Consider the following 115,343-nt stretch of genomic DNA (forward strand, 5'->3'; position numbering starts at 1 on the left):
ATCTGCTCGGCGTCCGGAGTGAGCGTGACCGTCGACGCCTCCCAGGTCGACCAGGCGACCGCGGCGGGCTCGTGCACGGCCGGGTCAGGATCGAACAGGCGTCGATGGTACGCCTCGATCATCCTCGTGCGCTCCAGCACGGGGATCGGCGCGATGAACGCCTCCCAGAGGTCGGGGAACAACGCGGCCGCCCCGCCCTCGTAGAACCACTCCAGCTCTTCGCGGCGCAGGGTGAAGATACCGCGGAGCACGAGCTCGGAGACGGCATCCGGGTGCGCCTGCGCGTAGGCGAGCGCGAGCGCGCTGCCCCAGGAGCCGCCGAACACCTGCCAGGTGCGGATGCCGAGGTTCTTGCGCAGCAGCTCGATGTCGGCGATGAGGTGCGCGGTGGTGACGTGGCGCAGGTCGGCTCCCGGTTCCCCCGCATGCGGGGTGCTGCGTCCGCAGCCGCGCTGATCGAGTAGGACGATCCGGTAGACCTCGGGGTCGAAGAACCGTCGCTGCCAGGGCGACGTCCCGCTCCCGGGCCCGCCGTGGAGGAACACCACCGGCTTGCCCTCCGGGTTGCCGCTGACCTCCCAGTACATGCGGTGGCCGTCGCCCACGAGCAGCTCGCCCGTCTCATACGGCTCGATCGCCGGATACAGCGCATCCAGATTCATCGTCATCGATCCTCCAGATCAGACCTACGCGTTCAACGCTACTGGGGGCCGAGCTGATCCCCCGGCAGGGTGAAGGTCGCTGCGCACACGTCGAGGCCGTTCTTGTAGCCGTTCGCGAACCAGTACTGACGCTGGTCGCTCGTCCCGTGGGTGAAGCTCTCGGGGCTCACGAAACCGCCCGACTGCTGCTGGATGTGATCGTCGCCCACGGTGTAGGCGGCGTTGACGGCATCCTTCAGCTCCGCCTCGGTGGGAGCCTCCATGTAACGGACTCCGTTCTTGTCCTTCTGCCTCGTCATCTGCCCGATCCAGGCGCCGGCGTAGCAGTCGGCCTGCAGCTCCATGCGCACGCCGTTGCTCTCGGGACCCGTGCCGTTGTTGGGGTACTTGTCCATGTACCCCGTGATGTTCTGGATGTGATGGCCCCACTCGTGTCCGACGATGTACAGCTGGGCAAGGTTTCCGGCGGAAGCGCCGAACTGCTGCTGCATGAGCTGGAAGAACGTCGGATCGATGTAGACGGTCTGGTCCGGTGGGCAGTAGAAGGGCCCCGCCGCATTGGATGCCGTTCCGCACGCGGAGGACGTCGCCCCGTCGACGATGACGAGCTCCGGCGGCGTGTAGCCGTCAACCTGCTCGGACCAGTACTTGTTCAGGACGAGCTTCGCACTGGCGACGCGGCAGTCGACGTTCTCGTTCGCGTCCTGCCCGGTGTCGCAGTTCTCGATGAGCGTGCCCTCGCTCGACGACGTCCCCCCGCCGCCCGTGTCGCCACCGCCGAGGAAAGGGGTGAGATCGATGCCCAGCAGCGGTCCTGCGATGAGGGCGATGATGCCCAGAAGGCCCACTCCTCCAGCTCCGGCCACGACCGCACCGCGTCCGCGGCGTCGTACGTTGTTGTCGGAGACATCGGCATCCGGATTGAACGTCATGGATCGAGGGTACTCCCGGGCGGATGCCGTCATAGGCTCGACATATGACGACGACCATCACGATCACCGGTGCGGGCGGCCAGATCGGCTACGCCCTGCTGTTCCGCATCGCCGCAGGCGACCTGCTGGGGCCCGACGAGAAGGTCCGGCTGCGCCTCCTGGAGATCCCGCAGGGCCTGGGCGCCGCAGAGGGTGCGGCTCTGGAACTGCAGGACGGCGCGTTCGGGCTCCTCGAACACGTCGAGGTGACGGACGACCCCGCTGTCGGCTTCGACGGAAGCGACCTCGCGCTGCTGGTCGGCGCCCGCCCCCGAGGACCGGGGATGGAGCGCGGAGACCTGCTCGCGGCCAACGGCGGCATCTTCGGCCCGCAGGGGCGCGCGATCGCGGCGCACGCGGCATCCGGTGTGCGCGTCACGGTCGTCGGCAACCCGGCCAACACCAACGCCCTGATCGCTGCGGCATCCGCCGACGGCGTGCCGGCGGAGCGCTTCACGGCGCTGACCAGACTCGATGAGAACCGCGCCCGCGGGCAGCTCGCGGCCACCCTCGGCGTCCCGGTCGAGACCGTGCGCCGGGTGCCCATCTGGGGCAACCACTCGGCGACGCAGTTCCCCGACGTCTCGCACGCGACCGTCGCCGGGATGCCGGTCGGCGATGCTCTCGCCGCCATCGTGGGCGACGTGCCCGCGTGGCTCGACGAGACGTTCATCCCGCGCGTCGCTCAGCGCGGGGCCGAGATCATCACGGTCCGCGGATCGTCGTCGGTCGCCTCGGCAGCGAGCGCCACGATCGATCACGTGCGCGATTGGGTGCGGGGAACCGACGACTGGACCTCGGCGGGGGTGGTCTCCCACGGCGAGTACGGAGTGCCGGAGGGGCTGATCTCCTCGTTCCCCGTGCAGTCGGTGGACGGAGAGTGGCGCATCGTCGAGGGGCTCGAACTCGACACGCGGTCTCGGGCCCGGATCGACGCGTCCGTCGCCGAGCTCGTCGACGAGCGCGAGACCGTGCGGGCGCTCGGGCTGCTCTGACCCGCACTCCTCCTCCCCATCGCGCCTCTGATCGGGTTCGTCCACAGACCGCGGAACCGACGGATTCTCTGGCCTAAGGTCGATGGACGAGCCCCGGTCGCCGGAGCAGAATGGGAGGGTGTTCGTGTCGCCTGACGTGATCGGAATGGTCATCGCCCTCTTCGCCTTCGCCGTCGCCGTTCTCGGTGGCGTCGGCGGGATGATCGCGCACCAGTCGAGGGGACTCGGTGCGCGGTTCGATCAGGTCGGAGCGCGCTTCGATCAGGTCGGAGCGCGGTTCGATCAGGTCGACGCACGGATGGACAGACTCGACACGCGCATCGACCGTGTCGAGGGCAGGATGGACCGCGTCGAGTCCCAGCTCGACCACCTGGCGGGTGAGATCGTCGAGGTCAAGATCGCCGTGGCCCGCCTCGAAGGGCCGCAACGGCGGCTGCAGCGACTCTGAGGGCGTGCCTGCAGGTTGCAGACAGGCGTGCCGGGGGTGTGCGGACAGGGCAGAATGGACGCTGGAGGTGCGCGATGAGCGAGACGACAGAACCGACGAAGGCTGCGGCATCCGTGGATGACGCCTTGACGAGCCCGCTGCACCTGCCGCACGCGGCCGCAGAGTGCCCGAAGTGCTTCACCGAGCTGCAGCAGAACAGGGACTTCTGGTCGGCGCGACCGGACGGGTCACGACTGGTCGGTCTGGTCGTCGCACGCGATGGGATGCCGTCGGTGGTCGAGCAGCGCGACGACCTCACCCGGTTCGGGGTGCCGATCGAGGGTTTCCGGCACCCGGCGCCCGACATCCTGGAGAGCTGGAACGACCGCCTCGCGCGGCTGATCGCGACTCTGCACCCCGGTGACGTCCTGGTCGTCGCCAACATCAACGCTCTCGGCCGGAACGCCGATGAGGGCACCAGGACGGTGGCTGACCTGCGTCGCCGGGGCATCATGGTCAAGGTGCTCAGCCACAACGCGAGACACCTCGCCGACGCGGCTGCACGCTGAGACCGACCGCGACCCGTCGACCATCGGCGGGCGCGCGCGGTGATGGCTGCGCGGTCAGCCGCGCCCGATCAGCTCCGCGCGATCACTGCGCGCGGTCAGCTCCGCGCGGTCAGCTCCGCCCGGTCAGCTCCGCGCCGTCGACTCCGCCTGATCAATTGCGCGTGGTCAGCCGCGCGCGATCACTGCGCGCGGTCAGCTCCGCGCGGTCAGCTATGCGCGGTCGCACCCGCGCGCAGCTGATCGCGCAGGGACTCCGGCTTGTCCTCGCTGAAGTAGGCGACGGCGATGAACTCGTCGAACAGTGCGAGCATCACGTTCTCCAACTCGCCCAGCGGAGTCGAGAAGCGCACCATGAGCATCCGCTTCGTGTCTGGTACCGGGATCCAGTAGTCGGCGATCAACCGCAGGATCCCCTCCGAGTCGCCGCTCTCCTCGACCTGTTCGACGCGGTACGTGCGCAGAGCGGGAACGCCCGGGCCGCGCACCTCGTTCATCGAGGCGTACGCTCCGGGATCGAGCTGCTTCAGCCCCTCGGCCATGACCTTGAGCACCGACTGCGGCGCGGTGCCGACCGCGGGGCTCATCCGCAGGTCTGCGGGCTCGAAGACGAGGAGCGTCACCGGCAGCGGAGTGCCCCTGGCGATCTCGGTCGAGAACATGATGGCGCGGATGTCGCCATCCGCCCCCGCCGTGACCGCCTGCTGCAGTTGACGCCGCACCGTGGCACGCTCGGCCGCGCGATCATCGGCCGGTCCCACCGCATCCTTGGCGATGCGCGCGATGGATGACGTCGTGGCGTCTTCGCCGGACAGGTCCACCGAGAACCAGCGCCCGGGAAGGCGGAACCGCAGATCGCGACCGCTCACTCGGGTGCCGACCACTTCCCGTAACGAGCGCTCATGTCGGTCAGGCTCACTCCGCCCGTGCCCGCATTCGTGACGCCCATCGGATCGAGATCGGCCGCCGCCGTCCTGAGATCGACGATCTCGTGGCCCTCCGCCGTATCCGCACCGGCCGTGATCTTGATCGTGTTCGGCTCCCAGGGAAGCGCACCCCAGATCGCCTCGACCACGGCATCCAGCTCGTCAGCCGTGAGCGGCTCGGCGGTGTCGACCTCCAGTCCGAGGCTGAGTCGATGGCCCAGACCGTTGGCCGACTGCGCGAGGTCTCGCACTCCCACGACCCTCGGCACCGCCGCTGTCACGGCGTTCGCCACATCACCGTAGTCCACTGTCGACCCTTCCGTCTGTTCTGCCTGGCCCGTCTGCGGCATCAGCATCGTGCATCCCGCCAGCGCACCGCTCAGGAGCGACCCCGCCAGCATCACGGCGATGATCCGTCGCCGTCCGATGTGTCCTCGCCTCATGCTCATTCGCTCCAGTGGTAGTAGGACACGTCGACGTACCCATCCTCGTTGAAGAAGTTCGAGAGACCGGGATGATTCGCCTGCACTTCGGCCAGATGATCCTGGTAGGTCTGCGAGTACTTGTCGGCGTTGTGTGCGCCGGCATCCACGCCCAGCACCGGGGCGGGGTTCGGCGGATCCACGTGGATGGTCGTCCAGTTCGAGCCGTGCTCGGTGCCGAGGTCGCCGGCGACGATGTCGAGGTTCGGCACCGGGTCTCCGTTGTGCTGCACGGAGACCACGTCGACCGAATCGGGAATCGGCATGTGGTCGATGGGGGCCCCGGAGACGACGACGGCCTGCCAGTTGTAGTCGGAGTTGTACGCCGCGAGGTGTCCGGCCATGATCCCGCCCTGGCTGAATCCGACGAGCATGACGGGGTCGTTCTCACCGATGCCCGCCTGCTCCATCGCCTCGAGGACCGCCCGCTCGTACTGCGTCTGCAGAGCCGGCGTCAGCATCAGCGCGAGGTTGCTGTCGAGGTCGTTGACCGCTCCCTGGTCGCCGAAGCGGGACAGCCACTCCTGCGTGCTGGGAAGCGTGACGGTGTAGTACCAGCCGTCGGGCCCGAGTACCTTGGTGATCTTCACGACCGAGTCGGTCTCCCCGCCGAGGCCATCGACCTCTCCGGTGCCGTCGAGCACGGTCGCCAGACTCGGACCCTCGGGAACATCCTCCGCCGGCACGTTCGCGTAAGGATCCGTCTCACTCACCCCCGGCGTGCCCTTGAGCACGTCGGACAGGATGCTCGTGATGATGAAGGCGGCGAGCACCCCGGCGATCACGGCCCCGATGATGAGACCGATCGTCCCGAACAGCGCACCCACCGCGATGATGAGGAGCAGCACCACGAGAACGCCCAGGATCGCGATGAGCGTGTCAGCGATCTTCTTGAGCAGATCGACGACGTCTTGCAGGAAGTCGCCGATCCACTCGCCGATGCTCGCGAGGAAGTCGCCGATGTCGGAGAAGAAGTCGCCGACCTTGTCCCAGAACCCCTCGTTCGTGGAGTCGATGGCCGCGTCGATCTTGCGGATCGCGATCTCAGCGGCGTCGTTCATGGCCTCGCGCGCCGAGTCGATCCGCGAGCGCGCCGACCCGACTGCAGCCTGGGCGTCGTTCGCCGCACGCTGCGCACCGGGGACCTGAACGGCGAGGGAGGGATCGGTGGAGTCGCCTGCGGCATCCACGCGATCGTTGAGATCGTGGAGTGCGGAGTCGGCACGGCCCTGTGCGAGGAGCGCGTCGTCGAGATCGTCCTGCGCGCGTTCTGCGTCGGCGTGAGCATCCGTGAGCGCGACGGCGTACTCGGTGAGCGCGTCAGCGGTGCCCTTGTAGCGCGGATGGATGCGCTCGAGATCAGACGAGATCTGGTCGTTCTGCTCGTAGAGCGCCTGGACGGCTTTGCCCTCGTCGTCCTCGACGATGCCGCGCAGTTCGTGGATCACCGTGAGGATGACGCCAGCCGATGCGACGAGATCCGCGGCGCGCGCGGTCAGCTCATCCGGTCTTCCGGGAAGAACGGTCATGGTCTAGCCCTCCCCGTCCTGGGCCATCTTCTGATCGAGGTCACGGAACGTGTCGACGATGGCCTGCATGAAGTCGGCCTGCGAACGCAGGTTGTCGCGCAGCTTCTCGCGCGCGATGTCCCATTTGCCGCCGAAGTCGTCGACCTTGTCGCTGAGACCGCCGTGACCCGTGAGGCCTCCGAGGTCGTCCGCGAAGGACTCCGCCTCGTCGAACGTCGTCGCCAGCCCCCTGGCCTTCTGCGCGGTCGACTGCAACCGCGCGAGGTCCATCCTGACGTCGCTCATGCATCTCCCCCGTCATCGCTCTGATCCAGCCGCGCGAGGCGGTCCGCCGTCGTCTCCCGCAGCCAGGCTCCCAGCGCGGCATCGGCCGCCCTCACCTCGGCGCGCAGCTCGGCGGCGTCCGCGGCGGACGCGGGCACACGCACCCGCAGCGACTGCATCGCCGCTCTCAGCGTCTCCTCCGACATCCGTACGACCCCTCCGTCGCGTGTATGCACAGGGGTCGGCCTCTCGGCCGACCCCCGAAGATCCTGCAGCAGCGTGTCAGCCGCCAGCGAGCTGCGTGTCCAGATCCTGGATCGCACGCATCATGCCCAGCAGCGACTCCGACATGTCGTTGATGCCATCCACCGCGGTCTTCAGACCCGTGGTCAGCTCCCCGTAGCCCTCACCGAACTTGCCCGACGCATGCTGCGTCTTGAAGTCCTCACCCAGCAGGGTGTCCACCTGAGACTTCAGAGAATCCAGCTGCCCCTGAATGTCATCACGAGCCTGCGACAGCGACGACGCCACCTGCTCCATCTCCGCATAAGACGCACCGAAATCGGCCATCGTCCACACCTCCGGTAATCGAATTGGACCGGACCTCTCCGGCCCGACACCACCAACCTAACAACACCCGCACCACCGGTCGATGGGCACAACTCCCCATCCACAACGGGTCGCGGAGCGGCTCGGATCAGGTCGTGGCTGTGATGACGGCGGCGGCCACAAGGCCCAGAACGATGAACAGGACTCCGACGGCGAAGCCCCTCCCCGACCTGGGCGCCGCGAAGAGCGCCTCGCGCTCGGCGTCGCGGCTCCTCCATCCCGATGCCGTCTCCGCCGGGACCGGAGCGTCCGGCCGCGAGAGGAGGGAGGCGAGAGCGCCGATGTCGCCGACCCAGCGCCAGAACGCGGGTTCCGTTAAGGGGAGGGCCTTGCGGGCGATGACATGGATCCGGCCGCCGTCCACCTCGACGTCGCACCGACCCGCCACCTCGCGCAGAGCCTCACGCACCGGCGGAGTCAGCTGCCTCCGCACGGCGTCGTCGTCCTGCGGCTCGCAGTACACCCGCACGTGCGCGTCGAAGTCGGGATCGATGCTGACCGGATGCTGCGCCTTCTGACGGGTCGACTGCTGGCTCCACACGTCTCCGAGCTTCGTGGCGACGGTCATCGACGGCACCGCGGTCGGAAGGTCCAGCGCGACGTAGGTCGCGCTGTGCTCCACCATCGAACGCCCCATGCTCCGCTCGTAGTAGTACGTGCCCGCTTCGAGTCCTGACCGCTCAGGGGAGCGCAGCACGTCCCTGATCGCGAGCGGGCCGCCCACGCGGAAACGGGTGACGGGATGCTGCGCCGCCGGCTCGGCGGCGACGTGGCTCATTCGATTGTCCGCCGCGAACCGCGGGAGCCGGTACGCGATGTCGGCGATCTCCCGGCGGCGTGATCCGAACGCGACGATCTGCGAGATCGCGAACGGCGCGACCATGAACGCGGCGATGATCCAGGTGAGGACGTTCATCCCGTCCCCGCCGAAGATCATCTGGACGAACATGACCACGATCGCGGCCAGCGCGCCGAACCCGAGAACCTGGAAGACGACTCTGATGACGAGCCGTCGCACCGACAGCTCTTCCGCAGCGCTCCCGTGGATCGCGTCGTCCGCCGGAAGGGCGGGCGCCGACGGGCTGATCGGTGCGTGCAGGGCGGCGGTGTCGAACTTGAGGGAACTCACGCCTTCCACTCGTCTCCCGCCCGGACGACAGCGGCCAAGAGCTCCTCGACCCGGTCGTGGTTCGCGAGCGGGACGAAGCCCTCCACGCGCGCGGCGGAGAGGATGCTCTCGGCGATGGGCTCGGCGACGGCCAGCGAGTACGGCGCCACCGGACCCAGCAGAGCACCCGCCGTGAGCCCCTGCCCGAAGAAGAGCCAGCGACGGGTCCCGAAGTCCACACCGTCCTCGCGCTGCGCGAGGGTCGAGGAGAACCCGACGCCGAGATGCTCCGTCTCCACACGAAGCGACGCCGGAGGCAGGATCGCCGATGGCGCCCACAGGAAGTCGGCCTGCTCCTGCCGGGTGAGCTCGCGATCGACCACGAAGAACACCAGGGGAGCGAGCACGGCGGCATCCGTGCCGACCAGCAGGAACCGTCGTGCGTCGTCGGAGACCTCGGCGGCGACGCTCTCCAGCGCCCCCTGGAGGCGCGCACGAAGTGCGACCGGAACGTCGACGACCGCGGTGAATCGGGAGACGGCCTGAGCCGCCCATTCGGCGGCGCCCAGCTGCCGGACGTCGGCGGTCTCCACCGGGATGGCCTTGGCCAGCTCGAAGTCGAAGCCGATCTCCATCATGCCTCCCAGGTGAACGTGGCGACGTGGGCGTCGAAGAGCGCCACCCAGAGTTCAAGGACCGGGTCGTCCTCGGGCAGATCGGCCTCGTGCGCGACGGTGACCGTCCACTGCACGGCTTCGGTGAGCTTCGAGCCGGGGATCGGGATGAGGTAGTTGATCATGAACGACACGGCATCGACGTCATCCATGGAGACGGGGCGGCGCTCGGTCCAGCGGACGATGCGATGCCCTTCGCCGACGGCGACGCCGCCCTGGTTGGCGATCACGTTCTCGACGACGCGTCCGAGAGGAGCCTCGGGCGTCGCCGCTCTCTTGATGCCGATCAGGCTCGCGGAGCCGAGCGCCCAGGTGGGCGCGCTCTCCCCCGCGAAGGCGTACACGAAACCGTTCTGCGCGCGCACGGAGGCGAGCGCATCGCGGACCTGCCGCGAGAGGTTCAGGGTGAGGGCCTCGGTCGCCTGCGCAGCGCGCAGCCGGGTCGTCGCCCGCTTCACCAGCTCCTTCTCGGTCTGCTCGCTCAGGTCGTAGGCGTCCCACCCCGGAGGAAGGAGCATGCGATACGGAGGAATGGTGGCGCCGCGGCGCCCGAGCAGCTCAGATCGAAGATCGCTCATGGCACCATACTGTCATCCCTGCAGAAACGCGAACGGTCAGCTGAACGGATTCTGATCGGGATCGAAGGTCCCCGACCAGGCGCCGCCGAAGGAGTCCTTGATGCCGCCGGCGATCCCGAACTGCGCGGACCAGATCTTCCCGACCATCTCGAACGTCTCGAGGCCGGTGGCGGTGCCGTTCGTCAGCGTCCCGAACTCCGTGAGGGTGTGCCCGCCGAAGAGTCGTGCGCTGAAGTCGGGGAAGCTCCTCACCAGATCGGTCTGGCGGCTCCACGCGCTCCACCCTGCGGCGGGCGTCATCCGGGCCAGAATGCCCGTGCCTGCCGGGGCGCTGGCGAAGGTCCGGATGCCGCGGGCGGCGGGACCGATGAAGGGGATGACGCCGATCACGCCGAAGGCCACGTCGACCCAGCTGCCCTCCCCGCGTATCGCCCGTGTGAGCGCGACCGCGAGGGTGAGCACGGCGACGATGCCGGCGAGGACGGCGATGATCGGTCCGCCGACGATGATGGCGAGCACCGCGAGGATGATGCCGGCGACGGCCAGCACGTCGGACATGAACTGCAGGAAGCCGCCGAAGTCATCGCTCCAGGAGTCCTCGATCTTGCCCGCCATGTCGTCGCGGATGCCGTTGGCGGCGTTGGTGAACGCCGTGTGCCACGAGTCCCACTCGGTGTCGTAGTCCTTCGCACGAGCGTCCCAGGCGCCCTTCGCGTTGGTGGCGACGGTGTTCGCGGCTCCGGCCGCCTCGTCTCGCGCATCCTCGGCGTCCTTGCGGAGCTGCTCGTCGTCGGCGTCGTCGCCCGTCGGGTAGTCGGGGCGCTCGTTGCGCGCCGAGTCCGCGGCCTCGGCCTTGCGGTTGTACTCGTCCCAGAGGTCGCAGAGGTCCTCGATGATCGTGGTCATCGCCGTCTGGGACCCTTCGAGCTCCTGCCCGTAGGTCTTGATGTAGGGCGCGACCACGCTGTAGAGCTCGCCGCCCTTCTTGAGGTCCTCGTGGACCTCTTTCGACAGCTCCTTGAGCTTGTCGATCGCGTCGCCCCTCATGTCGGCGCCGTTGTCGACCAGACGCTGGAGGAGGGCGGAGGACTTCTGCATGTCCGTCGCGAGCTCGCTGATCTGCGTGCCGCGCTCCTTGATCGCGTCGGCATCACCCGTGACCACCTGGATGTAGTGTCCGGCGGGGGAGGTCTGAGGCATCATCCGGTACATCGTCAGTTGCCCCCGTTGTTCTCTGACTTCTTCGCGGCTTCGACGTCGAAGTCCTTGAAGCCCTTGATCACGCCTTCGAGATGTTCCGCGACCTTCTTGCAGTTGTCCATCAGCGTCTTGCGCTTGTCATCCCAGCGGCCTTCGAAGTCGTCGGCGGCATCCTGCAGAGCGTCTTCGCCGTAGGGCCGCCCGACGGCATGGGACAGATCCCTGCGCCGGCTCCCCGCCGCCTCGAACTCGCCGATGATGTTCTTGAGCTCGGTCTGCAGATCATCAAGATCGTCGTACTTGAGCTTGACCCCGTCGCCCACGCTGTTCTCCTCCGGTATGTGTCAGATAGCGGGGGTCGGCCTCTCGGCCGACCCCCGAAGATCCTGCAGCAGCGTGTCAGCCGCCGGCGAGCTGCGTGTCCAGGTCCTGGATCGCACGCATCATGCCCAGCAGCGACTCGGACATGTCGTTGATACCATCCACCGCGGTCTTCAGACCCGTGGTCAGCTCCCCGTAACCCTCACCGAACTTGCCCGACGCATGCTGCGTCTTGAAGTCCTCACCCAGCAGGGTGTCCACCTGAGACTTCAGAGAATCCAGCTGCCCCTGAATGTCATCACGAGCCTGCGACAGCGACGACGCCACCTGCTCCATCTCCGCATAAGACGCACCGAAATCGGCCATCGTCCACACCTCCGGTAATCGAATTGGACCGGACCTCTCCGGCCCGACACCACCAACTTTACGAAACAACACCCCCCACCGCGATGGGCACAACTCCCCATCCGCCGTCTCTCAGTGCGAGAACGCCGTGACGAGCGCCGCCGCCGCGAGTCCGACAACCAGCGGAAGGAGGCAGCCGAGCACGAACGGCCTGCTGCTCCTGCGCCCATCGAACAGCGCTTCGCGCCGCACGCGCCGCGCCGGATCGGCGGATGCGCCCACCCGCACGCCGCCGTCATCGACGGCATCCACCATCGCCACGAGGTCCTCGACCCACTCCCAGAACGCGACGTCGGCGAGTCGAAGCTGCCTCCGCGCGAGGAAGAAGACGCTCCCGCCGGCGATCTCGACATCGCCGTGGCGCACCAGCGCGATCAGCGCGGTCTGCACGGGCTCCGTGAGCACGGCGCGGACGCGATCAGCGTCCTCCACGGCGCAGAAGACACGGAACGTGGAACCGAACCCGCCTTCGAAGGGCAGCGGCGTCTGCTGCGGCTGCGGCGCCCACGCCCCCGCCTGATCGCTGGGGGATGCGGCCCTGATCGTCATCGCCGGAAGCGGGATCCCCGACTCGAGCACCGCGAACGTCGCGCTCCGCGGCATCCGTGTGCGGGCCGTCCACGTCTCGTAGGAGTAGTTGGCGACCTCGAACCTGCGCGGCGAGGCCGCGACCATCACGTCGCTCGCGACCCGTGCGCCGCCCACCTGGAACAGTGCGGCGGGGAGGTCGGGGTCGCTCTCGGCCAGCACGTGGGAGAGGCCGTTCGCGGCGGCGAACCTCGTCAGCCGGTACACGTCGGCCTCCACGGCATCCGGACCCGTCCGGTACGACCGCACCCGTGCGACGGCGAGCGGTGCGACCACGAGCGCCGCGATGATCACGGTCGCCGCGTTCAGCCCCTCCCCGCCGAAGGCGAGCTGCACCGCCACGACGGCCAGCGCCGCCAGGATGCCGCCACCGGCGACGAGGACGACGGTCTGGAAGACGGACCAGGCCATGCCGACCCTGGCACCGGTCCGGCGCCCCTCACGATCGATCCGCTCCTGGAACTCGCGGTGCGCGACGGCGGGGTCGACCGGCGCACTCAGCGCCGACATGTCGAAGCTCACGGGCATCGTTCCACCTTCCTGCGTCTCAGCGGCGGCGGCATCCGCGCCGCCGCGCGCTCACGCCGTCCGCTCGCCCTCGACGAGCGGCATCTGCACCGTGACCTGACGTCCGGCCTGCACGAAGATGCCGCGGCCGTCGGGGAAGTCCGTGCGCTTGACCTTCGGGAAGGGCACCTTGAAGACGGCGTCGCCGTCGAAGGCGTCGGGCTTGAGGATGATGCCCTTGCGTCCGGCCTTGAAGTCTCCGATGAAGCCGAATCCGCTGGTCACCTGCGTGACGTCGGCATCGCCGATCAGCAGGTGATCGCTGCGGTTGATCGCCTGGAACAGCGCCTTCATCTCGCGCTCGGCGGGTCCGTCGGCGAACTGCGGCACGTCCTCCACCACGATCAGCATCCGCACGGGGACCGTCTCGTCGACGGCGATCTCGGCGATCTCCTTCGCGAGCTCCTTCGCGTCCTCCGGCGTGACGGCGCTGCGCGTCCAGTCGGCGTACTCCTTGAGCTGCGCACGCCGACCGCCGAAGTGGAACAGCTTGATCTCGGGGTCGAAGCGGCGCATCGATCCGATGATCGCCTTGAGCGCGTTCGTCTTGCCCGACTGCGGCGGCCCCGCGACCACGAACGTGCCGACCGGGTCGAAGTCGCGTGCGGCCAGTGTGTCCTCAGCGATGCCGAGCACGGGGAACTCCCCGATGCGGTCCGGCAGCTCCCGCGGCGAGAGCCGCGTGGGCAGCGCGCCGATCTCGGCGACCTCGCGGGCTCCGGCGGCACGCAGCTCCGCGGCGAGCACGCCCTGCAGCTTCGTCTGCTCCGCCACGTTGGGGGTCCCGCCGAGGGTGGCGATCTGGGTCTCCAGCCCGTCGACGATCGCGCGCCCCGGCGCGGAGCGCTCGTCGAGCACGTCCTTGGGCGCGTTCAGCATCGCGTAGCCCGACTCGTCGGACAGACGCAGCACGACCCGGCGCGACACGTTCGCGCTCACGGCCGTCGGCACGGAGCCCGAGCGATCCGCGCTCGCGATCACGTGGACGCCGAGCGGCCGTCCCTCGCCGAGGATCCGCATGAACGTCTGGTAGAACGGCATCCTCGCGGTCGTCGACTCCCACTCGCTGCGGAACTGGGGGAAGCCGTCGATCAGCAGCAGGATGCGCGACTCGGCCGTGCCGGTGATCTCGCGGTACTCCGTCAGGCTCGACGCGTTCGCCGCGCTGAACCGCTTGCCGCGGTCATCGAGCACCCTCGACAGCGAGCGCAGGATGCGCTGCACGCGCTCGGCGTCGTCACCCGAGATGATCGAGCCGACGTGCGGGAGCTCTTCGAGGCTCTTGAGCGAGCCGGAGCCGAAGTCGAGCCCGAAGACCTCGACGTTCGACCGGGCGGGGTCGAACCCGGCAGCGATCGCCAGGGTGCGCAGCACGGTCGACTTGCCGGAGCCGCTGGTGCCGTAGACGAGCAGCGAGCCGTCCTTGTCGGGGTGGAAGTACGCCGGCTCCTGCAGCTGGCGCTCCGGCACGTCCATCTTGCCGAGCAGGATCTGCCCGTCGCCGAGCACGGGCAGATCGCGCATGTCGACGGCCCGCTCGAGGTCGTCCAGCCACGGGCGCCGAGGTGCGGGGATGCGGGCGGCGGTCGCCGCCTTCACGAGCGTCGCGACGATGCGCTTCTGGTCGTTCGGGCCGAGGTCCTCGTCGTGCGAGTCCGACTCGGGCGCCTGCTCGGCCTCCCAGGTCTGGATGGAGCCGAACCGCAGCTCCGCCACCTTGACCTCGGCGGCCTGCACCTCGTCGGTGCTCCAGCCACCCGCATAGGCGGACTGGAAGGGCACCAGACGCCCCGGTCCGGTCTTGGCGATGCCGCGGCCGGGGAGGGACGGAGGGAAGGATGCCGCCACCGGGTCGTCCACGACGTCCTTCGAGTCCGACTCGTCGGCCATGCGCAGCGCGACGCGCAGGTTGGTGTTGGCGCGGAGGTTGTCCTTGATGACGCCGGCCGGACGCTGGGTGGCCATGATGAGGTGGATGCCGAGGGACCGCCCGCGCTGGGCGATGTCGACGACGCCGTCGACGAACTCCGGGACCTCTCCGGCGAGCGCGGCGAACTCGTCGATCACGAGCACGAGCGCGGGCGGCGTCTCGGGGTCGCGGCGCTTCTCGAGTTCGAGGAGGTCCTTCGCCTTCTTGCGGTTGAACAGGTGCTCGCGGTGGTGCAGCTCGGCGCGCAGGCTGGTGAGCGCGCGCCGCACGAGGTGCGGGCTCAGGTCGGTCACGAGCCCCACGGTGTGCGGCAGATCGACGCAGTCCGCGAACGCGGAGCCGCCCTTGTAGTCGACGAAGAGGAAGGTGACGCGGTCGGGGCTGTGCGCGGCGGCCATGCCGAGCACCCATGCCTGCAGGAACTCGCTCTTTCCGGCTCCGGTGGTTCCGCCGACGAGGGCGTGCGGTCCCTGGGTGCGCAGGTCGAGCGTCATGGCGTCGGTCTGCGACTGACCGATGATGGCACGCAGGTTGCCCGCCTTCTTGAGGCGCGACTGCGGCGCCCCCGAGCGGTCGATGATCGTGTTGTTCTGCCGCCACCGGTCGATCACCGCGTTCGGGTCTGTCGCGAGGTCGGCGCCGATCAGCGACAGGAACATGACGGAGTTGGGGATGTCGGAGGAGTCCTCGATCACCGTGCTGGAGTCGACCACCGGCGCGAGCCGCTTGGCGAACATCGTCATGTACGAGTGCGAGACGCCCTCGACCTGCACATCGGGATACGCGACGCCGCTGCGCACGGTGCCGACGGCGGCGTGCTCGAGCCCGCGGCTCACGTCGACGAAGGTGCGGCAGGCGGCGGGCAGCGCCGCCACCACGGGGGCGACGAAGAGGCCGTAGACGCCGACGTCGGCGCCCCGCTCGAGGATCTGCGTGAGCCGAGCTCGGTCGACCGGCGCATCGTTGGTGACGATGACGAGGATCGCGGTCTGGCCGGGGAACGTCGCATCCTCCGCCGCCCGCTTGACGTCGGTGCCGAAGAGCATCGGATCCCAGTCGTCGCCGTAGGGCGGCCGCTGCGACTTCGCCTCCCTGGAGCGACGCATCACGATCTCCTCCAGACCCGACAGCAGGGCGGCGCCCGTGGAGGCCGAGTCGGCGAGGGAGACGTCCTTGAACGGGTTGCGCTCGCTGGACGTGTGCGGCAGCCACTTCAGCCAGTCGAGCTCGTTGGCCCAGCCGGGTTCGGTGAGGGCCACGGTGACCAGCTCGTTCGGCGAGTGCATGCCGAACAGCTGCACCGCGATGCCGCGGAGGGCGTCGCTCGCGAGCGACGTCGGGCCGGCGACGCCGATCGAGCCGACGCTCTGCAGCGATTCGAGGATCGGCACGTCGCTGATCATCCGGTAGCGCTCTTCGAGCCGGTCGACGCGCTCGACGTACTCGACCAGAGCCTCTGGCGTCTCGGTGCGCTTGATCGCGGTGCGCGACTCGTCTTCGCAGACGCCGAGTCGCACCGAGAGGAAGTTCCAGTGCTCAGGGCGACGGGTCCACAGGAGAGGGCCGAGCCGCATCGCCTCGTCGAAGACGACGGCGACGGCGGGCACCTCGTTCTGGCGTACCTCCCGCTCCTTGGGGTGGGAGTGGTAGAGCTTCTCCTCCAGACGCTCGAACTGCTCCTCGAAGGACTCCGCCTCCTTGCGCAGCCGCTGGCCGAGATTGGTCTTCTGCGAGATGAAGTTGCCGAACATCATGAGCGGCGACATGAAGATCACCAGCAGCGCGCGCGGATTGTCGAACATGAAGAACGTCACGGCGCCCAGCAGGACCGGCGCGACGAGCATCGGCCAGGGGAAGAGGCGCTGCACCTGGTCGCGGGGATAGCGGGGCTCGTCGAGGTCTTCTCCGGTGAAGCGCTCCTCGACGCGCGGGCTGCGGTTGAACAGCAGGGCGCCGCCGCGTTCGAGCACGGGGTCGCCGGACGCCGAGCCGTCGAAGTCGCCGACCAGGTGCACCACGAACTCGCAGTCGCCGAGCGTGAAGTGCTGGCCGGGGATGACGCGCAGGCGCTGCACGAGACCGCCGTCGACGAGGATGCCGTTCGCGGAGTTCAGGTCGACGAGCTCGACGAAGGTCGCGGCGACCTCGATGCGCGCGTGGCGCTTCGAGATCAGCGGATCGGCGATCGCGACGTCGTTCGCGTGATCGCGGCCGATCATGAAGTGACCGATCGGCAGCGGGAACTCCTGCCCGGCCGCGGGACCCGCCACCACGGTGAGCACGGCCGCGGGGCGCGCGCTCGCCGAGCCCGTCGAGGCGCGGTTCGCGCCCACGTTGACCACCTCGGCGAGGAATCCGGAGCCGATCGGGGCGTCCCCGACGAGGAGATCGGGGCTGAGCATGGTCAGCTGATCGCTGGTGGGCGGTGCGACCGACAGCGTGAGCACGTCGGAGGGGCCGGCGGGGATGCTGCGCAGCGGGTCGGTCGAGGCGATCTGCCTCGCGACATCGGCGACCGTCGCCGTCGAATCCGCCATCACGACGACATCCGTCAGCGGGGCCGAAGGGCGCCGCAACGTCAGCTTGACTCTCATCGTCCGTCCTCACCGCGCCGCAGGCGCGTTCTGCACTGTCGCGTCATACCCGTTCGACCTGGAGCGTGCGGTCGCCGAACCGCACCGTGTCGCCCGCCTTCAGCTCCACGGGGTGGCCGGGCGCCAACGCCGTCTCGGAGCCTCCCCGCACGATCGCGCTGCCGTTGGTCGACGCCCGATCGACGACGAAGAGACCGCGGCGGGCGGGCATCACGGCGATGTGGGTCTTCGACACCGAGCGGGTGTCGTCGAACACCGCGACGAGCTGGGTCTCGCCCTCTCCGGCGGCCGGGCTCGGCGAGCGACCGAACAGCGTGGTGCCGCGGACCTCGATGCGCTCTCCCGTGTCGAGCACGAGGACGGCGCGCACTCCGGCCGGGGTGGCAGGCGCGGGAGCGGGGGATGCCGGCGCGGAAGCCGGTGCTGAGGCGGGAGCCGGGGCTGCAGCGGAGGCCGGTGCCGAGGCGGGGGCGGGCGTCTGCGGGGGCGGGGTCGGGGCCAGCACGGCCGGAGCAGGCGCAGGGACCATGTCCGGGGTCGCCGGGGCCGCCGGGGCCGGAGCTGGCACCACCGGAGTCACCGGGGCCGGGACCGGAGCCGGAGCGGGAACCGCAGCCGGCGCGGGAACCGGAGCGGGCACGGCGCCCGTCGGCTGCGGGGCGATCACCGGAGGCACGAACGGCGCGGACTCCGCGGCGGGAGGCGCGAAGGAGGACGGAGCCGCAGGGGCCGGCGAGGGCGTGGCGGCCCCCGTCGCGAGGGACGGAGGCACCGCCGACACCATGGAACCGGAGATCGGCGGCTGCGGCGCATCGGGGGCTGCCGGAGCCGAGGTGCGGTGTGCGCCGATCACGCCGCCGGACAGACGGGCGCTCGGCACGTACTCCGCAGGGGCGTCGCGATCGACCGGCGTCGCGAGAGACGGCAGCGGCGCCTGCTCCTCGACCTCCGGGGTCTTGACCCGCTTGCGGGCGATGCGCATGCGCTTCTGGTCGTAGGGGTTGAGGCCGCCGCGCACGTCCACGAACCAGGTCGCGGCCGCCAGGTCGAGCCAGCCGCGTCCACGGCGCTCGGTGTCGAACAGCGGCGAGAGCGCGATCACGAGCAGCGGCCCGATGAGCGGCACCAGCAGCGACGCATACGCGACGAGGTAGCGCACCACGGCGCCGCGCCAGAATCCGGGCCGCTCCAGCGTGCGCACGTTCACCGAGCGGATGCCGCAGATCGCCTTGCCGAGCGTGACGCCCTTGCGTCCGTGCAGCACCAGCTGCACCACGACGTACGCGGTCATGAGTCCCTGTGACACGGCGACGGCCACGATCGCCCAGACCCCGTTGGCGCCGCCGAAGACGGATCCCAGGTCGAGGGTGCCCGCGAGAGCCTGCGTGAGCGGAGGTGTGAGGACGATGATCGCCGGCAGGGCGATGAGCACGGCGACGAGCCATTCGATCAGCGCCGCGAGCACGCGGGCTCCTCGTCCTGCCGCACGGAGTCCGAGCGAGGCGGCATAGGCGGGATCAGGGCGTCCGTGCGCGTCGAGGCCCTCGATCACCGGGGCGTGATCGTCGATCTCCCAGATCACTCGGACTCCCCCTCTGCCTCGTCGGCGTGCGCCGTGTCGAGCAGCGGCAGGTCGTCCTTCGTCACCAGACGCGAGGCGATCACGTGCTCGACGAGACGCGCTCGGCGGTTGGTCGCGAGCAGGCGCTGTCCTCCGCGCATGCCGGGGACGCCGACGCGGTCGAACTTGTCGCACACGTTGTCGAGCTTGCGGTTGAAGCGGGTGACCGTCCATCCCAGGCGCTCTGCGGCCTTCGCGGATGTCGGGATGTCGCTCATCCCGGTGCCGTCTCTGCGCAGCTGCGGCTCCGCGAGTGCGAGGATCAGCAGCTTCTGGCTGAGGGTGAGCGGCACGTCGCCGATGGTCGAGGCGCCGCCGTCGTCGTGCTCACGGCGCGTGGCGCGGAAGGTCGGCTCGGCGGCGTGCACCGTCAGCTCGTAGGTCGTGGGGCCCGCGCTGAACACGATCGTCGTCATCTCGAACACGAGCGGCAGCCGGGCGCCCGGCGCGAGCCAGGCCTGCACCCCGCCGGCCGAGTCCGTCACCGTCGCCGTGAGGCGCGTGCCGACGTTCGACAGCCACCACAGGCCGTCGGCATCCGTGATCTCCAGGAAGTGGCGGTGCAGGAAGAGGTTGTCGTCCAGCTCCAGGTCGCCCTCTCGACCGACCACGAACCGACCGCCGCGCTCCAGCGGGAAGAACTCCCCGGCGAACTCGACGGTCACGCCGCTCGTCCCGCTCACTCGACGCACCCCCGCACCGGCTCCGACGCGCGGCCGTCGTCACGGCGCAGCATCACGTCGACGCAGACCTTCCCCGCGCCCGCCGTGAACTGCGCGGTCGGCTCGGTCGTCTGCTGCGGGTCGATCTCGCCGGACACCTCGACGACGTTCCAGATGAACGAGTCGCCCTCCTGCGGGTCCTTGTTGGTCCAGGTGAACGCGATCTGCTCGCCCGTCCTGGTGCCGCTGAGGTCGCCCACCTTCGGCACGACGTCGGAGACGACGTCCTGCGGGTCGGGGGCCTCCGACGTCGCCTGCGGAGTCGGTTCGATACCGGAGACCAGGATGTTGAGCATCACGATCGCGCCGACGACGACGGCGACTCCTGCGACCGAGAGCAGGATCCAGAGCCCCTTGCGTCCTCGAGGCGCCGTCGACGTCGTCTGCGCCGGGGCGTCGACGACGGGAGCGGCGGGCGGTGCGGCGGATGCCGCGGCATCCGGGGCGAGCACTCGAGGCGCGCGCAGCAGCGTGCGCTCGTCGGCATCCGCTCCGAGCACCGGAGCGGGCACCCGGATCTGGGTCTCCTCGATCGACGGCGCCTGCGCGGCGGGGGGCGAGTCGAAGCGCGGGACCTCGGGGAACACGACGGCCGGCGCCTTGCGCTCCGTCGTCGCCGACGGACGCGTGAAGGCGGCGACCTCGGGGTCGATGCTGACGATCTCCCTGACACGGGTCAGCCCGTCTCCGTCGTCTTCCTGCTCCTCGGCCGGAGCGTGGTCGTCGACGATGTCGATCGGGGTGACCGAGTGCGACAGCTCGATCTGCACCTTCTGCAGGGCGCGGGCGAAGGCCACGGCGCTCGGGTAGCGGTCATCGGGGTTCTTCGCCATCGAGCGCTCGAGCAGGCGCTGCAGGCTCTCCGGGGAGTCGGGGCGCGCGAGGGGCGGCAGGGCGGCGCGCTCGATGCGCTCGATGAGGTCGGCGCTCGAGTTGCGCTCCCCGACGCGTTCGAACGGCGAACGACCGGCCAGCAGCGTGTACAGCGTCGCGCCCAGTGCCCACACGTCCGTGCGCGGCCCGCTCTGCGGCGGCTCGGCGAACGACTCCGGCGGAGACCACGGGATGGACATGCCGGATGCTTCGCCCGTCGCGCCCGTCGTCGAGGCGATGCCGAAGTCGGTGAGAGCCGGACGGTTGTACTCGGTGACGAGGATGTTCGCCGGCTTGATGTCGCGGTGCAGGACCCCTGCCCGGTGAGCGGTCTCGACCGCACCGGCGACCTGCACGCCGACGCGCAGCGCCTCGGCGACCGAGAACGGCTCCTTGCGCGCACGCAGCTGCAGGTTCGGCCGGGGGCAGTACTCCATGACCAGATACGGGCGCCCATCGCCCGCGACGCCGGCCTGGTAGATCGTGACGATCGCCGGATGCGTCGAGAGCATCGCCATGACGTTCGCCTCGTCGGCGAACTCCTGCGCGGCGCCACTGGAGATCCGGTCGGCGAGCAGCACCTTGACCGCGACCCGGCGGCGCGGCATCTGCTGCTCGTACAGGAAGACGTCGGCGAACCCTCCGGTGCCGAGCGGCTCCACGTAGGTGAAGCCCGGCAGCTGCGGGGGCGGTGAGGGGCGACGGGTCACGGCAGGTCCTCGAAGGCGACGGTCACTCCGTCTCCCAGGTCGACGACGTCTCCGGACAGGACGAGCGTCTGCTCACCGGGATGCAGTCGAACGGGGTCGGCGCCTGGACGCAGCAGCGTCGAGCCGTTGGTCGTGTGCAGGTCGATGACGACGACGGTGTCGGCGTCGGGGCGCACCTCGAGGTGGCTGCGCGAGATGTCCTGCTGAGGGCTCTCCACCGCGACCAGATGCGGCAGGTTCTCGCCGCTGGCGCGGGTGGATCGCGGACGCCGGCCGATGATCACGGTGCGGTCGAGTTCGACCACCTGGCCCGTGGAGACGCGGATGCGGCCGAATCCGGCGGAGGCGACGGGGATCACCTGGGTGGGGGCGTCGTCGGCCACCGGAGGCTGCTGGCGAAGCGCCCGCAGCTCGGCGGCCGAGATGGTCGCTCCGTCGTGGTCGCCCTCGGCCACGATCGGGAAGGGCGGAGGCGGCGGAGCGTCGACGAAGCTCGGCGCGGTGTGCACGGTCTCGCCGAAGAGCTGATCGAACTCGTCGATGTCGCTCAGGGGGGACAGCGTCTCGGTGGGGATCAACGTGACCCCCTCGACCTCGTCCTCGGCCGACGGGTCCTCGTCGGATGCCGCGGCGGGCGCCTCGTCCTCGTCGGACGGCACCGCGGCGGGCTCGGACGGCGCCTCGACCGGCTCCTCGACCGACTCCGGGAGAACCGGGACCTCGTCGACCACCGGCTCCGCGGCCGCCGGCTCGGAGACCTCGGGCGCCGGATCGATCGGAGCCTCGACGGCTCCGTCCCCGGCAGAAGACTCGTCCGCCGCAGCGGATGCGGGAGCACCGACCGGGGCGGCTCCGGCGACCGGCGGCACGGGCGCGACGTCGACGATCGGCGGCACGGGAGTGACGAGAGGCGGGACCGGTGCGACGACCGGAGCGACAGCCGCACCGAACAGCGCGAGAGCCGGAGCGGGTACGCCTCCCAGGACCGCGGCGGACACGCCGCTCTCCTCGGACTCGATCACCGGGGCCGGGCCCAGCACCGCGACGATCCGCTCGGCGTCGCTCGCCTCGAGCTCAGCGCTCACGGCCGCGGCCCGCACGACCCCGCTCTGCACCGGGAGCGCGGAGACGGCATCCGACTCCTCCACCGTGATCTCGATGCGGGTGGCGCCGCCGACGAAGCGCTCGCTCCAGGTGGTCACCTCCGCGCCGGTGAACTCCTGCGCGGACTCCGTGCCGCTGCTGATCCTGGCCACGACGCCTCCGCGCAGCGCGATGCGGACGTCGGTGCCCTCCGCGACAGCGGCCGCGAACGGCGGCAGCGCGGTGAACGATCCCCCGACGCTCGTCGTGAGCACGTCGACCACGCTGGCGAGGGTCTTCTCGGCGGGGAGCCTGTCCCACAGCCGCGCCACGAGCTCGGCGGGCGCGTCCGGTGGAAGTGCGACGAGAGCCCCCGGAATCACGATCAGGTGCCACTGTCCCGGTCGATAGATCGTCTGCATCAGCGAACCCCTCCTGCTGCCTCGCGCGGACGCGTGTCCATGTCGATGTCGGTGTCGTCGGTCTCCAGCAGCGTGCCGGGGCGCGAGGCCACCGACACGGCGTCCGCGATCACGACCGTGATGTTATCGCGTCCTCCGGCCTGCAGGGCCTCGGCGACGAGAACGTCTGCGGCCTCCTGCGGGTCCGTCGTCAGCGTGAGCACTTCGCGGATCCGCCCGTCGGAGAGCTCGGAGGTGAGGCCGTCGGAACACACCATGATCCGGTCGCCGAGCTCGGCGGGGAAGAGCCAGTAGTCGGCATCCCCCGTGCTGCTCGCTCCGATCGCCCTGGTGATGATGTTGCGTCGCCGATCGGTGGCCGCGTCCTCGGGGGTGAGCTGCCCCGCCTCGATGAGCTCCTGGACGACCGAGTGGTCGACCGTGATCTGCTCGAGCTCTCCGTCGGCGAGACGATACGTGCGGGAGTCTCCGATGTTCAGCGCGAGCCAGTAGCCCATGCCGTCGACCGAGGCGATCACGACGCCGCTGAGCGTGGTGCCGGCGCGCCCGTTGCCCGAGGTCGACAGATGCTCGACGCCCTCCCGCGCCCGCTCCAGGGCGAAGCGGACGTCGTCGAGTGCGAGGGATGCTCGGCCTATGAACAGCGCGAACTCCTCGATCACGGTGGCGCTCGCGCGCTCCCCCGCCTCGTGGCCGCCCATGCCGTCTGCGACGACGAACACGGGCGAGCTCGCCAGGTACGCGTCCTCGTTCAGGGCGCGTCGCAGCCCCGGGTGCGTCGCTGACCCGGTGGTGACGACGAGTCCGGGCCTCACGCGTAGCCGCCGACCGTGACGATGCGATCGCCGATCTCGATGGCGTCGCCGAGACGCACGGGCACGCGCTGGCCGGCGGGGCAGGCGATGCGCTGGCCGTCGCGCACGATGGTCATGCCGTTCGTGGAGTGGCGGTCGAGGACCCAGCCGCCGGAGATCTCGGATGCCGCCTCGAAGTGCGTCTTCGACAGCGACAGCGTCTCATCGCGCACGGGCACCAGCACGGCGCCGTCTTCGGGGGCGGGGTTGCGGCCGAAGATCGTGCGGCGCGACACCGGGACCCTGGTGCCGTCGTCCCACGTGAAGATCAGGCGGTGGCCGGGGATGCTGATGCGGGTCTGCTCGAGCTCCGCCTCGTCCTCCGCGCCGTCGACGGGGAAGGCATCCTGGGCGGGCGGCACTGCGGGAGCGGGCGGCACGGCGGGAGCGGGCGGCACGGCGGGAGCGGGCGGAGCGGCGGGAGCAGGCGGAGCGGCGAGGGTCGGCTCGGCGGCGATCGGCGCTGCGGGCACCGGGCGCTGCACCACCGTCTCGTCGAGCGACGGGTCGAGGTCGGACGCCGCCGGAGCGGCGGCAGGCTCGGGTGCAGCCGCGGCCGGCGGCCGGGGCTGGGTGACGCCGGGCACGAAGGCGATCAGCGACCCCGCGTCGGCCTGCTCGACCGGCTCCGGGTGGACGGTCGCGGGCTGAGCAGCCGGCGCCGGCTGAGCCGCGGGCACGGCCGGAGCCGGAGGAACGGCGGGTGCGGCGGGGACGATCGGCGCAGCGGGTGCCGCGGGCGCTGCGGGTGCCGCGAACGCCCCGGGGTGCTGCGGCGCGGCCGGAGCGGGGATGCCGGGAACCGGCGGCGCAGCGGGGATGCCGGGGAGCCCCTGGCCCGGAGCCACCACGGGGAACGCCGTCGTCGCCGGAGCGGCGGGCTGCGCCGGGACCGCCGTCGACGGTCGCCGCGCGTCGAGCACACGAGCATCCGCGACCCGGTCGTGCCAGCCCTGGAACCGGCCGGAGCCGTCGAACAGCGGGGAGAAGTATCCGACCACGACGCTCGCGGTGAGCCAGAAGACGATGTTGCGCAGCAGAGCGCGTCCGAAGCGGATCGGGGAGCCGTCGGTCGCCGAGGCGAGCCGCACGCCCTGCGCGCGCATGCCGAACGAGCCCTTGCCGGTCTGCATCACGGTGTAGACGACAGCCCAGCCCATCATGACCAGCAGGAGCAGCCCGTAGCCGATCGGCATCACGATCATGAGGTTCTCGATGGGCCTGGTGCTGAAGGCGATCACGGCGACGACGATGAAGCCGACGATCGCGATCGCCCCGGCGATCAGGGCGTCGATCAGGTAGGCGATCGCGCGCCGCGGGATCGGCGCGCTGCTCTCGATCGCGGGCTGGCTCATGGGGTCTCGCTCTCGGGTGCGGGGGGCGTCTTCGCAGCGGTGCTGCTCTTGATCGTGCCAGGTTCACGGCGGACGCGCGCGGCGGCGGCATCCTTCAGGTTCTGCATCCCGGTCGCCACGGCGGTACCGCCCATCAGCGAGCGCAGGCTCAGGCGCGCCTTCATCCTCTTGAAGAAGCCCGCCTCCTTGCCGAGGCCGCCGACGAGACCGTCGACCTCCGCCCAGAACGCGTCCACGTCTTCCGGGGTCGGATCGGCGGGTCCGAAGACCTCGGCGTCGGCGCGCTCGGCGAGCGTCGTGACCTGCGGGAGGGTGAGGGCGGTGGCCACGGTCGCGGCCTCCTCGACCCTGGTGCCGCCGGGCGCGACCCTGGCTCCGTAGTCGACGGCGCGATCGGTCAGCTCGTCCCACCCGCCGCTGATGCGGTCGGATGCCCTGGCCGCGTTGCGCCGTGAGCGGCGTTTGGCCGCCTTCCACGCGCCGATCACGATGAACGGCGACGCGAGCAGCGCGAGGATGCCGAGCGTGATGCCGCCGACCGCGAGGATGATGCCGATCAGCCCCGCGAGGTTGAACGTCTCGTCCTCGCCCTTGCGGTCGTCTGGCAGCGTCGGCGGGAGGTCGACCGGCTCCTGCGGCGGGGGCGGCGGCTGCAGCACCTGCGGCTTGGGGTCGACCTTCGGCTTGGTGTTCTGGTCGTTCGGGACCTTGTCCTCGGGCGGGGTCGGGTTGAAGGTGAGCCACCCCACCCCCTCGAAGTTGACCTCGACCCACGCGTGCACGTCGTCGCCCGTGGCCGCGAACTCGGGGTCTCCCTCGCGCTCCTCGTCGGGGTAGTACCCCATCACCACGCGAGCCGGGATGCCGACCTCGCGCGCGAGCAGCGCCATCGCGACCGCGTACTGCTCGTCGTCGCCGATCATCTGATCGCCGCCGATGAGCGTCGAGATGCGCTCGGCCGTGTGGCCGGCGCGCGAGAGGACCTCGCCCTCCAGACCGTGGCTGAAGAAGCCGCCCTCGGCGAGGAACGTCTCCAGCGCGCGGACGCGCTCGATGGGCGACTCTGCGCCGGCGACGGTCTCGGACGCGAGGGAGGTGAGCTCCTCCGGAACGTTGCTCTGCTTCGGGAGGGGCACCTTGCCGAAGTCGACGTCGGCCAGCTGGGTGTCGTCGAGCGGCGCGGGCATGACCGTGTCGATCGTGTAGCTGTCGCCCTTCTTGAGCTTCGACGTGACGACCGCCGTGCCGGTCTCGGTGTTGTAGTAGCCCGTGCGGCGCAGCTCCTCTGCACGACCGCCCGTGAAGTCGATCGCGGAGACGGCGCCCGCGTCGGGCACCCACACGCCGTTGTAGCGGTCGATGTCGACCTTCAGCGTGACGGGGACGCCCTCGGCCTCCGGTGACATGTTCGACCGGAGCGGCGCGAACGCGCTCGAGGAGTCGGGTCCGCCGTCGGTGACGTTGTAGACCATGCCGTCGTACTGATCCATGACGGCGATCCGGATGCGCGCCCCCTTGGGCAGCCCCTTCACGGTGAACAGAGTCTCGTCTGCTTCGTCGCGCACGTTCTTGCGGAAGGACTGCAGTGGACTCGGATAGTCGCGGATGTTGAACGGCGGGATGATGACGTCGCGGAAGACGTGCCGGGGCTGCGCCGGCGCGGCGACCGCGCTCGTGGCGATGCCCGCACCGCCCGCGACGACGAGCACCGCCGCGCCCGCGATGAGGCGTCGCATGCGCATCTGGGTGGCGCGAGAGGAGTCGACCTCGCTCACCGACACGGCGTCGTTCTGCGGTGCCCACAGCTGGCGGAGCGCGAGCCACGCGATGGCCATGACGGCGAACACCAGACCCTGGGCGAGCGGGAACGCCGGCTCGGGCGTGCCCAGCACGATGACGAGCATGAGCAGTGCACCGGCGGGGATCAGCGCCCAGGCGACCCGAGAGAGCCGGAGGGCGAGGGATGCCGTCAGCACCGTGCCGACGAGCGCGAGCAGGAACGGCACGATGAGGTGCCCGTCCGCCGCCGCCACGGGGGCGACGGTGGTGAGCATCTGCTTCCACGAGGTGACCGTGCCGAGCGCGAGGCGCTGGAGGGTGTCGAGCGTCGGCACGACACCGAGGAGCGTCGTGTGCGGCAGGGCGAGGGCGCCGCCGAAGACGAAGTACGCCGCGACGGTCAGTCCGGCGATGATCAGGATGCCCCAGCGTCGCCAGGCGGCGACCGCGGAGATCGCGAGACCCAGGAGGATGCCGCCGATCGCGGCCGGGAGGTACGAGCCGCCGGCGAACGTCGGCCAGAAGCCGACCATGGAGACGCCCACGAGCAGCGCGGACGCTCCGAGGTCGAGGATCCAGCGGCGCAGCGGCAGCGCCGTGGCCGTGGTCGCTGGTGCGGTCATGCGAGAACCTTCTGGAGCGCGAGGGGGATCTGCTCGAGCGAGCCGACGGTGACGACGTCGGCGTCGCCGATGCGGCGGAGCGCGGGAGAGGATGCGGAGCGGTCGGCGACGATGGCGAGAACGCGCGCGCCGAAGGGCAGGCGGGAGCATGCCAGACGGAGGTCGTCCGAGCGCACCTTGGACCCGCAGATCAGCACGACGACGCTGGCGAGGGGCATGGTCCTGGCCACGACGCCGGCGAGGTCCTCGATGCCGCCGCGGCGGGGCTTGGAGTGGGTCACGGCCGACAGCGAGTCGAGCAGCTGCTTGCCGGTGCCCGCGGGGAGCTCGCGCCCCTGCACACGGACGTCGACGCGCTGCGAGTCGCGGATGGCCCGCAGCCCGATGGAACCGGCGACCGAGATCGCGAGCTCGAAGTCGTCTCCGGTGGCGTACTCCGCCGCCGCGCGGGAGAGCCCGATCACGAAGTGCGAGCGCCGGGTCTCCTCGTACTGCCGCACCATCATTGTCCCGGTGCGCGCGGTGGACTTCCAGTGCACGTGACGCAGGTCGTCGCCGGGCTGGTACTCGAGCAGGGCGTGGAAGGAGACGTCGTCGCGCGAGAGGTCGGCGGCGGGAAGACCCTCGAGGTCGCGCAGATACCCGAGCGACTGGCCGTCGAAGAGGATCGTCTTCGGATGCACGAAGAGGTCGACGGGGTCGTCGCGGCGGTGGGCGCGCTCGAACAGGCCGAGCGGGTCTCCGCGCACGACGCTGACGGGGCCGACCTTCACGACGCCGCGCTTCTGCGTGGGGATGGCGAAGAGCTCCTCCGCCTCCTCACCGGGCGCGAGCCGCTGGATGCCGAACTCGCCGCGGCCCGATCCGACGGGCAGCACCACACGGGAGGGCAGGATCGCCCTCGTGCCGTGGTTCGCGAGCTTCAGGCCGCCGACCGCGCGCTCCCCCACGACGACGCGCGTGCGCGCGAGGTCGAGGGACACGTCGTAGGCGGTGCGCCCGATCAGGAACAACGCGCACAGGACGACGGTGATCGCGATGACGACGGCGGCGACGGTGAACTCCGCCCATCCGGCCACCTGACCGAGGATCCAGAAGCCGATGGCGAGCGCCATCAGCACCCACGCCAGCGGCCGGATCGCCGCGGTGACCTTGCGGAGGCGCGCGAGGCCGCGCGCACCGATGACCGCCGCGACGTCGCGCCAGCCGGCGTCGCGGGCGATCGGCGCAGCCTCGAGTGCCTCCGTCGTCATCACGCGGCCGATCGCGCCTGCGGCGCCGCGATGTTCTCGAGCACGCGGGCGATCACGATGTCGCTCGTGGTGCCGGCGAACTCCGCCTCGGCATCCAGCAGCAGACGGTGCTGCCAGACCGGACGCGCGAGGGTCTTGATGTCATCCGGCAGCACGAAGTGACGGCCGTGGGCCGCCGCCCACACCTTCGCCATGCGCACCATCGCGATCGCGCCGCGGACCGAGACGCCGAGGCGGATGGCGGGGTCCTTGCGGGTGGCCTCGGAGAGCTCGGCGACGTACCGCAGCACGGCGGGCTCGACGTGCACGGATGCACCGAGGTCGGCCATGTCGGCGACGGCGCTCGTCGTGATCACGGCGGACAGCGCGGCCGACGGGTTGCGGTCGGATGCTCCGGCCAGGATGCTCTCGGTGATGGCGAGATCGGGGTAGCCGATCGACGTCTTGATGAGGAAGCGGTCGAGCTGCGCCTCGGGCAGCTTGTAGGTGCCCGCCTGCTCGATCGGGTTCTGCGTGGCGATCACGAGGAACGGCCGGCCGGTCTCATGGGTCACGCCGTCGACGGTGACGCGCGACTCCTCCATGACCTCCAGCAGCGCCGACTGCGTCTTCGGCGACGCGCGGTTGATCTCGTCGGCGAGCACGATCGAGGCGAAGATCGGTCCCTTGTGGAACTCGAAGCGGTGCGACTGCTGGTCGTAGATCGTGACGCCGGTGACGTCGGACGGCAGCAGGTCGGGGGTGAACTGGATGCGGGCGCTGGTGCCCTGCACGGTCGCGGCGAGCGCCTTCGCGAGGCTCGTCTTGCCGGTGCCGGGGGCGTCCTCGAGCAGCACGTGGCCCTCGGCGAGCATGGAGGCGAGCACGAGCGAGACGATCTCGCGCTTGCCCTGCACGGCCTTGTCGACGTTGTCGACGAGGCGGGTGAAGGTGCCCTGGAACCAGGCGGCCTGTTCGGGGGTCATTGTCATGAGCGTGGTGCTTCCTGTTCTGTCCGTGTCGTGTCGTGTCGTGTCTGCGCGGAGGGGACTAGTCCCACCTGATCCCATCGGTGACGCCCCACCCGACGATCTCCATCTGGAGGAGGTACCTGCTGTTGTAACCGCCGTGGTAGCAACCGCCTCCACCGCTCTTCTTGTAGGCGGCCCCGTTCGCGGGGATCACCCACGTGGCACCGCCGGCGAACCGCTGACCGTCTTCGAGGCACCACACGGTGTACTCGCCCGCGGGGAAGTTCGAGACGGAGAAACCGAGGTAGTAGCACACATCGGGGTTGCACTCCCCCGAGTTCGCACCCTGGGTGGTCCAGCCCTTCGGTTGAGGCCTGGGCCCCGAGGTGGCGCTCGCGGTCGAGCTCTCGATCACCTGACCCGCAGCATCCGTGACGCGGATGCGGATCGTGTGCTGCTCGCTGTATCCGTTTCCGACGGCCTGGGATCCCGTGTTCGACGCCGACCTGTAGCCTCCGCCGTCGATGCTCGTCTCGACCTTGGTGATGTTCCGGCCGTTCTCGGAGACGTTGCCGTTCCAGGAGACGGTGACGCTGGTCGCATTCGAGCTGGCGCTCACCGAGGGCGCCTTCAGCGGGCCGTAGGGGTTGCCGCGTGCAGAGTTCGACACGGCGCCGCCGTACTGGACGCCGTCGACGGTGGCCAGAGCTCGCAGCGTGACGTCGTAGTTCTGGCCGTTCGTGAGGCCGGTGATCACGTTGTTCCCGGGGAGGTTGGCCCAGGTGCCGCCGCCGAGACGATACTGGTACACGATCTCGTTGGTCCGTGCGCCGTTGCGCGATCCGGGGGTGTAGGCGATCTCGAGGGCGCGATCCATCTCCTTCTTGATCGAGACGCCGGTGGGCGCGCCCGGGGCGACGACACCGCGACGCGGAGCCGACATCGGACTCCACTCGCCCCAGCCCGCCTTGTTCTGCGCCCGGATGCGATAGGTATATGCGCTCTCCGACGTCGGCACGGTCACGGCCTGCGATCGCGCCGATGCTCCAGGGGTCATCGTCCGCACCAGGGTGGAACCCTCGTACACCTCGAGCGTGTAGCTCTGGATCGCATCGCCGTTCGGGTTCGGCGCCTGCCAGTTCACCTGCATCTGCGCCTGGTTTCCGACCGGGGTGAGCTCGGTGGTCGTCGGAGCGGCGGGCTGCGTCGGCGGTCCTGCGGGGACCTCCGACGCCGACCACCCGCTCCAGCTCGACGGTTCGGGCGCACGGTTGTGTGCCTGCACGCGCACCTGGTAGTTGGAGCCGTTCTCCAGCCCCTCCCACACGATCGAGTTGCCCGTCACCTGCTTCTGCGTGATGCCCGACGGCGGCGCGGGAGAGATCTCCAGCGTGTAGCTCTCCACAGGAGATCCCGGCGTCGTCGGGGTCGTCCAGCTCACGTTGAGCGACTTGTCGCCGAACTTGAGCGTCGGCGGGTTCGGGGTGTCTGGGCGCGCATCGGGCCGTGCGACCTCGGATGTGCCGGAGGGCTTGCCCTCCCCGACCCGGTTCGTCGCCGTCACCTGGAAGGTGTACTCGACATTGTTGGTCAGGCCGTCGAGTGTGCAGGTGGTCGACTGGCACTCCCGCGTGTATGCCGAGCCCTGCACCGAGCGCACGGTGTACTTCGTGATCTCGGCTCCGTTGTTCGACGGGGCCGAATAGGAGATCACGACCGTGCGATCCTGCACGCTCGTCACGACAGGGGACCCAGGGGCTTCGGGAACGCCCTGCACGACGACGACCACTTGGCCGTTGGCCTCGCGATCGACGTCCTCCGTCGCGTCCTGGATGCGGTAGCGCACGACCATCGTGCCGACGAAGGTGGCGTTGGGGGTGACGACGACCTTGTCGCCCTTCACCGTGACGTCTCCGGACCCGGTCTCTATGACTGCGGAGGTGACCTTCAGCGGGGTCTCCGGGAACGGGTTGAAGTCGTTGTCGAGCACCGGCACCGACACCGTCTTGCCCTGATCCGCTTCGGGGATCGTGTCGGTGTTCGCCACGGGGAGGGAACGGTTCGACGCGCTCACCATCACCTGCACCTGCCCCTCGACAGGTTCCGTCTCGCCGTCCGTGACCCTGATCGTCAGGGTCAGCGCCGTGCCCTTCTTGGCATTCGACGACGCCTCGACGAGCAGTTTGTCGCCGTCGACCTTCGCTGAGACGCCCTTGCCCTCACCGTCGACGAGGGTGAACTTGTGCTTTCCTTCATCCTCGGGGTCGGGATCGGAGGTCAACGCCGCGAGATCGAGCCTGCTCGCCGGTTCTCCGGGCGCGACCTGCACCTCGGCGCCGGTGAAGACCGGCTGCTGGTTCTCCGGCGGGAGGACGTTGATCGGGATGCTGAGCGTCGCCGTGCGCCCCTCAGGATCATCGGGGCCGGTGCCGTCGGTGACCTCGAACGTGATGGCGTCCTGTCCGAAGTACCCTTGGGCCGACGTGTAGACCAGGGTCGTCTCGTCCTTGACGAGGTCGGCGCCGTCGGCGTGGACTGCGCTGACCTTGGCATGCTCGGTGATCCGAGCGGTACCGCCCCCGGCTACCGTCACGTACTCGGACAGCGGCAGGGTCTTGGTCTCGCCGCTGATGACTTCCACCGGCTTCGTGGAGTCGAGCACCGGGCGCAGCCCGGACTCCGCGGGGACGAAGATGAAGGCCGAGGACTCGAGACCGTCCTGATCGGTGAGGGTGTACCGGATCAACTGGAGCTGGTCCGTGATCGTGACCCGCACGCTGCCGTCGGCGAGTGCTGTCGCACCGTCCCCGAGCGTCACCTTGAGCCGGTCCGTCGTGCCGTCGGGGTCCTCGTCGTTCTTGAGGATGGCGACGTCTGCGGTGAGAGTGCCCTTGTTCAGGTCCTCCGGCCGCACACGGTCGTCTCTCGCGATCGGCGCCTGCAGTGGGACGTCCTCATCGACGGTGATCTGGAGCACGGCGGATGCCGTAGCGCCCCGCGCATCTCTGATGGTGTATTGGAGCGATGTCTCCAGCGACCGGTCAGGCGCCTGCACCAGAACGCGATCCCCGGAGACCCTGGCCGAGAGGCCGTCGATGTCGGGGACCTCGAGCCCGCCGTTCTTCTCGGACACCAGGCTGATCTTGTCGCCCTCAGGATCGGAATCGTTCGCAAGCACCGGCACCGCGATCTCCCGGCCGGGTCGGACGACGACCGCGTCCTTGACCGCGTACGGTTCCTGGTTGATGTTCTCCGCGGGAGCGATGCCGACCCGGATCGTCGCGATGCCCTCCTTGCCGAGGCGATCGCGCACGCGGTACTTGAACGTGTCGACTCCTGCCGAGTCCGCGAACGCCTCGTAGGTGAAGTAGTTCTGACCGGTGTCGGTGATGCGGCCCTTGGCCGGGCTCGACGCGATGTCGAGCAGCTCCACGGAGTCTCCGTCCGCATCGATACCGTCCAGGGGCACCGCGATGTTGATCTCGGTGCCTGCGAGTGCACGAGCGACCAGGTCACGCGGTCGGGGAGCGGCGTTCGTCTCCTCCTCGACCGGGAGGATCTGGATCGTCACGAATCCGGCGGACTTCTGCTGACGGGAATCGACCGCGTCGTAAGTGAGGTAGACGGTCTTCGCGGTCGAACCGGCCTTGAACCGGACGGTGTCCTGCGAGACGAACGCCTCGCCGTCCTCGGGGTCGATGAGGGGCTCGACGAGTTCAGGGGCGACGTGGAGCACATCGTCGTTCGGATGCGTGTCGTTGTCGAGCACGGGGATGGTGACGACGTCTCCCGCGCGCACGGTCGCCGTGTCGGGATTCGCCACCGGCTGCAGGATCTTCTCGGGAGCGGGGATCGGGATGACGACGACCTCGCCCTCTGCGGACTGCGAGCCGTTGGAGATGCGGTACTTGACCCGGACCTGCGAGTCGAGCGCACCCTGATCGGTGATGCGGAGGGTCTCGTGGTTGATCACCGACACCGAGATGCCCGCGCCCTGGTCCATGGACACCGACTGGACGACGAGGATGCCGCCTGCCGGGTCGCTGTCGTTGGCCAGTACGCCGACGAGCACGTCGCCTCCGCTGGGGAGCAGCGCGACGTCGCGCACGGCGACCGGAGGAAGCTCCGTCGCCGACGCCTCCAGCACGTCGACGCGGACGATCCCTTCACCGTTCTCGGGACCAGCCGTCGCCAGGTACTGCACGTAGTAGGTGCCCGGTGCATCAGCGGTGAACGTGAAGGTCTTGTTCGGGAAGTCGGGGAGCACCGTGGCGCCGGGCACCTGGTCGTCGACTCGCCCGAGACGGAGCGGCTCACGGCCGGAGCTCGTGTCGTTGGCGAGGGGCGCGACGGTGACCTGTTCGCCGATGCGGGTGACGACGTGGTCTGCGTTGGTCTTGGGCTTCGTCGTGCCCTGAGCGCGCACATCGAGCGCGATCGTCGCGGTCTGCATCTCGTTGAAGCCGTCCGCGACGGTGACCTGGACCTCCTTGCGTCCCTGCATGCTGGCGGTCGCCTTGTAGGTGATCTGCCCGTCGGTGCTGAAGTCCACCTCGTCGCCGGGCGCGGGGATGACCTCCTTGAGGTACATGTCGTCACCGTCAGGATCGATCCAGTCCGGAAGGATGTTGTACGAGACGGTGCCGCCGGACTCCACTGTGAGCGTGGTCTTGCGCTTCGGTGTCGGGGCGCCGTTCACGTCCCAGTCGTGCACGGCGAGCGTCACGACCGCGGTGTCCTTGCCCTTGCGTCCGTCGTCGACCTCGTAGGTGAAGGTGCCCGATCCGGTGGCTTCCTTCGCCACGGCGATCTGCAGAGCGCCGCCGTTCTGGATCGGCTGCACGACTCCGATGGCCGGCTGCTGCTCCGCGAGAGCCGCGACGAGCACGTCTCCGTCCGGGTCGTTGTCGTTGTCCACGACGGGGAGGAGGATCGAGGCGCCGGGCCGCACTCCGAAGGAGTCGTCCTCCGCGACAGGAGGCGTGTTCTCCTCCTTGCGTTCAGGCAGCGTGCTCTCGACGGTCTCCTGGGTCGTGTCGTCCTCGTTCTCCGCCTCGCCCTCCGGGGGCGTGAGGTCGTTCCAGTTGTCGACCCGCTGGAGACTGTCGTCGGTCAGCCACGCAGCGCCCCCGACGGCGTCGTTGAGGATGATCACGTCTCTGTTCACGCGGAAGGTCAGCGAGGCCACGTCCTCGGCGCCGTCGATCTTCGCGCCCGCGTCGTTGGTGTCACCGGGGCATTCGCGCACGAAACGCGCCGAACCGGCCCACGCTCCGTAGGAGCAGCCTCGAAGAGAGACCGGTGTCGCGGGATGCCCCTCGCCTCCCGCCTTCGTCTCGGACGGAGCGCCGCCGTCGAACGGCACCGTCAGCAGCGTCGTGCGTGTCGCGACCGTCACCGCGTCGGCGACGTCGGACGGCTGCTGCAGCACGGCATCCGCCGCACCCTCGATCTCGGTGCGGAAACCGCCGGGCGTCATCACGACGCCCGCAGCGGGATCGAGCACCACCGGCGTGCGCCCGACCGCGCTGATCGTGGGCTTCTTCGATGCGTCGAGCTTTCCGATCGACTGCGACGACGAATCGAGTGCTTGTCCTTCGGCATCCACCGGGATCGTGACCACTTCGCCGCGCGCGGCGGAGAGACCGAACACCGTGCCGTCGGCGCCGACGGCGACGTCAGCGCCCTCCCCGAGCTCGACGTTCGGCTCGACGGCCTCGATCTCGAAGCCGGCGATCGCCTTGACCGGGATCACCCAGAGGCCACCGGACTTCTGGTCGAGGATCGCGGCGGTCCGGTCCCCGAGAGACACCTTCGCCGACGCGGGGATCGCGGCGCTGTCATCGAGCGCGACCCGTGCCGGATCGACCGCTGTGAGAGTCGCCGCGCTGCGATCGACCACGACGATGCTGCTCTCGTCCTGCAGGATGTCGTAGTTCTCTCCGGTCGTGCGCAGGCCGCCGTCGAGAAGCGTCGACTCATGGTTGAAGTGCCCGACGAGGAGACTCGAGGTCTTCGTGATCCAGACGCCGCCGTCGTTCAGATCGACCTTCGTGGTGGGGTTGCCCTCATAGGCGAAAGCCATCGTGGTGATCGCGACGGCTCCGGCGGCGACACCTGCGACGGAGGCCAGCGTCTTCGGACGCGCACGCATCCACGACAACACCTTCATCCCCGGTATCCCCCCTGGGTTGTGCACTCTCGGACTCGCCCGACACGCCCGAGGCGTACGGCATACCAGATGAGTCTAACTTGCGCGGCGGGCGCTCTCGATGGGGAGGACTCCCCACCGACGGCGCCCGGCGCACACGGGCCGAACGCCTGCTAGAAGTTGCCTTCCCTGGCGCTCGACGGGTTGCCCCCGATGATGTTCAGTCCCTTGCGGGTGACGAAGCCGTTCCAGCAGTCGATGATCACGGACCCGTTCGACGGGATGTTGACCGGGAAGCCCGCGTTGGTCGAGAACACGCTGCCGTCGGCGGTGCACTCGACCCGGTACGAGCCGCCGGCGAAGTTCTTCGTGTTCAGCTGCAGGTTGTAGCAGGGACCGCCTCCGACACTGGTGCAGCCGTTGGTCTTCGCGTTGCCCCGCGTGACCCACGCCTCCGGCACGGGCTGGCTGTCGGTGACGGCGGATGCCGACACGACGTTCGACCACTGGCCGGCCTCGTCCTTGGCCTTGACCTGGATGCTGTGCGTCTCGCTGTAGCCGCCGCCGAGGCTGCGGCTGCCGTTGAGTCCGAGATCCTGCCAGCCGCCGCCGTCGAGGCTGACGAGCACCTGGGTGATCGTACGGCCGTTCGCGGCAGGAGGAGACCACGCGACCCTGACCGAGGTGCCCTGGTTGGTCGCGGAGGCGCCGGGGTTCTGCACCGGTCCGTACGGCCTCAGAGTCCCCGAGGCCGCCGATGGCGCACCGGGCTGAGACTCCTGGCCGCCGACGACCGAGTACGCCCGGACCCGCACCGTGTAGTTGCCGTTGTTCGCGGCGTTGATGCGCGAGCCGTCCCAGTTGCGGCTCCAGGCGCCGCCGCTGAGGGAGTACTCGTAGCGCACCTCTCCCCCGGAGGCGCCGTTGGTGTCGGAGAGCGAGTACGAGACGGTGACGTACCCGTCGTGCTCCTGGGTGCCGGTGATGGTCGGGGCCCCGGGACTGCCGAAGGCGCGCTGCGGTGCGGAGGCCGGGCTCTGCGCGCCCCACCCCGCCTTGTTCCGCGCCCGCACCGAGTAGGTGTAGTCGGACGTGGACGTGTCGACGTTCACGGTCTGGCTGAGCTGGGTGCCGGCGATGCCGGGGATGCGGTTCACGACCGTGCCGCCGCGCATCACGACGAGCTCGTACTCGGCGATCGCGTCGCCGTTCTGCGGTGCGGCGGCCCAGGACACCGTCATCTGCACCTGCTTGCCCACCGACGGCGCGCTCTTCGCCGTCGGCGCCGCGACCGTGCCGGGCACACCGGCCGGGATCTCGCTCGCCGACCAGCCGCTCCAGCTCGACGGCTCCGGCGCACGGTTGTGCGCCTGGATCTGGATCTGGTAGTTCGAGCCGTTCTCCAGCCCCTCCCAGACCAGGGAGTTGCCGGTGACCCCGGACTTCTCCGAGATGCCCGAGGGCGGGGCCGGAGAGATCTGCAGCGTGTACGACTCGACCGGCGAGCCCGGCGTCGTGGGCGTCGTCCACGAGACCTTGAGGCTCTTGTCGCCGAACACGAGCTTCGGCGGCTGGGGTGTGTCCGGACGCGCGTCGGGGCGGGCCACCGCGGAGGTCGGAGACGGCTTGCCGTCGCCGACGCGGTTGGTCGCCACGACCTGGAACACGTACTCGACGTTGTTCGTCAGCCCGTCGAGCGTGCAGGTCGTCGACGTGCACTTCTTCGTGTAGTTCCCGGCGACGGACTTCACGGTGTAGGAGGTGATCTCCGCGCCGTTGTTCGAGGGCGGCGACCACGACAGCACGACGGTGCGGTCCTGGACGCTCGACACGGTCGGCGTTCCCGGCGCCTCCGGCACGCCCTGCACGGTCAGCACGATGCGTCCGTCGACCTCGCGATCGGCGTCCTTCGTCGCATCCTGGATGCGGTAGCGCACCACCATCGTCCCCACGAACTCCGCAGCAGGCGTGACCTTCACCTCGCCCGCGGTGAACGAGACGGTTCCCGATCCGGTCTCCGTCGCCGCGGAGACGACCTTGAGCGGCGTCTCCGGGAAGGGGTTCACGTCGTTGTCGAGCACCGGGACCGTGACGGTCTTGCCCTGGTCGGCCTCGGGCACCGTATCGGTGTTCGCGGTCGGGAGCGACCGGGTCGAGGCGGCGACCAGCACGGCCACCGACCCCTCGACCGGCTCGGTCGTGCCGTCGTCGATGCGCAGCCCGACGGTCGTGCTCGTGCCCTTCGGCGTACCGGAGTCCGCCTCGACGAGCAGCTTCGAGCCGTCGATGCGCGCCTTCACCCCGCCGGACGGCTGGTCCACGATGCTGAAGCGGATGCCCTTCGCGTCCTCGGGGTCGGGGTCGGTCGTGAGGGCGGCGAGATCGAGCGGCATCGCGGGCTCGCCCGGTGCGACCTCGACCTGGCCGTTCACGAACACGGGCTGCTGGTTCTCCGGCGGGAGCACGGTGATCTGGATCGTCAGCGTGGCCTTGCGACCCTCAGGGTCGTCAGGACCCGAGCCGTCGGTCACCTCGAACGTCAGGGCGTCCTTGCCGAAGTACCCCTGCTTCGACGTGTAGACGAGGGTCTTCTCATCCTTGATCAGGGACGAGCCGTCGGCGTAGACGGCGCTCACCTTCGCGGCCTCGGTGAGGAGCACGTCGCCGCCGCCGGCGACCGTGACGTACTTCGACAGCGGCAGCTCGACCGTCTCACCGCTCTTGACCTCGACCGGCTTGGTCGACGTCAGGGTCGGACGCAGCTCGCTCAGCGCGGGGACGAAGATGAAGGCGGATGCCTCCTGGTCGTCCTGATCGGTGATCGTGTAGCGGATGAGCTGGCGCTCCTGGCCGACCGTGACGCGGATCGTGCGATCCTCCCGCACGACGCCGCCTGCCCCGACCGAGAGGTCGAGCGCGTCGACGGTGCCGTCGGGGTCGTCGTCGTTCACGAGCACCTCGACGTCGACCTTCAGGCTGTCCTGCACGTCGGAGGCGACGATGCGGTCATCGCGCGCCGTCGGCACCTTCAGCGGAACGTCCTCGTCGACGGTGATCTGCAGCACCGCGGTCGCCGTCGCTCCCCTGGCGTCGCGGATCGTGTACTGGATCGACGTGTCCATCGCCTTGTCCGGCGCGGTGACCACGACGCGGTCGCCGGACACCACGGCCTTGACGCCGGCATCCGGCGGGATCTCGAGCCCCTTCTTGACGAGCGAGATCGCGTCGCCCTCGGGGTCGGAGTCGTTGGAGAGCACGGGCACCGCGATCGTGCGGCCCGGACGCACCACGACGGTGTCCTTGACCGCGTACGGCGCCTGGTTCGAGGCGTCACCGGGGGCGATGCCGACCCTGATGGTCGCGACGCCCTCCTTGCCGAGGCGGTCGCGCACCCGATAGGTGAACGAGTCGACGCCGGTGGCGTCGCCGAACGCCTCGTAGACGAGGTAGTTGCTGCCGGTCTCGGCGACCTGGCCCTTCGACGGCGCGCTCTCCTGCCCGACGAGCTCGACCGAGTCGCCGTCGGTGTCGATGCCGTCGAGCGGGATCGCGATGCGCACGGTCGACCCGCTCAGCGCGCGCACCGTGAGGTCCTTGGGCTTGGGGGCGGAGTTCGCCTCCTCGTCGATCGGCCGCACCTGGATCGTGACGTACCCGGCGTCCTTCTGCCCGAGGGAGTCGACGGCCTGATACGTCAGGTAGACCGTCCCCGGGGTGTCGGAGGCGCGGAACCGGACCGTGTCCTGCGACACGAACGCCTCGCCGTCCTCCGGGTCGACGAGCGGCTCGACGAGGTCGGGGGCGACGTGCAGCACGTCGCCGTTGGGGTGCGTGTCGTTGTCGAGCACCGGGATCGTGACGACGTCGCCCGCACGGACGACGACCTGGTCGTCGTTCGCGACCGGCGGCATCAGCTGCTCGGGGCGCGGGATCGGGATGACGACGACCTCGCCCTCTGCGGTCTGACTGCCGTTGGAGATGCGGTAGCCGATCCGCACGGTCTCGTCGAGCGCGCCCTGGTCGCCGATGCGCAGGGTCTCGTGGTTGAGCACCGACACCGAGATGCCGCTGTGCGGCGGCACGGTGACCGACTGCACGACGAGGATGCCGCCGGCCGGATCGGAGTCGTTGCCGAGCACGCCGACGAGCACCTCGCCGCCGGCGGGGAGCAGGGCGACGTCGCGCACCGCGATCGGCGGGAGCTCGGTCTCGCTCGGCTCCAGCACGTCCACGCGGACGAGACCGGGAACCGCGTTCGGGCCGGCGCTGACCAGATACTGCACGTAGTAGACGCCCGCGGCATCCGACTGGAAGGTGAACGACTTGTTCGGGAAGTCGGGGACGATGATGGCGCCCGGGGTCTCGTCGACCTTGGCCAGGCGCAGCTGCTCACGGCCGGAGCTCGTGTCGTTGACGAGGGGCGCGACGGTGACGGCCTCCCCCACGCGGGTCACGACGTGGTCGGCGTTCGTCTTCGGGAGCGTGGAGCCCGCCGGCCGGACGTCGAGCCGGAGCACGCCGGTCGAGGTCTCGCCGAGCCCGTCGGCGACCCTGATCTGGATGTCCTTGCGCCCCTGCATGCTCGCGACCGCGCGGTACGTGACCTGACCGTCCGTGGTGAAGTCGACCTCGTCGCCGGGCGCCGCCACGACGTCCTGCAGGTAGATGTCGTCGCCGTCGGGGTCGAGCCAGTCCGGGAGCACGTTGTAGGAGACCGAGCCGCCCTCCTCGACCGCGATGCCGGTCGTGCGGCGCTGGACGGGCGCGCCGTTGGTGTCCCATCCGTGCACCGAGAGCTGCACGTTCGCGGTGTCCTTGCCGCCGCGGCCGTCGTCGACCTGGTACTCGAACGACCCGCCGCCGGTCGCGTCCTCGGGGACGGCGATCTGCAGGGAGCCGCCGTTGTTGACGGGCTGCACCTCGCCCAGCGCCGGCTGGCTCTGCGCGAGCGAGGCGACGAGCACGTCGCCGTCGGCGTCGGTGTCGTTGTCGAGCGCGGGCAGCATCGTGGTGCGCCCCGGCCGCACGCCGAACTCGTCGTCCTCCGCGACAGGGGGCGTGTTCTGCTCGCTGCGCTCGGGGAGCGTGGTCTCCACCGTCTCCTCGGTGGTGTCCTCCTGGTTCTCCGTCTCCCCCTCCGGCGGGGTGATGTCGTTCCAGTTGTCGACGCGCTGCAGACTCTCGTTGGTGAGCCAGGCGGCGCCGCCGACCGCGTCGTTCAGCACGATGACGTCGCGGTTCACGCGGAACACGAGGCTCGTGGAGTCCTCGGCATCCGGGATCTTCTCGTTCACGTCGCTCGCATCGCCCGCGCAGTCGCGCACGAAGCTTGCTGACCCGGCCCAGGCCCCGTAGGTGCAGCCGCGCAGCCACACCGGGGCGGCGGGCACGCCCTTGCCGCTCGCCTCGGTCTTCGTCGCCTCGCCTCCGGCGAGCGGAACGCTCAGCAGCGCAGACGCGGTCGCGACGGCCACGGCGTCGGTCGCCGCCGACGGCTGCTGCAGCACGGCATCCTCCGCGTCGGCGATCTCGGTGCGGCCGCCTCCGGGGGTGATCACGACGCCCGCGTCGCGGTCGAGCACGACCGGCTTGTCGCCGACCGCGGTGATCGAGTGCTCTCCCGACGGATCGATGTCGCCGACCGACGCCGACGACGGCTTGAGCGCCTGGCCCTCGTTGTCGACGGGGATGGTGACGACCTCGCCCTTGTCGGCGGAGAGGCCGAACACGGTGCCGTCCTTCGCGACGGCGACGTCGGCGTTCTCGCCGAGCTCCGCCGTGGGGTCCGCCGCCTTGAGCTCGAAGCTCGCGATGCCCTTGACGGGGACGACCCAGAGGTCGCCCGACTTGCGGTCGAGGATCGCCGCGGTCGCGGCGCCGAGGGCCACCTTCGCCGAGCCGGGGATGGACGCGGAGTCTCCGAGCGCGACGCGCGCCGGGTCCACGGAGCTGAGCGTCGCAGCTCCCGTGTCCACGACGAGGACGTTCGCGGCATCCTGCAGGATGTCGTAGTTGTCGCCGCTGGTGCGCAACCCGCCGTCGAGCACGGTGGACTCGTGGTTGAAGTGCCCGATCAGCAGGCTCGACGTCTTCGTGATCCAGACGCCGCCGTCGTTCAGGTCGACCTTGGTCGTGGGATTGCCGTCATAGGCGAAGGCCATCGTCGTGATCGCCACGGCGCTCACGGTGACGGCGGCCGCGGAGGCCAGGGTCTTCGGACGTGTCCGTACCCATGACAGAGCCTTCATTTCGCGGTGTCCCCCCGGTCGATGTCCACCGCCCTGGCAAGGACGGTCGACGCACCTGTCGAGTCTAACCGCGCGATGAAGAGGCGCACATGGGGAGGACTGCCCATCGGATGCCGTGGGGCGCGGCACCCGATGGGCAGGGTCTCAGCTGCGGGTCGCGCGGCGGCGGATGACGAGCACCGCACCGGTGGCGGCCAGCGCGAGCGCACCGGCGAGCAGCAGCCACGCGGGCTCCGCGCCCGTCGTCGCGAGTCCTCCGCCCGGTGCGGTCGACCCCGACCCGCCGTTCGCCCCGCCGGAGGCGTTCGCTCCGCCTGTGCCGCCGGTGCCGTTCGCATCACCGGTGCCGCCCGCCGCGGTGATCGTGACCGCCGCCGTCGCCTCCGTGCCATCGGGCAGGATGACGGCGAGCGTGTGCGCCCCGGGCGGAGTGCTCTTCGGGATCGTCACCGTGGTGCGGAAGGCGCCGTCGGCATCCGTCGTGACCTGCCCGACCCGCACCGGGGTGGAGTGCAGCTCGATCGCCAGCTCGGCCGACGCCGGGAAGCCCGTGCCGGAGACCGCGAGCTCGCCGCCGGCGACGACGGTGTCGGCGCCGAGGTCGATCAGCGGCTGCGCGGGCTCCACCGGAGCATCCGTCGGCAACGGGACGTCGACGTGCTTGATCTCCGAGGCGCCGGTCGTGGAGAACGAGTACACCGTCACCCGCACGCGGTCGTCGTAGAGGGCGGCGCGGAGGCCCACGGGGTCGGCGCCGCCGATGGCCTTCTCCTCCCAGTCGCCGCTCGGACCGTACATCGTCGTCACCGCGCCGGTGTTCACGACGGTCGGCGCGTGCGCCTGCGCCGGGTCGGTGCGCAGTTCGGAGCTCCAGTCGTTCAGAGTGGGCGACCAGTGCGTGTGGCTGTTGAACATGACCACGTTCGGGTTCTGCGCGAGCAGCGCCGCGAAGCGCGCCTCCTCCTGGCCGTAGTCGTTCTTGTAGAAGCGCGCGTACGACCCCGACACCGAGTACGGCAGCAGGTGGTGCGAGAAGAGCAGCACGGGCTTGTTCTCGGCCCGCCAGTGGTCGAGGCGCTCGCGCAGCCACGTGTACTGCGCCGAGCTGAACTCGACGAACGGCCCGGAGCCCGTCTTCGCTGAGTAGTCGTACGACTCGCTGCCGATCCAGATCAGGGGCAGCTCGCCGTCGACGAGGACCTCGCCCCACAGCCCGCCCTGACCGCCGACGTCGCGCATGCCGGTCGTGTCGAGGAAGCGCTTCTGGTACGTCGCCGACCCGTCGCTCCCGTAGTACTCGTGGTTGCCGATGGTCGAGACGACCGTGCCGTACTGGCCTCCGCCGCCCGCGGCGAGCGCCGCGAGGTAGGCGGAGTAGTTCGACGTCGAGCCGTTGCTGACGAGGTCGCCGTTCGAGACGAGCACGTCGGCCTTCTGCGTCATGCCGCGGAAGCCGGGGATCACGTTCTGGCTCAGTCGGGTGGTCGCACCCTGCACGTCGCTGAAGATGTCGACCACGGCCTGCGCCGTCGTGCCGTCCGCGAGGGCGGAGAGCGGACGCACGACCTGGACGTCGTCCAGCATCCAGGAGCCAGATGCCGCGGCCGCCTCGAAGTCCACGCGCACGGTCATCGCCTTCGCCCCCGCGGGCACGGAGAACGGCAGCCGCAGCTGCGCGGATTCCTCATCCGCATCGGAGAGCGCACGGAGCACGGTCTGCGTGCCGTCGTCGAACGACACCGTGACGGTGCCCTGCTGGGCGCCGCCGCGCTTGCGGTAATGGCTGTCGAGACGCAGCTCGAGCGCGTCACCGGGCGTCACCGTGATCGGGGCGGAGGTCAGCGCGCCGTCGAAGGCGGCCTTCGCCGATTCGGCCACGGCGATCCGCCCGGAGGCGCGGGTGAACGCGTGCCTCCGGTCGGTGCCGTACTCGGCGATGACGTCGGCGATGGTCGAGGTCTTCCACGATCCGCTGGCCGTCCAGGTGTCGGCTTCGAAGCCGTCGAACCAGATCTGCTGCTCGGTCGTGTGGGTCTCGGCGTCGCCCGCACCCAGCACGGTGATCTCGAGGGATGCCGGCGCGATGCCCGCCCCTCCGAGCGACAGGGTCGCCGACCCGGCAGGGGTCCCGGCCGGGAGGGTCACCGAGAAGGAGGTCTCGCCCGCGGCATCCGCCACCGGGATCCCCGAGACGGCGTCGGCGCCGAGCAGCGCCTCCAGCTGCTGCCCCTGACGGAGCCCGCCGATCTTCACGGGCACTGTCGCGCCCGCCGCCGCGACGGGCTTGGTCGCGGAGAGGATGCGCGGGGTGGAGTCGACGGGAGCCGTCTCGCCGATCTGCACGTCGTCGATCATCCAGAACCAGTTGTTGCTGCTCTCGGCGTAGGACCAGCCGATCTGCACGCTGCCCGCACCCGACGGCACCGGGACCGCGACGGAGACCTGCTCGTCGAGCCGATTGCGAGAGAACGACTCCACGGTGACGGGCGCGCCGTCGTCGAAGCGCGCGACGAGCTGCGCCGTCTGCGGGGCCTGCCCCTGCTTGTAGTGGCTGTCGAACGTCACCTGCACGGCGCCGGCGCCGGACTGCAGGTCGAACTCGGGCGCCCAGAGCACCGAGCTGAAGCGCCCTGTCGTGGGGCGGTTGGAGTCGGAGTGCACGACTGCGGTCATGCCGTCGGCGCGGGAGAACGATCCGCGATCGCCGCTGTTGCCCCAGGTCGACACGACCTCTGGCACGGTGTGGAACGTCCACCCCTGCCATCCGGTGCGCATGCCGGCGACGTTGGTGCTCTCGACGCTCCAGCCCGCGGGCGCCTGGGCGGCGGACCCGGTCGTGAAGCCCTCGGAGAGGGATGCGGGCGCGGCGGCGACGGCGGGACTCGCCGCCGCTCCGGCGATCAGGGCGAGAGCGGCGGACGCCGCGAGGGCTCCGATTCCGCGTGTGAGTCTCATGTGCTTGTTCCTCGGGAGTGGGGGACCGTGGGGTCGGACGATGCGGGGGGAGGGCGCGGGTACCGCCCGATACGAGCCTGCTGAATGCAAGTAGTCATGACAACTTCTGACAGCGAAGTTCCCCGAATGTTCACCGACAGGCATCAGACTGGTCAGAGAGCGGGATCCCGTCTCGAAGAAGTAGCGACAAGGAGGGCCGACACGTGAGCGCACCACTGCACGAACAGCTCTACGAGCGGATGCTGTCGCGCATCCGCTCCGGCGAATGGCCCGAGGGAGAGCGCGTCCCCAGCGAGCAGTCGCTCATCGCCGAGTTCGGCACGTCGAGGGGGCCGATCAGACAGGCGCTCGCGACCCTGCGCGCGCAGGGAGCGGTCGACGGCGGCCGCGGCGCTCCCCCGCGGGTCAAGAGGATGGTCCCGACGCAGCCCTTCCAGACGTTCATCTCGTTCACCGAATGGGCGCTGAGCATCGGCAGCGCACCGGGTCAGCGCGTGATCGAAGCCGCTCGCCGTCCGGCGTCGGACGACGTCGCCGCCGGGCTCGGCATCGGACAGGGGGATCCGGTCGTCGAGATCGTGCGCCTCCGTCTGCTCGACGACGCCCCCGCCATGCTCGAGCGCTCCGCCTTCCCCCTCGACGTGGGCCGGGTGCTGCTCGCGGCGGATCTCGACACCGGGAGCATCTACCAGACCATGACGGCGCACGGCCTCGCACCCACCCGCGCCCGCCATCTCTTCGACGCGGTCGCCGCTGATCCGCTCGACGCCGAGGTCCTCGCCATCCCGCTCGGCAGCCCGCTCCTGCGCGTGCGCCGCATGGCCTGGGCCGAGGACGGAGCGCTCGTCGAGACCGCCGACGACCGCTACCTGCCGACGATGGCGACTTTCGCCGTCGAGAACACGTCGGACTCCCGCTCCGCTCTCACGAGGGAGACCGGTCGGGGCTGAGCGTCACCCCTGTGGGGGCGGTGCCGGCGTCGAGCGGGCGCAGCGAGACGAACGTCCGCACACCGCAAGGCATCAGGCGCGCCAGCATCCCTCCATGTGGTCGTCGACCATGCCCGCGGACTGCATCAGGGCGTACATCGTCGTCGGCCCCACGAAGCGGAATCCTCGTCGCCGCAGCTCCTTGCTCATCGCGGTCGACTCGGCGGTCACGGCGGCGACGTCGGCCATGCTGCGCGGACGGATGCCGGAGGCCGGAGGCGCGAACGACCACATCAGGGCGTCGAGCTCGCCATCGGCCATGTCCCGCACGAGCCGCGCGTTGCCGATCGTGGCCTCGATCTTCGCGCGGTTGCGGATGATGCCGGCATCCGCCATCAGCCGCTCGACGTCTCCCTCATCGAACTCGGCGACGGCCTCTGGCTCGAAGCCGGCGAACACCTCGCGGAACCTCGGACGCTTGCGCAGGATCGTGATCCACGACAGACCGGCCTGGAAACCCTCCAGCGCCATCTTCTCGAAGAGCGCCCTGTCGCCGCGGAGCGGGGTGCCCCACTCCTCGTCGTGGTACCGGCGGTATTCGGCGTCGTCACCGACCCAGGCGCAGCGGTCGAGTGCGTCGGGTCCTGCGATGAGGGAGGTCATGCCCTCAGGCTATCCGCGGCGACGGACACCGCCGGCTCTCAGCGTGCGAGGTAGGCGTCGTAGGGGTCGAGGAGGGGCTGCGACCGCGGGTCGGCGACCGCGGCGGCTCCGACGGCGCACGCCACGGAGAGCGCTTCGGCGGCGGATGCCCCGGAGGCGAGGCCGATCGTCAGCGCGGCGCAGAACGCATCACCCGCGCCGACCGTGTTCTCCACCGTCGTCTTCACGGCAGGGGCCGCGGCGACTTCGACACCGCCCTCGAACAGCTTCGCCCCGTCGCCGCCGTAGGTCACGGCGACCCGAGCGGCCGTGCGGAGGGCGGGGATGAGGGCGTACTCCGTCTCGTTGACGATGATGAGGTCCGCACGCCGCAGCACCGCGTCCGGCAGTTCGCGGGCCGGCGCCGCGTTCACCGCGAGGTATCCGCGCGCCCGCGCGGCCAGCTCGACGACGAGGTCCATGGAGATCTCCAGCTGCGCGAGCACCGCCTCGCCCTCGGCGAACTCGACGCCGTCGAGGGAGACCTCCCCGTTGGCGCCTTCGCACACGGCGATCTGGTTCTCGCCCTCGCGGTCGACGACGATGAGGGCGACGCCCGTCGGCTCCGAGCCTGCCTGCAGACCGGAGGTGTCGACGCCGGCGGCATCGAGCTCGGCGCGCATCCACGCTCCGTCGGCGTCGGGGCCGACCGCGCCGATCATGCGCACCGCGGCGCCCAGCCGCGCGGCTGCGGCGGCCTGGTTGGCGCCCTTGCCTCCGGCTTCGCGGACCAGGCGGCCTCCGCCCACGGTCTCACCCGCCTGCGGAAGACGCTCTGCGCGTGCGGTGAGGTCGACGTTGATGCTTCCGACGACGGTGAGGGGAAGGGGACTCTGCACGGGGACTCGCAATCAGGACGTGGTCTGGACGACGGAGAGATGACCGACTCGGGAGGAGACGATGCACTTGGCGAGGTACACGGGGGCTCCACCCGTGGTGACGGTCTGGGTGAGGATGAGCACCGGCTCGGCGGCGCCGAGGCCGAGCAGCGACCCGCGCGATGCGCCGACCACGTTGACGGTGATCTCGCAGACCGCGGAGTCGAAGACGACGTCGGTCCGCTCGCGCAGCGCTGCCAGGATGCTCGACGGTGAGGTCGCCGCCTCCTCCAGCGCGTCGGCGATCGGCCGGCTGATGTCGCTGAGGTAGCGGCCGGCGGGCAGGTGCTCCTGCAGGATCGCGACCGGCTCGCCGCGCCGCTCGACGACGGCCTCGCGGAACCACGTGTTCGCGGCGGGGTCGAGCGCGAGCTTGCTGGAGGTGAAGTCGGTGGTGGACTGCAGGTCGAAGCTGAGCATGCGCACGACCACGTCGTCGTCGCCGTCGGAGAGCGCCTGCTCCAGCGGCCGCAGCTCCTCGAGCCCCACGCGCGGCAGGTCGTCGGCGACGAATCGGCCGATGCCCCGGCGCGTGATGATGAGCCCGTCCTCTTCGAGGAGCATCAGCGCCTCGCGGACCACGGTGCGGCTGACGCCCAGCGCGACGCCCAGCTCGGTCTCCCGCGGCAGGGCGGAGCCGAGCTCGAAGATGCCGGAGCGGATGCCGTCGGCGATGCGCGAGTAGACGGCGACGCGCAGCGGCTGCCCGACGGTGCTCGTCAGACTCCGCCCGAGGAACTGCTCGATCCCGTTCGTCATCCTGTCGCTCCTTCCGTCGCCGCTCCGGTGCGAGCGTCCTCCGTATTCAAGCACGGGACACCTTGTGTTGACCATGTTAGACCGGAGAGGTATAACATCATACAAGCCGCACCCGACGGCACCCATGACGAAGGAGTCTCCGTGCACACCCACGCCCCCACCGCCTCCCCCGGCGCACCCGTCCGCGAGCCCGTCCGCGGTGCGCGCGCCGTCGGGCTGGTCGCCACCCTGATCCTCGGCGTGCTCTCGTATCAGCTGAACGCGAGCATGATCACGCCCGCCCTGCCCGACATCGCCGCACAACTGGGCGAGGACATCGGGCGCGTGTCGCAGGTGTCCTCCCTGTTCTTCGTCGCCGGCGCCGTCGGCGGCGTCGTCCTCGGACGCTGGAGCGACTTCATCGGGCGCAAGCGCGCCCTGTTCATCGTGCTCGGCATCCTGTCTCTCGGCACGCTCCTGTGCATCTTCGCGCCGAACCTCACCGTGCTGCTCATCGGACGCGTGCTGCAGGGGGCGTCCAGCGCGGCGTTCCAGCTCGCCTACGTGATCCTCAGCGAATCGCTGAGCGCCAAGGTCTTCGGCACGACCCTCGGCATCATCACCGCCGTCAACGGCGGGGTCGGCGGCGTCGACGGCTACATCGGCGGCCTGCTGAGCGAGGCCTTCGGCTTCCGCTCGATCTTCGTCGTCATCTTCATCGTCGGCCTCATCGCGATCGTCTGCGTTGCCAGGGTGATCCCGGCCACGCAGGTCAGCGCGTCGAGCGGGAAGATGGACTGGTGGGGAGCTGCCGTACTGTCGATCGCGCTGATCTGCGTGACGTACTTCGTGTCCTCCGGACCGAGCGCGGGGTGGCTGGCCCCGGTCACCCTCCTGTTCCTGGCGGGCGCCGTCGCCTCCCTCGTGGCGTTCTGGGTGGTCGAGAAGAGGCGCGCGACCCCGCTGATCGCCGTCGAGCACCTGCGCTCCCGCCAGGTGTGGCCGGTGCTCGCGACGACCGTGCTGACCCTGTCGAGCGTCTTCGCCGTCATCAACTTCACCGTGGTGCTGCTCAGCCAGGACGGCACCCACGGATTCGGCCTCGACGCCGCGACCGCGGCTCTGCTCTTCCTCGCCCCGCCCGCGCTGATCGGCGTCTTCGCCGCGCCGATGTCGGGCTGGCTCGCCGGGCGCCGCGGATGGATCCCCGTCCTGCGCGTGGGCATGATCGCCTGTCTCGTCCTGCTGGTCGTCATCGCCCTGCTCCCCCAGAGCTTCTGGGTGGTGTTCGCCATGATCGCGCTCCTCGGCATCACGTACAACGGCATCGTGCTGACCACGATCAACGGCCTGGGCGTCGTGCAGTCGCCCGCGGAGGCGCCGGCGGCTCTCCCCGGGCTGAACGGCAGCGCCTTCGGCATCGGCGCCGGTCTCGGCATCGGCATCGTCGCCCCCTTCGCCGCGCAGGGCACCCCCGGCGGCTACGTCACGGCGCTGTGGATCTCCGTCGGCATCACCGCCCTGGCCCTCATCACCAGCTTCCTCATCCGCCCCCGCGTCCCCGTCGACGCCTCCTGACCCCTCGGGCGGCCGCAGCCGCGGCCGCCCTCCCGACCACCGGAGCACTCCATGACACACGCCACCGCCCGTCCCGTCTACTTCGACTGCGACACCGGCATCGACGACTCCCTCGCCCTCGCCTACCTGCTCTCCTCCCCGGAGATCGCGCTCGTCGGCGTCGGCACCGTCAGCGGCAACACCAGCTCGGCGCAGGCCGCGGTGAACACCCTCGGCCTGCTCGCCGTCGCCGGTCGCACCGACGTGCCCGTGGCCGTCGGCGCGCATGACTTCCTCACCCACCCGTACGACGGCGGCGCTCCGCACGTCCACGGCGACAACGGCATCGGCGAGGTCGTCCTCCCGCCCGCCGCACGGACGCCCGAGGACGAGGACGCCGCGCGCATGCTGATCCGGCTCTCCCACGAGCACGCCGGAGACCTCGAGGTGATCGCGGTCGGACCGCTCACCAACCTCGCCACGGCGCTCGCTCTGGACCCGACCCTGCCTTCTCGCGTGGCGGGCGTCACGGTCATGGGCGGCGCAGCCCTCGTGCCGGGCAACATCACCCCGGTGGCGGAGGCCAACATCGGCAACGACCCGGAGGCCGCCTCTGCGACCCTTTCCGCGGGCTGGCCGGTGACCCTCGTGCCCCTGGACGTGACGATGGAGAACGTCTTCGACGAAGACGATCGCGCCGCACTGCTCGCCTCGGACGTGCCGCTCGCCCGCACGGTCGGCGAGATGCTCGACTTCTACTTCGACTTCTACGTCGAGACCTACGGCGAGCGCAGCAGCGCACTGCACGATCCCCTCGCCGCGGCGATCGCGGTCGGCGGGATCGCCGCGACCATCGCCCCGGCGGTGAGCGTCGTGGTCGACACCACGGCGGGTCCGGCGCGCGGGCAGACCATCTGCGACCTGCGCGGGCAGCGACGAGGCTCGGTGGATCAGCCGGGGGCGACGGTTCGCGTGGTGCTCGGAACCGATGCCCCGCTCGCTCCGCACCTGATCGCGCGGATGACCGGAGCCGGCGTCCTGGTCGGCTGACCCTCGACCGAGGGGAGAGGCGGAAGACGCCTCTCCCCTCCGTCGATCAGGCGAAGGTGGAGGCGTCGATGACGAACCGGTACCGCACGTCGGAGGCGAGCACGCGCTCGTAAGCGGTGTTGATCTCGGATGCCGGGATCACCTCGATCTCGGCGGCGATGCCGTGCTCGGCGCAGAAGTCGAGCATCTCCTGCGTCTGGGCGATGCCGCCGATGTTCGACCCGGCGAGGGTCTTGTTGCCGCCGATGAGCGAGCCGATCGGCAGCCCGAGCGGTTCGCCCGGCGCCCCGACGCACACCATCGCCCCGCCGACCGCGAGCAGCCCGAGGTACGCGCGCAGGTCGATCACCGCGCTGACGGTGTTGAGGATGACGTCGAACGACCCGCGCAGCTCCTTGAAGGTCGCGGGGTCGGCGGTCGCGTAATAGTGGTCTGCTCCGAGCCGGATGCCGTCGTCCTTCTTGCTCAGGGTCTGCGACAGCACCGTCACCTCCGCACCGAGCGCATGCGCGAGCTGCACGCCCATGTGGCCGAGCCCGCCCATGCCGACGACGGCGACGCGGGTGCCTGGCCCCACACCCCAGCGCCGCAGCGGGGAGTACGTGGTGATGCCGGCGCAGAGCAGCGGGGCGGCCCTGTCGAGCGGGATCGCGTCGGGGATGCGCACGGCGAAGCCCTCGGTCACGACGACCTGCTGCGAGTACCCGCCCTGGGTGATGGTGCCGTCGCGGTCGGTGCTGCCGTAGGTGAAGACGGCGCCCTCGCGGCAGAACTGCTCCTCGCCGCGGCGACAGGCGGGGCACTCTCCGCACGAGTCGACGAGGCATCCGACGCCGACGCGATCGCCGATCGCGTGCCGCGTGACGCTCTTCCCGACCGCGGCGACGGTGCCGGCGATCTCGTGACCAGGAGCGAGCGGGTAGTGCTGCGGACCCCAGTCGCCGCGCACGGTGTGGATGTCGGAGTGGCAGATGCCCGCGAAGGCGATGTCGATCAGGATGTCGTGCGGGCCGAGATCCCGCCGTTCGATCGTGGTCCTCTCGAGCGGGGCTGCTTCGCTGGGTGCGGCGTAGGCGGTGACGCGGGTCATGGGCGCTCCTCTGTATGGCGTACTCCGCCATTCTCCCGCGTTCCGCGCCCTGCCGGACGATCGCCGTGCAGGGCGCCCGTCGGCCCGGTACCGTGGCCGGTACGACTCTGGAGGGACGTCTCATGCGCAGATCATCCATGCCTGCCCGGATCATCACCGCACTGTTCGCGGTCGTCGTCGCCCCGATCGGCGCCGGGCTCCTCAGCGCCGGAGGGCGTGCGTGGTACTACACCTTCACCGCGTTCGGGGGCTTCGACCCGAGCCGGCTCCTCGGCCCCGTGCTGCTGCAGGTCGTCGGCATCCTCCTGCTGCTGGCGGTCGTGGCGACCGGGTTCTGGAGCTCGGCGGGGCTGCTCACGGTCGGCGCCCTGGCGCTCGCGAGCCTCGTCTTCGCGATCTTCCCCTCGCTGCTGCTCTCGATGTACCGGTCGCCGCTGCCGCAGGAGTGGATCGACGGCATCGTGTACGGCATCCCGCTCGCCCTGTTCCTTGCGTTCGGCGCGATGGGGCTCGTGCTGCTCCTCGCTCGGCGCTCGCCCGCCCGGCCCCGGATGGCGATGAACATCGCCGGACTCGTCGCCGCACCCGTGCTGCTCACCGTCGGGATCGGGCTGCTCGCGTTCGGCATCAGCCGGGGGATGCTCGTCGCACTCCAGCAGTACCGCTTCGACGTGTCGTTCGATGCGATCGCTGCGGTCCTCAGCGGCGCCGTGCTGATCGTCGCGGGGGTGATGACGACCCGGTGGTCGCCGTTCGCTCTGCTGCTCCCCGCCGTGGTGCTGCTCGTGCTCACGCCGCTCTCGCTCTCACCGGGGAGCGGATTCCAGGACGTGCTCTTCACCCTCTCGAGGGAGATGAGCCGTTCCGTCCCGCCGCTGCTGGTGATGGGCGCCGGGGTCGCGACAGCACTGGCCTATGCGCTGTTCACGGCCGTGCTGCTGAGGGCACGCGCACAGAACCGCATCCTGTCGGGGACCTACGTCGGCCCGCTCGGTGCGGACGGCTATCCCCTGAACTATCCGGCACCCGGACCCGCGGCCGCCCCTCAGCCCTACGCTCCGGGGCAGCCCTACGATCCAGGACATCCGTACCAGCCGTATCAGCAGGGACAGCCTCACCAGCCTGGACAGCCGTACCCTCCGGCTCAGGGACACCCGCCGACTCAGGTGTGAGGCTCACCTCTCCGGCCTGCACCGAAATCGGCGCCTCCCTCCGGAACCCACACAGGATTCGGACGCGAGGCGCCGACCAACGCGTTTCGATCGAGGCGACGCCGCTCAGCGCTGCTTCTTCAGCGCCTTCTCCTGGATCGGGGCGTTGCCGGATGCCGCGAGGTCGGCGTAGTACGCACGGGCCTCGTCCTGGCGGGCCTTCTCGGCCCCGCTCGCGATGGGGGCGCGCAGGTGCTCCTGCTCGTAGCCGAACGCGTCGACGAGGTCGAGCGCATACGGACGCAGGCGCGCGCACAGGCGGTCGATGTAGCTCGACACCGCGGCGGCGCGCTGCGTCGAGAGGCGGCCGTTGATGAGGTACCAGGCGAGGTGCTTCTCGATGAGCTGCAGGCCGAAGAGGTCACGCAGCCAGGTGAGGACCTTCTTGGTGCCGGCATCCGTCGCGCGGTTCACCCCGTCGGTGAACGCCTCCCACTGCAGCAGCTCGCCGTGCGCACGAGCGGCTTCGATGAGCTCGGCCTGGTTCTCGTTGAAGAGCCGGGCTCCGAGCTCCTTGTCCTTGCCCGCCGCGCGCAGGCGCCCGGCGATGTCGGCGACCATCTGCTGCACGCGGTCGGCGAGCAGCTCGTGCTGCTGCTCCTCACGCAGGCCCTTCTCCACCGAGCGAGCCGTGGAGCCCAGGTCGGCGACGGCCTGCCCGAGTTGACGGAGACCCGCACCGTGGAACACCTTGCCCGCGGTCTGGCCGACGGCGAACTTCGCGAGGGCCGCGGCATCCTTGCCCGTGAACTGCTTCGCGTAGTCGGTGAGCAGACGCTTGCCGACCAGCTGCAGCAGGATGTTGTTGTCGCCCTCGAAGGTGACGTAGATATCGAGGTCTGCGCGGAGCCCGACGAGGCGGTTCTCGAACATGAAGCCCGCTCCGCCACACGCCTCACGAGCCTCCTGCAGAGTGTCGAGCGCGTGCCACGTCGACAGCGGCTTGAGGGCCGCCGCCAGCGTCTCGAGGTCTTCGCGGTCGTCGGGGGTGTCGGTGCGTCCGGAGAAGACGCCGTCGAACTTCTGCAGGAACTCGTCGTGCGCGAAGATCTGGGCGTAGGTCGTCGCGAGGCGCGGCAGCAGACGGCGCTGGTGCTTGCCGTAGTCGAGCAGCACGACCTCCTGCCCGTCGGCTCCGCTGAACTGGCGGCGCTCGGTGGCGTAGGTGATCGCGATCTTGAGCCCGAGAGCGGATGCCCAGGATGCGGCGCCGTCGAGCGAGACGCGCCCCTGCACCAGCGTGCCGAGCATCGTGAAGAAGCGGCGGCCGGGGCTGTCGATCGCGCTGGAGTAGGTGCCGTCAGCCGCGACGTCGCCGTAGCGGTTCAGCAGGTTCGTGCGGGGGACGCGCACGTGGTCGAAGCTGAGGCGGCCGTTGTCGATGCCGTTGAGTCCGCCCTTGAGTCCGTCGTCCTCGCGGCCGATGCCCGGCAGGTCGATGCCGTCCTCCCCGCGCAGCGGCACGTAGAAACAGTGGACGCCGTGGTTGACGCCGTTCGTGATGAGCTGCGCGAAGACCGTCGCCGCGACACCGTGCAGGGCGGCGTTGCCCAGGTACTCCTTGGTCGCCGCACGGAACGGCGTGTGGATGACGAACTCCTCCGTCTCCGGGTCGTAGGTCGCGGTGGTGCCGACCGAGGCGACGTCGGACCCGTGGCCGATCTCCGTCATCGCGAATGCGCCGGGGATCTCGAGGCTCATGATGCCGGGCAGCCACTTGTCGTGGTGCTCGGCGGTGCCGAGCTGCAGCACGGCCGAACCGAACAGGCCCCACTGCACGCCCGACTTGATCTGGAGGCTGGGGTCGGCGACGACGAGCTCCTCGAAGCCGGCGATGTTGGCGCCGTTGTTCTCCTCGCCCCCGAGGCGCTTCGGGAACGCGCGGTGCACGGCCTTGTTCTCGACGAGCAGGTGCAGCTGGCTGAGCACGCGCTCGCGGTGCTCGTCCTTGCCGAGGTCGTCCTTGCGCCAGAAGGCGGGGTCCTTGATCATCTCGCGGGCCTGGCGACGGATGTCGGCCCAGGTGCCCATCAGGAGCTCGGTGATCTGCTCCACATCGGGCTGCGGGTTCTTCACTTCGGACACGGTGGCGACGTCGACCATGGCGTTCCTCTCAAGACGTGGGGTACGTCAATGGTAGGTCTGCCACAACATCGAGAGAACTCACGTGTGACATTCACACAATCGGATGCCGCGGCATCCCCCGGTCGCGTTGTCGCCCACCCACAGTCCTCCCCGCATCCCCCTCTCCCGCCCCCGCCTACCCCTGGATAGATCAGAAATGCCTCTCCGAAGCGGTCCGGAGAGGCATTTCTGATCCGCGCTGGCCTGATCGTTGGCCAGGTGAGGTCTGATCGGCGGGTCAGGCGAGAGAGGATGCGGGAGGCGGAGGCGCCGTCTTGGCCGCGTTCCAGCGTCGGCGCACGCCCGTGCTCAGACGCTCCCAGGTGCGGTCTCGGATGAAGATCGAGTCGATCGCGATCATCGTCAGCGAGAACCACGGCAGCCCCATCAGCACGGCGATGCCGATGTGGAAGGAGAGGATGCCGACCAGCGCGATGAGCCGCGTCGGACGCGTGAGCAGCGCGAGCGGGAACGCCACCTGCAGCAGGATGGATCCCCAGCTGAACGCCACGACCATGGGACCCCAGGTCGTGACGAGTTCGCTCAGCACCGGCCACGTGCCGAAGCGCATGGTGTGCAGCGGGTTGTAGACCGCGTACCCCTGCTCCCACGGCGCGCCCCCGGCCTTGAACAGCGCGCCGGATGCGTAGACGAAGCAGACCTGAGCGGTGAGCGCCACCAGCGCGAGGTTGTGGAAGACCGTGCCGAGCAGCGCGGGCTGGCTGCCGGCGGCGAACCAGTCGCCGCTCTTCGCACGGCGGCGGGCGTCGAGCGACCAGCGGGCGGCGGGGTCGGCGAAGAACAGCAGCAGCAGCGCGATGCGGAACATGTTGTCGCCCTGATCGCCGACCATGTCGTTGGCCTCGATGAAGCCCACCCACAGGCAGAAGAAGACCGGCAGCACGATGCGGAACCGCCAGCCGAGCACGAACAGCACGGCCAGCGCGGCGAGCAGCAGGTACAGCGCCGTGTAGGCGAGATCGTTGCCCATGGCCGCGTGGAACGCGCTGAAGATCCAGATCTTCGGGAAGTCGCTGACCGGCTGAGCGAGCTCGCCGTTCCACGCGGAACCCGAGCCGAAGGTGTACAGGCGGGTGCCGAAGTTCGAGGCGAGCAGGCCGAGGGCCGTGACGCCGAACAGGATGCGGGTGACCGCGAGCCCGTAGAGGGCCTTCTTGCCGTTGAACAGCCAGTCCGAGACGAACGCCGAGATCTTGTCGACGGCCGACAGCAGCATCGCCCAGAATCCCGAGATCATCGACGCGATGAAGGTCAGCAGGCGCGCGGGGAAGGACGCCTGCGGCGCCTCGGGGGCGGATGCCGGAGCATCCGTCTTCTTCACGGTCTTGGGCGCCTTCGGCGCCCGGGTGTCGACGCTCACTGCTGGGTCCTCTCGAACTGTGCACGGAAGACATCGGCGAAGTTGCCGCGGTTCTGTCCCTCTTCCTCGATCGGCGCACGCCACCCGGTGGTGGAGAACGTCGGATCGGGACGCTGGGCGTTCGGGTTGTTGCGCTCGGCGTAGGGGACCACGTTCTGCCGGCTCACCCGGTACTGCACCTTGACGACGGCATCCGCTCCCCAGATCGCGTAGGCGACCTGCGTGGCGTAGGCGGTGGCCAGGTGCTCGGCCTTCATGTACTCGACCGTTGAGGGTTTGTCGTCGCCCTCGAGCTTGTCGAACGAGCCGACCATCCAGTCCTCCCAGCCGTCCTTCGCGAAATCGAGGGCGGCGACGGCCTGCTGCTGCTCGCTGAGGTCGTTGTACGCGTTCATCTGCCCGCTCGCGACCTCGCTGGACTGGATGCCGGCGCGCGGCGGGAAGAGGTTGTAGCGGATCATCGAGAGCTCGACGTCGGTCGCGCTGACCCAGCCGGTCTCGACCTCCTCGCCGTCCTTCTCGATGACCGCGCGGACGTTGAAGTGGTAGTCCCCGTTGATCGGCTCGGGGGCGAAGACGCTCCACGACTGGCCGAACATCGGCAGCATGTAGCCGGCGAGCACGTCCTGCGTGGGGATCTCGCGCAGCGCCGAGTACGGCGCGATCCACAGGAACGACGCGAACACGTGCCACAGCGTGAACAGGCACGCGACGAAGGCGATGAGCTTCACCCACCAGGTCGGTCGTGGTCTGGTCGCGACAGCGACGGCATCCGCCTCCGTGTCGCTCGGAGCCTGATCGGTCTTCGTGCTCATAAGAGTCCTTCTCATCACTGAAGGCCGGGGCCGCCCGAAGAGGGCGACCCCGACCTGTGACAGCGTTTCTGTCTTACTCTGCTGCGGCCGTCGCGCGCTTGCGAGCGACCAGCGCCGTGCCCAGACCGAACATCAGGAGCAGGGCTCCGAGAACGATCCAGCCGTTGGGCGCCGTGCCGCCGGTGGCGGCGAGGCCGGTGGCCACGACCTTGAACGTACCCGCGACGCTACCCGACTCGGGGCCGGTGAGCGTGACGGTGTGCGTGCCGAGGTCGGTGCCGGCCGGGATCGCCCACGTGAACGTGACCGTGCCCTGAGCGTTGGCCACCTGGGTGCCCAGCGCCAGCGGGTCGGAGTTCATCACGCCGGTGACGACCTCGCCCGGCTTGAAGCCCGTGCCGACAGCGGTCTGCTGCTGGCCGCGCTCCAGCGTCGGCGACTTGATCGTGATGCCGAGCTTGCCCTGCGGGTTCGCGGCCGCCGAGGCGTTCGCGTTCGTCGAGGCGGACGCCTTCACGTCGGCGGCAGCCGCGGCCGAGGCCTCGGTCGACGCGTTCGCGTTGGCCGCAGCGGATGCCGCAGCCGAGGCATTGGCCTGGGCCTGAGCCGAAGCGGCCTGCGAGCTGTCAGCCTCGGCCGACGACTGCGCAGCCGCAGCCGCACGGGCGTTGGTCTCGCTGGTCGCGTCGGCCGATGCGCTGGTCGACGCCTCAGCCTGAGCCGTTGCTGCAGCCTGAGCCGCGGCGTTGGCGTTGGCCGTGGCCTTGGCGCTCGCCTGCGTGTCTGCGCTGGCGAGAGCGGCGGCGACCGCAGCGGCCTGGGCCGCGGCGTTGTTGTCGTTGTCCGCCTGAGCCGACGCAGCTGCCGATGCCGATGCGTTGGTGTTCACCTCTGCCGAAGCGTTGGTGGACGCCTGCGTCTGCGCACCCGGGTCAGCCGATGCGCTGGCCGCCGCGACCGCGTTCGCGGAGGCGTTGGTCGACGCATTGGTGATGGCCGCAGCCTGGGATGCCGTGGATGCGTTCGTGTTCGGGTCGGCCGTGGTCGATCCGGGTCCGTTCGCATCCGACGAAGCGTCTGCCAGCGCCGCAGCCTGAGCCGCGACCGCCGCGTTCGCGTTCGACGACGACGTCGCGTTGGCCGAAGCCGCCGGAGAGGCCGTTGCCGTTGACGTCGCCGAAGCCTGAGCGGCCGAGTTCGCGGCTGCGGTCGCAGCTGCATCGGTCGCGGCCGTGGCGTCAGCGTAGGCAGCCGCCTGAGCCGCGGCCTGAGCGACCGCTGCGGTGGACGCGTCAGCGTTCGCCGAGGCGGATGCCGACGCTGCAGCATTCGCGTTGGCCGAAGCCTCCTGCGACGCGTTGGCCGACGACGTGGCGGTCGCCGCAGCCTTCGACGAAGCCGAGGAGTTCGCGTCCGCGAGCGTCGTCGCCGCCGAATTCGACTGAGCGGATGCCTGAGCAGCCGCCGCAGCCTGAGCGTTCGCCGCCGAGGTCGAGTCCGCCGAGGCGTTGGTCGAGGCGTCCGCGGTGACCGTCGCCGCAGCCTTCGCGGCCTGGTCGGCGTTCGCCGTCGCCGCAGCCGAGGCCTGGGACGTCGCATCGGCGAGAGCCGCGGCCTGTGCAGCAGCCTGCGCTGCCGGGTCGCCGCTCGCGGTCGCGTCAGCCGACGCGGATGCCGAAGCCGCCGCGTTGGTGTTCACGTCTCCACCGCCGCCCGCGGTGATCGAGACCGTGTCGGTCGCGACGTTCTGCGGGTCCTCGTCGTCAGCCGCGGTCAGCACGTAGCCGGTACCCACGGGCGTGCCCGCCGGGATCGCGTAGACCGTGTTCGCCGGGAAGCTGCCGTCGGCCTCGACCGTGAACGTCACGGGCGTGCCGATCGTGTCGTTCGAGGCGTTGCGCAGCGTCAGAGTCACCGAGGATCCGGGAACCCAGTTCGCACCGACCACCGGCAGGTTGCTTCCGGCCTGAACCGGATCCTGCGCATCGACCGTCGGGTCGACCGCCGCGATCTCGGCCGCGCGCACCGTGGAGGAGGCGAGGTCGAGGTTCAGCGCGCCCAGCCCTGGAAGGAGCTCGAAGCTGATGGCGTTGACCGTGAACGATTCGGCGCCGAGGACTCCCGGCTCCTCCTGCTCGTTGATCGTGATCTCGACGACCTCGTTCAGCGCGTCGAACAGCGGGCTCAGCGCGGCGACGACCGGGTTGAGGATGCCGTCGAGTGCCGGGGCGAGACCGCTGGTGACCGTGGTGAGCAGCGTGCTGATGACCGGCGTGAGCGTGGTCGTGAGCAGGTTGATCACCGGCGTCGTGACGAGCGAGAGAACGCCGCCGAGCGGAATGCCCAGCAGATCTCCGTCGACGCCGACGACCGGGCTCCCGGGAATCGCGCCCGTGAGCTGGCCGAGCTTCACGTCGACGGTGATGTCGACATCGGCGTTCAGCAGGAGCGCGGTGACGTGCGCGCCGAGCTCGATGTGGAGGCTCAGGTTGTTGATCAGGTCGGTGACGACCGTCGTGACCTTAGTGGTCAGCGTCCCGAGGGCCGCGGTGACCGCGGAGGTGATCGCCGTGATCGTGGTGTCGTCGAGGACGAGCGTGTTCGGGTCGAGACCGTTGAGGTCGGTCGCCGAAGGCCCGTTGACGATCTTCGCGAGGTCGACCGAGACGAGGCCGTTCGCGAGGTTGATCGAGACGATTCCGTTGGGGTCGGCCAGCGGCTCGTTGATCAGGATGTTCGTCGCGGCGGTGATCGCCGCGTCGAGTCCGTCGATCGCGATCGTTCCGCCGCCGATCTGCACCTGCAGGACGGCCGGAACACCGAGGTTGAGGTTGACGGCGCTGACCACGGAGTCGAGGACACCGCCGGTGCCGACTGCGGCATTCAGCGTGTCTCCGACGCCGCCGAGGACGCCGCCGAGCGAGGTCGCGACGGTGCCGACGAGCGGGCTGGAGACGTTGAGCTCCAGGTCCGCGACCGTGTACTCCGAAGCGAAGGTCACGTCAGACGCGGTGCCTGTGGCGGTCGCGGTCGACGCGATCGCGCCGAGCTCGATGCCGAGGTTGTCGACGACCTGGTCGGTGATCCCCGCGACACCGAGCTGGTCGAGCACATCGGTCAGGTTCAGCTTCGCGTTGCCGTAGGCGCCGGGGTTGTTGATGTCGGTGGCGATTGTGCCGTCCTGGCTGATCGCACCGGCGCTGGCCGTCGAGGTGTTCGCCGTGGGCGACCCCGCGTACGAGTTGAGCACGCCGAGCTGACCGAGGTCGAGGAGGCCTGCGCCACCCGGACCCGAGATCAGCGGAAGCTGGAGGCCGCCGCCGAGATCGACGGTCAGCCCCTGGAGCAGAGTGACGTTGAGCGGAGTGATCTCCGGCCCGATGTCGCTCGGATTCCCGCTGACGGCCTGCGAGACATCGAGGATGTCTCCGCCGAGCAGCTCGGTGCGGATGATCTGGCCGAGTGCCTCGGAATCATCGCTCGGTGCGGCGGTGGCGCCCATGGGCACCAGCGCGCTGGTGAGGATGACAGCGCCCGCGGTTGCCGCGGCGATGCCCCCTCCGATTGCCCTGCGTCTCCGCAGGGTCTTCCCCTCAATGTTCTTCATTCGCCTCTCCCGTGTGATGCAGAACTTCGTTCGCGTCACAAGGCCCTCCCCAGGTATCGACATCGAGTCGACAGAGCGCATGCCATGCCAGTATTCCGGTACAACTCTCAGAATGTCCAGCGAATCCACAGAAAACCTCAGAAGTGAAGGATTGTGACGGGCACGGCCGCGAGGTCACCTGCCAGCTAGGCGACGTCGCGGCGTTCGTTCTGTTGGTTGCGTGAGACGAGCAGAGCCGGGCGTTGAGCTGGATCGGCTGGAAGAGTGCCTCCTCTGCCGCGCTCTCCAGGCCCAGCCGGAGGCAAGAATGACCGTAGAGTCTGTTCGATAACCGCAATGCCTCCCCTCCCGCTCCGGCACACGACGATGAAGTAGAAGCACCATGACACCCACTCCGGATTCGCTGCTCGGCATCGCATCCCGACGTGCCGCTGTCGAGGGAATCGACGAGTGGCGAGCTCTGATGCTCGTGCTCCTGGCGGAACTCCGCGATCTGGATCCGTCACCCGAACTGTCTGACGTGCACGGCGTCGCGGCCGACTACTGGGAAAACCGCTCCGGCGACCCCGAAGCCCTCTTGGCCGCAAAGAAGCGCGGCCGGGAATTCCTGGACGTCCACAAGACCGACGACATGAGAACCGTCCAGACACGCCCCGCGCGTGCCCTGCTCAGCGTGCTCGAACCGAGCGGCGACAAGGAGACGGCGTCGATGACCGCAGTGTGGGTCTGCCTCCTGTCGAGGGACCCGGGATGAGAAGACGCAAGCCCCGCCGCCCAGGCATCTTCTCGAAGGTCGCACGTGAAGCCGTTCACCGAGATCCGATCTGGCGCGATCGGTCGGACTTCATCATCGCCACGGAGATCGATCCGGGTAGTACTGGCATCGCCACCGAACAACTATGGGCCCGGAAAGTGGATGAAACTCACTTCCAGCTGTGCTGCATCCCATTCTTCGCCTATGGTCTGGCGCTGGGCGACGTCGTCGAGGTCGATGCAGACTACCTTGTGCGTCGGGTATCGGAGCCGTCCGGCCGCGGCGTCTTCAGGGTCCACCTCGATCGAGCGAACGTCGAGTTGCGCGACGAGATAGTCTTCGGACTCGCCGAACGCGGAGCGCTCGTCGAGTGGTCGTCTCAGAGCATGTTCGCCGTGAATGCACGTGATGCCGTGCATGAGCGGGAGCTCGCGGACTACCTCTTCGCCGAAGAAAGGAAAGGTCGGCTTGTCTTCGAGACGGGTGGATCGTCCAATTGAGAACCTCTCTGCAGATGGTTCGCCACGCCGACGAGGAGGCAACGTTGACTCACGATTCTGACCATGACGCTCCAGGTCTCGTCGAGCACCTCGAACGCACCCTCGGCCCGATTCGGTCCGGCTGGACGGTCGCCTCCGATGGCGCGAAGACACCGTTCCAGATCGTCCGCTTCGCGGGCGGCTTGGGCGCTGATTCCGTCGCGTACTCCACTCTCGGGCTGAGTAGGCGAGTACTGCCGTCACCCACCTCCGACCTCCGCATTCGACAGGAGCTGCTGATGCTCGCTCCTGAGGCGCTCGAGCCCGACAACGTCGCATCCTTGCTCCTCCAGGTCTGCGAGATGGCAATCGGAATGGGGCGGGCGCTGCTGCGCGGCGACGTGATCGGCCCGGCAGGTGCGCTCGTCCCCGGGTCTGAACTGACCGCGCTGTACGTCACGATGCCGACGTACTTTCCCGACGAGTTCGCGACGTACTCCGACGACGACAGTGCGATCGTCATCGCCTGGCTGGTACCGATCACCAACAGCGAAGCGGACTACGTGTCGAACCACGGCTGGGACGCCTTCGAAGACAGACTGAGCGAACAGGATCCCGATCTGGTCGACTTCCACCGCACGGCGATGATCCTGTGATCGCCTTCGAAGTCGCCTCCACCAAGCACGACGATCGCGTGGACCGAAAGTGACGGTGAGGATCGCGGCGCATCCGAATCCTGTGCATCGCCCTCGCCAGAGTGTCATGCTGAGGGCAGCTATCGATGACGTCGGCCCTGGCGAGAGCTTCGAGCAGCTCTGGACCAGGCGCGTGGGCGACGACCTCTTCGAGATCTGCTGCATCCCGTTCTTCGCCTACGACCTCGCACTCGGTGATGTCGTCCGGGCGGACGCGGGGTCCGGCTTCGTCGTCCACTCCGTCGCGCGACGATCGGGCAACGGAGTCGCTCGGGTGGCGATCGTGCGGTCCGAAGACGTCGAGGCCGTGCACTCGCGTCTTCACGACCTGATCGCCCGAACAGAGTGCCTCTGCGAGTGGTTCGCTCCCGGCTACGTCGCAATCGACCTTGAGCCGGGGCGTTCTCATGACGAGCTCTTCGAGGAGCTCGGCTGGCTCGGCGACGCTGTCGAAGTCGAGCGCATCCTGATCTGATGCGTGGGCTCAACAGCCGCAGATCCCTTCCGAGTCCGACTATCCGCGGACTAGGCTTCCCCCACTACAGCAGTGCTAGGGAGACAGTAACCCGCGCAGAACCGGCCGCACGACGGTCGCCGTCAGCCCCCGTAGCCATTCTTGTCGAGCCATTCGTCGCCGGGCACGCCGTTGAGCTCCTCGTGACCCTCCGGCACATCGAAGCGCTGCGCGGTGAGGTCGCGCGGCAGCAGGGTGAACCCCTGCCAGTGCATCTCCATGGGCGACTGGTCCTCGTCGCGCGGCACGTGGTGGAAGCCGATCGCGACCCAGGAGACGACGTCGTCGAGCGACTCCCGTGATCCGCGCTGCACGAAGTCGTTCACGCCGTCTCCGCAGCCGAGGACGGCGTTGCGGGTGGCGTAGAGCTGGCAGTCCTGCGCGTTCGTGAAGGCGACGTCGTAGCCGGCATCCTCCCCGTGCGAATGGTCCTCGACGAAGGTGAACGAGTCGCTGCGTTCCAGATCGATCTGGTACGAGATCGGATGCCCGTCGCCATTGAGCACACCGGGCGCGAGCACGCGCCACCAGCGGCGATCGATCCACTCGGCGGTCGCGGGGTTGGGGAGCGGGGTGATCGTGCCCTCCACGACGGGCGACTGCGGGCCGCTCTCCCCCGTGGGCGAGGCGTCGTACTGCTCGACCGCCATGCCCTTCTCTCCGCCGAGCGCCCAGTGCACGCGCCACACGGCGTTGTGCGAGTGACTGGCGGCGTGGTCGTGATCGCCCTCGCCGACGGCCGAGCCGTGGTCCTCGTCGGCGTAGTCGAAGGGCGAGAGATCGCCCGTCGCTCCCAGACGGACCCCGATCGAGCCGTCGGCGCCGAACACGTACTGCGTGACGTACTCGTACCAGCCCACGCGCGACACCGTGGAGAGCTGCCAGTCGGTGGTGCGGGCCACCGCGGGGGCGACGAGTTCGCTCGAATGATAGGCGAGGCCGCCGTCGACGACCTCGGAGCACAGCACCTCGCGGGTGCGGGTCTTGCCGTACGTGCCGTCGCCCGCATCGGGGATGTCGGCGGCGAGCCGGTCGCCGATGCACGACTCCTTCTCGAGCGTCTTCATCTTCGTGCCCCCGAAGCCCGACTCCGTGATGTCGCTCGTGAGCCGATCACCGGTGTCGTACGGCACCTCGAGCTGCGAGATCGTGACCGAGGAGATCACGCTGATCGGCTTCCCGCCCGGCGGTGCGATGTGCACATCCGACAGGACAAGACCGAAAGCGGGGTCGACCGACCAGCACATCGACCAGGTCGCCCCGCTGGAGAGCGTCTTCGCGAGCTCCTGGCCGTCCCCGCAGTCCAGGTCGGCGACGGCCGACGCGGCGGGCACCGGCGCGGCGCTCCCGTCGGGCGTCTGCGGCACGGCATCCGTGCACGCGGCGAGCGCCAGCATCCCGACCATCGCCATGGCCGCCGTCCACTGCACGCGCGTTCTCATCTCTCTCCTGACAGACATCTCTCGTACGTGGACGCAAAGGATGGTGGCGACCCGACAGGCGGGCCGCCACCATCCTTTCCTTCCTGTTACAGCTGGTCGGTCACCACGCCGCGTCGGCGGATGATGAGGACGGAGGCGCCCAGGGCGATGAGGATGATCGCCAGGGGCACGTACACCCCGGGCTCACCACCCGTCGTCGCCAGGCCGCCGCCGCGGGAGGTGATCGACAGGGTGACGGATGCCGCGTTGCCCGCGCCGTCCGTCGCGACGATCTTGTGGACACCGGGGGCGGTGCCTGCGGGGATCTTCACGGAGACCGTGAAGCCGCAGTTCGCGCCGACCGGGACCGAGAGCGACGAGGCCAGCACGGCCTTGCCGTCCGCGTCGTACAGCTGCACCGTCGCCGTGCCGCCGGCCGCGAAGCCGGTGCCCGTCACGGTCACCGTCGATCCGGCCGCAGCCGAGGTCGGGGAGACCGTGACGGTCGGGTTGGTGCAGACCGCGGTCGCGGCTGCGACCGTCAGCGGGGCCTCGATGTCGGCGCCGTTGTCGTCGGCGGCCGTGATCGAGTAGGCGCCGGGAGCGGCGGATGCCGGCACCGGAACCGCGGTTCCGGCGGGCAGCGCGCCCGCTCCGTCGGTGTCTTCGACCACGGGGTCGCCCACGGGGTCGCCGGCGCCGTCGGTCAGCTGCAGCGTGACCTCGGAGTTCGGCACCCAGCCGTCGGAGGTGACCGCCGACGATCCGCCGGCCGGAACCGGGGAGACCGCCAGCAGTCGCGGAGCGTAGACGGCCACTGGGGCGGATGCCTCGTTGTCGCCGTCGTCCGTGCCGACGATGGTGTAGGTGCCTGCCGTGGCGGCGGCGGGTACCGGGACGGTGGTGCCTGCCGGGATGCTGCCATCCCCGCCGGCGGTCACCTCCACCGGGTCGCCGACCGGGTCACCCGCGGGGTCCGTGAGCTGGAGGCTCACGGGTGCCGCGGCATCCCAGCCCGCCGACGTGACCGTCGACTGACCGCCGGCCGGAACCGGAGACGTCGCCGTCAGCGTCGGAGCGGTGCCCGCCGCCTCGACCTCGACCACAGCCGAGACCTCAGCGCCGTTGTCGTCCGTGCCGACCACCGAGTAGGTGCCCGCCGCGGCGCCGGTGGGGACCGGGACCGTGGTGGCCGCGGGGATCGCACCCGTGCCGTCAGCGATCACGTTCACCGGAGCGCCCACGGGGTCGCCCGCACCGTCGGTCAGCTGGAGAGCCACCGCCGAGTTCGGCTGCCAGCCCGCCGACGTCACCGTCGTCGCGCCGCCGGCCGTGACCGGGGAAGTCGCGCTGATCGTCGGAGCGTAGATCGACAGCGGAGCGGATGCCTCGGCGCCCTCTCCGTCCGAACCCTCGATCGTGTACGCGCCCGCCGGGGTGCCCGCGGGAACCGGGACCGTGGTGCCGTCCGGGACGTTGCCGTCGCCGTCCGCCGTCATGACCACCGGAGCACCGACCGGGTCGCCGCCGGCGTCGGTCAGCTGGAGCGTGACCGTCGCACCGGGCTCCCACCCGCTGGACTCGATGTCCGACTCTCCTCCGGCCGGAACCGGAGAGGATGCCGTCAGCACCGGAGCACCGGCCGCCACGACCTCGATCGTGTCGGAGGCATCCGCGCCGTTGGCATCCGTGCCGACCACCGCGTAGTCCGTTCCCGCCGGGGTGCCGGCGGGAACGGTCAGCGTGGTGGCTGCCGGGATCGCTCCCGTGCCGTCTGCGGTCACCGGGAGGCCGGAGCCCACCGGGTCGCCGGCGCCGTCGGTCAGCTGGAGCGTGACCGTGGAGCCGGGCAGCCAGCCGGTGGACGTCACCGTGGTGGCGCCGCCGGCCGTGACCGGAGAGGTGGCGGAGAGCACCGGGGCGTAGACCGACAGCGGGGCGGATGCCTCGTTGCCGAACTCGTCCTGGGCGTCGACCGTGTAGTCGCCGGCGGTCGCGTCATCCGGGATCGGCACCGCGGTGCCGGTCGGAAGAGCGCCCGTGGCGTCGACGGTGACGGGCACCGGGGCGCCGACGGGGGTGCCGCCGTCGTTCAGCTGGAGCGTGACATCGGATGCCGGAACCCAGCCGGTCGAGGTGACCACGGTCTCGCCGCCGGCCGGAGCCGGTGACGTGGCCGACAGGGTCGGGGTGAGCACCGCAGCGGTGACCTCGAGCGGTGCCGAGACCTCCACGTCGTTCTCATCCGTCGCCACCACCGTGTAGTCGGCGCCGGGGGTCACCGTCAGCGGAACGGGGACGGTCGTTCCGGCCGGGACGTTGCCGTCGCCGTCCGTCGTGACGTCCACCGGAGCGCCGACGGGGTCGCCTGCGCCGTCGGTGAGCTGGAGGCTCACCGTGGTCGCGGGCACCCAGCCCTCGGAGGTGACCGTGGTGGTGCCGCCAGCCGGAACCGGAGACGTCGCCGTGATCGACGGGTCGATCGCGGTGGGGTCGACCGTCACGGGATCGGTGATCTCCGCGCCGTTGTCGTCCGTGCCCACGATCTCGTAGTCGCCCAGTTCCGCATCAGCGGGGATCTCGACGCACGTTCCGGCCGGGACGGCGCCTGCGGCATCCGTCGTCACCGTCACGGGCGCGCCGACGGGGTTCCCGTCCGCGTCCCTCAGCTGCAGCGTGACCTGCGTGTCCGGCAGCCAACCGCCCGACGTGACGTCCGAGCAGTAGCCGGGAGCCACGGGGGACTCCGCATCCAGCGTCGGCGCGTAGACCACGAGCGGGGCCGAGACCTCGACGTCGTCCTCGTCCGTCGCGACCACCGTGTACGGACCGGCGACGGCGTCAGCCGGAACCGGGACCGTGGTGTCGGCCGGGAACGAGCCGGTGCCGTCGGTCGTGACCGGGACCGGGGCGCCCACCGGATCACCCGCACCGTCGGTCAGCTGGAGCGTGACCGTCGAGTTCGGGTTCCATCCGTCGGACGTCACCGTGGTCTCGCCGCCGGCCGGAGCCGGAGACGTCGCCGCGATCGTCGGGTTGATGCCCGCCACCGTCACCTCGACGGTGTCGGACACCGTCGCCGTGCCGTCGGTGGCGTCGACCGCGTAGTCCGTGCCGGGCGTGGTGTCGGCCGGGACAGGGACGACCGTGCCGGCCGGGATCGCGCCCGTGCCGTCGGCGATCACGTTCACCGGGGCGCCGACCGGCGCGTTCGTGCCGTCCGTCAGCTGCAGCGTGACCGCCGAGTTCGGCAGCCAGCCCGAGGACGTCACCGCGGAGGTGCCGCCTGCCGGAACCGGGGACGCCGCGTCGATGACCGGCGCGTACACCGTCACCGTGTCGGACGCCTCGTTGCCGCCGAGATCGGTGCCGACGACCGTGTAGTCGCCGCCCGCCGAACCTGTGGGCACGGGGACCGTGGTGCCGGTGGGGACGTCGCCGTCGCCGTCGGTCATCACGAGCACCGGAGCGCCGACGTCCGCGCCGCCGGGGGCCTGCAGCTGCAGACTCACCTGCGAACCGGGGATCCAGCCGCCGGAGGTCACCGTGGTGGTGCCGCCGGCCGGGACCGGAGACGTCGCCGACAGCGTCGGGGTGATCACCGCGGCGGTCACCTCGACCGGTGCGGAGACCTCGGCGCCTGCGGCGTCGGTGCCCACGACCGAGTAGTCGGTGCCAGGGGTGGTGGTGATCGGGACCGGGATGGTCGTGCCGGCCGGAACTGCGCCTGTGCCGTCGGTGGTCACCGGGACCGCCGCGCCCACGGGGTCGCCCGCTCCGTCGGTGAACTGCAGCTCCACCGCGGAGTTCGGCTGCCAGCCGGACGACGTCACCGTCGTCGAGCCGCCGGCCGGGACCGGGGAGGATGCCGTGAGCACCGGAGCGTAGACGGTCAGCGGCGCCGAGGCGTTGTTGCCGTCGGGATCCGTGCCGACCACGGTGTAGGCGCCCGCAGGAGATCCTGCAGGAACCGGGACGGTCGTGCCCGCGGGCACCGCGCCGGTGCCGTCGGTGGTCACGACCACCGGGCTGCCGACATCTGCACCGCCGGGGCCCTGCAGCTGCAGGCTGACCAGCGATGCCGGGTTCCAGCCGTCCGAGGCCACCGTGGTGGTGCCGCCGGCCGGAACCGGAGACGTCGCTGTGAGGGTCGGGGTGAGGGCCGCATCGTCGACGGTCACCGTGTCGGTGACCTCCGCGCCGTTGCCATCGGTTCCGACCACCGGGTAGTCGCCCTCGGGCGTCGCGGCCGGGATCGTGAGGCAGGTGCCGGCGGGCACGTCGCCCGCAGCATCCGTCGTCACCGGAAGCGCGGCGCCGATGGCCGTGCCTCCGCCGTCCGTCAGCTGGAAGCTGACCGGCGAGTTCGGGAGCCAGCCGCCCGACGTGATCGCCGTGCAGTCGCCCGGTGCGACCGGGGACTGCGCGTCGAGCGTCGGGGAGTAGACCTCGAGCGGCGCCGAGACGGTGTTGTCGTCGAGATCCGTGCCGACCACCGTGTAGGTGCCGGCGGGCGAGCCCGCAGGGATCGTGACGGTGGTGCCGGTGGGGACGTCGCCGTCGGCGTCGGTCATCACCAGCACCGGGGCGCCGATGGGGTCGCCTGCGGGATCCGTCAACTGGAGCGAGACCTGGGAGGTCGGGTTCCATCCACCGGATGTGACCGTCGTGTCACCGCCGGCCGGAGCAGGCGAGGTGACCGAGAGGGTCGGCGTGAGAGCGCCGATCTCGACGGTGATCGTGTCGGTGATCTCGGCCCCGTTGGGGTCGGTGCCGACGACCGTGTAGTCGCCTTCGGGGGTTCCCGCCGGGATCGGCACGCAGGTGCCGGCCGGGAGGTTACCGGAGGCGTCAGAGGTCACGACCACGGGAGCGCCGACGGCGGTGCCGCCCGCGTTCTCCAGCTGGAGGGTGATCTGCGTGTTCGGCAGCCAGCCGCCCGAGGTGATCGCCGAGCAGGTGCCGGGACCGGCCGGAGACTGCGCGTCGAGCGAAGGCGCGTAGATCACAACCGGAGCGGTGACGTCGTCGCCGCCGGGGTTCGTCCCGACGATCGTGTAGTCGCCCGCCGTCGCGTTTCCGGGGATCGGCAGCGCGGTGCCGGCCGGGATGCAGCCGGTGGCGTCGGTGGTCACGGTCAGCGGGGCGCCGACGGCCGTGCCGCCCGCGTTCTCCAGCTGGAACGTGATCGCCGTGTTCGGAGCCCAGCCGCACGAGGTCAGCGTCGACGAGCCGCCGGCCGGAGCCGGAGACGTCGCCGTCAGCGCCGGAACCGCGAGCCCGCAGGCATCCACCCGGACGCCCGCGTTGCCCACGTTGAACCGGGCGAGACCGCCGACGACGCCGAGACTCAGCGCGGACACCTCGAGACCGGAGGTCAGTGCAGCTCCGCCGCCCGGAGGCGTGCAGGTCTCGGTGACCTGGCGGTTCAACTGCGCCGAGAACACGTTGTTCGCGATGAGATCGAGGAACGGATCGACCGCGGCGCGTACCGGCACCGTGATGAGGTCGGTCTTGACCAGCGTGAAGGCGTCGTACAGCGGGTTGTTCCCATCGGCGATGATCGGGCCGAGGGTGGCCGCCGCGATGCCCGCGGCCGTCCTCGCCGTCGCGATCAGCGGGCAGGTGACGAAGTCGAACGCCGCCGGGGTGCAGAAGCTGTTCGTGATGGCCCCGGTGAGGTCCATCGTCCATCCTGCTGTCGTGCCGGTGGCCGCGGTGACCGCGACGTTGATCTTGAGCGCCTGCAGAGACTGGACCGCAGCATCCGTCGCGACCTCGAGCACCTTCTCGATGACGTCGTGCACGCTCGACGCGATGAACGGGTACGTCGTGCTGTCGATCAGCTCGGTGTTCGGGTCCTGGTTGTTGATGCCGACCGGGCGGTTCGGGATCACGCCGTCGTCGTTGCCGCCGATGCGACCGACGTCGACCGTGATGGTCCCCGCGCCGATGTCGATCGTCGCGAGTCCGTCGTCGGTCGTGATGGGCGAGAGCACGACCGCGTTCAGCACGTCCTGCGTCAGCGTCGACTGCACGGTCGTGTTGATGGTCATGCCCGGAAGCAGCGCGCCGAGCCCGAGGGTCGTGTTGACGAGGCCCACCACGCTCTGCTCGAGCGACGCCGTCGCGCTGCTGACGCCGTCGGCCGCCTGCTCGATCACGGGCGAGTGGATGACGATCTTCGCGTCGCCGACCCGGTACTGGCCGAGTCCGCCGACCCCGTCGGGATTCTGGATCACGCCGTCGATGGCCTGCGCCCACGCCCCGCCAAGGCCGAACGAGAAGTCCGCCTGGTCGATCGCCAGGTCGGTGATGCCGTCGACGCCCGCCGCGCTGAACAACGACAGCAGATCGATGTCGGCCGTTCCGAAGTCGGCATTCTGCCCGTCGAGGGTCAACCCGCCGTCTCCGCCCGCGATGCCCGAGATGCCCTCGCCGTTCCTGCCGTCGGTGGCCGTGGACTCGCTGAGGAGGACACCCGCCTGACCGAAGTCGATGAACTGGTCGAGCGGGAGGCTGATGCCTCCGCCGAAGTCGACGATCTCGCCGCCGAGGATCGAGCCCGCGAAGGGCTTCCGCTCCGTGCCGGGGTTCGAGACCGACCCCTTGTTCGAGTGGGCGAGGCCGAGGATGTCGGCTCCGCCGAGGGTGACTTCGGCGATGCTCGCCTCGGCCTCCGTCGGATCACTCGGATACGTGTCGAGTCCCGCGGCTGACGCGGCGCTCGAGGCGAACAGTACTCCTACGATGCCGAAGGCCACTCCGGTAACGAGCTGCGGCAGCCTGAGCCGCCGTGCCGTTGTCCGTTCGACCTCCGCCTTTCCTCCATGTTCACGCATGAACATTCCCTCCTCATCCGATTTCGCATGAGGCAGGCTCCCCCCCAGGAACCAGCGATACTCGCTGACGGGATCCCTCCCTTACGAGGGATTCTGAGGGTTGCCTGAGAGCCCGTCAAGACCCAGTTCGGCAACTGGTTGCCAGCATGGCTCCGGTGATCGCGGCACGGGGACATCGACTTCCGCGGATTCTCGCGGGAAAACCTGTGTTGCCACAGTTTTCCGGAATACTGGATCGGGGCGAAGTTTTTTCTCCGCAAGAAGAAACGCCCCGCGCGCCGAAGCGAGCGGGGCGTCTCTCCGTGCACGATTACAGGGACAGACCGTGCCCGAATCGGAACAGCGGGTCCGCCGTGTCGAACGGGACGTCGGGCCGCGCCGCCTCGACAGCGGCCATCGAGCTCGGCACGTCGAACGGCAGCTTCCCCGTCGCGGGGACGGCGCCCGAGAGCACGTCGAGCAGCGCCTCGGCGCCCGCACCCCAGTTCGCGACGACGGCGCCTGCGGCCTCCACGATCGGCCCGAGGATGGCGGGGCGGTCGAGGAACACGTCGACGACGGTCGGGACGGATGCCGCGACCTCGGCCACGTGCGCGATGACGTCCTCCGGGAAGTCGAGCGAGCCGGCGTGGAAGAAGTTCTCGAACATCGAGGCGCGCTGCTCGTACGGTGCCTGCAGACGCAGGATTGCAGCATCCGCCTCCTCGGGCGTCGCGACGACCTCGCCGTAACGCGCCGCGGCCTCGGGCGCGATGCCCTCGACGTAGAGCTTCAGCCCCGTCCGCAGCGGAAGCACCCCGTCGTTCGACAGCACCGCGACCGAGGCGCGCTGAGCCTGCTCGCCCGCCGCGCGGAACTCCGCGGAGCCGACGATGGCGTCTGCGGCATCCACGTCGACATAGGGGTCCTCGAAGAGCCCGAGCTCGAACTTCTCGCGCAGCAGGCGGCGCGCGGAGACGTCGAGACGAGCCTCCGCGACCTCTCCCGAGCGCACGAGGCCGATCAGCAGCTCCGTCTCGTTCTCGCCGCCGAACTGGTCGGCGCCGGCGTCGAGGATCTTCACCATGCGCTCGGCCGGGGTGAGGTGCTCGACACCCCAGGCGCGCGCGGCGAAGTCCGTGCCCATGATCGGCTGGTCGGTGACCAGACCCCAGTCGGTGCAGACGATGCCGTCGAAACCGAACCGCTCGCGGAGCAGCCCCGTGAGCACGCCCTTGTTGAAGCCGAAGCCGACCTCCTCGTACTGCGTGCCGACCGGCATGCCGTAGTAGGGCATGATCTGGCGCCCGCCGGCGGCGAAGATGTCCTCGAACGGAAGGAGGTGGTGCTCGAAGTTGTCGCCGGGGTAGACCTGCTCGCGTCCGTAGTCGAAGTGCGGGTCCTCGCCGTCCTTCTGCGGACCGCCTCCGGGGAAGTGCTTGGTCATCGTGGAGACCGAGCCGGGGCCGAAAGATGCCCCCTGGAAGCCGCGCACGTAGGCCGCCCCGAGCTCGCCGGCGAGGGCGGCGTCCTCGCCGAAGGTCTGCAGCTGCCGGGCCCAGCGCGACTCGGTGGCGAGGTCGACCTGCGGGTGCAGAGCGACGCGGATGCCGACCGCCGTGTACTCCTGGCGGGCGATGTCGCCGAAGCGCTCGACGAGCGCGGCGTCACGCGTGGCAGCGAGCCCGAGAGGCTCCGGCCACTGCGAGAAGGGCCCCGCGAACATCGTTGCGCCGGGGTTGTCGCTGAACGAGTGCCGCGGGTCGGTCGAGATCGACACGGGGATCCCGAGGCGGGTGGACGCCGCGAGCTCCTGCAGCCTGTTGTGCCAGGCGGCGATGTCGCTCGCCTTCGGCGCGACGCCGAGCAGGTTGAAGTGGTTCATGTGGCGGCCGACGACGTATTCGCGGTTCGAGGGGATGCCGAAGTTCGCGTCGCCCTCGGAGAGCTCACCGCCCTCGCCCATCACGATCATGGTCTGGAAGAAGAGCCCGGCCTTCTCCTCGAGGGTCATCTCGGAGAGCAGCAGTTCGACGCGCTCGTCGACGGGCAGATCGGCGTCGAGCCAGGGGCGTTCGTTCCGTTCGGACATGGTCACTTGACTCCCTTGATGCGGTAGACGAGTACGGCGCCTGCGAGCGCGACGACCGCGCCGAACAGGTACCAGGTGGGATAGCCGCCGAGAGGGGTCGCGGCACCCAGGGCGATGATGCCGGGGGCGACGGCGGGGGCGATCGACTGCGGAAGGGCGTTGGCGATGTTCAGCACGCCGAGGTCCTTCGCGACGTCATCCGGGTTCGGCAGCACCTCGGTGGCGAGGGCGAGGTCGACCGAGAAGAACGAGCCGGCGCCGAGGCCGATGATGGCCTGGCCGATGATCACGACCGGGATGCTGGGGGCGATCGCGAGGATCACGAGACCGACGACCATGATCACGCCGGCGACGGCGACGAACGGGCGTCGCTTGCCGATCTTGTCGGAGAGGAACCCGCCGAGGGGCGAGGACACGGCCATGGCCGCCATCGAGGCGAGGTTGGCGGCGAGGATGATGCCGACGGCACCCTGCTCGTCGAGGCCGAACTTGGTGACGAGGTAGAGCGGCAGGAAGGTCGCGATGCCCGCGTAGCCGAACATCACCATGAACTTGGTCAGCCACGTCCAGCCGAAGTCGGGGTGCTTGCGCGGGTTGAAGACGAAGGAGCCGAAGAACATGCCGATCGTGAAGCGCTCGGCGGGCTTCTCGGTGAGCACGCGGTCCTTGAGGATGGCCACGAAGACGATGGCGAGGATCAGGCTGATCACGCCGGGGACCACGAAGCGCTCGAAGTCGCCGGGGAGGAAGTTCACCAGGAAGCTGCCGGCGAGGATGCCGATCGGGGTGGTGATGCCGACGAGACCGGAGACCTTGCCGCGGCTGGAGACGGGCACCTGGTCGGGCAGGGTGGCGTTCGCTGCGGCGAGGACCGCGTTCATCGAGGTCTGCACCAGGCACCAGGCGAGCAGCACCATCCACACCGACGACGCGGCGCCGATGAGGGCGAAGCCGCCGAGGCCGACGATCGAACCGCCGAGGATCCACGGACGACGCATCCCCCAGCGCGAGGTGGTGCGGTCGGAGAGTCGCCCGACGAGCGGGTTGGCGATGAGGGCGAATGCGGCGCCGACGCCCATCACGAGGCCGAGGCTCCCCTCGGTGTTGGTCGGGTCGAGGTGCTGGACCTTGAAGGCCATCGAGACCATGACCGGGGTGAGCAGGGCGAGGTAGACGCCGAAGTTCACCGCGGCGAGACCGGGCGTATAGCCGCGGGGGGTCTTCTCGGGGGTGGTTCCGGGGAGCTTGAAGCCGGTGGTTCCGGCGGCTGCGGCGTTCGCAGCCGATGACAGCTCTGTCATGGGAGATCCTTTCGGGCAAGGTTCCGCCGGTCTTCCACGATCGGCGCGGACTCGACGATACACGAATCTCGACCGTTTGGTAAGTGAATCTCGACCGATTGGTAATGAGCGAGGATAGAGTGTCCTGGGAGGATGCGATGACGAACACCCGGCACGCTCGTGCCGCTGCCACGAGGCAGCGCATCCTCACCGCTGCCCGCGAGCTCTTCGTCGCCCAGGGCTACCGCTCCACCTCGCTGCGCGACATCGCCGCCGCGGCATCCGTCAGTCATCCTGGCCTCCTCGGCCACTTCGCCTCGAAGGACGACCTGCTCGCCGAGGTCGTCGCGCAGTTCGAGGAGGAGAACGCGGAGGCCGTCAGCGTCATCATCGCCGCCGCCGAGCCGGGGTCGCTCGTGCTCTCCGAGCTCGCCACCCGCAACGCGGAGACCCCCGGCTACCTCGAGCTGTACGCCGCGCTCACCGGCGAGGCGTCGGCCCCGGCCCACCCCGCCCACGAGCGGATGCGCGAGCGCTACGCCACCATGCGCGAGCTGACGGTCGACGCGATGCAGGATGCCGTGGACCACGGCGTGATCTCCGCGGATCGCGAGCTCGAAGGCGAGACGATCCGCCACATGGCCGGGTGGGACGGCCTGCAGCTCATGGCGCAGTACCTCCCGGAGCGCGTCGACGTCGTGGAGATGCTCGAAGAGCGGGAAGGGCTGTGGGCGACGCCGGTCGGATGGCGCGACCCCGAGGAGCCCGAAGCGCCCCCCGAGCCGTCGGGCCCTCTTCCCGAACTGGCGCTCAGCGGCCTCGGCGACGAGGATCAGGCCGGCTACGCGGCCGGCCGCCGACGTCGAGCGCAGATCCTCGTCGACGCCACGCAGCTCTTCGCCCGCAGCGGATACGGAGACACCAGCCTGCGCGACATCGCCGAGGCGGTGGGGGTGTCGAAGTCGACGCTGCTGCACCACTACGCGACCAAGGAGGCGCTGCTGAGCGCGGTGCTCATGGAGCGCGACGACGCGATCCGCCTCCAGGACCACGCGACGACCCCCTGCCGCGCGGCCGACCTCCTGCGCGGGATGCCTGCGGGCGCCGCGCACAACGCCGAGGTCGAACCCGGCCTCATCGAGGTGTACGCGGTGCTCTCGTGCGAGGCCGTGCCCGCAGGCCACCCCGCCCACGACTACTTCATCCGCCGTTTCGAGCGCAGCCTGGACTACTTCACCGAGGTGTTCCGGCTCGCTCAGCTCGACGGCGACCTTCCCGAGCATCGCGACCCCGAACGCGAGGCGATCTGGCTCATCGCCCTGTGGGACGGGCTGCAGTACCAGTGGCTCTACGACCGCGACGCGGTGGACGTCGCCGTGCAGCTCCGCGCCCACCTGGACGACGTGCTTCCCGCACGCTGAGACGCGTCCCCGCACCTCCGTCCGTCGAGCACCGCCTCGCTCTGACAGGATCGTTCCCATGAGCACTGCGGGGGGCCGAGCGGCACAGAGGGCGAAAGGGCGCCCTCATCGCGGCGGGAAGGGCACGGGGCCCGGTCCCGGTCTGCTGAAGAGCTGGATCGTCGTCGCCCTCGTGCTGGTCGGCATCTGGGCGGCGTTCTTCGGCATCCCCTCCGTTGTCAGGATGCTGAACGCCCCGCCCATCTCCGAGGACTTCGGCCTCGAAGACGCCGTCGTGGCCCTGCGCCTGCACGCCGGCGACCACGCCTATCTCGTGCTCGTGAACGAGGCCGGAGAGACGCGGTCGGTGGAGCTCGAGGAGCGGGGTTTCGAGGAGTCGAGGATCGCGTGGTCGGAGGCGGGGCTGAGCGTCGGCGGCCCCGCAGATGAGTACCTGATCCACGAGGACGGGCTCACGGCGCTGCCCCTGTCGGGCGCGAAGGAGTCGTCGTCGGAGCGGGCGAGACTCGCCGTCGCCGACGGCTTCGCGGTGTACACGGGTTCGGCCGAAGGCCAGCAGCTGGCCTTCGTGGATGCCGCCACGGAAGAGATCACGACGATCGACCTCGGGTACGTCAACCCCGCGCTGACCACGTGCGGCGATGATCTCGCCCTGGTCGACGAGTCCGGTGTGCGCATCGTGACCTCGGAGTCGCGCGACATCGACGGGCTCGGCGCGTTCACCGGAGTCCGCACGCTCGTCTGCGACCAGGACCGCGCGCTCGGCCTGGGCGAGATCGTCGACGAGGAGACCTCGGCGCACCAGAGCCTGCAGATCTGGGACCGGACCACAGGGGACAGACAGGAACTCGAGATCCACTACCCGGAGTCGGTGCTGGGGTGGGAATCGGGCACGCCCTTCGTCTGGGAGGGACGTCTGCACTGGGCCGCCGGAGCCACCCTGTGGTCGATCCCGCTCGCCGAGATCGCGGAGTCGAGGTCGGTGGACGCCGAGCCGGCGGCGGATCTGGGCGGGTTCGTGGGTGAGCTGAGTCCGGTCGTCCGCACCGACCAGGGTGCACTGGCGCAGAGCGGCGGCCGCGTCTTCGGCGTCGCCACGGAGGAGGACTTCATCAACCCGAACCGCGGCGAATCGTACGACAAGCTCCTCAGCCTCGCGATCTTCAGCGCGGACGCCATAAGCGGCGAGCGCCGGATCGAGATCGACGTCGACGGCATCGACTTCCCGCGGCGCGACCTCCACGTCACGGCGATCGCCGTGAACCCGGAGTGGCCCGCCGGGCGCTGAGCACGGTCAGCGGCTGACTCCTCCCTGCGATGGAGGGAGTGCAGCGAGCATCCGCCACCGCGTTTCGTCTCGTCGCCGCGCTCCTCGCTCCTCGCTCCTCGACCGGAACATGACCGCCGCGCGAGCGGGGCTCAGCCTGCGGCGATCACGGCGAGCACGCTCTCGCCGTAGGCCTCGCGCTTCTTCTCGCCGATGCCCGTGATCCCGTCGAGCGCCCCCATCGACGCGGGCCGATGCTCAGCGAGGGCACGCAGCGTCGCATCGCCGAAGACGATGTACGCGGGCACACCCTGCTCCCGCGCGGTCTCCGCACGCCAGGCGCGCAGCGCCTCGAACAGCGGGCGGTCTCCGACATCCAGCGCATCCGCCGCACTCGCCTTGCGGGCGCGAGGCGCCGACGCCGGCCGGCCGATGGTGTCTTTGCGCAGCGGTACAGGGGTCTCGCCCTTCAGCACGCCTGCCGCGAGCTCGCCGGGAGCCAGAGTGCCGTACTCGCCCTGCGCGACGAGGATGCCGCGGGCGAGGAGCTGCCGCACCACGCTGCGCCAGTCCTGATCGGAGAGGTCGGCGCCGATGCCGTAGGTCGCGATCTTCTCGTGGCCCTGCTGACGGATGCGCTCGGTCGACGCACCGCGGAGGATGTCGATCAGGTGACCGGCCCCGAAAGCCTGGTTGCGCTCCTTCTTGAGACGCACGATCGTCGAGAGGAGCTTCTGCGCGGGGATGAGGCCGTCGAAGGTCGCGGTGTCTTCGAGGCACGTGTCGCAGTTGCCGCACGGCTGCGACTCCTGACCGAAGTAGCCGAGCAGGTTCTGCCTGCGGCACTCGACGGTCTCGCACAGCGCGAGCATCGCGTCGAGGTGCTGCCCCATGCGCATCTTGAACGTGCGGTCGCCGGGGCTCTGGTCGATGAGACGGCGCTGCTGCACCACGTCGCCGAGGCCATAGGCCATCCAGGCGACGGAGGCCTCGCCGTCTCGGCCGGCGCGACCGGTCTCCTGGTAGTACCCCTCGACCGACTTCGGCAGGTCGATGTGCGCCACGAAGCGCACGTCGGGTTTGTCGATGCCCATGCCGAACGCGATCGTGGCGACCATGACCACGCCGTCTTCGCGGAGGAACCGCGACTGGTTGGTCGCGCGGACCTCAGCCGGAAGCCCCGCGTGATACGGCAGCGCGTCGAAGCCCTGCGCGGCGAGGTACGTCGCGGTCTGCTCCACCGACTTGCGGCTGAGGGCGTAGACGATGCCCGCGGCACCCTCCGGCATCGAGCGGATGAAGGCGACGAGCTGCTTGCGCGGATCGACCTTCGGCACGATCCGGTACTGGATGTTCGGGCGATCGAAGCTCGCCACGAAATGCCGAGCGGCGTCGAGGCGCAGCCGCTCGGTGATCTCCTGGTGCGTGGCCCTGGTGGCCGTGGCCGTGAGCGCCATGCGCGGCACCCCGGGGAACCTCTCGCCGAGGTCGCCGAGGGCGAGGTAGTCGGGACGGAAGTCGTGACCCCACTGCGATACGCAGTGCGCCTCGTCGATCGCGATGACGCTGAGGGCGCCGCGCTGCAGCAGCGCGGTGGTCTGCGCACTGCTGAGCCGCTCCGGCGCGACGTAGATGAGGTCGAGCTCGCCGGCGACGTACGCGCGCTCGACCTCGCGCCGCTCGTCGATCGACTGCGTCGAGTTGAGGTACGCCGCGTTCACGCCGTTGGCGCGCAGGGCGTCGACCTGGTCGTGCATGAGGGCGATCAGCGGGCTGATCACGAGTCCGGTGCCTTCGCGCACGAGCGCCGGCACCTGATAGGTGATGCTCTTTCCGCCACCGGTCGGCATGAGCACGACGGCATCACCGCCGCCGATCACCTGCTCCACGATCTCGGCCTGGTCGCCGCGGAACTCGTCGTAGCCGAAGACCGTGTGCAGCGCCTCCCGCGCGGTGGCGAACCGGCTGGGCGTCGCCCTGCGCACGGGCGCACCGGATGCCGAGGCGGACACCGGGGCGGATGCCGTCACCGGCGTCCGCGGGCCGGGCCCCCAGTCGAGCGGAGGCTCGTACCCTGAGCCCTGCGGCTCCCAGTCCATGGGCTCCGGCGGCTCGCTCGGCTCCCACCCGTCGCCCCAGGGCTCGTCTGCATACGGCAGATCCTCGTACGGGTCACGGGGAGTCTGCGGCATCCCTCCAGCGTAACCACCCCCGCCGACGTCACGCCCCGCGTTCTCCACAGGCGCGGCGGACAGGGTCAGTCCGGAGTCGAGCGGTCGTAGGCGCCGATGAGATCGTCGAGGAATCGCGAGACGACGGCGCGCTCCTCCTCGCTCATCGCCGAGATCACGTCCTCGACCTCGTCGATGAGCGGCGCGACCATCCGCTCGGCGTCGGCGGCTGCGGCATCCGACACCGTCACGATGAGCTTGCGCCCGTCGGACGGATGCCGCTCCCTGCCGATGTGCCCTCGATCCTCGAGCCTGTTGAGCACGAGGGTCATGGCGGCGGTCGAGATCTCGACCCGATGCGCGAGCTCGGTCGGCGTCGTCGGCCCGGACGAGATGAGATGGTCGACGACCTCCAGTCCGGCGGCATCCAGGTCGAGCCGCTTCGCGAGCGACCTCTCGAATCGCTGCTGCCGCATCGTGAGCTGCTGCACGCGCGACCGGATGTCGCGCCCCTCCGCCGGTTCGGTCTCGTGGCGCCTCGACGGCGAGTAGCCCCCTCGTCCAGCCGCGCGCTGGTTCGACGTCGCATCCATGTCTGTCATAGTAGTATGAATAATTGCTAATTCTATTGATTATCAAGATGTGAGATGACATGGCCGAAACGACCGAACCTCCCTACCGCTGGCGCTGGGCGATCCTCGGGGTGATGCTCGCCGCCGAGATCATGGACATGCTCGACGCGACCATCGTCAACGTCGCCGGGCCCTCGCTGGAGACGTCCCTCGGGGTCACCCCGCTCGGACTCCAGTGGGTGATCGGCGGCTACGCCCTCGCCCTCGGCGCCGGACTCATCCTCGGCGGCCGGCTGGGCGACCGATACGGGCGCCGACCGATGTTCCTGCTCGGGCTCACCGTGTTCACCGCGGCATCCCTCGCCTGCTCGCTCGCGCCGAGCCCCGAGACCCTCATCGCGTTCCGACTCGTCCAGGGCGCCGCGGGCGCACTGCTGCTCCCCCAGGGGCTCGGACTGCTGCGCGAGAACCTCTCGGGCGCCGAGCTGGCGACCGCGTTCGGCGTGTTCGGGCCCGCGCTCGGACTCGGCGGCATCCTCGGTCCCGTCATCGGCGGCGGACTCATCGAGGCCGACCTGTTCGGACTCGGCTGGCGCTCCGTCTTCCTCGTGAACCTGCCCATCGGGATCGCCGCGCTGATCGTCGCCTGGCGCATCCTGCCGAAGCGTTCCGGCGACCGCAGGGTCACGATCGACCCCGTCGGAGGCGCGCTCATCATCCTGTCGTCCGGCCTCCTCGTGCTCGCCCTCACGTTCGGCCCCGAGCTCGACTGGCCGGTCTGGGCCTGGGTGTGCGTGGTCGTCGGCGCTCTCGGCTTCGTCGTGTTCGGCTGGCAGCAGCACAGCCTGCTGCGTCGAGGAGGCGTGCCGCTGGTCACCGCCACCATGTTCACGCGGCGCGCCTACACGTTCGGGCTCGTGGGCATCGCCCTGTTCTTCAGCAGCCTCACCGGCACGCAGCTCGTGCTGACGCTGTTCCTGCAGCAGGGCAACGGCTTCACCGCCGGCGAGGCCGGGCTCGGCAACCTGCCCCTCGCGATCGGATCCGCGATCGGCGGAGCACTCAGCGGCGCCTGGCTCGCCGAGAAGATCGGCCGCTCCGTGCTGCAGCTGGGCGCCGTGACGCAGCTCGCCGGCACCGCTCTGCTGTGGTTCGAGCTCCAGCAGCCGGGAGACTTCAGCATCTGGGGGATCGCCCCCGGCATCGTCCTCTTCGGCATGGGCGGGGGAGCGATCATCGCCGCCCTGTTCAGCACGATCCTCGCGGCCGTGAAGGATGATGAGATCGGCTCGGCATCCGGAGTGCTCACCGCGGTGCAGGCGATCGCCAGCGCCGTGGGCGTCGCGATCTTCGCCTCGGTGTTCTTCGACGCCGCGGGGTCTGGGTCACCGTCGGAGGCGTTCCAGCACACCTTCATCGTGCCGGCGATCACGCTCACGATCTTCGTCGCCGTGAGCTTCGCCTTCCCCCGCACGACCCGGGAGGACGCGCACGGTCTCGCCGACGCCGGGCCCGTGCGCTGAGCCCGCTCCGTCGCGCCCGGCCCCGTCCGCGCCCGACACCCCGCCTGCGAGACGACGCCCCACCTGAGAGACGGAGGCCGGGCCGGGCGTCGGCGCGCGGAGCGAGCCCTCCTGCTCCCGGCGGGCGTAGGTTGGACGCAGACCGCAGAAGGAGCATCCGATGACCGATATCGCCGTCACCCGCAACGACGACGCCTCCCGCTACGAGATCACGCTCGACGGCGGCCTCGCCGGCTTCGCGGAGTTCGAACTGCGCCCCGGCGCGATCCGCTTCACGCACACCGAGATCGATCCGGCGTTCCAGGGGCGAGGGCTCGCCGGCATCCTCGCGAAGGATGCCCTGACGGATGCCGCGGCATCCGGCGAGGCGATCGTGCCGCTGTGCCCGTACATCGCGAAGTACCTCGAGACGCACGAGATCCCCGGGGCGGAGATCCGCTGGCCCGGACGCCGCGACTCATGATCGGTCAGCACCGGCTCATCCTCGAGCCACGGGAGGTGCCCCTCGGCGGCGTGCGCGGCATGAACGTGCTGCGCGCCCTGCCGCACCGCAACCTGCCGACGATCGGCGCCTGGTGCTTCCTCGACCGGTTCGGTCCCGCAGACACGAGGATGCGCGTCGAACCGCACCCCCACATCGGGCTGCAGACCGTGACCTGGCCGCTGGTCGGAGAGATCCGGCACCGCGACTCGCTCGGCAGCGACGCCGACCTGCGCCGCGGGCAGCTGAACCTCATGACCGCGGGGAACGGCATCTCGCACTCGGAGTACTCGATCGGCGAGGATCCGATCCCGCTGGACGCCCTGCAGTTCTGGGTCGTGCTGCCCGAGTCGGCGCGGCACGGCGCCGCCGGATTCGAACGCCACACCGCGCTGCCGGGCGTCACGCTGCCCGCCGTCGACGGAGCGGATGCCGCGGCGACCGTCCTGCTCGGCGAGTTCGCGGGGGCGACTTCTCCGGCGACCGTGCACACGCCGATCGTCGGCGCGGAGATCGTGGTGCCGGCCGGGACGACCGTGCACCTGCCGTTGCGCGTCGACTGGGAGCACGGGATCATGCTCGTCGAGGGCGCGGCGACCGTGGCGGAGCATCCGCTCGCCCTGAACGACACCCTCTATCTCGGCGACTCGCGGGAGAGCGTGGAGGTGTCGAGCGCCGAAGGGGCGCTGCTGTTCCTGCTCGGCGGCGAGCCCTTCGAAGACGAGATCGTGATGTGGTGGAACTTCGCAGGCCGCACGCACAACGAGATCGCCGTCGCGAGGGCCGACTGGGAGGCCGCGTCAGCCCGCTTCGGCGAGGTCGAGGGGCACGACGTGCGCATCCCCGCCCCTCCCCTGCCCGACGTGCGACTGATGCCACGGGGCCGCAGGATCTGAGGTCGCCTCGCGGGAAGCGTTTCGTCTCGCGGCGGGCGCTTCGTCTCGCGAAGACCAGCACTGAGCGAGCGAAGCGAGTCGAAGTGTCGCTCAACGGCCAGGGGCGGTCGCGAGGCCGCGAGTCCCGGTCGTTGAGCGAGGAGCGCAGCGACGAGACGAAACGGGGTGGGGCCCCGGAGGACCCCACCCCGTTCCGACGGGCTACTGCGCGTCGACCGTGAGGATGGTCGACACCGCCGACTCGCCGTACTGCACGAGGCCGAGGTAGCGGGTCCCGGCGGTGAGGCCGCTCCAGCCGAGCTGGAAGCTCGTCTTGGTGCCGCGCGTCGCCGCGATCGGGTTCGGGGTGGCCGTGAAGGCGCCCTCTCCGCTCGGCTGCACGTTGGCGACGGTCATGTCCCACGTCATCGGCGCCGAGGTCGAGTACACGTTCGCGACCACCAGGTAGGTTCCGGCCTTCGGAGCCTTCAGCGTGACCTGCTCGTCGGCCGAACCCGTCGCCGACTGCCACTTGTCGTAGTAGCGCAGATCGTCGGGGCTGACCACGCGGTAGACCGCGAGGTCGAGGTCGCTGCCCGTGTCATCCGACGAGTCGAGGTCGAAGCGCGACAGCGTCGTGCCGGCCGGCACATCGACCAGCCAGGAGACGTTCTTGTCGGCATCGCCCGACGCCTCGTCGCCCGAGTGCCCATCGACCCGGCCGTCCGGGTCGGCGAGGAGCTCGAACGGGGTGAGACCCGACAGCGTGATGGCGAGATCGCCGGTCACGCCGGGGACGATCTCCACCGTGGCGGATCCGTCGACACCGGTGCCCGAGGCCTCGGGCGGAGCATCCGCCGTCACCGGGAACACCGCGATCGGCGAGCGCACCGTGTTCTTCTTGCTCGTCCACGTCAGCGAGCCGGTGGCCCACTGCTCCACCGGGGCGCTCTGGTTGTCGAAGGTCACCGTGAAGGTGGCCGTCTGCCCCGCGCGGTCGAACTTCAGCGTCGACGGCGTCACCGTCGTCTTGACGCCGGGCAGATCGACGGATGCCGTGAACGTGCCCTTCTCGGTGGCCGTGACGGTCCTCGTGACGGTCTGCGCGCTGGCGAGCGAGCCGATCGAGAAGGACGCGACGTTGAGGTCGCTGCCGTCGATCGGGTCGACGCCGTCGAAGGCGCCGAGTCCCTTGCCCTCCAGGAACGCCGCCCAGTCCTTCGCGCCGTTGAGGTACAGCAGACCCGGGTTGAAGTAGCGCCTCGGATCGACCTGACCCGCGCCCTGCTCGAAGGGGTTCCGGTTCTTCGAACCGTCGGCGTTGACCGTGTCGTAGGCGGTCGTCATCATCGCGGACTTGATCTCCGCCGGCGTGGCCTTCGGACGCTCGCCGAGGTACAGCGCCGCGAGTCCGGCGATGTGCGGCGCCGCCATCGACGTGCCGGAGAGGATGCCGAAGGTCGGCTTCTCGTCCGGCGCGTTGTTCGTCGCCGCGAGGATCGCGACGCCGGGCGCTGCGATGTCGGGCTTCATGATGTCGCTGCCGTCGGCGAGCATCGGGCCACGGCTCGAGAAGCCCGCGATCTGCGGGACGGGAGTCGTGACGCCGGTGGTGTTCTTGCCGATGAGCGAGATCGGACGGTCCTTCCCGCCCTGCACGTAGGCGAGCACGGCCGCACGGTGCGCGGAGGCGAGGTGAACCGTCGGAACGGCGTGGAAGTCGTTGTCGAGCGAGTCGGCTCCACCCGGCACGTTCACGAGGACCATGCCCTTGCCGCCGGCGTCCTTCACGACCTGCGACTTCTCGGCGCGGGCGTTGTTGCCGCGGTCGCAGACCACGATGTGCCCCGCGACCTTCGTCGGGTCGAGGGTGCCGGGCAGGCACTGCTGCGCGTTCGCCGCTCCTGCTGCCGCAGCATCCCCCGCGTAGATCGACGGACCGGTCACGGTGGTGCCGAACGGCACGCTGACCGAGGCACCGGCCTGCGCGAACCCGTCGAACGTGACGGTGCCCTCCCAGGTCGGGATCGTGGATGCCGCGACCGTCGTGTACCAGGGCGATGCGTGATCGGCCGTGACAGGGTCGGGGCCGTCGTTGCCGGCGCTCGCCGAGACGAACACACCCGCGGCCGCCGCGTTGAAGAACGCGATGTCCTCGGGGGCGAGCACGGTCTTGGCCGCTCCGCCGCCGATGGAGTAGTTGATCACGTCGACGCCGTCGGCGACGGCCTGATCGATCGCCGCGACGAGGTCGCTCAACGCGCAGATGTCGTCGGTCGTGACCGCGGGGTCCGGGCCCTCGTAGCAGGCCTTGTACGCCGAGATCTTGGCACCGGGCGCGACGCCGGAGATCTTGCCGAAGTCGACGTTCTCGATCGACGCCTTCACTCCGAAGTTCCCGGCGGCCGTGCTCGCGGTGTGCGAGCCGTGGCCTGCACCGTCACGCGGAGACAGGTAGTCGTACTGGAAGTCGAAGCCGTCGGCCTGCGCACCGGTGTAGAAGTACTGGCCGCCGATGATCTTGGTCGAGTAGTCGCCCTTGTCCCAGCCCTGGCCTTCGACCATGAGGGACTTGAACTGCCCACCGTCCGACTTGTCGAAGTAGACGTAGGTTCCGTCGGTGTAGGGCTGGTTGCCCTTGTGGCGGTTGTGGTCGCGCTTCTGCTTCTTGAGCTTCTTGCCCTCGAACGAGGGGTGCTCGGGTGCGATGCCCGTGTCGATCACACCGACCACGATGCCCTCGCCCGCGCGGTCGACGCCGCCGGTCTGCTGCCAGAGGCCGCCGCGTCCCTTCTTGTCGTCGCCGAGTCCGAGGAAGGACGTCGACGTCTGCGCATCGGGGTGACGGATCTCGTCGGGGAACACCTCGTAGACGTCCTTCGACGCGCGGAGCTTGTCGACCTGCTCGCCCGTGAGCTGGGCGCTGAACCCATTGAGGACGGTCTGGTACGTGGTGTCCGGCGTGACGCCGACCTCCTGCGCGAGCGTCTGCTGCTCGGTCTCGAGGTGCTGGATGTAGCGCTGCGAGTCCTCGGACTCCGTCTCCAGTTGCTCGCCCTCGACGGGCTTGGTCGCCTTGAGTCCCTTGACCTCGCCCGTGTAGCTCGCCAGCGGGTCGGACTTCATCACGACGATGTAGTGCCCCGGAGTGCCCTCGACAGGGGTGGGATGCGTCACCTCCTCTACTCCTGCGTAGCCGGCGGTGGCGGTTGACGCGATGAACAGCGTCGCCAGGGTGGTGGCTGCTGCCATCCGGAGGGGTGTTCGACCCATTGGTGCTCCCGATGTCCAATGGTGCAGCCGCGTTGCCGCACCGTCGCTCAAAGTAGTCCCGGAATCCCGCTCTCACCAGATCCACAGCCGGTTCCTAGACGATCGGCCAGCCATCGCCGCCGTTGGTCGACAGTAGGCTGGAGACGTGGCATCCTCCCGCTCCCCCCTGCCGACCCGCGTCCTGCTCGTGTGCGCCGCGATCGGTGTGGCGACCGGCATCCTGGGAGGCATTGCGGGGCTGATCACCCCGGGCGTCCTCGTGCTCACCCCCTATCTCTACGGACTCGTGCTCGGCTCCCATGTGCTGCCCGGCATCATCGCGCAGGAGGTGCTCCGCCGCCCCCTCGTCGCCATCGTGACGCACGTGATCGCCGCGCTGATCGCGAGCGCTTTCAACCCCGCGTGGGCGCTGCGCTTCATCGGCACGGCGCTGCTGTTCGGCGCGATCCAGGAGGGCGTGGCCGCGCTGACGCGCTACCGTTCGTGGGGCCCCTGGCGCTTCTTCGTCTCCGCCGCGGTGATCGGCGTGTTCGTCGCGGTCGTGGTGTTCTTCGCCGCGCACCTGTCGACGATGGCGCTCTGGGCGCAGATCGCGTATCTCGTGATCTCGGTCCTCGGCCCGATCGCGTGGACCGCGGTGGGCCTCGCCATCGGCGCAGCGCTCAGCCGCGCCGGCGTCGCACGCCGCTAGCCCCGGCATCCCTCTTCTGCCCGTCGACGCCCTGCCTCGCCGTCGACGCCCGCAGGAAAGCCGCGTGGCGAAATAGGTAAGGCTCAGCTAAGTTAGTAGGGTCCGATCCGCTGACCCGAGGCCGTGCTAGTGCGCCCATCCGCGCCCCTTCTGCGCGTGCGTGACCTCTCGATCACCCACGCGGATGCCGCGCACCCCTCCCCGGGCGACGTCTCGTTCGACATCGCGGCCGGAGAGGTCGTGCTGCTGCTGGGACCGTCGGGCTCGGGCAAGTCGACGCTCACCCTGGCGCTCAACGGGCTCATCCCCCACGCCGTCCCCGCGACCATGACCGGCACAGTGACCGCGGGCGACCTCGACACCGCCGAGACGACGACCGCGTCGCTGAGCACCCGGGTCGCGATGGTGTTCCAGGATCCGGATGCCCAGATCGTCACGGGCACCGTCTACGACGAGGTCGCCTTCGGGCCGGAGAACCTGCTGCTGCCGCTCGCCGAGGTGGAGCGGCGCACCGAAGACGCGCTTCGACGCGTCGGCCTGTGGGACCGGAGGACGGACAACCCCGATCTGCTCTCGGGCGGAGGCCGCCAGCGCCTCACGATCGCCTGCGCGCTGGCGATGGGCTCTCCGCTCATCGTGCTCGACGAGCCGACCGCGAACCTCGACCCGCAGGGCATCGACGACGTCTACGCGGCCCTCGCCGACGTCGTCGCCGCTGGCGACAGGGCGATCCTCCTCGTCGAGCACAACCTCGACGCCGCGATGGGGTTCGTGACGCGGGCGATCGTGCTCGACCGCGACGGACGTGTCGCGTTCGACGGGCCCGCCGCATCCGTGGTGCGCGAGAACGTCGATGAGCTGCTCGCGATGGGGGTGTGGCTTCCGTCGGCGACACTGGCGGCGCTGCGGATGCGGGATGCCGGCGTCGTCCTCGAACCGCTGCCGCTGACCCCCGACGAGCTCGGGGCCGCGCTCGCCGCCGCCCCCGGGTCGTCGAACGCCTCCCGGTCGTCGAGCGAGGAGCGCAGCGACGAGCCGAGACGCCTCACGCCACGCACGACAGGAGCCGCGATGCACAGCGTGTCGTCTCGCTCCGCTCGCTCAACGACCGAGGCCGCACGCGAGACGACCGAGCAGGACGCGCCGCCGATCATCACGGCCAGCGGCCTGACCGTGCGGAAGGGGAAGCGGGAGATCCTGCACGGCGTCGACCTCAGCATCCCCGCCGGCAGCCTCACCGCGATCGTCGGCACGAACGGCGCGGGGAAGACGACGCTGATCCAGGCCCTCGCGGGGGTCGTCCCTCCGCCACGGCGTCGGGTGGATGTCGCGGGCGTCGACCCGGGCACCGCCTCTCCGCGCGAGCTGTCCGCCCGCATCGGATTCGTCTTCCAGAATCCCGAGCACCAGTTCATCGCACCGACGGTGTTCGACGAGCTCGCCCACGGCCTGCGGCTGCGGCGCACGCCAGACGACGAGGTCGAGAGCCTCGTCGCCGCGATGCTCGCGCGCTTCGGCCTCGAGCACAAGGCGCATGTGCATCCGTTCCTGCTGTCCGGCGGCGAGAAGAGACGCCTGTCGGTGGGCACCGCGCTCATCACCAGGCCGCGGGTGCTCGCTCTCGACGAGCCGACGTTCGGGCAGGACAGGGCACGAGCATCCGAGCTGCTCTCACTCCTCGACGACCTGCGCGCCGAGGGCACGACCATCGTCATCGTGACGCACGATCTGCAGCTGGTCGCCGAGCACGCGACCCGCACCGTCATCCTCCATGACGGGCGCGTGCACGCCGCCGGCCCCACCGCCGAGCTCTTCGACGACGGTCGCGCCTTCTCCGAGGCGGGGCTGCGCCTCCCCGCCCTGCAGCGGATGCTGGCGGGCAGATCATGAGCGCCGTGTTCGATCCGTACGCCGAGATGACGGCGACCTCGCCGCGGCAGTTCCTGTACGGGCTGAACCCGCTCTCCAAAGTCGTGGCCGTGCTGCCCGCGATCCTCGTGCTGGTCTTCGTGCGGGATCTCGCGACGCCGGCCGCGTTCCTCGCCCTCTCCTACGCCGTGCTGCTCGTCGGCGCACGTCTCACCGGCCGCACCGCGGCGATCCTGTTCGCGGCCGTGCCCCTCGGCATCCTGCTCATCGGCTTCGGGTTCTCGATCTGGGTGGATGCCGGTCTCGTGAGCGACACCGTGCCCCTGCTGCGCGTCGGCGACTGGACGCTCTACCAGGGCGCCCTCGCCATCGGCTTCGCCACCGGCCTGCGCCTCGGAGCGATCATCGCGCTGGCGCTGATCGGGGGGCTCACCACCACCGGCCCCGACCTGGTGCGGGCGAGCGTGCAGCAGCTGCGGGTGCCGTACCGGATCGGCTACACGGCCCTCGCGGCGTTCCGCTTCGTGCCCCGTTTCGGCTACGAGCTGTCGGTGATCCGTGCGGCGCACCGCGTGCGCGGCCATCACGGCGGGCGCGGTCCATTCGCCAGGATCGCACGCGGCTGGGGCTACATCGTCCCCCTGCTCGCCGGCGCGATCCGGCATGCGGAGCGTGTGGCCCTGGCCATGGACTCCCGCGCCTTCGGCGCCCACCCCACGCGCACCGAGCGGCATCTGGTGCCGTTCCGCGGGCGCGACCTCGTCTTCATCGTGGTGGGGATCGCGGCCTCCGCGACGATCCTCGCCCTCTTCTTCCCCTGGAACATCTGAAAGGCGCACCGATGGCGTTCAGCAAACTGGTCAAGCCGCTCTCCTCCGACCTCCTCCACGTGACGGTGCTGCGCACCGAGCGGCTCGCACCGCACTGGGTGAGGGTCACCCTCGGCGGCGGCGAGATCGAGAGGTTCCGGCCGATGGGCTTCGACCAGTGGTTCCGTCTCTTCCTGCCGATCGGCGGCGAAGCGGGGCTCGACCGCGTGCCCGCGAAGGCCAACAAGATGTTCGGATACCTGAAGTTCCTCCGCATCCCCGACGGCGAGCGTCCGGTCATGCGCAACTACAGCGTGCGCGCGTACCGCCCCGCCACCGCCGACGCCGGGGCGGAGATCGACGTCGACTTCGTGCTGCACGGATCAGCCGCCGAGGGCACCGCCGGCCCCGCATCACGGTGGGCCGAGACATGCGAGCCCGGCGAGCACGTGCTGATCATCGATGAGGGACTCACGTTCAACCCCGAGCGCGGCACCGATCGCGTCGTGCTGGTCGGCGACGAGACGGCGCTGCCCGCGATCTCCTCGATCTGCGCCTCACTGCCGGCCACGGCATCCGGTACCGCCCTCATCGAGGTGCCGAGCGAGGAGGACGCCCTCGACTTCCCGCACCCCGCCGGCATCGACGTCACCTGGATCGTGCGACCGCACTCCACGGCTCCCGGCACCCTCGCGCTCGCGGCGCTGCGCGAGGGCGACCTGCCCGCGGCTCCCTTCCACGCCTACGCCGCCGGCGAGCAGGCCCTCGCCTCGGGGGTCCGCAAGCACCTCGTCGGCGAGCGCGGAGTCGACAAGAACACGGTCAGCTTCTGCGGCTACTGGAAGATCGGGGCGGCGTCCCCCGCATCGAAGGCCGCGCGCGAGGCCTCGGCGGAGCCGCTGGTATGAGCGCGACGGACGGCGGGGCGCACACCCCGGAGACGGATGCCGCGGCCGCCGCTGCGGCGACGGAGAGGCAGCCCTACAACGGCGCAGGATCGGGGACCGCTGCGGCCCCGACCGATCGGCCCCGCGGAGCGAAGGGCGCGCGCTACTCCACGGCCGTGCTGCTCACCTGCGCGGCTCTGGGCGTCGCAGGGGCCGTGCTCCTGGTGCCCGCGAACTGGATCTCGACCGTGCTGACCGCGGGCCCGCTGTCGTTCATCGGCATGGGTCTCGCCGGGCTGTGGATCCTGCCCTCGGTCATCGCGCTACGGCTGCTGAAGCGCCCGCTCGTCGGCATCCTCGTCGCTCTCATCGCCGGGCTCGTGATGGTCCCCTTCTCGGGTTACGGCTTCAGCAGCGTGCTGACGAATCTGTGGTGGGCGGCGTTCACCGAGCTGCCGTTCCTCTTCGTGATCTGGCGCTACTGGGGCACCTGGATGCACTATCTCGGCGCCGTCGCGGTCGGCGTCGTGTACCCGATCTCGGCCTGGGCCTGGTTCGATATGGGCAGCCTCGGTCTCGGGTTCCAGATCGCGTTCTTCGCGGTCACCCTCGCGAGCTGCGTGGGTGCGACCGCCCTCGGCATCCTCGTCGCCGACCGTCTCCGTCGCGCCGGCGTCGGCGGCCGGACTCCTCAGCCGCGTCCGTAGCCGCGGCGACCGGATCCGGCCTTCACCGGGGCCATGACGTGCTCCCTTCTGGGGCACAGCTGCGGATCTCGAAGCCGACACGCCGCTCACCCGGCGTCCTCGCCGGCGTTTCGCGGTGCCGCTCCGAAGCTGTGCCCGCCGCCGCTCCGAAGCTGTGCCTGACCGCGCGGTCAGAGCGACAGGTGGAGCCGCATCGCCTCGTCGACCGCACCCAGGAGCTCCGCCGGCACCCAGCCGACCGGCCGCACGATCCGGGCGACCGAGACCGTGCGGATCTGCTCGGCCTGCGCCTTCGAGTCGCGATCGAGTCCCGTCGCGCCGGCGGGGAGGAGCACCTGGAACGGGAACACCTTCTCGGTGCGGGAGGTCAGGGGCACGACGGTCACCGTCGCATTCGAGCCGCGGCTCGCGACGGTGTTGGCCGTGTTGTTGCTCACCACGACGGCGGGGCGAGTCTTTCGCACTTCGGACCCGACTGTCGGGTCGAACGACACAAGGACGATCTGCCCTCGACGCAGCAGAGGGATGGATGCCGCGCTCACGCCGACGCGAGCCCGTCACTGTCGGCGAGGTCCCACTCGGGGTCGTACCCTTCGGCATAGGCCTCGGCGTAGGCGTCCGCGAGGCGGCTCTCACGGAGCAGACGGACGGCATCCTGCACCGCCGCCGATCGCGACGCGTACCGTCCGCTGAGCGCCTCGAGGTCGAGGAACGCCAGATCGCTCTCACTCAGGCTGAGACTGACCTTGCTGTTCATGGCTCCATGCTACTCAGGTGGCAAGGAGCCTGCTACCCGAGTGCCCCACCCGCGACGAGCACGGCTGCGGAGCCCGTTCCCGACACGCCGCTCTACGGCGTCCACTCCTCGGCGCGCCTCGCCCCCGCTCCGAAGCCGTGCCCGCCCCCGGGCCCACTCGACGGGAGGATGGACATGCAGAAGGGCCCCGGATGCGGCATCCGGGGCCCTTCGTGCAGCGTGCGTCAGCGCTTGCCGGCGATCTGACGTCCGACGAGGTCGCGCATGATCTCGTTCGTGCCGCCGTAGATGCGGTGCACCCGGGCATCGGTGAAGGCACGAGCGATCGGGTACTCCATGATGTAGCCGTAGCCGCCGTGCAGCTGGACTCCGGTGTCGAGCACCTCCCACTCGCGCTCGGTCGCCCAGAACTTGACCTTGGCGGCGTCCTCGGCGGTGAGCTTGTTGTCCTTGTAGGCGAGCAGTGCGCGGTCGATGTACGCCCACATCGCGTCGGTCGTCGCCGACATGTCGGCGAGGCGGAAACGCGTGTTCTGGAAGTCGGCGATGCGCTCGCCGAACGCCTCGCGGTCCTTCGTGTAGGCGGTGGTCCAGTCGAAGGCGGCCTGGGCGGCCGCGGCTGCGGCGACGCCGATCGAGAGGCGCTCGAGCGGCAGGTTCAGCATCAGCTGGATGAAGCCCTGACCCTCCTTGCCGCTGATCAGGTTCTCCTCGGGGACGAACACGTCAGTGAAGCTGAGCTCTGCCGTGTCCCAGCCGTGGAAGCCCATCTTGCTGAGCTTCTTGCCCTGGTCGAAGCCCTCCATGCCCTTCTCGACGAGCAGCAGGCTGAACGCGTCGGGCCGGTTGCCCTCGCCCGTCTTGACGAAGGTCACGACGACGTCGGCCGTGGTGCCCGACGAGATGAACGTCTTGGCGCCGTTGAGGATGTAGCCGCCGTCGACCTTCTTGGCGTTGGTCTTGATGCCGCGCAGGTCGGAGCCGGCGCCGGGGTCGGTCATGGCGAGCGCGCCGAGCACCTCACCGGTGGCCATGCGGGGCAGCCACTTCTCCTTCTGCTCCTGCGTGCCCATGTGCACGAGATACGGCACCGCGAGGTCGTCCTGGATGCCGAAGGCGCCGGCGAGCGAGCCGGCGCCGGCCGCGATGACCTCTTCCATGACGATCGTGCGGAAACGGTAGTCCTGCAGCATCCCCGCGCCGCCGAACTCCTCGGGCACGGACAGGCCGATCAAGCCCGCTTCACCCGCGGCCAGCATGGTCGCGCGGTCGATCTCTCCTGCGGCATCCCACCGCTCGATGGCCTCGTTCGTCACGTGGCGCTTGACGAAATCCTTGACGAGGTCGCGGAATGCCTCGTGATCCTCTTCGTAGATGTCGCGTTCCATTGCGTCCTCCTGAGCATGTCGTGCGTCTTTGCTCCGGTGATTCTATGCCGGAAACACGGGGCACGGCAGACCATTGTGAGAATGCATCCCACAATCCGTGAGACTGGGTACCGCGATTGTCGGATGCCGCAACAGGGCATCTCAGTGGGGGTAGTCGGGCGCGGCGGGGAGGCCGAAGAACTCCTCGAGCGTGTGGAATCCGCCCTGGTGATAGGCCGCGGCGAGCTCGACGCCGATGTAGCGCACGTGCCAGGGCTCTGGCTTGTAGCCGCTGATGCCCGTCGCGCCGGCCTCGTACCGCACGATGAACCCGTACTCCCAGGAGTGCTCCGCGACCCACGCCCCCTGGGGCGTTCCGCCGAACGCGTCGATGCCGCCGCACGGCGCACAGGCCACGAGATCGAGGGCGAGCCCCGTCTGGTGCTCGCTGTGCCCGGCTCGGGCGGAAGCTGCGTCAGCGCTCTGCTGCCCCTCGGCGCGCACGTGCGTGGCGTAGGTGCGCACCTGCAGGTCGTACGAGCGGTAGCCGTTGTTGGCGCCGATCTGGCCGACTCCATCGGCGGCCGCGGCAGCCGCGAGCTCCCCCACCGCCTGGGCGACGTCGGTGCGCGCCTGACCCGATCCGGTGGTGATCTGCAGCGGCGCATCGGTCAGCGACGCCGGCGCGAAGTCGATGGGGTTGAGCGGGCGCGCCTTGTTCACCACGACCCACACGTGCGCAGGGTCATCGAGGGAGATGCAGGGCGCGTTGCCTGCGACGACGGCCGCGCGGAACCTCTCCCCTCCGCCGAAGCCCGCGATGATCGCCGCGTCGTCGGCGGTGGCGATGGCGTCGAGAACCGCGGGGTCGGAACACGGATCAGCGGCGGGGATCGCGTCGGTCTCGACCGGCGGCACCTCCTGCACCACGCTCGGCTCGGGCATGGCCTGCGGGGCGGACGCGTCGCCCGACGGCACGGTGGCGATGGAGAGCAGGATGCCGAGCGCCGTCACCGCCAGTCCGACGGGAAGGGCGGGTCCGTGAATCGGGGAGCGCGGCCGTGCATGCTGGGGCTGCCGCGCGGAGTACATGGCTCCATTCTCCCCCATCGCCGTTTCGAACGAATATCCCATCATGGTTGACATGAATATCGTTGTTATGTTCGAATGAATCATGCGCTGGCAGGGTCAGAAACTCGGGGAGACGGATTCTGCCGCTCTGCCGGGGCTCGAAGACCGCAGCAGCGTGCTGCGCACGGTGACCACGCCCGAGTTCGCGGGGATGACCTTCCACGAGGTGCTGTCGCGCTCGGCGCTGAACAAGGTCCCCGGATCGTCGCGGATGCCGTTCGGATGGACGATCAACCCCTACCGCGGATGCAGTCATGCCTGCGTATACTGCTTCGCCCGCGGCACGCACGAGTACCTCGACCTCGACGGAGGAGCCGACTTCGACTCCCAGATCGTGGTGAAGGTCAACGTCGTCGAGATGCTCGAGAAGGAGCTGCGGCGGGGTAGCTGGCAGCACGAGCTCGTCGCGCTCGGCACCAACACCGACCCCTATCAGCGGGCAGAAGGGCGGTACCGCCTGATGCCGGGGATCATTGAGGCGCTCGCGGCATCCGGCACCCCGATGTCGATCCTCACCAAGGGCACGCTGATCCGACGTGACATCCCGCTGCTCGTCAGAGCGGCCGAACACGTGCACGTCGACATCCAGATGTCCATCGCGATGTACGACGACGACCTGCAGAAGGCCATCGAACCGGGTGCGCCGACGACGCAGGCCCGCCTCGACACGGTGAAGGCGCTGACGGATGCCGGATTCCGCGTGACCGTGTTCCTGATGCCGATCATGCCGCACCTGACGGACTCCATCGATGCGCTCGACACGGCGCTGGCCCGGATCAGAGCGGCGGGCGCTGCACGCGTGATATACGGGGCGCTGCACCTCCGGCCCGGCGTGAAGCCGTGGTTCTTCCAGTGGCTCGGCGAGTATCGGCCCGACCTGCTGTCGTCCTATCGCGGCCTGTACCCCGGCGTGTCCGCGGAGGCCCCCAAGGCCTATCGGCAGTGGCTGGCGAAACGGGTGCGCCCCCTGATCCGCATGCATGGACTCGACGGTCGGCACGAAGACGACTATCCCGTCCGCGGCACGCGCCCCGGATTCGCGCCGTCGGCGTCGACCGCGGCATCCGCCCCTGCGCAGCCGATGCTCTTCTGAGCGCGTTCCCTCGACCTCCTCGTCCGGCGGCGACCGCCCTGGCCAATAGGCTCGACCCATGGCAATCGGATCGACGATGCACACCTTCGAGGTGCAGCTCGCAGACATGGACCGCGGCGTCTTCGAGGAGTACGCGTTGCGCGTCGCACGGCATCCGTCGGAGACCGACGCCTACATGCTCACCCGCGTGATCGCGTACGGACTCGAGTACGCGGAGGGCATCGTGTTCGGCGGCACGGTCTCGCAGTCCGATGAGCCCGCTGTTCTCGTGCGTGACCTCACCGGTGCGATCACGGTCTGGATCGAGGTGGGCGCGCCGGATGCCGAGCGCCTCCACTACGGCAGCAGGCTCGCGGAGCGCACCGTCGTCTACACGCACCGCGATCCCGCGAAGGTCATGGTCCCCTGGGCGGACAAGCGGATCCACCGCGCCGAGGACATCCGCGTCTACAGCTTCGACCCCGGGTTCATCGACTCGGCGGTGCCCCTGCTCGAACGCCGCAACATGCTGTCCCTGACGGTGACCGAGCAGACGCTGTACCTCTCGCTCAACGGCACGATGCTGACCACCGGGGTGCACGAGCACGAGCTCGCCTAGCGAACGGCATCCGCTCTCTTCGCCACTCCCTGCCCGGCGCGACCGCCAGGCTGCGCGCTCGGGAGGAGTTCGCACGCTCGGGAGGAGTTCGCACGCTCGGGAGGAGTTCGCACGCTCGGGAGGAGCGATTCGGCGGATCTCTCCTCCCGATCGTGAGATCTCCTCCCGCACGGACGACATGTCCGTGCGGGAGGCGCGCGCCGCGCATACGAAAGTCGAGGCACGCAGACCGAAGGCCCCGCCCCGCGGATGCGGTGACGGGGCCTTCGATGCGGAGGGTCAGGCCGTGAGGTCGGCCGCCGTCGGCACGCGACCGGCGATCTCCTCGATCAGGTCGTCGTCCACGCGGGCGTTCTCGAACGGCGCGTCGATCTCGGCGCGCTGCAGCAGCTCGGTCATCCGCCGCTGACGCTGACGCGTGATGAGCGTGACGACGCGGCCAGAGCGGCCGGCACGGCCGGTGCGGCCGGAGCGGTGCAGGTACGTCTTGTACTCATCGGGAGCATCGGCCTGGACGACCAGGTCGATGTCGTCGACGTGGATGCCGCGGGCGGCGACGTCCGTCGCGACCAGCACGTTCACCCGACCGGAGGTGAGGCGCTCGAGGTTGCGCGTGCGCTTCGCCTGGTTCAGGTCGCCGTGCAGCGAGACCGCGGGGATGCCGGCGTCGTCGAACTGCTCGGCGAGCATGTCGGCGTACGCACGGGTGCGGGCGAACACGAGCGTCTTGCCGGCGCGGTCGACGAGCGACGTGAGGATGTCGGCCTTGTCGCGGTGCTCGATCACGAGCACGCGGTGCTCGATCGTGCTGGACTCCTGGTCTTCACCGGCGACCTCGTAGACGGCCGGGTCGACGAGGAACTCGTCGACGAGAGCCGCGACCTCACGGTCGAGCGTCGCCGAGAAGAGGAGCTTCTGGCTGCCGTCGGCGGTGTGACGCAAGATGCGCTGCACCGGCTCGACGAACCCGAGCTCGCACATGTGATCGGCCTCGTCGAGCACCGCGATGCGGCAGTCCGAGAGGTCGAGCTTGCCCTGGTTGATCAGGTCCTCGATGCGACCGGGGGTGCCGATCACGATGTCGACGCCCTTCTTGAGCGCACCCACCTGGCGTCCCTGCGGCACACCGCCGTAGATCTGCGTGGTGAACAGGCCGACGCTGCGGGCGATCGGCTGGATCGTGCGGTCGATCTGCAGCGCGAGCTCACGCGTCGGAGCGAGGATGATCGCGCGGGGCGACCGACCGAACTCACGGCGCTTGCCGGCCTGCGACTGCAGCACGCGCTCGACGAGCGGGGCGCCGAACGCGATGGTCTTGCCGGAGCCGGTGCGGCCGCGGGCGAGGACGTCGCGGCCCTCGAGGACGGCCGGGATGCTGGCGGCCTGGATCGGGAACGGCGTCGCCGCGCCCATGCCGACGAGGGTCTCGACGATGTTGGAGCCGAGACCGAGGTCGCCGAAGGTCACGCCGTCGACCTCGACCGCAGCGACGGACTTCGCCTCGAGGCGCTCGTGCACGACGTCATCCGTCGGCTCGAACGCGGCCTTGGGCTTCGCGCTCCAGTCGTTGCGGCTCGGACGCTCGTCACGGCTCGGACGCTCATCACGACGCGGACGGTCGGTGCGGTAGGCGCCACCGGTCGAGGGGCGGCTGCGCTCGCCCGGTGCGTCGTAGGAGCGCTGGGTGCGGTCGCGGTCGAACGCACGACGAGCGCGGTCCGCGTCGTAGGAGCGGGCCGGACGCTCGGCGGAGCCGGCGTCGTTGAAACGGGGACGCTCGGCGCCGCCGCGGTCGTCACGGCGCGGACGCTCGTCACGATCGAAACGAGGACGGTCAGCCCCACGATCGTTGACACGCGGACGCTCGGACGAGCGGTCGTCACGGCGCGGACGCTCGTCACGATCGAAACGAGGACGCTCAGCCCCACGGTCGTTGAAACGCGGACGCTCGGACGAGCGGTCGTCGCGGCGCGGACGCTCGTCACGATCGAAACGAGGACGCTCAGCCCCACGTTCGTTGAACCGAGGACGCTCAGCGCCGCCGCGGTCGTCACGACGCGGACGCTCGTCGAATCGGCGGCCGCCGCTCGGACGCTCGTCGCGGTAGGTGCCGGGACCGGTGGGGCGCTGGCCTGCGCGGTCGTTGAAGCGAGGGCGCTCCTCACCGCGGTGGTGGGGAGCCTCACGGCGTCCGGACTCGGCACGGTTGCGGATGCTGCGGGCCTCGTCGCGTCCGGCGCGCTCCTGCGCACCCCAGCGCTGCTTCGGGGCGCCGGACTCGGCCTCGGCGGGGCGGTATCCGCGGTGGCCGGCGCTGCGGCTGCCCGGACGACGGTCGTATCCGCCGGCGGCGGGTGCGCTGCGGCGGTCGCCGGCATCCGCGCGTCCGCCGCGCTCGTCGCGGGCGCCGTCGCGCGCTCCGGCGTGACGGTCGTGGAAGGAGGTCTTCTTGGCGCCGTAGCGCGGCTCGAAGTTGGCGGACGGACGTCCGCCTCGGGGCTTCTTGTTCTTGGGCATGGGTATGTCCTTCTGAGTTCTCGCACGAGAACAGCGCCGCGCACACGCGCGAGCACCCTGCGCCTGAGCGCGGGTCCGGACTGTCAGCGGCCGGGGCCATTCATGTGATGGTTGATTTGCGTCGATCGACGCTCACCATCGGCCCCTGGACTCACACTTCTTGCACAAAAACGTCCGCGCCATGCGCGGGTGTCCGAAGCCGACCGAACGAGTCTACCGGTACAGGCTGAGAGAGTGCCCGACCCGCCCGCTCCAGAACTCCGGAGAACCGTGGCGGAACCGGGGTTCAGGCCGCGCCTGGGCGGGAACCGCGTACATCTCCGGAGTTCCGGCGCCAGGCCACCGCGTGGCGCTGAGGACTGCGCACGGACGGCGGAGAGCCGGAGAACCCGGCAGGGCTCACACGCGCGTCAGCGGAAAATGTGGCGGGGGCGGGAGCTCGACATCGATCGTGTCTCCGGCGGCCACACGCCCGCCCCGGGAGACGATGCCCATCACCCCCGCGAGGCGGATGACACGGCCCTCCTCGTCCGTACGGACCACCTGCTTGAGCAGACCGGACTGGAAGTCGTTGATCTGCTGGCACGGATTGCGCAGCCCCGTGATCGTCACGACCGCGTCGCCGAAACGCAGCCGGGTGCCGACGGGGAGCCCCAGCAGATCGACGTCTCGAGTGGTGACGTTCTCACCCAGATCCCCCGGCGCGACCGTGTAGCCGTTCTCGCTCAGCGCGTCGAGCAGCTCTCCGTGGATCAGATGCACCTGCCGGACGTTCGGCTGCGACGGGTCCGCGGCCACACGCGACCGGTGCTGCACGGTCGCACCGCAGTGCGCATCGCCTTCGACTCCGAGGCCCTCGAGAAGAGTGATCGACTCTCGCGTCGACTTGCTGAAGCCGTGCGCGGCGTTGGAATGGACGGCGACGACACGAGACGGCATCCCCTCATTGTTCCACCTCGAGGGCCCCTCTCCGGAGTTCCGGCGCCACCGAGACCGTACGATTGCGGAGTGAACTCCGCACTCCCCACCGGCACGCAGGTGCAGCTCCAGCTCGCCGACGTCACCGCCCAGATCGCGCAGGTCGGCGCCTCCCTCCGCTCTCTCCGCATCGGAGGGGTCGACGCGGTCGCCCCCTATCCGCTCGACCAGCCGACGCCGTCCTGCTCCGGAGTGGTGCTGACCCCCTGGCCCAACCGCGTGCGCGACGGCCTCTGGAACGACGGCGACGTCTCCCGTCAGCTCGCGATCACCGAGCCCAAGCTCGGCAACGCGAGTCACGGACTCCTCCGGTTCACCTCCTACGTGATCGAGCAGACGGATGCCGCCAGCGCGACCCTCCGCGCGACGATCGTGCCGCAGACCGGCTACCCGTACCTCATCGACACCGCTGTCGCATACGCGCTGCAGGCCGACGGCATCCGGGTCACGCACACGCTGACGAACCGCTCGTCCGAGGCGGCGCCCGTCGCACTCGGCACCCACCCGTTCGTCACGATCGGCGACGTCGACCCGCACGACCTGGTGCTGAGGATCCCCGCGTCCACCGCCTTCGACACCGATGAGCGGATGCTGCCCACCGGCACCCGGCCGGCGGATCCGGCCCTGAGCGACGGGGTCCGCCTGGGCGATGTCGCGCTCGACACCGGCTTCACAGACCTCGCGCGCGATGCAGACGGGCTCGTCCGCCACTCGCTCACCGCAGCGGACGGACGCCGCGTCACGCTCTGGCAGGGCGCGGGCTTCGACTACGTGCAGGTCTACACGACGCCGGGCTACCCCGGTCAGTCGCTCGCGGTCGCGATCGAGCCGATGACCGCGCCCGCCGATGCGCTCAACAGCGGTCTCGGCATCCGCCGACTCGCGCCCGGCGAGACCTGGACGCTCGAGTGGGGCATCACGCTCGGCTGAGTCTCCGTCGGCGTGCGCGGGAGCACCCGTTCACAACTCCTCACAGAACGTGCGAGAGGGGCCCGGATCCTGAGGATCCGGGCCCCTCTTGTCATTTCATGAGGAGTTGTGAACGCGACGCGGAGATCACTCCCCGCGTTCGCGCAGCTCCCGCCGCGTCAGCTGCGGTGCGTGCGGCAGTCCGTCGGAGGTCGCGGTGGCGGTCGCACCAGCGGATGCCGCGTCGGACTCCCCGCCGATGCCGGCCGCCGCGGGCGTCCCGCCGACTCCGGCCGTCACCAGCTCCCGGTCGCCGCCGGCCGCGTCGGCATCCGGGCCCGCCTTGCGCGCCCTGCGACGCTCCTTCGCACCCTCGACGAGGTTGTACAGCGTCGGGAGCACGATGAGCGTCAGCACGGTCGACGAGACGAGTCCGCCGATCACGACGATCGCGAGCGGCTGCGAGATGAAGCCGCCGTGCCCGGTGATGCCGAGCGCCATCGGGATCAGCGCGAAGATCGTCGCCAGCGCCGTCATGAGGATCGGGCGCAGACGCTTCTCGCCACCGGCCATCACCGCCTCCGCGGTCGACAGCCCCTTCTCCCGATACTGGTTGACCAGGTCGATGAGCACGATCGCGTTCGTCACCACGATGCCGATGAGCATCAGCACGCCGATCAGGGAGGCCACGCCGAGCGGCACCCCGGTGACGATCTGCAGCAGGATCGCACCGGTCGCCGCGAACGGCACCGACACGAGCAGCAGCAGAGGCTGACGCAGCGACTTGAACGTCGCCACCATCACCACGTACACGATGAGGATGGCCGCGAGCATCGCGAGGCCCAGCTGCGAGAACGAGTCGGCCTGCTGCGTCGCGACGCCGCCGACCTCTGCCGCTGCGCCGTCGGGCAGGTCAACCGCGGCGAGCGCGGCCGAGACCGAGGCGGTCGCGACGGCGAGGTTGTCGGATGCCGGGGGCACCGTCACGGTGGCGGTGCGCTTGCCCTTCTCGGTCGTGATCGAGGTGGGGCCGTTGCGCTCCTCGACGGTCGCGATGTCCTGCAGCTGCACGATGCCGGCCGGGGTCGGGATCGCGAGCTCCTTCAGGGCCTGCGCCGTCGTGGGCGGCTCGGGCGCCGCGATGTACACGGTCAGCGCGGTGTCGTCGATCTCGACGGATCCGGCCTGCTGCGGACGCATGGTGTTCGACACGATGGTGCCGACGGCGACCTCGGAGAGACCGCGCTCGGCCGCTGCCTGACGGTCGACGACCACGGCCAGGTACGGCAGGGCGGCGGCGAGGTTGTCGGTCACCTGTCCGACGCCGTCGCGTCCCTTGATCTCGTCGACGACCGCGGCGGTCGCCTTCTCGAGGTCGGCGGAGTTCGACGCGGTGACGGAGACCTCGATGTCACTCGACCCGAGACCGGCGGATGCCGCGACGGCGACGTCTCCGACGTCCTTCAGACCGTCGATCGACTTCTGCACCTCGGCGCGCAGCTTCTCCTGATCGGCGTCGCTGTCGGTGAGCACCGAGAACGTCACTCCGGCACCGCCGGAGAACGCGTCGCGCAGCGCCGATCCGCTGGAGCCGATCGAGGCCTGCACGTGGGTGATGCCGTCGATGTCGAGGAGAGCCTTCTCGACCTTCATCGCGGCATCCGACTTCGTCTCGAGGCTCGCGGTCGGGCCGAGATCCTGCGTGACCGTCATCGTGTTCTGGCCGGAGTCGCTGAGGAAGTTGACCTTCATCAGCGGGGCCGCGGCGAGCGTGGCGCCGAGGACGACCACCGCGATGATCACGGTGATGCCGGAGTGCTTGAGCGTCCAGCCGAGGATCGGCCGGTACGCGCGCTGCAGCCGCGTCGGAGGAGCGTCCGGGTGCTCGGGGTCGATCTGCACGCCCTGCTCGTCGAGCAGCGGCTTGCCCGGCCGGAGGAACCAGTAGGCCAGAACGGGCACGATCGTGAGGGCGACGAGCAGCGATGCGACCATCGCGATCGTCACCGTCATGGCGAAGGGTCGGAACAGCTCGCCGACCATGTCGCCCACGAAGACGATCGGCAGGAACACCGCGACGGTCGTGATGGTGGATGCCGTGACGGCCGCAGCGACCTCGCGCACGGCGAGGCGGATGGCATCGCCCTTGTCGGCGTCTCCGACGTAGTGGCGCTTGATGTTCTCGATCACGACGATCGAGTCGTCGACCACGCGCCCGATCGCGATGGTGAGCGCGCCGAGGGTGAGGATGTTGAGCGAGTAGCCGAACGCCTGCAGCCCGATGAACGTGATCAGCACGCTGGTCGGGATCGAGATCGCGGTGACGAGCGTCGACCGGATCGACAGAAGGAACACGAGGATGATGATCACGGCCATGACGAGGCCGAGGAGTCCCTCGGTGGCGAGGGTGTCGATCGACTGCACGATGAACGGCGCCTGATCGAACACGATCGTGAACTTCGCGTCGGGGAACGCCTCCTTGATGTCGTCGAGGGCGGCGATCACGCCGTGCGAGACCTCGACGGTGTTGGCGGCGGGCAGCTTCGTGATCGAGATGGAGAGCGCGTCCTTGCCGTCCACGCGCGAGAACGAGGAGACGGGGTCGTTCTCCTGCACGACGGTGGCGACCTCGCCGATGGTCGTGTCGGTGCCCACGAGCGGAAGTGCGGCGATCTCGTCGACGGACGTGATCTTCGCACCGGTCTGCACGGTGAGGGTCTGGCCGTTCTCGGTGATGTCGCCACCGGGGAAGAGCGTGCCGTTCTGCTGCAGGGCGGAGCTGATCGCCTGGGTGCTCTCGCCCGCCGCGGCGAGCTTGAGGAGGTCGGGGGTGATCGTGATCCGCTGTCCGACGCCGCCGACGATCTGCGCGGCATTGACGCCCTTGACGTCTTCGAGCTTCGGGATCGCGACGCTCTGCAGCTCGGCCTGGGCGTTGTCGGCATCCGCGAATCCGGTCACGGCGACCTGGATCACCGGGAAGTCGTCGATCGACACCGACAGCACCTGCGGGGTGACGTCGTCGGGCAGCGTGGAGGAGATGCGGTTGATCGCCTGCTGGATCTTCTGCTCCGCGGTCGCCAGGTTTGTGCCGTAGGTGAACGTCGCCTGCACGATCGAGGCGTTCGTCGTGCTGGTCGCGGTCGTGCCCTCGAGCCCCGGGACTCCCTGGATGGCCGACTCGATCGGAGTGGACACGTCGTTCTCGACGACCTCGGGCGATGCACCGGGGTACGTGGTCATGACCATGAGGTTGGGAAGCTCGAGAGAGGGGATGAGCTCCTGTTTGAGGTTCGTCAGCGCGAGGCCGCCGAACACCGCGGCGACGATCGTGATCAGCGCGATGAGCGCGCGGTTCTTCAGGCTCAGGACGGCGAGTTTCGACAAGGCGGTTCTCTCGGTTAGGCAGATGCTGCGGCTGGTGTCAGGATTCCGGCGAGGGCGTCGCGGATGAGGCCCTCGCCGAGCGGTTCGTCGTGGATCTGGGCGTGCCAGAGTACGCCGTCGATGAAGACGGCTGCTGCCCTGGCTCGGTCCGGACCGTGAACGGGTGCGATGAATCCGACCACCTCGTCGGACCAGTGCCGTGCGAGTTCGCGCACGCGGGGATCGTGGACGGCCGCGGTGACCACCGCGCGGTCGGCCTGCACGGCGCGCGCGTCTTCGAGCCCCTGATGGATCAGGTGCGCGAGACCGGCGGGGGTGACGCCGTCGGCGACGACGGCCTCGCGCGTGATCTCGATGCGCTCCTCGACCTCGGCGACGAGCGCGCCGAGGGCCGCATCGCGCAGGTCGTCGAGCGTGGCGAAGTACTGGGTCGTGGCGCCGAGCGGCACTCCGGCGCGCGCGGCGACCTTGCGGTGCGTGACCGCGTCGACCCCGATCTCGACGATGAGCTCGGCGGCGGCGGTCACGATCTCGCGACGGCGCGCCTCAGGGTCGCGTCTGCGGCGCGTTCCCTCGGTCATCCGAACCCCCTGTACGTGCGTACATGTACGTTTGTACAGTTTCGGATTGTGAGGACCCTGGGAGCCCCGGCATCCGTGGCCGCTCCCGCCCACCGGGCACGGCTTCGGAGGTCGCCCAGGACACGCCGCGGCGAGGCGTCTCGCCCCCGGCGTGGCCGCTCCCCGCTCCGAAACTGTGCCCGGCGAACAGCCGCCCCGGCGAACAGGCGAATGGTGGCCGCGGGCTACGCCACCTGGCCTCGTTCGAAGTAGGCGACGAGGTCGGGATCGAGCGCGGGGACCTCGATGGCCGAGCCGTCACCGCGGAGGGACTGCGTGGCGAGGATGCCGGCGGCCACGGCCTCACGGGCCGCGACCGGTGACGTCTCGGTGAGCCCGCCGTCGCGCACGAACCGCAGGAACTCGGCCACGAGCAGCGCGTCGGCGCCGTCGTGTCCGGCGTCCGGCACCTCGGGGACGATGAACGTCTCGTCGGCGTCCGCGGCGCCGCGGTGGCGTCGGTTCCACAGCCTGACCTCGCTGCCCGCGGTGTCGCCGAAGTTCTCGATGCGCCCCTCGGTGCCGATCACCGTGTAGTTGCGCCAGTAGTCAGGCGTGAAGTGGCACTGCTGGTACGAGGCCATGATGCCGCCGGTGAGCCGCATGTTGACCATCGAGATGTCCTCGACGTCGACCACGGGGTGCAGCCCGGTGAGCGAGGCGGGGGGCCAGTTGTCGAGGCTGAACCAGTCCGGCATCCGCTCCCCCGTGCGCTCCCGGCGGTCTGCGATGTCGCCGTACACGCTGAGCTCGCCCATCGCCGCGACCCGCTCGGTGTAGGCGCCGGCGAGCCAGTGGATGATGTCGATGTCGTGCGCGCCCTTCTGCAGGAGGAGCCCGGTGGTGCGCCGACGGTCGGCGTGCCAGTCCTTGAAGTAGTAGTCGCCGCCGTGCCCGACGAAGTGACGCACCCACACGGCCTTGACGTCGCCGATCCGCCCGTCCTGGATGAGGCCGCGCATGAGCGTGATCACGGGCATGTGCCGCATGTTGTGGCCGATGTAGAGGCGGCTGCCGGTGCGGCGGGCGGTCTCCAGCATGGCGTCGGCGTCGGCGAGGTCGATCGCGAGCGGCTTCTCGCAGAACACCGCGACGCCGGCTTCGAGCGCGCGGATGCTGAGCGCCGCATGCGTGTCGTCGGGGGTCAGCACCATCACGGCGTCCACGCCCGAGGCGAGGAGCTCGTCGAGGGAGTCGGTCACGAGAGCGTCGGGGACGAGGCGGCGGGCGTCGGCGCGGGCGCGCTCCGACGGGTCGCAGATCGCGGTGATGCGCGAGCCCTCGTCGGGCCGCTGCACCTCCTCGCGGAGTGTGGCGCGCGCGCCGAAGCCGATGATGCCGATCTTGAGATCCACAGTGGTCCTTCTGAGAGTGATGCGGGCTGAGGCGCGACGCCGTCAGCGGGTTGCCGGGGCGTCGAGGTCGGTCGACCCGCCGGGGAAGAGCGACCATTCGAACTCGTGGAGCCGGCCGGGCCGGTCGTCCACGCCGAGAGCACGGTCGATGATGATGCGGGCCTGCCGCTCGTAGAAGTCGGTCGGGCCGACGGTGGTGAGCGTGGGGGCGATCAGCCGCGCGTCCGGGGTGTTGCCGACGCCGATCACCGCGACGTCGTGGGGCACGCGCAGACCCAGCATGTGGGCCGCGTTGATCGCCGCGATCGCCGCGAAGTCGGTGGTGGCGTAGATCGCGTCCGGCCGGTTCTCCCCGGAGAGGAGCCGCACGGCCGCCGCGAAGGCGCTGGCCTGCGTCTCGGCGTAGGTCTCGACCCAGCGCGGATCGACCTCGATGCCCGCCGCAGCCATCTTCTCGACGTACGGCGTGTACCGCGTGACCTGCGTCGACGCGAGGCGTACGGCGCCCTCCGCCGCGAGGCACCCGATCGCCGTGCGCCGCTCGAGGAGGTGGTCCATGGCGATCTCGCATCCGGGGATCGCGTCGGAGCGCACGACGTCGAACCCCTGCGGCTCGAGGTGCTCCGAGAAGACGACCAGCCGCTGACCGCGGCTCACCAGGTCGCGCAGCTTCTGCGTCGCCGCCTCGTCGAGGCCGACGCCGTCCAGGTAGGCGACGTCGCTCTCGACGCGGTCGAGAGCCGCATGCCAGTCGCCGTCCGCGAGGATCAGCGTCGTGAGGCCGTGTCTGTTCGCCTCGACGTTCACGGCATCCGCCACCGCCAGCGACCACGGGTCGCTCAGCATGTGCAGGGACAGCTGCACCATGCCGCTGCGACCGGTGCGGATGGCCCGCGCGGCGCTGTTGGGACGGTAGTTGAGCTCTTCGGCGGCGGCGAGCACCCTGGCGGCGGTCGCCTCGGCGGCGCCTGCCCCCGAGGCGCCCGCACGTCCGGACAGCACGTACGAGACCGTGGCCGTGGAGACCCCTGCGCGCTCCGCCACCATCCGCAGCGTGGGGCGGCGGGAGTCGTTCTTCGTGCGCGGCATCCGTCAGCCCTTCGATCCGCTGAACGCGATGCCCTGGATGAACTGCCGCTGCAGGATCATGAAGGTCACGAGCATGGGCAGGGTCGCCAGCAGCGAGCCGGCCATCAGCACGGGGTAGTCGGTGCCGTGGATGCCGACGAGCTGCGAGAGCCCCACCGACAGCGGCATCTTGGCCGGGTCGGTCGTCACGATCAACGGCCAGAGCAGATCGTTCCAGGACCACAGCACAGTGAACACCACGAGAGCGATGATGCCAGGCTTCGCGAGCGGAACCATGATCCGCCAGAAGGTCTGCCACGGATTCGCCCCGTCGATGCGCGCCGCCTCTTCGAGTTCGGCGGGCATCGACATGAAGAACTGGCGCATCAGGAAGGTGCCGAAGGCGCTGAAGATGCCGGGCACGATCAGCGCCTGCAGGGTGTTGAGCCAGCCGAGCGACTGGACGATCTCGTACTGCGGCAGCAGGTAGAGCTGCGAGGGGACCATCAGCACCGACAGGAACACGACGAACAGCGCGTTGCGACCGGGGAACGGGATGCGTGCGAACGCGTACCCCGCCATGGTGCACAGCACGACCTGTCCGACCGTGCGGCCGACCGTGAGGAGCACCGAGTTCAGGAACATCTGCGCGAACGGCATCGAGTCGAAGACCTCGGCGAAGTTCGTGAAGACCCACTCCCTCGGCAGGAACGACGGCGGAACCTGCACCGAGTCGGACAGCGTCTTGAACGAGGTCAGCAGCTGCCAGATGAACGGGAACACCATCAGCACGGCGCCGACGAGCAGCACGATGTGCACGGCCCAGAGGCCGGGGTTCTTCGGCTTCCCGACGCGGCCGCTCGCACGGCCGGCCGGTGCGCCGATGACGGCGCGGGTGTCGAGCGAGACGTCACTCATAGTGCACCCACCTCTTCTGCAGACGGAACTGGACGACCGTGAGCAGCAGGATGATCACGAGGAGCAGGAAGGCGATCGCTGCAGCGTACCCGCGGTCGTTGTCGAGGAAGCCCGCTTCGTAGAACAGGTAGACCACGGTGCGGGTGTTCGGCATCGCCGGGTTGCTGCGGCCGAGCATCATGTAGATGAGGTCGAACACCTGCAGCGCGCCGATCACGCTGATCACGCTGACGAAGAAGATCGACGGCGACAGCAGCGGGATCGTGATGGAGAAGAACTTGCGCACGGGTCCGGCCCCGTCGAGGTCGGCCGCCTCCATGATCGTGTCGGGGATGCCCTGCAGCCCCGCGAGGAAGATCACGATGTTGGTGCCGAGCCCCGCCCAGATGCCGACGACGGCGATCGCGACGAGGGCGGTGTTCGGGTCGGTGAGCCAGCTGCGGCCGTCGATGCCGATCGCTCCGAGCGCCGCGTTGAGCACTCCGTAGTCGCCGTTGTAGATCATGCGCCACACCAGCGCGATCGCGGCGGGCATCGTGACGACGGGGATGAAGTACAGCGTCCGGTAGGCGCTGCGCCCCTTGAGCCCGGTGGTGTTCAGCAGGGCCGCGATCGCGACGGCCAGGGGGATGCCGATGAGGGCGATGACCGTGTAGATCGCAGTGTTGCGGAGGGCGCCGATGAGCTCGGGGTCCTGGAAGAGACGGGCGTAGTTCTCGATGCCCACCCACTCCGAGCCCCCGAAGGGTCCCGACTTCGTGAACGAGATGATGAGGGTGCGCACGGTCGGCCACAGGTAGAAGACCGCGATGCCGAGGGCGGTCGGTCCGATGAAGACCAGCGCCCACCAGGGGGAGGCCCCGGGGTTGCGCCGTCGGCGGCGGATGCCGGGGCTGGGGACCGCCGGCATCCGCTCTTCCGACGTGCGCGCGTGGGGCGCGACGACGCTCATGCGCGGCTACTTCTGCTCTGCGTCCAGCGCGGCCTGCATCTTCGCGGCGAGGTCCTTGAGGCCGGCCGCGGGCGTCACGGCGCCCGACCAGACCTGCGACAGGATCTCGCTCTCGATGCTCGTCCACGCCGACGTGTTCTTCGAGACCGGGTAGGGCACCGCGGTGTCGAGGGCGTCGATGTAGACCTGCAGGTCGTACTGCGGCAGGGCGTCGACCCAGGCCTGCTGGGTGCCGTTGAATGCGGGGATCACGGTGCCGGTCTCGGCCTGGATCTTGGCGGCCTCTTCACCGGAGGCGAAGGCGGCGAACTCCTGGGCCTCCGCGAGGTGCGCGCTCTTCGCGTTGGCGACGTTGCCGACGCCGTGGATCACGCTCTGGTTGCCCTCGGGGCCCGCGGGGAGCGGTGCGACGTTCACCTTCGCGCCGATGTCCTTGTTGTCGGCGTAAGCGATCGCCGCCCAGGAGCCGTTCTGGAACATCGCGACCTTGCCGGAGAGGAAGAAGTCCTCGGGGTTCGTGTCGGTCATCTGCTGCGCCGTGGGAGACGACCCGGCCTCGATGAGGTCGGTCCAGAGCTCGATGCCCTTGAGCGCCTCGGGCGAGCCGTAGCCGCTCTTCGTGCCGTCGGCCGAGATGACCTCGCCGCCGGCCTGGGCGATCGAGTTGTAGTAGTTCTCCTGGCCGTACTGGCTGGCGGCGACGCCGTACTGGCCCTTGGACGGGTCGGTGAGCTTCGCGGCGGCGGCCGTGAAGTCGTCCCAGGTCCAGCCTGCGCTCGGGTACGCGACCCCGGCGGCGTCGAAGAGCTCCTTGTTGTACCAGAGGGCGACGGTGTCGAAGTCCTTCGGGGCGCCGTAGAGCTTGCCGTCGTAGGTGTAGAGGTCGATGAGGCCCTGCGGGTAGTCGGAGGCGTCGATGCCCGAGTCGTCGAGGGGGGCGAGCTGCCCGTTGGATGCGTACAGCTGGAAGTTCGGGCCGTTCATCCAGAACACGTCGGCCGCGGATCCGCCGGTCGCCGCGGTCTGGAGCTTGGTGAAGTACTCCTTGTACGGCGTGACCTGGATGTCGATCGTGACGTTCGGGTGCTCCTTGGTGAACGCCGTGGCGATCTCCTCCATCGCGGGCTTCTGGTTCTCGTCCCAGATGCCGTAGCTGAGGGTGATGTCGCCGCCCGACGATCCGGAGTCGCCCCCGGTCGAGGGCGAGCACGCGCTGAGCGCGAGGATGGCGGCCGCTGAGGCGGCGAGGGCGCCGACGGTGCGGCGGGGAAGGCGAGCCATGGTGTCTCCTTTGACGGTGCGTGGTGCTCGGGGGTTCGGGTTTCTGGACCCGGGCGAAGAGGTCTGTTAATCGATTAGCAGTTAAACGATTAGCAAGAATGTACCCGGTCACGCGTCACGAGCGCAACCATCAGTTGCAGGGGCCCCGTCCGCGGCATCCCCTCCTGCCGCCGACGCCTCACCCGGCAAGTGGGGCATCGAGCAGGGAGAGGAAGGACGGCAGCGCTAGAGGGCGGCGCCGAGGGCGAGTCCGAGAGCGGCGGCCAGGAGGCCGAGCAGCAGCATGCCGATCGCGTTCAGAGCGGATGCCGGGCGCTCGCCGTCGCGCCACAGCGCGACCGTGTCGAGCATCGCCGTGCTGAACGTCGTGTAGCCGCCGAGCAGACCCGCCCCGAGCAGGAACGCCTGGTCGGGGAGAGCCGAGATCACGAGCCCGAGGGCGAAGGAGCCGCTGAGGTTCACGACGAGAATGCCCCACGGGAAGCGGCGTCCGGCGAACCGGGCGACGCCGAGGTCGACGAGGTAGCGCAGCACCGCTCCGACCCCTCCGGCGAGCGCCGCGGCGGCGAACATCAGCGGGTTCATGCGGCGACCCCTGCGCGGGGTCGGCCCAGTCTGAGCCCGAGGGCGACCGCCGCGACGCCGAGCACGAGGGAGCCGGCCGCGTACGCGACGGCGGCGAGCGGAGCATCCGCCCAGAGCTGGACCGTGCCCGTCATGAACGCGCTGTACGTCGTGAAGCCGCCGAGCACGCCGGTGCCGAGGAGCAGCCGCAGATCGGTGGCGCGCGGCAGCCGCGCGGTGAGGATGCCGATCAGGAGCGCCCCGACGACGTTCGCGAGGAGCACCGGGAGCACACCGGCATCCGTCAGCAGGAGTCCGAGCGCGAGCCGTGCCGCCGTGCCCACGGTGCCGCCGAGGGCGACGAGGAACACGCGGCGGAGGTTCACCCGTGCAACTGTAGTCGCGCGGACCATGGCGCGTTTCGTCTCGTCGCTGCGCTCCTCGCTCAACGACCGGGGGATATGAACCCGCCGCCCGCTCAACGACCCGGCGGGACGCCCCGCGCTCAACGACCGGGGGCGCGCTCCTCGCTCAACGACCCGGCAGGGAGACACCCCGCGGGCCGTTGAGCGAGCGCAGCGAGACGACACGCGGTGCCGTCTCGCGGACCGGACTACAGGTTCGCCTCCGCGTAGACGCGCAGCGCGTCGCGGACGAACTCCGCGCCCTGGGTGCCACCGGCCGAGGTGGCGTAGTTGGCGCCGAAGCGCGGGTCGGCGACGTACATCTCACCGAGCCCGATCACGTACGCCTTCACGTCACCGCCGGGTACCGCCGCGGGGGTGCCGGGGATGCCGGTCAGCCACTCGACGTGGCGGCGCGCGACGTCCTGAGCCTCGGCGGATGCCGGGTCGGTGCCGCTCTCCGCGGCGGCGATCCAGTCGCGTCCGAGGTCGGACACGCGGCGCTGCCAGTCGGAGCGCTCGGCATCCGTCATCCCCCGCCACCAGCGGTCGCTGTCGGCGTAGGCCTTCTTGCCCCAGCGCTCCTCGACCTCGTCCTTGTACTGCGTGTGGTCGAAGCCGTCGAACATGTTCTCTGCCATCAGTTCTTCACCTCCTCTCAGTGCGTCGATGGTCGATTCGACCGACGCGATCTGCCGCGCCAGCCTGGCCTGCTCCTCGCGCAGCAGCGCGAGGTGCGTCTCGAGAGCGGACGCCTCGGCCCGCTCCTGGGCGAGCACCTGCGCGATCTGCGGCAGGCCGAGGCCGAGCTCGCGCAGCAGCAGGATGCGCTGCAGCCGCACGAGCGCCTGCTCGTCGTAGTGCCGGTACCCGTTGGACGCGATGCGCGACGGCGGCAGCAGCCCGATGTCGTCGTAGTGACGCAGCGTCCTGCTGGTGGTGCCGGCGAGACTCGCGATCTCCTGGATGGACCAGTCACGAGCGGTCATGTCGCCCTCCTTCCGTGTCGATGTCTCCACGATAGAAGTTGACGCAACGTCAATGTCAACCGCACTTCAGAACCGGGATGCCGGGATGTCACGCAGACAACCGAAGAACGTAACGTCTTCGACATGTCCTCGACCCGACGGGGTCGCTACGGTCGAGGAGTGACCACCACGCACCCGCTCGACCTCGCCCCCGCGCACACTCCGGACGCCTTCGCCCACGAGTTCCTGCTGAACCTGAACTTCGACCGGGGCGTGACCCTCGCCGAGTCGAGCGCGAACGACCGCTATCTCGCCCTCGCCCACACCGTGCGCGACTATCTGATGGCCCGATGGCTCGACGATCTCGCCCGTCAGAAGCAGACCCAGGCCAAGGGCGTCTGCTACCTCTCGGCCGAGTACCTGCTCGGCCGCCAGCTCGACAACAACCTCCTCGCCGGCGGACTCACCGACATCGCCGCGCAGGCCCTCGAGGGACTCGGCCTCAGCCTCGACGAGCTCCGCGGCCACGAGGTCGAGCCCGGTCTCGGCAACGGCGGTCTCGGCCGCCTCGCGGCCTGCTTCATCGACTCGCTGGCGACGCTCGGCGTGCCCAACATCGGCTACGGCATCCGCTACGAGTACGGTATCTTCCGGCAGACGTTCGTCGAGGGTCAGCAGGTGGAGCAGCCGGATGCCTGGCTCGCACTGGGCTCGCCGTGGGAGTTCGCCCGCCCTGAGGACGCGCAGACCGTCTCGTTCGGCGGACGCACCGAGAAGTACGACGACGGCGGCGTGACCCGCTCCCGCTGGATCCCCGCGTGGAACGTGCAGGCCGTGCCGTACAACTACATGGTCCCCGGCTTCGAGAACGGTCGCGTGAACACCCTCCGCCTGTGGAGCGCGGTCGCGACGAACGCCTTCGACCTGCGCATCTTCAACTCCGGCGACTACGAGGAGGCCGTGCGCGCGCAGACCTACGCCGCGAACATCTCGAAGGTGCTCTACCCCGAGGACTCCACCCCGCAGGGCAAGGAGCTGCGCCTGCAGCAGCAGTACTTCTTCGTGGCGGCATCCATCCACGACTTCCTCGACAACATGCTCGCCGAGGGCTACGACCTGAACCGGCTGCCCGAGCGCGTGATCTTCCAGCTCAACGACACCCACCCGGTGATCGCGGTGCCCGAGTTCATGCGCGTGCTGGTCGACGAGAAGAAGCTGGAGTGGGATGCCGCGTGGGCGATCACGCGGCAGTGCTTCGCGTACACGTGCCACACGCTGCTGCCGGAGGCGCTCGAGGTCTGGCCGGTCGAGCTGCTCGGCAGGCTCCTTCCTCGGCATCTGGAGATCATCTACCGCATCAACGAGGAGTTCCTGGATGCCGTGCGCGAGCGCTACGGCGACGACGAGCTCCGCATCCGCAACATGTCGATCATCGCGGAGCATCCGGTCAGGTCGGTGCGGATGGCGTACCTCGCCACGGTCGCCGGAGCACGAGTGAACGGCGTCGCCGAACTGCACTCGCAGCTGCTGCGCGACAAGGTCCTCTCCGACTTCAGCGACTTCTACCCCGAGAAGTTCACGAATGTCACCAACGGCGTCACGCCGCGGCGGTTCCTCCGGCTCGCGAACCCCTCGCTCTCCTCGCTCATCACCGAGACGATCGGCGAAGGGTGGGTGACCGATCTGGAGCGCCTCCGGGAGTTGGAGCCCTTCGCCGACGACGCGTCGTTCCTCGCACGGTTCGCCGAGGTCAAGGCGGCGAACAAGAGGCGCCTGGGCGAGGTGCTGCGTGAGCGCGACAGCGTCGACGTGAGCGACGGGCACATGCTCGACGTCATGGTGAAGCGCCTGCACGAGTACAAGCGGCAGATGCTCAAGGTGCTGCACATCGTGTCGCAGTACGAAGGGGTGGTCTCGGGGCGGCTCTCGGCATCCGACCTGCAGCCGCGCACCGTGATCTTCGGGGCGAAGGCGGCGCCGGGGTACGCGATGGCGAAGCGCATCATCCATCTGATCAACGCCGTGGGCTCCGTCGTGAACGCCGACCCGCGCCTCGACGACCGCCTGAAGGTGATCTTCCCGCCGAACTACAACGTCACCCTCGCCGAGCGGGTGATCCCCGCAGCCGACCTGTCGGAGCAGATCTCCCTCGCCGGCAAGGAGGCCTCCGGCACCGGCAACATGAAGTTCGCGCTCAACGGCGCGCTCACGATCGGCACCGACGACGGTGCGAACGTCGAGATCCGCGAGCTGGTGGGCGATGACGACTTCTTCCTGTTCGGCATGAGCGAGCCCGAGGTGTCGGCGCTGTCCGACCGCGGCTATCGGCCGAGCGAGTTCTACCAGGCCGACGAGGGGCTGCGCAGGGCGATCGACCTGATCGCCTCCGGAGCGTTCTCGCGCGGAGACCGCTCGGTGTTCGAGCCCGTCGTCTCCAACCTCCTCTACGAGGACCGCTTCATGGTGCTGGCCGACTACGCCTCCTACATGACGGCGCAGGAGCGGGTGGATGCCGCGTACCGCGACGCCGACGGATGGAACCGCTCCGCCGTGCTCAACGTCGCCCGCACCGGGTTCTTCTCGTCTGACCGCTCGATCCGCGACTACATCGACCGCATCTGGCACACGCCTCCCGTGATCTGAGTCCCGCACCCTCCTCCCTTTCTTCGCACGGGTTCCGGTCGCAAACCTGGTCGTGATTCCACTCGAATCCGAGCCAGGTTTGCGACCGGAATGTGCGTGTGGAGCCAGGTGTGCAACCGGAGCTTGACAGACTCGCGTTATATCGTGTTATTCT

General features: G+C 69.8%; 84 protein-coding genes (1 of these 84 only partly in view). 25 read left to right on the plus strand and 59 right to left on the minus strand.

The features are described 5' to 3' along the window. Together pip and ACFVRO_RS01515 are read right to left on the minus strand one after the other, a co-directional pair. A protein-coding gene (gene pip, locus ACFVRO_RS01510; protein WP_344013914.1) for a prolyl aminopeptidase crosses the window boundary here: on the minus strand, positions 1-668 show its 5' portion. The gene continues 319 nt to the left of window position 1, outside the view; the window shows 668 of its 987 coding nt (coding positions 1-668); its start codon is at positions 666-668; the stop codon falls past the left edge of the window. Positions 669-700: 32 nt separating this feature from the next. Beyond that, complete coding sequence (locus ACFVRO_RS01515) at positions 701-1,594, minus strand: neutral zinc metallopeptidase (RefSeq protein WP_386948492.1); 894 nt, start codon at positions 1,592-1,594, stop codon at positions 701-703. Between the two features lie 44 nt (positions 1,595-1,638). Here ACFVRO_RS01515 and ACFVRO_RS01520 point away from each other — a divergent pair, with 44 nt between their 5' ends. The 3 genes from ACFVRO_RS01520 to ACFVRO_RS01530 all read left to right on the plus strand — a co-directional run bounded on the left by ACFVRO_RS01520 (position 1,639) and on the right by ACFVRO_RS01530 (position 3,624). Then, positions 1,639-2,628 carry a malate dehydrogenase gene (locus ACFVRO_RS01520; protein WP_386948495.1) on the plus strand — a complete coding sequence of 330 codons (990 nt, stop codon included), beginning with the start codon at positions 1,639-1,641 and terminating at the stop codon, positions 2,626-2,628. A 118-nt stretch (positions 2,629-2,746) separates the two neighbouring features. After that, positions 2,747-3,076: a response regulator gene (locus ACFVRO_RS01525; RefSeq protein WP_386948497.1), complete on the plus strand. Its 330-nt coding sequence runs from the start codon at positions 2,747-2,749 to the stop codon at positions 3,074-3,076. A gap of 74 nt (positions 3,077-3,150) precedes the next feature. Next, on the plus strand, positions 3,151-3,624 hold the full coding sequence (locus ACFVRO_RS01530) for a recombinase family protein (RefSeq protein WP_341940421.1): 474 nt from the start codon (positions 3,151-3,153) through the stop codon (positions 3,622-3,624). 206 nt (positions 3,625-3,830) lie between these two features. On the opposite strand, the gene ACFVRO_RS01535 is transcribed toward ACFVRO_RS01530, so the two are convergent. From ACFVRO_RS01535 to ACFVRO_RS01660, 26 genes are all read right to left on the minus strand, one after another. Beyond that, positions 3,831-4,490: a hypothetical protein gene (locus tag ACFVRO_RS01535; RefSeq protein WP_386948499.1), complete on the minus strand. Its 660-nt coding sequence runs from the start codon at positions 4,488-4,490 to the stop codon at positions 3,831-3,833. Beyond that, complete coding sequence (locus tag ACFVRO_RS01540; RefSeq protein WP_386948502.1) at positions 4,487-4,996, minus strand: hypothetical protein; 510 nt, start codon at positions 4,994-4,996, stop codon at positions 4,487-4,489. Before ACFVRO_RS01540 ends, ACFVRO_RS01535 begins: the two co-directional genes overlap by 4 nt. Beyond that, a complete protein-coding gene (locus ACFVRO_RS01545) occupies positions 4,993-6,558 on the minus strand; it encodes a hypothetical protein (RefSeq protein ID WP_386948504.1) in 1,566 nt (521 codons plus the stop codon). Before ACFVRO_RS01545 ends, ACFVRO_RS01540 begins: the two co-directional genes overlap by 4 nt. A 3-nt stretch (positions 6,559-6,561) precedes the next feature. Continuing rightward, positions 6,562-6,843 carry a hypothetical protein gene (locus ACFVRO_RS01550; RefSeq protein ID WP_105673895.1) on the minus strand — a complete coding sequence of 94 codons (282 nt, stop codon included), beginning with the start codon at positions 6,841-6,843 and terminating at the stop codon, positions 6,562-6,564. After that, positions 6,840-7,028: a hypothetical protein gene (locus ACFVRO_RS01555; RefSeq protein ID WP_223587185.1), complete on the minus strand. Its 189-nt coding sequence runs from the start codon at positions 7,026-7,028 to the stop codon at positions 6,840-6,842. Before ACFVRO_RS01555 ends, ACFVRO_RS01550 begins: the two co-directional genes overlap by 4 nt. A gap of 76 nt (positions 7,029-7,104) precedes the next feature. Further along, the gene (locus ACFVRO_RS01560; protein WP_105673989.1) at positions 7,105-7,392 is read right to left on the minus strand and encodes a WXG100 family type VII secretion target; all 288 of its coding nucleotides are present in this window, start codon (positions 7,390-7,392) and stop codon (positions 7,105-7,107) included. Positions 7,393-7,519: 127 nt separating this feature from the next. Continuing rightward, complete coding sequence (locus tag ACFVRO_RS01565) at positions 7,520-8,560, minus strand: hypothetical protein (protein WP_386948507.1); 1,041 nt, start codon at positions 8,558-8,560, stop codon at positions 7,520-7,522. Beyond that, positions 8,557-9,177 carry a hypothetical protein gene (locus tag ACFVRO_RS01570; RefSeq protein WP_146114286.1) on the minus strand — a complete coding sequence of 207 codons (621 nt, stop codon included), beginning with the start codon at positions 9,175-9,177 and terminating at the stop codon, positions 8,557-8,559. Before ACFVRO_RS01570 ends, ACFVRO_RS01565 begins: the two co-directional genes overlap by 4 nt. After that, on the minus strand, positions 9,174-9,791 hold the full coding sequence (locus tag ACFVRO_RS01575) for a hypothetical protein (RefSeq protein ID WP_386948509.1): 618 nt from the start codon (positions 9,789-9,791) through the stop codon (positions 9,174-9,176). Before ACFVRO_RS01575 ends, ACFVRO_RS01570 begins: the two co-directional genes overlap by 4 nt. Positions 9,792-9,827: 36 nt before the next feature. Then, complete coding sequence (locus ACFVRO_RS01580) at positions 9,828-10,994, minus strand: DUF308 domain-containing protein (RefSeq protein ID WP_386948512.1); 1,167 nt, start codon at positions 10,992-10,994, stop codon at positions 9,828-9,830. An 11-nt stretch (positions 10,995-11,005) separates the two neighbouring features. After that, entirely contained in the window at positions 11,006-11,314 is a 309-nt protein-coding gene (locus tag ACFVRO_RS01585) for a flagellar protein FlgN (protein WP_105673883.1), read from the minus strand. 76 nt (positions 11,315-11,390) lie between these two features. Beyond that, on the minus strand, positions 11,391-11,678 hold the full coding sequence (locus ACFVRO_RS01590) for a WXG100 family type VII secretion target (RefSeq protein ID WP_105673989.1): 288 nt from the start codon (positions 11,676-11,678) through the stop codon (positions 11,391-11,393). Between the two features lie 111 nt (positions 11,679-11,789). Next, positions 11,790-12,833, minus strand: a complete 1,044-nt coding sequence (locus ACFVRO_RS01595) for a hypothetical protein (protein ID WP_386948513.1) — start codon at positions 12,831-12,833, stop codon at positions 11,790-11,792. A 51-nt stretch (positions 12,834-12,884) separates the two neighbouring features. Further along, positions 12,885-17,396 (minus strand): FtsK/SpoIIIE domain-containing protein, encoded by a 4,512-nt coding sequence (locus ACFVRO_RS01600; protein WP_386948516.1) that lies wholly within the window; start codon positions 17,394-17,396, stop codon positions 12,885-12,887. Positions 17,397-17,439: 43 nt separating this feature from the next. Continuing rightward, on the minus strand, positions 17,440-18,978 hold the full coding sequence (locus tag ACFVRO_RS01605) for an RDD family protein (RefSeq protein ID WP_386948519.1): 1,539 nt from the start codon (positions 18,976-18,978) through the stop codon (positions 17,440-17,442). Continuing rightward, positions 18,975-19,682: a hypothetical protein gene (locus ACFVRO_RS01610; protein ID WP_223587192.1), complete on the minus strand. Its 708-nt coding sequence runs from the start codon at positions 19,680-19,682 to the stop codon at positions 18,975-18,977. Before ACFVRO_RS01610 ends, ACFVRO_RS01605 begins: the two co-directional genes overlap by 4 nt. Positions 19,683-19,696: 14 nt before the next feature. Beyond that, positions 19,697-21,322 (minus strand): serine/threonine-protein kinase, encoded by a 1,626-nt coding sequence (locus ACFVRO_RS01615; RefSeq protein WP_386948521.1) that lies wholly within the window; start codon positions 21,320-21,322, stop codon positions 19,697-19,699. Beyond that, positions 21,319-22,827 carry an FHA domain-containing protein gene (locus ACFVRO_RS01620; RefSeq protein ID WP_386948524.1) on the minus strand — a complete coding sequence of 503 codons (1,509 nt, stop codon included), beginning with the start codon at positions 22,825-22,827 and terminating at the stop codon, positions 21,319-21,321. Before ACFVRO_RS01620 ends, ACFVRO_RS01615 begins: the two co-directional genes overlap by 4 nt. Then, positions 22,827-23,642 (minus strand): PP2C family serine/threonine-protein phosphatase, encoded by an 816-nt coding sequence (locus tag ACFVRO_RS01625; RefSeq protein WP_105673869.1) that lies wholly within the window; start codon positions 23,640-23,642, stop codon positions 22,827-22,829. Before ACFVRO_RS01625 ends, ACFVRO_RS01620 begins: the two co-directional genes overlap by 1 nt. Then, a complete protein-coding gene (locus ACFVRO_RS01630) occupies positions 23,639-25,036 on the minus strand; it encodes an RDD family protein (protein ID WP_386948527.1) in 1,398 nt (465 codons plus the stop codon). Before ACFVRO_RS01630 ends, ACFVRO_RS01625 begins: the two co-directional genes overlap by 4 nt. Beyond that, the gene (locus ACFVRO_RS01635) at positions 25,033-27,438 is read right to left on the minus strand and encodes a transglutaminaseTgpA domain-containing protein (protein ID WP_386948530.1); all 2,406 of its coding nucleotides are present in this window, start codon (positions 27,436-27,438) and stop codon (positions 25,033-25,035) included. Before ACFVRO_RS01635 ends, ACFVRO_RS01630 begins: the two co-directional genes overlap by 4 nt. Next, on the minus strand, positions 27,435-28,691 hold the full coding sequence (locus ACFVRO_RS01640; RefSeq protein WP_386948532.1) for a DUF58 domain-containing protein: 1,257 nt from the start codon (positions 28,689-28,691) through the stop codon (positions 27,435-27,437). Before ACFVRO_RS01640 ends, ACFVRO_RS01635 begins: the two co-directional genes overlap by 4 nt. Continuing rightward, positions 28,691-29,662 (minus strand): MoxR family ATPase, encoded by a 972-nt coding sequence (locus ACFVRO_RS01645; RefSeq protein WP_341940439.1) that lies wholly within the window; start codon positions 29,660-29,662, stop codon positions 28,691-28,693. Before ACFVRO_RS01645 ends, ACFVRO_RS01640 begins: the two co-directional genes overlap by 1 nt. 58 nt (positions 29,663-29,720) lie before the next feature. Then, complete coding sequence (locus ACFVRO_RS01650) at positions 29,721-35,795, minus strand: Ig-like domain-containing protein (protein ID WP_386948534.1); 6,075 nt, start codon at positions 35,793-35,795, stop codon at positions 29,721-29,723. A gap of 170 nt (positions 35,796-35,965) precedes the next feature. Further along, on the minus strand, positions 35,966-42,040 hold the full coding sequence (locus ACFVRO_RS01655; protein ID WP_386948537.1) for an Ig-like domain-containing protein: 6,075 nt from the start codon (positions 42,038-42,040) through the stop codon (positions 35,966-35,968). Positions 42,041-42,184: 144 nt separating this feature from the next. Then, positions 42,185-44,995 carry a metallophosphoesterase family protein gene (locus ACFVRO_RS01660; protein WP_386948540.1) on the minus strand — a complete coding sequence of 937 codons (2,811 nt, stop codon included), beginning with the start codon at positions 44,993-44,995 and terminating at the stop codon, positions 42,185-42,187. A gap of 203 nt (positions 44,996-45,198) precedes the next feature. On the opposite strand from ACFVRO_RS01660, the gene ACFVRO_RS01665 reads away from it, so the two are divergent. Further along, a complete protein-coding gene (locus ACFVRO_RS01665; protein ID WP_386948543.1) occupies positions 45,199-45,945 on the plus strand; it encodes a GntR family transcriptional regulator in 747 nt (248 codons plus the stop codon). A 72-nt stretch (positions 45,946-46,017) separates the two neighbouring features. Here ACFVRO_RS01665 and ACFVRO_RS01670 read toward each other — a convergent pair whose 3' ends face one another. Genes ACFVRO_RS01670 through ACFVRO_RS01680 form a run of 3 tightly spaced genes read right to left on the minus strand, consistent with a single transcriptional unit; the run spans position 46,018 to position 48,263 of the window. Next, positions 46,018-46,587 (minus strand): DNA-3-methyladenine glycosylase I, encoded by a 570-nt coding sequence (locus ACFVRO_RS01670; RefSeq protein WP_105673851.1) that lies wholly within the window; start codon positions 46,585-46,587, stop codon positions 46,018-46,020. A gap of 38 nt (positions 46,588-46,625) precedes the next feature. After that, on the minus strand, positions 46,626-47,465 hold the full coding sequence (locus tag ACFVRO_RS01675; protein ID WP_386948545.1) for a PfkB family carbohydrate kinase: 840 nt from the start codon (positions 47,463-47,465) through the stop codon (positions 46,626-46,628). Positions 47,466-47,477: 12 nt separating this feature from the next. After that, positions 47,478-48,263: a GntR family transcriptional regulator gene (locus tag ACFVRO_RS01680; RefSeq protein ID WP_105673847.1), complete on the minus strand. Its 786-nt coding sequence runs from the start codon at positions 48,261-48,263 to the stop codon at positions 47,478-47,480. Positions 48,264-48,404: 141 nt separating this feature from the next. Here ACFVRO_RS01680 and ACFVRO_RS01685 point away from each other — a divergent pair, with 141 nt between their 5' ends. After that, positions 48,405-49,820 (plus strand): MFS transporter, encoded by a 1,416-nt coding sequence (locus tag ACFVRO_RS01685; protein WP_258132522.1) that lies wholly within the window; start codon positions 48,405-48,407, stop codon positions 49,818-49,820. 51 nt (positions 49,821-49,871) lie between these two features. Beyond that, complete coding sequence (locus tag ACFVRO_RS01690; RefSeq protein WP_386948548.1) at positions 49,872-50,849, plus strand: nucleoside hydrolase; 978 nt, start codon at positions 49,872-49,874, stop codon at positions 50,847-50,849. Positions 50,850-50,895: 46 nt separating this feature from the next. Here ACFVRO_RS01690 and ACFVRO_RS01695 read toward each other — a convergent pair whose 3' ends face one another. Further along, positions 50,896-51,939: an NAD(P)-dependent alcohol dehydrogenase gene (locus ACFVRO_RS01695; RefSeq protein WP_386948551.1), complete on the minus strand. Its 1,044-nt coding sequence runs from the start codon at positions 51,937-51,939 to the stop codon at positions 50,896-50,898. Between the two features lie 122 nt (positions 51,940-52,061). On the opposite strand from ACFVRO_RS01695, the gene ACFVRO_RS01700 reads away from it, so the two are divergent. Continuing rightward, positions 52,062-53,111, plus strand: a complete 1,050-nt coding sequence (locus ACFVRO_RS01700; protein ID WP_386948554.1) for a hypothetical protein — start codon at positions 52,062-52,064, stop codon at positions 53,109-53,111. Between the two features lie 105 nt (positions 53,112-53,216). On the opposite strand, the gene ACFVRO_RS01705 is transcribed toward ACFVRO_RS01700, so the two are convergent. The 4 genes from ACFVRO_RS01705 to ACFVRO_RS01720 form a co-directional block, all read right to left on the minus strand. Next, entirely contained in the window at positions 53,217-55,253 is a 2,037-nt protein-coding gene (locus ACFVRO_RS01705) for an acyl-CoA dehydrogenase (protein WP_386948557.1), read from the minus strand. 259 nt (positions 55,254-55,512) lie between these two features. Continuing rightward, complete coding sequence (locus ACFVRO_RS01710; protein ID WP_386948560.1) at positions 55,513-56,655, minus strand: HTTM domain-containing protein; 1,143 nt, start codon at positions 56,653-56,655, stop codon at positions 55,513-55,515. Continuing rightward, a complete protein-coding gene (locus tag ACFVRO_RS01715) occupies positions 56,652-57,470 on the minus strand; it encodes a DUF5819 family protein (RefSeq protein WP_386948562.1) in 819 nt (272 codons plus the stop codon). Before ACFVRO_RS01715 ends, ACFVRO_RS01710 begins: the two co-directional genes overlap by 4 nt. A gap of 73 nt (positions 57,471-57,543) precedes the next feature. Next, positions 57,544-61,077: a choice-of-anchor G family protein gene (locus tag ACFVRO_RS01720; RefSeq protein WP_386948565.1), complete on the minus strand. Its 3,534-nt coding sequence runs from the start codon at positions 61,075-61,077 to the stop codon at positions 57,544-57,546. A 382-nt stretch (positions 61,078-61,459) separates the two neighbouring features. On the opposite strand from ACFVRO_RS01720, the gene ACFVRO_RS01725 reads away from it, so the two are divergent. The 4 genes from ACFVRO_RS01725 (at position 61,460) to ACFVRO_RS01740 (ending at position 63,480) form a co-directional block, all read left to right on the plus strand. Beyond that, positions 61,460-61,831, plus strand: a complete 372-nt coding sequence (locus ACFVRO_RS01725; protein ID WP_386948568.1) for a hypothetical protein — start codon at positions 61,460-61,462, stop codon at positions 61,829-61,831. Then, positions 61,828-62,331, plus strand: coding sequence for a DUF4265 domain-containing protein (locus tag ACFVRO_RS01730; protein ID WP_386948571.1), 504 nt, complete (start codon positions 61,828-61,830; stop codon positions 62,329-62,331). Before ACFVRO_RS01725 ends, ACFVRO_RS01730 begins: the two co-directional genes overlap by 4 nt. A 44-nt stretch (positions 62,332-62,375) precedes the next feature. Continuing rightward, positions 62,376-62,966, plus strand: a complete 591-nt coding sequence (locus ACFVRO_RS01735) for a suppressor of fused domain protein (RefSeq protein ID WP_386948574.1) — start codon at positions 62,376-62,378, stop codon at positions 62,964-62,966. Between the two features lie 106 nt (positions 62,967-63,072). Next, entirely contained in the window at positions 63,073-63,480 is a 408-nt protein-coding gene (locus tag ACFVRO_RS01740; RefSeq protein ID WP_386948576.1) for a DUF4265 domain-containing protein, read from the plus strand. Positions 63,481-63,602: 122 nt separating this feature from the next. Here ACFVRO_RS01740 and ACFVRO_RS01745 read toward each other — a convergent pair whose 3' ends face one another. The 4 genes from ACFVRO_RS01745 to ACFVRO_RS01760 form a co-directional block, all read right to left on the minus strand. Next, the gene (locus ACFVRO_RS01745; RefSeq protein WP_386948578.1) at positions 63,603-64,961 is read right to left on the minus strand and encodes a copper amine oxidase; all 1,359 of its coding nucleotides are present in this window, start codon (positions 64,959-64,961) and stop codon (positions 63,603-63,605) included. A gap of 86 nt (positions 64,962-65,047) precedes the next feature. After that, positions 65,048-71,782 (minus strand): hypothetical protein, encoded by a 6,735-nt coding sequence (locus ACFVRO_RS01750; protein WP_386948580.1) that lies wholly within the window; start codon positions 71,780-71,782, stop codon positions 65,048-65,050. 310 nt (positions 71,783-72,092) lie between these two features. Continuing rightward, the gene (locus ACFVRO_RS01755) at positions 72,093-73,853 is read right to left on the minus strand and encodes a glycoside hydrolase family 3 protein (RefSeq protein ID WP_386948582.1); all 1,761 of its coding nucleotides are present in this window, start codon (positions 73,851-73,853) and stop codon (positions 72,093-72,095) included. Between the two features lie 2 nt (positions 73,854-73,855). Beyond that, on the minus strand, positions 73,856-75,154 hold the full coding sequence (locus ACFVRO_RS01760; protein WP_341940464.1) for an MFS transporter: 1,299 nt from the start codon (positions 75,152-75,154) through the stop codon (positions 73,856-73,858). A gap of 137 nt (positions 75,155-75,291) precedes the next feature. Between ACFVRO_RS01760 and ACFVRO_RS01765 the strand changes: the two genes are divergently transcribed. Together ACFVRO_RS01765 and ACFVRO_RS01770 are read left to right on the plus strand one after the other, a co-directional pair. Beyond that, the gene (locus ACFVRO_RS01765) at positions 75,292-76,554 is read left to right on the plus strand and encodes a TetR/AcrR family transcriptional regulator (protein WP_386948587.1); all 1,263 of its coding nucleotides are present in this window, start codon (positions 75,292-75,294) and stop codon (positions 76,552-76,554) included. Between the two features lie 58 nt (positions 76,555-76,612). Further along, positions 76,613-77,842 carry a hypothetical protein gene (locus ACFVRO_RS01770; protein WP_386948590.1) on the plus strand — a complete coding sequence of 410 codons (1,230 nt, stop codon included), beginning with the start codon at positions 76,613-76,615 and terminating at the stop codon, positions 77,840-77,842. Positions 77,843-77,973: 131 nt separating this feature from the next. Here ACFVRO_RS01770 and recQ read toward each other — a convergent pair whose 3' ends face one another. Together recQ and ACFVRO_RS01780 are read right to left on the minus strand one after the other, a co-directional pair. Next, positions 77,974-80,013, minus strand: coding sequence for a DNA helicase RecQ (gene recQ, locus ACFVRO_RS01775; protein WP_386948593.1), 2,040 nt, complete (start codon positions 80,011-80,013; stop codon positions 77,974-77,976). 65 nt (positions 80,014-80,078) lie between these two features. Continuing rightward, the gene (locus ACFVRO_RS01780) at positions 80,079-80,585 is read right to left on the minus strand and encodes a MarR family winged helix-turn-helix transcriptional regulator (protein ID WP_386948596.1); all 507 of its coding nucleotides are present in this window, start codon (positions 80,583-80,585) and stop codon (positions 80,079-80,081) included. A gap of 59 nt (positions 80,586-80,644) precedes the next feature. On the opposite strand from ACFVRO_RS01780, the gene ACFVRO_RS01785 reads away from it, so the two are divergent. The 3 genes from ACFVRO_RS01785 (at position 80,645) to ACFVRO_RS01795 (ending at position 83,464) form a co-directional block, all read left to right on the plus strand. After that, a complete protein-coding gene (locus tag ACFVRO_RS01785) occupies positions 80,645-82,087 on the plus strand; it encodes an MFS transporter (RefSeq protein ID WP_386948599.1) in 1,443 nt (480 codons plus the stop codon). A gap of 160 nt (positions 82,088-82,247) precedes the next feature. Beyond that, the gene (locus ACFVRO_RS01790) at positions 82,248-82,550 is read left to right on the plus strand and encodes a GNAT family N-acetyltransferase (protein WP_105673810.1); all 303 of its coding nucleotides are present in this window, start codon (positions 82,248-82,250) and stop codon (positions 82,548-82,550) included. After that, positions 82,547-83,464: a pirin family protein gene (locus tag ACFVRO_RS01795; RefSeq protein ID WP_386948602.1), complete on the plus strand. Its 918-nt coding sequence runs from the start codon at positions 82,547-82,549 to the stop codon at positions 83,462-83,464. Before ACFVRO_RS01790 ends, ACFVRO_RS01795 begins: the two co-directional genes overlap by 4 nt. Before the next feature lie 201 nt (positions 83,465-83,665). Here the strand turns inward: ACFVRO_RS01795 and ACFVRO_RS01800 are convergent, their stop codons facing one another. Further along, the gene (locus tag ACFVRO_RS01800) at positions 83,666-86,695 is read right to left on the minus strand and encodes a S8 family serine peptidase (protein WP_386948605.1); all 3,030 of its coding nucleotides are present in this window, start codon (positions 86,693-86,695) and stop codon (positions 83,666-83,668) included. Positions 86,696-86,861: 166 nt separating this feature from the next. Between ACFVRO_RS01800 and ACFVRO_RS01805 the strand changes: the two genes are divergently transcribed. The 5 genes from ACFVRO_RS01805 to ACFVRO_RS01825 all read left to right on the plus strand — a co-directional run bounded on the left by ACFVRO_RS01805 (position 86,862) and on the right by ACFVRO_RS01825 (position 91,679). Then, positions 86,862-87,407 carry an ECF transporter S component gene (locus ACFVRO_RS01805; RefSeq protein ID WP_386948608.1) on the plus strand — a complete coding sequence of 182 codons (546 nt, stop codon included), beginning with the start codon at positions 86,862-86,864 and terminating at the stop codon, positions 87,405-87,407. Between the two features lie 129 nt (positions 87,408-87,536). Continuing rightward, positions 87,537-89,297 (plus strand): ABC transporter ATP-binding protein, encoded by a 1,761-nt coding sequence (locus ACFVRO_RS01810; RefSeq protein WP_386948611.1) that lies wholly within the window; start codon positions 87,537-87,539, stop codon positions 89,295-89,297. After that, positions 89,294-90,106, plus strand: a complete 813-nt coding sequence (locus tag ACFVRO_RS01815) for an energy-coupling factor transporter transmembrane component T (protein ID WP_386948613.1) — start codon at positions 89,294-89,296, stop codon at positions 90,104-90,106. The genes ACFVRO_RS01810 and ACFVRO_RS01815 overlap by 4 nt, the downstream gene beginning before the upstream one ends. Positions 90,107-90,117: 11 nt before the next feature. Continuing rightward, a complete protein-coding gene (locus tag ACFVRO_RS01820) occupies positions 90,118-90,993 on the plus strand; it encodes a siderophore-interacting protein (protein ID WP_341940481.1) in 876 nt (291 codons plus the stop codon). Beyond that, positions 90,990-91,679 carry an ECF transporter S component gene (locus tag ACFVRO_RS01825; protein WP_386948616.1) on the plus strand — a complete coding sequence of 230 codons (690 nt, stop codon included), beginning with the start codon at positions 90,990-90,992 and terminating at the stop codon, positions 91,677-91,679. The genes ACFVRO_RS01820 and ACFVRO_RS01825 overlap by 4 nt, the downstream gene beginning before the upstream one ends. Positions 91,680-91,849: 170 nt before the next feature. Here ACFVRO_RS01825 and ACFVRO_RS01830 read toward each other — a convergent pair whose 3' ends face one another. The 4 genes from ACFVRO_RS01830 to ACFVRO_RS01845 all read right to left on the minus strand — a co-directional run bounded on the left by ACFVRO_RS01830 (position 91,850) and on the right by ACFVRO_RS01845 (position 94,895). Further along, positions 91,850-92,221: a type II toxin-antitoxin system PemK/MazF family toxin gene (locus ACFVRO_RS01830; RefSeq protein ID WP_386948618.1), complete on the minus strand. Its 372-nt coding sequence runs from the start codon at positions 92,219-92,221 to the stop codon at positions 91,850-91,852. Then, the gene (locus ACFVRO_RS01835) at positions 92,218-92,436 is read right to left on the minus strand and encodes a ribbon-helix-helix domain-containing protein (protein ID WP_105673794.1); all 219 of its coding nucleotides are present in this window, start codon (positions 92,434-92,436) and stop codon (positions 92,218-92,220) included. Before ACFVRO_RS01835 ends, ACFVRO_RS01830 begins: the two co-directional genes overlap by 4 nt. Positions 92,437-92,660: 224 nt before the next feature. Beyond that, a complete protein-coding gene (locus ACFVRO_RS01840; protein ID WP_105676731.1) occupies positions 92,661-93,824 on the minus strand; it encodes an acyl-CoA dehydrogenase family protein in 1,164 nt (387 codons plus the stop codon). Between the two features lie 141 nt (positions 93,825-93,965). After that, entirely contained in the window at positions 93,966-94,895 is a 930-nt protein-coding gene (locus ACFVRO_RS01845) for a M15 family metallopeptidase (protein ID WP_386948621.1), read from the minus strand. A gap of 82 nt (positions 94,896-94,977) precedes the next feature. Between ACFVRO_RS01845 and ACFVRO_RS01850 the strand changes: the two genes are divergently transcribed. Together ACFVRO_RS01850 and ACFVRO_RS01855 are read left to right on the plus strand one after the other, a co-directional pair. Next, a complete protein-coding gene (locus tag ACFVRO_RS01850; RefSeq protein WP_386948624.1) occupies positions 94,978-96,027 on the plus strand; it encodes an Rv2578c family radical SAM protein in 1,050 nt (349 codons plus the stop codon). Between the two features lie 58 nt (positions 96,028-96,085). Further along, positions 96,086-96,625 carry a YaeQ family protein gene (locus ACFVRO_RS01855; RefSeq protein WP_386948626.1) on the plus strand — a complete coding sequence of 180 codons (540 nt, stop codon included), beginning with the start codon at positions 96,086-96,088 and terminating at the stop codon, positions 96,623-96,625. Between the two features lie 279 nt (positions 96,626-96,904). Here ACFVRO_RS01855 and ACFVRO_RS01860 read toward each other — a convergent pair whose 3' ends face one another. Both ACFVRO_RS01860 and ACFVRO_RS01865 read right to left on the minus strand, forming a co-directional pair. Continuing rightward, positions 96,905-99,142 (minus strand): DEAD/DEAH box helicase, encoded by a 2,238-nt coding sequence (locus tag ACFVRO_RS01860; RefSeq protein ID WP_386948629.1) that lies wholly within the window; start codon positions 99,140-99,142, stop codon positions 96,905-96,907. Between the two features lie 399 nt (positions 99,143-99,541). Continuing rightward, positions 99,542-100,081 (minus strand): MOSC domain-containing protein, encoded by a 540-nt coding sequence (locus tag ACFVRO_RS01865; protein ID WP_386948632.1) that lies wholly within the window; start codon positions 100,079-100,081, stop codon positions 99,542-99,544. Between the two features lie 69 nt (positions 100,082-100,150). Here ACFVRO_RS01865 and ACFVRO_RS01870 point away from each other — a divergent pair, with 69 nt between their 5' ends. Beyond that, on the plus strand, positions 100,151-101,050 hold the full coding sequence (locus tag ACFVRO_RS01870; RefSeq protein ID WP_386948635.1) for an aldose 1-epimerase family protein: 900 nt from the start codon (positions 100,151-100,153) through the stop codon (positions 101,048-101,050). 126 nt (positions 101,051-101,176) lie between these two features. On the opposite strand, the gene ACFVRO_RS01875 is transcribed toward ACFVRO_RS01870, so the two are convergent. From ACFVRO_RS01875 to ACFVRO_RS01920, 10 genes are all read right to left on the minus strand, one after another. Beyond that, positions 101,177-104,416: an efflux RND transporter permease subunit gene (locus tag ACFVRO_RS01875; protein ID WP_386948638.1), complete on the minus strand. Its 3,240-nt coding sequence runs from the start codon at positions 104,414-104,416 to the stop codon at positions 101,177-101,179. A gap of 14 nt (positions 104,417-104,430) precedes the next feature. Next, positions 104,431-104,997, minus strand: a complete 567-nt coding sequence (locus tag ACFVRO_RS01880; RefSeq protein ID WP_386948641.1) for a TetR/AcrR family transcriptional regulator — start codon at positions 104,995-104,997, stop codon at positions 104,431-104,433. A 224-nt stretch (positions 104,998-105,221) separates the two neighbouring features. Continuing rightward, the gene (locus ACFVRO_RS01885) at positions 105,222-106,391 is read right to left on the minus strand and encodes a Gfo/Idh/MocA family protein (protein ID WP_386948643.1); all 1,170 of its coding nucleotides are present in this window, start codon (positions 106,389-106,391) and stop codon (positions 105,222-105,224) included. 42 nt (positions 106,392-106,433) lie between these two features. Next, entirely contained in the window at positions 106,434-107,480 is a 1,047-nt protein-coding gene (locus ACFVRO_RS01890) for a LacI family DNA-binding transcriptional regulator (RefSeq protein WP_341940492.1), read from the minus strand. A 3-nt stretch (positions 107,481-107,483) separates the two neighbouring features. Continuing rightward, positions 107,484-108,377: a carbohydrate ABC transporter permease gene (locus tag ACFVRO_RS01895; RefSeq protein ID WP_219844632.1), complete on the minus strand. Its 894-nt coding sequence runs from the start codon at positions 108,375-108,377 to the stop codon at positions 107,484-107,486. Next, on the minus strand, positions 108,370-109,329 hold the full coding sequence (locus tag ACFVRO_RS01900; RefSeq protein ID WP_341940493.1) for a sugar ABC transporter permease: 960 nt from the start codon (positions 109,327-109,329) through the stop codon (positions 108,370-108,372). The genes ACFVRO_RS01895 and ACFVRO_RS01900 overlap by 8 nt, the downstream gene beginning before the upstream one ends. A gap of 6 nt (positions 109,330-109,335) precedes the next feature. After that, a complete protein-coding gene (locus ACFVRO_RS01905; RefSeq protein ID WP_386948646.1) occupies positions 109,336-110,610 on the minus strand; it encodes an ABC transporter substrate-binding protein in 1,275 nt (424 codons plus the stop codon). 225 nt (positions 110,611-110,835) lie between these two features. Beyond that, complete coding sequence (locus ACFVRO_RS01910) at positions 110,836-111,195, minus strand: fluoride efflux transporter FluC (RefSeq protein WP_386948648.1); 360 nt, start codon at positions 111,193-111,195, stop codon at positions 110,836-110,838. After that, the gene (locus ACFVRO_RS01915) at positions 111,192-111,560 is read right to left on the minus strand and encodes a CrcB family protein (protein WP_386948651.1); all 369 of its coding nucleotides are present in this window, start codon (positions 111,558-111,560) and stop codon (positions 111,192-111,194) included. The genes ACFVRO_RS01910 and ACFVRO_RS01915 overlap by 4 nt, the downstream gene beginning before the upstream one ends. Positions 111,561-111,787: 227 nt before the next feature. Beyond that, positions 111,788-112,567: a MerR family transcriptional regulator gene (locus ACFVRO_RS01920; protein ID WP_386948653.1), complete on the minus strand. Its 780-nt coding sequence runs from the start codon at positions 112,565-112,567 to the stop codon at positions 111,788-111,790. Between the two features lie 123 nt (positions 112,568-112,690). On the opposite strand from ACFVRO_RS01920, the gene ACFVRO_RS01925 reads away from it, so the two are divergent. Next, positions 112,691-115,189 (plus strand): glycogen/starch/alpha-glucan phosphorylase, encoded by a 2,499-nt coding sequence (locus tag ACFVRO_RS01925; protein ID WP_386948656.1) that lies wholly within the window; start codon positions 112,691-112,693, stop codon positions 115,187-115,189. Positions 115,190-115,343: the final 154 nt, after the last annotated feature.

The sequence above is a fragment of the Microbacterium sp. NPDC057944 genome, assembly GCF_042887445.1.
Taxonomy (GTDB): domain Bacteria; phylum Actinomycetota; class Actinomycetes; order Actinomycetales; family Microbacteriaceae; genus Microbacterium; species Microbacterium natoriense.

Bases quoted from the DNA above. Each gene is read 5' to 3' on its own strand.
- ACFVRO_RS01515 (WP_386948492.1), bottom strand. From the start codon at position 1,594: ATGACGTTCAATCCGGATGCCGATGTCTCCGACAACAACGTACGACGC.
- ACFVRO_RS01520 (WP_386948495.1), top strand. From the start codon at position 1,639: ATGACGACGACCATCACGATCACCGGTGCGGGCGGCCAGATCGGCTAC.
- ACFVRO_RS01530 (WP_341940421.1), top strand. From the start codon at position 3,151: ATGAGCGAGACGACAGAACCGACGAAGGCTGCGGCATCCGTGGATGAC.
- ACFVRO_RS01540 (WP_386948502.1), bottom strand. From the start codon at position 4,996: ATGAGCATGAGGCGAGGACACATCGGACGGCGACGGATCATCGCCGTG.
- ACFVRO_RS01545 (WP_386948504.1), bottom strand. From the start codon at position 6,558: ATGACCGTTCTTCCCGGAAGACCGGATGAGCTGACCGCGCGCGCCGCG.
- ACFVRO_RS01550 (WP_105673895.1), bottom strand. From the start codon at position 6,843: ATGAGCGACGTCAGGATGGACCTCGCGCGGTTGCAGTCGACCGCGCAG.
- ACFVRO_RS01555 (WP_223587185.1), bottom strand. From the start codon at position 7,028: ATGTCGGAGGAGACGCTGAGAGCGGCGATGCAGTCGCTGCGGGTGCGT.
- ACFVRO_RS01560 (WP_105673989.1), bottom strand. From the start codon at position 7,392: ATGGCCGATTTCGGTGCGTCTTATGCGGAGATGGAGCAGGTGGCGTCG.
- ACFVRO_RS01570 (WP_146114286.1), bottom strand. From the start codon at position 9,177: ATGATGGAGATCGGCTTCGACTTCGAGCTGGCCAAGGCCATCCCGGTG.
- ACFVRO_RS01575 (WP_386948509.1), bottom strand. From the start codon at position 9,791: ATGAGCGATCTTCGATCTGAGCTGCTCGGGCGCCGCGGCGCCACCATT.
- ACFVRO_RS01580 (WP_386948512.1), bottom strand. From the start codon at position 10,994: ATGATGCCTCAGACCTCCCCCGCCGGACACTACATCCAGGTGGTCACG.
- ACFVRO_RS01590 (WP_105673989.1), bottom strand. From the start codon at position 11,678: ATGGCCGATTTCGGTGCGTCTTATGCGGAGATGGAGCAGGTGGCGTCG.
- ACFVRO_RS01595 (WP_386948513.1), bottom strand. From the start codon at position 12,833: ATGCCCGTGAGCTTCGACATGTCGGCGCTGAGTGCGCCGGTCGACCCC.
- ACFVRO_RS01600 (WP_386948516.1), bottom strand. From the start codon at position 17,396: ATGAGAGTCAAGCTGACGTTGCGGCGCCCTTCGGCCCCGCTGACGGAT.
- ACFVRO_RS01620 (WP_386948524.1), bottom strand. From the start codon at position 22,827: ATGCAGACGATCTATCGACCGGGACAGTGGCACCTGATCGTGATTCCG.
- ACFVRO_RS01630 (WP_386948527.1), bottom strand. From the start codon at position 25,036: ATGAGCCAGCCCGCGATCGAGAGCAGCGCGCCGATCCCGCGGCGCGCG.
- ACFVRO_RS01635 (WP_386948530.1), bottom strand. From the start codon at position 27,438: ATGACCGCACCAGCGACCACGGCCACGGCGCTGCCGCTGCGCCGCTGG.
- ACFVRO_RS01640 (WP_386948532.1), bottom strand. From the start codon at position 28,691: ATGACGACGGAGGCACTCGAGGCTGCGCCGATCGCCCGCGACGCCGGC.
- ACFVRO_RS01645 (WP_341940439.1), bottom strand. From the start codon at position 29,662: ATGACAATGACCCCCGAACAGGCCGCCTGGTTCCAGGGCACCTTCACC.
- ACFVRO_RS01650 (WP_386948534.1), bottom strand. From the start codon at position 35,795: ATGCGTGCGCGTCCGAAGACGCTGGCCTCCGTCGCAGGTGTCGCCGCC.
- ACFVRO_RS01655 (WP_386948537.1), bottom strand. From the start codon at position 42,040: ATGAAGGCTCTGTCATGGGTACGGACACGTCCGAAGACCCTGGCCTCC.
- ACFVRO_RS01660 (WP_386948540.1), bottom strand. From the start codon at position 44,995: ATGAGACTCACACGCGGAATCGGAGCCCTCGCGGCGTCCGCCGCTCTC.
- ACFVRO_RS01670 (WP_105673851.1), bottom strand. From the start codon at position 46,587: ATGACCTCCCTCATCGCAGGACCCGACGCACTCGACCGCTGCGCCTGG.
- ACFVRO_RS01680 (WP_105673847.1), bottom strand. From the start codon at position 48,263: ATGACGAACGGGATCGAGCAGTTCCTCGGGCGGAGTCTGACGAGCACC.
- ACFVRO_RS01690 (WP_386948548.1), top strand. From the start codon at position 49,872: ATGACACACGCCACCGCCCGTCCCGTCTACTTCGACTGCGACACCGGC.
- ACFVRO_RS01695 (WP_386948551.1), bottom strand. From the start codon at position 51,939: ATGACCCGCGTCACCGCCTACGCCGCACCCAGCGAAGCAGCCCCGCTC.
- ACFVRO_RS01700 (WP_386948554.1), top strand. From the start codon at position 52,062: ATGCGCAGATCATCCATGCCTGCCCGGATCATCACCGCACTGTTCGCG.
- ACFVRO_RS01705 (WP_386948557.1), bottom strand. From the start codon at position 55,253: ATGGTCGACGTCGCCACCGTGTCCGAAGTGAAGAACCCGCAGCCCGAT.
- ACFVRO_RS01715 (WP_386948562.1), bottom strand. From the start codon at position 57,470: ATGAGCACGAAGACCGATCAGGCTCCGAGCGACACGGAGGCGGATGCC.
- ACFVRO_RS01720 (WP_386948565.1), bottom strand. From the start codon at position 61,077: ATGAAGAACATTGAGGGGAAGACCCTGCGGAGACGCAGGGCAATCGGA.
- ACFVRO_RS01725 (WP_386948568.1), top strand. From the start codon at position 61,460: ATGACACCCACTCCGGATTCGCTGCTCGGCATCGCATCCCGACGTGCC.
- ACFVRO_RS01730 (WP_386948571.1), top strand. From the start codon at position 61,828: ATGAGAAGACGCAAGCCCCGCCGCCCAGGCATCTTCTCGAAGGTCGCA.
- ACFVRO_RS01740 (WP_386948576.1), top strand. From the start codon at position 63,073: ATGCTGAGGGCAGCTATCGATGACGTCGGCCCTGGCGAGAGCTTCGAG.
- ACFVRO_RS01745 (WP_386948578.1), bottom strand. From the start codon at position 64,961: ATGAGAACGCGCGTGCAGTGGACGGCGGCCATGGCGATGGTCGGGATG.
- ACFVRO_RS01750 (WP_386948580.1), bottom strand. From the start codon at position 71,782: ATGCGTGAACATGGAGGAAAGGCGGAGGTCGAACGGACAACGGCACGG.
- ACFVRO_RS01755 (WP_386948582.1), bottom strand. From the start codon at position 73,853: ATGTCCGAACGGAACGAACGCCCCTGGCTCGACGCCGATCTGCCCGTC.
- ACFVRO_RS01760 (WP_341940464.1), bottom strand. From the start codon at position 75,154: ATGACAGAGCTGTCATCGGCTGCGAACGCCGCAGCCGCCGGAACCACC.
- ACFVRO_RS01765 (WP_386948587.1), top strand. From the start codon at position 75,292: ATGACGAACACCCGGCACGCTCGTGCCGCTGCCACGAGGCAGCGCATC.
- ACFVRO_RS01770 (WP_386948590.1), top strand. From the start codon at position 76,613: ATGAGCACTGCGGGGGGCCGAGCGGCACAGAGGGCGAAAGGGCGCCCT.
- recQ (WP_386948593.1), bottom strand. From the start codon at position 80,013: ATGCCGCAGACTCCCCGTGACCCGTACGAGGATCTGCCGTATGCAGAC.
- ACFVRO_RS01780 (WP_386948596.1), bottom strand. From the start codon at position 80,585: ATGGATGCGACGTCGAACCAGCGCGCGGCTGGACGAGGGGGCTACTCG.
- ACFVRO_RS01785 (WP_386948599.1), top strand. From the start codon at position 80,645: ATGGCCGAAACGACCGAACCTCCCTACCGCTGGCGCTGGGCGATCCTC.
- ACFVRO_RS01790 (WP_105673810.1), top strand. From the start codon at position 82,248: ATGACCGATATCGCCGTCACCCGCAACGACGACGCCTCCCGCTACGAG.
- ACFVRO_RS01795 (WP_386948602.1), top strand. From the start codon at position 82,547: ATGATCGGTCAGCACCGGCTCATCCTCGAGCCACGGGAGGTGCCCCTC.
- ACFVRO_RS01800 (WP_386948605.1), bottom strand. From the start codon at position 86,695: ATGGCAGCAGCCACCACCCTGGCGACGCTGTTCATCGCGTCAACCGCC.
- ACFVRO_RS01815 (WP_386948613.1), top strand. From the start codon at position 89,294: ATGAGCGCCGTGTTCGATCCGTACGCCGAGATGACGGCGACCTCGCCG.
- ACFVRO_RS01820 (WP_341940481.1), top strand. From the start codon at position 90,118: ATGGCGTTCAGCAAACTGGTCAAGCCGCTCTCCTCCGACCTCCTCCAC.
- ACFVRO_RS01825 (WP_386948616.1), top strand. From the start codon at position 90,990: ATGAGCGCGACGGACGGCGGGGCGCACACCCCGGAGACGGATGCCGCG.
- ACFVRO_RS01835 (WP_105673794.1), bottom strand. From the start codon at position 92,436: ATGAACAGCAAGGTCAGTCTCAGCCTGAGTGAGAGCGATCTGGCGTTC.
- ACFVRO_RS01840 (WP_105676731.1), bottom strand. From the start codon at position 93,824: ATGGAACGCGACATCTACGAAGAGGATCACGAGGCATTCCGCGACCTC.
- ACFVRO_RS01845 (WP_386948621.1), bottom strand. From the start codon at position 94,895: ATGTACTCCGCGCGGCAGCCCCAGCATGCACGGCCGCGCTCCCCGATT.
- ACFVRO_RS01850 (WP_386948624.1), top strand. From the start codon at position 94,978: ATGCGCTGGCAGGGTCAGAAACTCGGGGAGACGGATTCTGCCGCTCTG.
- ACFVRO_RS01855 (WP_386948626.1), top strand. From the start codon at position 96,086: ATGGCAATCGGATCGACGATGCACACCTTCGAGGTGCAGCTCGCAGAC.
- ACFVRO_RS01860 (WP_386948629.1), bottom strand. From the start codon at position 99,142: ATGCCCAAGAACAAGAAGCCCCGAGGCGGACGTCCGTCCGCCAACTTC.
- ACFVRO_RS01865 (WP_386948632.1), bottom strand. From the start codon at position 100,081: ATGCCGTCTCGTGTCGTCGCCGTCCATTCCAACGCCGCGCACGGCTTC.
- ACFVRO_RS01880 (WP_386948641.1), bottom strand. From the start codon at position 104,997: ATGACCGAGGGAACGCGCCGCAGACGCGACCCTGAGGCGCGCCGTCGC.
- ACFVRO_RS01890 (WP_341940492.1), bottom strand. From the start codon at position 107,480: ATGCCGCGCACGAAGAACGACTCCCGCCGCCCCACGCTGCGGATGGTG.
- ACFVRO_RS01895 (WP_219844632.1), bottom strand. From the start codon at position 108,377: ATGAGTGACGTCTCGCTCGACACCCGCGCCGTCATCGGCGCACCGGCC.
- ACFVRO_RS01900 (WP_341940493.1), bottom strand. From the start codon at position 109,329: ATGAGCGTCGTCGCGCCCCACGCGCGCACGTCGGAAGAGCGGATGCCG.
- ACFVRO_RS01905 (WP_386948646.1), bottom strand. From the start codon at position 110,610: ATGGCTCGCCTTCCCCGCCGCACCGTCGGCGCCCTCGCCGCCTCAGCG.
- ACFVRO_RS01910 (WP_386948648.1), bottom strand. From the start codon at position 111,195: ATGAACCCGCTGATGTTCGCCGCCGCGGCGCTCGCCGGAGGGGTCGGA.
- ACFVRO_RS01920 (WP_386948653.1), bottom strand. From the start codon at position 112,567: ATGACCGCTCGTGACTGGTCCATCCAGGAGATCGCGAGTCTCGCCGGC.
- ACFVRO_RS01925 (WP_386948656.1), top strand. From the start codon at position 112,691: ATGTCCTCGACCCGACGGGGTCGCTACGGTCGAGGAGTGACCACCACG.